Below are 107,652 nucleotides of genomic sequence, written 5' to 3' on the forward strand. Positions count from 1 at the left end.
CGCGAGTGCCGCTTCGATCGCAGCCGTTTCAGGCACGTCATGCAAACGCGCGCTCTCCAGAACGAGGAACCCCCGAAGCATCTTGCCGCCCCGCAAGGCGTAATCCATTGCCTGATGCAACAGGTCCGCCTGCGGCAGGCGACGGTCCATATGGTTTAAGATCTGCGTCTGCGCCTGCAAGAGCGCAGCGGTAAACCCTGCTGTCATACGGTCTTATCCGGCATCAAGCGGCTGGGTGCCGGTGGGTTGGCCGTTTGCATCAAGCGTGATCGCGGCGACTTTTTCTTCGGCCCGTTTGAGTTCGTCTTCGCAGCGTTTCTTCAGCGCTGCTCCCCGTTCATATAGCGAAATAGACGCATCCAAAGCCACGTCACCGCGTTCCAGCTGATCTACGACGCGTTCCAACTCCTGCATCGCAGTTTCAAAGCTCATCTCTTCGACGGGGGTCTCGGTTGTCATGTCGCGGCCTTTATCAATTCTTCCACATGTGCCTTGGCGGCATCGGCTAGCGCGTTCAGATCATATCCGCCTTCCAAAGTCGAGACGATACGCCCCTGACACAACTCTTGTGCAAGCAGGCACAGTTCACTCGTGAGCCACCGGAAATCATCGGTTTTCCAATTGAGCTGTGCCAATGGATCTTCACGGTGGGCGTCAAACCCTGCCGAAAGGATGATCAATTCGGGCTTGAACGCTCTGAGGCGTGCAAAGGCCTGCGTTTGATAGATTTGCCGCATTTCATCGCCGCCGGTTTCGGGGCGCAGTGGCAGGTTCATCACATTGTCGTAAGCACCATCGTCGTCCGAGTTCCCGCTCCCGGGCCAGAGCGGCATCTGATGGGAGCTAATTACCAAGGCGCGGCGCTCGTCCCACAGCAAATCCTGTGTGCCATTTCCGTGATGGACGTCAAAATCGACCACCGCGACCCGTTTGAGCCCGTGATGATCCAGCGCATGCTTGGCCGCAAGCGCAGCTGTTCCAAACAGACAAAACCCCATGGGCGTGTCTGTCTCCGCGTGATGCCCCGGCGGGCGCGTTGCGCAAAACGCATTCTGCACGTCACCCGCAAGCACCATATCGACGGCACGCACGGCCGCGCCAACGGCCCTGAAGGCAGCATCCAAAGATCCCGCCGACATCCATGTGTCCGCATCCAGCGCGCGACGCCCCTCGGTCGGCAACGCGCGGCGCAGGTCCGCAAGGTAAGTGGCGGGATGGGCGCGCAAGATATCGTCTTCGGCTGCCAACGGTGCGGTCACCCGTACAAGATCAAGCCCGGCGAGTGCATGTAGCACATGCTCCAGCCGCGCCACCTGCTCAGGGTGCCCCGGCGGTGTTTCATGCGTGAGGCAATCCGCGTGAGTGAGCAATGCGGTGGCCATGGTAACTCTCCCTCTTTCTTTGGCTGGACGATCTCGCTTCAGCGCGGTGGTTTCAAGAGAGACAGCGTGAAAACAGCGTGTGTTTGCATACACAAAGGTGCTGTGCAGCCTGCTCTGGGTTAGTCCGGCGCCAGCATGTAGCCTGCACCACGCACGGTCTGAAGATACTGCGGCTGCTTGGGATTGGGTTCAATCTTGCGCCGCAAGCGGGTGATCTGAACATCGACCGCGCGCTCCTGTGCCTGGCCCCGGTCACGTCCCAGATCCTCGACCAGCTTGGCGCGGCTGACAGCTTCGCCCGGTTGAGCCGAAAAGATCTTCATCAACTGGATTTCAGTTGACGTCAGCCGGATCAGATCCTCACCCTGCCACATCTCGCCGCGGTCGATGTCATATCTGATCTCACCGAGTTGCAGGAACTTCGGCGCAATATCCTCGGGCTGACTTTCTGGCATGCGCCGCAGAATGGCGTTGATGCGCAGCAAGAGTTCTTTGGGTTCAAAAGGTTTGGGCAAATAGTCATCGGCGCCGGCCTCCAACCCCTTGATCCGGTCATCCGTTTCACCGCGTGCGGTCAGCAACAGGATCGGTGTCGCCATTGTCTCGCGCAATGCTGCCGTGAGCGAGAGCCCGTCCTCGCCGGGCATCATCACATCCAGCACGATCAGGTCAAAATCCAACCCCGAGAGCACGCGCCTTGCATGAGCTGCATCCCGGGCGGCAGTCACCAGAAATCCGGCGCGGATCAGGAACTTCTTCAGAAGGTCGCGAATGCGCTCGTCATCATCGACAATGAGCAGATGTGGATCATTGTTGGCGCTCATTGCGATTTCTCCCGCAGTTCCGTGTAGGCTCGACGCATATCCGCATCCATCATCGCCTCAAGCACTTTTTTGAAGCCCTGCACAGCCTCAGGGCCCGCTTGTTTGTAGGCTGCACGCATCCGGACGCGCTGGGCGTCAGAGAGGCGCTGCTCCAGATCCACGCCCCGCTCCGTCAAATAGAGATTGCGTTCGCGCTTATCGAGGGTTCCGACTCGGCTATCGACCAGCCCATCCTCCACCAGCGCCCGCAAGACCCGGTTCAAAGACTGTTTTGTCACCCCGAGGATGCTCAGGAGATTGTTGACGGTGGTGCCCGGCGAACGATTGATAAAATGCAAGGCGCGGTGATGCGCTCGGCCATAGGCCAGATCCGCGAGGATGCGATCAGGATCTGCGGTAAATCCCTGATAGGCAAAGAACATTGCCTCGATCCCTTGGCGCAGCTGCTCATCGGTCAGAAACAGGAGGCTTTCACCTCCAAAACCTGTCCCGGAACGCCCGTCAGACATTGTTGCCTCTCCTATGTTTTGCCTGTCAGTTTATGTCAGCATTATTGACATTCCAAGACCCGAGATGTACCGAGTGGCGAGTTTGGCGCAATTATGTAAGCAAAAACACCGCTTGCTGCGCAATAACCGAAAATTGAACGGCGCTGAAAGGGAATGCGGAATGGCTGGATATGATGATCGCGACGGTCTGATCTGGATGGATGGCGAACTGGTGAATTGGCGCGATGCCAAGGTTCACATCCTGACTCATGCGATGCATTACGCGTCTTCCGTTTTTGAGGGCGAGCGCGCTTATAACGGCAAGATCTTTAAAAGCCGCGCCCATTCCGAACGACTGATTGCATCGGCAGAGGCACTGGACATGCCGATGCCCTACTCGGTCGATGACATCGAACGCGCCAAAGAAGAAACCCTCAAAGCCTCCGGGCTGCAGGATGCGTATGTGCGTGCGGTGGTGTGGCGCGGCTCTGGCGAAGACATGGGGGTCGCCTCGGCGAAAAACCCTGTGAGAATGGCCGTCGCGGTATGGGGCTGGGGTGCCTATTACGGCGATGCCAAAATGCAGGGCGCGAAACTCGACATCGCAGAGTTCAAACGTCCCTCGCCGGAAACGATCCCCGTGCATGCGAAGGCGGCAGGCCTCTACATGATCTGCACCATCTCCAAGCACAAGGCCGAAGCCAAGGGCTGCTCTGATGCCTTGTTCATGGATTACCGTGGCTATGTGGCCGAAGCCACCGGCGCAAATATCTTCTTCGTAAAAGACGGCGAGGTGCATACGCCCAAACCTGATTGCTTCCTCAACGGTATTACCCGTCAAACGGTGATCCAGATGCTCAAAGACAAAGGCATCACCGTGCATGAACGTCATATCATGCCCGAGGAAATGGATGGGTTTGAGCAATGCTGGCTGACAGGCACCGCCGCCGAAGTGACCCCCGTCGGCGAGATCGGGCCTTACAAATTCGAAGTGGGTCAGCTCACACGCGAAATCGCCGAAGAATACGAGGCCCTAGTGCGCAGCTAAACCGTTGATATTCTAAAATTAAAAAAGCGCGGAGCCGAAACGCCCCGCGCTTTTTTAATTCAACCACCGTGGGTCCAGTCTGGCGCCTTCGCCTTGTTCCAAATATGTCGGAGCACGAGGCAGAGCCTCGTAGGCACCAAGACTGTGCGCCGCAGGCGCTCTGCTGGGTTAAGCGATCTCGGTGGTGACTTCGACGTTGCCACGCACGGAGTTGGAGTACGGGCAGATCTTGTGCCCAGCTTCGGTCAGACGCTCGGCGGCCTCTTTTTCGACGCCGGGCAGGGTCACTTTCAAGTGCACCTTCAAGCCGAATCCGCCTTCATCGCGCGGACCGATCCCCACGGCTGTTTCCACTTCGACGCTGTCCGGAACCTTCGGCAGGCTGTCATCCTGCGTTGTCGCAAACTTCATCGCACCGATGTAGCAAGCAGAATAGCCTGCGGCGAAGAGTTGCTCTGGATTGTATCCTTTTCCGTCGCCTCCCATTTCGGTTGGGGGGGCAAGATCTAGTACGAGATCGGTTCCTTTGACTTTGGCTTGGCCGTCACGGCCTCCGGTTGCGGATCCATGGGCGGTGTAGACGGGCGATACGGACATCTGCGACTCCTTTCATCGTGAGCGATTATATCGTGCACGATGTTTATGGCGCGTGATCCAAAAGTCAATCGCTTGTGATCAGATCGCGCAAGATCTAAATCTGAAACATGGACCAGCCTTTGAAAATCGACGAATTGCTCTGCTTCTCCGTCTACTCGGTGAATCATGCGATTTCGCGCTTGTATCGTCCGCTTCTTGCGCCGCTGGGCCTCACCTATCCGCAGTATCTGGTCTTGGTAGCGCTCTGGGACAAGGATCAGCGCCGGGTGGGCGATCTGGGGTCTGAACTGCAACTGGAGACAAACACGCTGACTCCGCTTCTCAAACGAATGGAGATGGCGGGCTTCTTGACACGTCAGCGCGACAGTTCGGATGAGCGCGGACTGATCGTTGCGCTGACCGACAAGGGGCGAGAGGTCAAAGAACAGGCCGGTACCCTCACCGCTTGTGTGCTGGAGGCGATGGGCGGTGACATCGGTGAACTTGCAGCATTGCGCGACCGATTGCACAGCCTGCGTAAAACGCTGGAGCAGGAATAGGCCGACGATCTGCGCGTGTTACCCGCCCTTTGGGTCCGTGAGTGGCTTTGCTTTTCCACGCTCCAACCCAAGGCGGCTTTCGCGCCAGATCACGATACCATTGGCCACGATGACCAGAGCGGCTCCAAGCAGCATTACCAGAGATGGCCACTCCGAGAACCAGACATAGCCGATAAGCAGCGCAAAAAGCATCGACACATAATCATATGGTGCCAACAGCGACGCCGGCGCGAAGCGATAGGAGGAGGTGATCAGGATCTGCGCAATCGCGCCGATGAATCCGGTGCTGATCATCAACAGCAAGAGGGGCATGTCGGGCTTCACCCAGCCAAAGGGCAGTGTCAGTAGCGACAAAAGCGATGCGGTGACGGAAAAGTAAAACACGATCGCCGCGGTCTCTTCGCTTTGCACCATCTTGCGAATGTGGATCTGCACAAATCCTCGCAGGGCGGCAGCGGCGAGGACCAGCATCGCGCCGATAAAGGCCATATCCTGAAAGGAACCAGCCCCACCGAGCCGAGGTGAGAGCATGATCAACACTCCAACAAGTCCGATGGCCACAGCGCTGATGCGGATGATGCGAATGCGCTCACCAAGCAGCAAGGCGGCCAATACCAGCGTAAATATCGGGGTGGCATAGCCCAGAGCGGTGACTTCTGGCAGTGGCAGGATCGCCAGCGCGGCAAAGTTCAACCCCATCGCTGTCGTGCCGACGACGCCTCGCCAGAAATGCAGCATCGGGCTTCGGGTGCGCAGCCCGCTGGGCAGATCTCCCCGCGCTGCGAGCCAGACCAAGATCACCGGCAACACAAAAAAGGAGCGAAAAAACACCGCCTGACCTGTGGGCACCGTCTGGGTGATTTCCTTGATGAGGCCCGACATGATGGTGAACAGCCCGATGGCGGTCACTTTTAGTGTGATTGCCAAAATCGGTCGATGCGATGTTAAGCTTTTTGCCATGCGCGGACCCTGCGCGCTTGGCCGGGGAATGGCAAGCACGCAAGGGAGAAGTGATACATTATTTGCGACCCAGCCACCCGAAAATCAGTGTGCAGGGCCGGGATCATGGGCCTCGGCCTGATTTTCCTCACTACGCCATTCGGCGAGTGCTTGGCGCAAGATCTGCAGGGCAGAATTGAGGAACAATCCGGCCATGATGCCTGCCACAATCAGGTCGGGCCAACCGGTTGAGGTGCCCCAAACCCCAAGCGCGGCGATCATGACCGCAACATTGCCGACCGCGTCGTTGCGTGAACAGAGCCAGACGGATCGGACGTTGGCGTCGCCGTCTTTGTAGGCGGCCAGCAGGGCCACGGACAACAGGTTCGCAGCGAGCGCAAGAAATCCGATCACGCCCATGACCTGCGCCTCGGGCACGCCCACAACAAAGACGTTCCAAATTGTAGAACCAAAGACCCAGCCGCCCATCAGCAGAAGGCTCACACCCTTGCCAATTGCGGCCAGCGCCCGCGTACGCAGGCTGGCTCCGATGACTGCCAGCGAGATCCCGTAGGTGAGCGCATCCCCTAGAAAATCAAGCGCATCGGCTTTCAGCGCCTGGCTGCCTGCGGCTTGACCAGCGGCCATTTCAACACAGAACATCGCCGCGTTGATCACGATCACAGCCCACAGGCGGCGTTTATATTCCTTTGATACTCCGTCAAAGCGGGCGGTGTGGTTGCAGCATCCTGCCATGAGTCAGGTCCTTTGCGCTTCGTCTTGAATTCGATTCGAGAGGAACTTAATTGCTCTAGTGACTAGAGGTTCAAGGGGGATTTGATGCTGTCCATTGGTGCATTGTCCAAGGCCACCGGGGTCAAGGTTCCGACCATTCGCTATTACGAAGAGATCGGTTTGATCGACCATGCCAGTAGAAATGCCGGCAATCAAAGGCGCTACGATCAGGCGGGGCTGGAGCGGCTTGGCTTTATCAAACATGCCCGCGATCTCGGTTTTACATTAGAAGAAATCAGGGACTTGATGGGGCTCAACGGGCAGCTGGGCCAGGATTGCAGAGCTGCCGATCGCATCGCGCAGTCGCAGCTTGAAAAGGTGCGGGCGCGGATCGCGCGCTTACGCCGTCTCGAGGCCGAGTTGGAGCGGATCACCACCCTGTGCCAAGGTGGCAATGGTGGTCAGTGCCAGGTCCTGAGCGCCTTGGGGGACCATAGCTTGTGCTTGGGCGACCATGATTGAAGGTGTTGTTTACACGCCGGGTGGATCCGCAGGCGGGACAAATTTCTCCATGTCCTCCGCTGAAAAGACCGCCTGCAATCCGCTTCGATAATCCGGGTAGCGCAACTTCACCCCGAGCTCGTCCTTGATCCGTGCGTTGCGCACACGTTTGTTTTCACCGTAAAAACTGCGCGCCATCGGGCTCATCCCGGCTTCGTCAAAGGGAACCTCGGATGGGATCGGCAGGCCCAGGAGCTCTGCAGCGTAGCCCAGAACATCCTGCGGTGGAGCGGGTTCATCGTCGCAGACATTGTAGATCGCGCCTGGATTTGGCGCCTGGATCGATGCTTTGAGAACCTGCGCGATGTCCTCCACATGGGCGCGCGAAAACACCTGACCGGGTTTGACGATACGGCGCGCCTTGCCCGCCATCAGCTTGGCAAAGGGTCCACGACCCGGGCCATAGATCCCGGCAAGGCGAAAGATATGCAGGGGCAGTCCTGCGAGGCTGCTCCACTCTTCTTCGGCGCGGACGCGCCAGTTTCCGCGCTGGCTCGACGGGGTTGCGGGAGTCATCTCGTCAACCCAGCCGCCATCGTGATCACCATATACGGCAGTTGTCGACAGATAGCCGATCCACTCCAACGACGGCAGCGCAGCAATCTCGGCGCCAAGCGCATTTAGGACGGGATCGCCGTCTTCTGAAGGACTGATGGAGAGCAGAATATGCGTTACATCCCGAAGCGGCACATCTTGTCCGGGCCATGTCATCAATTCCACCCCACTCTCGGATTGGTCCTCGCAGCGATCCCGGGTTGTTCCGATGATGCGCCACGCGTCGCGCGGCAGGATCTTTGCCAGCGCGCGGGCCGTGTAGCCAAAGCCAAAGCAAAGCAGCGTTTTACGGGTGGTGTCTTGGGTCATATGGCAGAACATGCGGGCGGATGCGGGCAGATGCAAGCACCTGCTGCAGACGGCCAGCTGCGATTATGTGCAGCCGTCGTCGCTTGACACAGGCGAAAAGACTGCCGCATGAGAGGGGCGATGGTTCCCCGACGCCTAAGGCCGGTGGGATGAAAAGGGAATTCGGTGCGGAGGAGCCAAAGGGCGCCAAATCCGAAACTGCCCCCGCAACTGTAAGCGGCGAGCGCCCCGTCACAGCCCACTGATCCTCATGGATCGGGAAGGGAGGGACGCGCAATAACCCGCAAGTCAGGAGACCTGCCATCGCGACTTTTTAACCAAGCGGGCGGTGGGCCCGCGGAGGACGCGATGCCAGATGTCAAAACTCTGATGAGTCACACTTGCACGCCTCTTGGTCGGAGGTTGGGATGCACGTTTATCTCTATCTGATTTCAGCCAATTACGTCAGCACAAAGCGGTTTGCGGCGCTTTCGAGACGGCTCGAAGAGCTTGCGCCCAAACCTGCGATGGCCATTCGGCTGGAGGCAGACGGGGTCGGGCTATGGCAAGCGCTGGACACACTCAGGGCGCGTGGTGCGCGCCGAATCGACCTGCGTCCTGTGGGCCTTCCGTTTTCGCAATCACTGGAAAACTGGCTACCGGGTGCGGCGGGGGCATGGTGCGCGCAGCAGAATGGCGTTCCCCCCGAAGTTTTCTTTGCGAGCAGCCCCGAGCATGACGACGACGTGATCCGGGCGGTTGCCAGCGCAGAGGTCTCGTTGCAGCGGGTCGTGGATCGGCCCAGAGGCGAGATCGGCAAAGGCTGGGATCTGCCCCCACCGCATCAGCACCATCTCCTGGTCTGTACCGGTCCGCGTTGCCACCTCAAAGACGCACCGAACCTTGCGGATCATCTCAAGTCGGAAATCCGGCGCGCGGGGCTTGGGGACAGCTGTCTGGTCACCACAACGGGCTGCGTCTTTCCCTGCAATGCGGGGCCGGTGATCGTGCATTATCCGCGCGGGGATTGGTATCGGGTTCCGGATCTCTCGGAGATCCAGCGTTTTGTCAAAACCGTCCTTGTGCAGGGCGGTAGGCTTGAACATCTCATTTTCCATCAAACGGGAGTCTCCCATGAAACTGCGTAACCTTTTGCCATTGCTCGGCCTCATGGCATCTGCAGCGCATGCTGATGCCGTCACCATCCAAAGCTGCGGCGTCTCTCAAGTGTTCGATAAAACGCCGAGCCGCGCGATCACGCTCAACCAGCAGGCAACCGAAGTCATGCTGGCGCTGGGCCTGCAGGAAGCGATGGTTGGAACCGCGTACATTGACGACGCGATTCCCGCGCAATGGAACGACGCCTACGAGAGCGTGCCGGTTCTGGCTGAAAAATACCCAGCCGCAGAGGTGGTATTGGCGCAGGAACCGGACTTTTTGTTTGCCGGCTTTGGATCGGCGTTTTCTGAGGACAATCTCGGTGCCGCCGAGAAATGGCACGACCTCGGGATTGGCACCTATCTTGTGGATGCCTCCTGCAAGGACAAACACCTTCAGGACGTGCCCTTGACCGTTGCCCCGATCTTTGAAGATATTGAAACTGTTGGAAAAATATTCAACGTAGAAGACCGTGCGAACGCATTGATCGATACCCTTCAACAGCGGTTGGACTCTGTCAAAGCAGCGCCGTCCGGGGCGGGGCAGACTGCCTTCATCTATGATAGCGGCGCAGAGACGCCTTTCTCCATCGGGTGTTGTGGCGGGCCTGCGCTGCTGGCGTCGCTCACGGGGCTTCAGAGCATCAGCAGCGATGTGCCCGGCACTTGGGTCGATCTCTCTTGGGAGCATGTGGTTGCCGCAGACCCGGATGTGATCCTGTTGATCGAGGCGGATTGGTCGACCGCCGCAGAAAAACGCGCGCACATGGAAGCGGACCCAGTATTGAGCGCGTTGCGCGCGGTCAAAGAGGGGCGTTTTGTAACCGTCCCCTTCTCGGAAACGCTGTTGGGGATGCGCTTTGCCGATGGCGTGGAGACGGTGAACAATCAACTTGCAAAGCTGCCGTAAATGCGTCGCGGATCGCCCCTGTTGCTGCCAGCCTCTGGTCTGGCGCTGTTGCTTGCGATGGCCGCAGGGGTGCTCTGGGGCACTGCTGACATCAGCTGGGGTGATCGGCTGGCGATCCTCATGCATGACGATGATGCACCGCGTGGGCTGTCGATGATCGTCTGGCAATGGCGCATTCCGCGTGTGCTGGCGGTCGGAATGATCGGCGCCGGTTTGACGTTGGCTGGTCTCTTGATGCAGACCGCGCTGCGCAACCCGATGGCTGATCCTTATCTGATGGGAGTGTCCTCAGGAGCGTCGGCGGCGGCCGTTGGGGCGATCATCTGGTTTCCGTCGCAGATGACGGAAACACTTGGTGTCCCTCTGATCGCCTTTCTTGGTGCGGCAGCTGCTTTCCTGATGACGCTCACGCTCTCGCACCGGCGAGGGCGTGCGCTTGATCCTTTGGTGGTTATCCTCGCCGGTGTTGCGGTATCTCTTATGTTCCAGGCGCTTACGGCGTTCTTCCTCTATGTTGGTGATCCGCATGCCACGCGCAATGCGATGGGGTGGTTGATGGGAACGGCGGCGGGAACCGATTGGGAGGAGCTACCACTTCTGGGCACCATCCTCGCCCTGTCGCTGGTGCTGGCGTTGCGCGCGTCGTCCAAGCTGGATGCAACTTTGCTCGGGGATGAGCGCGCGCAATCACTGGGCGTCAATGTCGGGCGCATGCGACTGCTGGTGTTCTTTGTCACAATCGCGCTGACCGGGGTGGCCGTTTCGATCGCGGGGATCGTTGGTTTTGTGGGGCTGATCCTGCCCCATATGGCGCGCCTGTTGGTCGGCGCCCGCCACCGTGTCCTGATCCCACAGGCGGCCATCCTCGGGGCGATCACACTGATTCTTGTCGATCTGGCGTGTCGGGTCGTACTGGCGCCAGAGGAATTGCCGCTTGGCGTGTTGCTGGCGCTTCTGGCGGCGCCGCCGTTCATCTATATCCTGCGGGGGATGGCCCATGCCCGATGATCCCATTCTCGAAATCCAGGATCTCTCCGTGGCAGTTGGTGGGCTCCCCTATGTTCGCGACCTCTCGCTTTGTGTGGAGCGTGGGCGATTTCACGGTCTTCTTGGTCCAAACGGTGCCGGCAAGACGACGCTTCTTCGTGTCCTCTATCGCGCGATCGCGCCGCAATCCGGCGAGGTACGACTAAATGGGCGTCCGCAGTCCGACTTCAGCCCAGCGCAATGGGCGCGGCATGTCGGCGCTCTGGTCCAGGGTGGCGGGCTCTTGTCTGGTCTGACACCCGAAGACATCGTGGAGATCGGCCTCACCCTGCGTGAGCGCCCCAGCGCGAAACGCAAAGAGGCCGTGCAGGATGCGCTCAGTTTGGTGGGTCTGCAGGACAAGGCCCGACAAGACGCCGAGAGCCTGTCCGGGGGAGAGCTGCAGCGCTGCTACTTCGCGCAGCTTCTTGCCTGCGACCCGGAGGTCTATGTGCTCGATGAGCCGACAAATCACCTGGATCTGCACTATCAACTGCGATTGTTGGATGAGGTGCGTCGCAGGGGGCGCAGCGCGATCGTGTCATTTCACGACTTGGGAATGGCGGCGCGCTACTGTGACACAGTTCATCTGATGCAGGAGGGTCAGTTGGTCGCAGAAGGCCCCCCGCAAGCGGTGCTGACCCCTGAGGTTCTCCATCAGCACTATCGCGTAGACGGGCGGCTCGATGGCCACAGCCTCAAGCTGGAGGGGCCGGTTCTTGACGGAACCGACCCCTTGCGTGTCTTTGAAGATGAGCGAAGTCAGGCGACCTTGTGGTCGTCATCTGCGTCGTCAAAGGCCTGATCTAGGTTGGCGCTCTGAGGCGTATCGGTTGCTTCGATCTTGAAACGACTGACCGAGGCGACCAGTTTCGCGGCCTCATCCCGAAGCATCTGTGTCGAGGCGGCAGTCTCCTCGAGCATCGCTGCATTTTTCTGCGAGCTTTCATCGAGCTGCGTCACGGCGGTGTTGACCTCGGTGATACTGGTCGACTGCTCACTGTTGGCGACAGAGATCTGATCCACCATCTGAACGAGGCTCGCCACACTGTCTTTGATGGCATTGAGCTCTCCTCCGGTCCGGCTGACAAGCTCAACCCCCTGCCGCACCTCGTTGGAACTGTTTCGGATCAGTTCATTGATTTCCTGCGTCGCCTCCGCAGAGCGCTGCGCCAAAGCGCGCACTTCTGATGCAACAACCGCAAATCCGGCACCGGCCTCACCGGCGCGGGCTGCTTCGACCCCGGCATTGAGCGCCAAAAGATTGGTCTGGAACGACACGCCTTCGATCAGATCGGTGATCTTGCTAATGGCTTCAGATGCTTCGCGGACCCGGTTGATCGCGGCTGTGGTTTCCTCCGCCACCGCCAGCGTTGAGGCTACGCGGTTTTGGGCGTCGCGCACATACTCATGCGCCTGGCGCGAGTTCGATGCAGTATCCTGCACGGAGTCGTTGAGGATCTGGATCGCGCCTGTGGTCTCCTCAAGCGAGGCCGCTGCCGATTCACCGCGTTTGGAGGCGTCAAGTGTCGCTGCAGCGATTTCATTTGCTGTATTGTTCAGGGTCACGCTGCTCTCTATCAGCTGGCGGATCACTTCGGTCTGCGTAAGGCTTAGCGCATCGACCGCTGCCGCGATTTCTGCAAAGACACCGCGATGCGAATCCGGCATCCGTACCGTCAGATCACCGCCAGCAAGCGCATCCACGGTGAACCGCACGTCGGCGAGGCCGCTTTCCACCACCGTCCCGATGCTGTTCACACCATGACCAAGCTGCGCAAACTCGCTCTCTTCATCGTCGATTGGGATGCGTTGCGAGAAATCGCCCTCGGCGCAAGCGCTGATGACTTTGTTGATTTCGGTCGCAAATCGCTCGCGTTCGATCTGTCCATCGCGGAAGTTCTCAATCGCAGTGCTCACGGCGCTGACTTCGTTGATGCGGGAGTGCGGGATCTCGGCGTCGAATTTTCCTTCGAACATCTGCTGAAGTACGCGCTGAATTTTCAGCAGAGGCCCGGAAATCTTCTGAGCCAGCGCAAAGCCCAACGCAATGAAGGTCAAAAGCCCGATGCCAGCGAGAATCGACGAGCGGTTCATCAGTTCGCGCTGGGCGGCCTTGGCGGAGGTGACGATCATGTCCCGGCGATCCCGAATAAGGGTCCGCGTCTCATCGAGAATAGGTTCAGCAGCGGCATAGCGGTCTGACATGATCCCTGTCCGCTCTGTCAGCTTCATTGTCTCGTCTACAAAAGCGGCAAATGTCGAGCGATACGTCTCAAGAAGCGCGTCGATTTCCGCCTGTTGCTCTGCGCTGCTGAAATAGCTGTCCGGAAAGGCGTGGAATTCTTCGATGCGCTGCTCGAGGCGGCCCAGGTATTTGGTGTTTCGACGCATGATGAAGTCCTTCTCGTGCCGGCGCATCATCAACATCTTGACCATCATTTCGGGGTAGGCGCTGTCTTTGAGGCTCTCTTCGACCGAATGCACCGCAGCGCGCAGCTTGCCCTGATGCCCTTCGGTTTCATTCAGACCCAGCGCCAGAGAGCTTGAAACAACATCTTGGAAACTTGCGGCGTAACTGGCGACCGCCACTTGTAGGTCATCGAGGTTGGCGGAGACATCGGACATGCCATCTATCTCGTTCGTCTGCGCGCGGGCGGAGTCCAAAGTGGCATTGAGTTGCGTCAGAATGTCGGCGTGACGCCCTACGTATTTCTCATCACTGCGCAGCAGGAAATCCTTTTCAGCGCGGCGCGCCTGAAGAAAGGCGATTTCGAGCTGGACGATTGTCGCGTTCAGCGTTTCGACTTGCTCGATCTCCTGTTGCGACGTGTCGCGTGCAGCGTTTGTATAAAAGGACAGGCCAACGAGTGCGCACATGCCGATTGCGGCCAGACCTACAATAGAGAGAATTGCGGTTCGGATAGAATAGGTCATGGACAGAGCGCCTCGCGTAGATCGTCGTTTGCGCCCAGCTTACCGCCATAAAGTTAAGCCATAGTTCGACAGATGTACGTATGGCGTGTGGAGTCTTAACCCCACTCCCGCCATCCGGGCACAACATATCGCAGAGGGGCAGCGGGTTCAGATCGCGTGATTGTCACGATATGCGCCTCGCCACGGTTGAGTAGAGGTTCTTAACTCTATGCTGGCAATATGGCCTCGCGACAGCCGCTGACACTGTCAATGTGTTCGATTGTGTTGTCTCTCGGTGGAACCCGCAAGGTTCAGAAGAACATTCCCCGCGAATCGTAGAGTAAACTGGTGCCCTGGCCCGGGCAAAGAAGGCAGGAATTTGCCCCTCTTTGCAGGCCGCCACAATTGGGTCGCAATGCTGCCTTCGGTCCGCCTCAGGTTCTCCCCCGAAAAGCCAGGATGGCCCCAATTTTGCCTTGAAAACCATAGGTTTAGGCGTGTTACTTGGGTCAATTTTATCTGTTAAGACCTAGTTAAGAAAGCCCTCTGTATCCCGGTTTTGGGTGAACAGAAAAGGTGGTGGGAACATGACTGCACAGAGCAACCAGGCTCCGATTATTATCAAGAAGGTCAAGAAGGGTGGCGGGGACGGTCACCATGGCGGCGCATGGAAAGTCGCCTATGCCGACTTCGTGACCGCAATGATGGCTTTCTTCCTGCTGATGTGGCTTCTCAATGCGACGACTGAGAAGCAGCGCAAAGGTCTTGCAGACTACTTTTCGCCGTCGATTCCGCTCAGCCGGGTATCCGGTGGTGGCAACGGCGCGTTCCAGGGGGACACGATGTTCACCGAGGACGTGAAGCCGCAGAATGGTGTTGGCGCCACCAAAGAGAATCCGACGGATGCATCGCGTGCTCAGGGGGAAACCGGGGTTGCCGATGACCAGCAGAGCGACGCAGCCGAAGAGGCGAGCTTCCGCCAGATCGAAGAGGCGCTGATGGGCCGCGGTGGCGAGAGCATGGTGAGCATCGACATGGCGCGTCACATCGTGACCCGCGTCACCGACGAGGGTCTGATCATCGAATTGTTCGAAACCGAAGATGCAACTCTGTTTGAGGCTGACAGCGAGCGTCCGACCGTGTTGATGCGCGATCTGCTGCGCATGGTTGCCCGTGTGACCTCTGGGGTCGAGAACAACGTGGCGATCGGCGGACATGTCGCATCGACCCCGGTTGTGATTGCGAACAACCCGGTCTGGGCGCTGTCTCATGCACGCGCTGACCAAACGCGGGAACTGCTGCAAGCGGGCGGTATGTCAGCCAAGCGAATCTCTCGGGTGACGGGCTTTGCGGATCGTGACCTGGCGTCGCAGAACCCGATGTCCGAGCGGAATAACCGCATCACCATCACGCTCCTGCGGAAGTGATTGCTCCATAAAAATAAGACAAATGCGGCTAACAGATAGATTGGATTTTATCTGTTAGCCGCACGTTAAGTACAACCGCGGTAATCCTTTCAGCGAGAATAAATCAAGATGCAGCAGAAAGGCGTATCTAATGACCATTTCCTCCTCGCTGAATGCTGGAGTAGCAGGGCTCGCCGCGAATTCAACTCGTTTGGCAGCCATTTCCGATAACATCGCGAACTCCTCGACAGCCGGCTACAAGCGTGTTGTGACCTCATTTGAATCCATGGTCATTTCCCAATCCGGCGGCCGCTACGCAGCAGGTGGCGTCTCCGTCAACAACACGCGCATGATTGACGAGCGCAGCTCCCTGATCTCCACCAGCAACGCCACCGATCTCGCCGTTGCAGGCCGTGGCTTCCTCCCGGTCGCAAGCTTGGCCGAAGTGAAGGCAGGTGAAGATCCGAACATGCTTCTGACCACCTCCGGCTCCTTCCGCACCAATGACGAAGGGTATCTGACAACAAGCTCCGGTCTGGTGCTGCTGGGTTGGCCCGCGAATTCCGATGGAACACTCCCCAGCGTCGCGCGCGACACGGATGATCCGCTCGAGCCCATCAGATTTGATACTGCACAGCTGAGTGCGGCCCCGACCACTGCAGTGAGCCTGGGTGTAAACCTGCCTGCAAGCAGCGCTGTGACAGGTGCCGCTGGGGCGGCTGAAGAAAACACCATCCAATATTTTGACAACCTCGGCGGTCAACAGGATCTGAACATCGTCTACACCCCAACCGGGGCTGCGGACAACGAGTGGACCATGACCCTCACCGATGGTGTCACAGGCACCGTGGTTGGGGACTACACGTTGACGTTTGACGACTCCGTGACGGGCAAAGGGACGCTCTCTACCGTCACGACCACAACCGGTGGCGCCTATGATCCTGCGACTGGCGCCATAATAGTCACCACTGATAGCGGTCCAATAGAGATTGAAATCGGCGTGATGACGCAGCTTGCCAGCTCTTTCTCTGCCGCGACCATCGAAAAAGATGGCTATGAAGCGGCAAGCTTTGCGGGTGTTGAAGTGGACGAGGGTGGCTATGTGCATGCGCTCTATGAAAACGGCAGCAGTCGCATCGTTTACCAGATCCCGCTTGCGGATATGCCAAATGCCAATGGGATGCGGTCTCTGGACAGCCAGACCTTCATGCCCTCCCCTGACAGTGGTGCGTACTACCTCTGGGATGCGGGCGCCGGGCCGACTGGAACAGTGGCCAGCTACCGTCAGGAGGAATCCGGCACCGATGTTGCTTCTGAATTGACCACGATGATCCAGACCCAGCGGGCCTATTCGTCGAACGCAAAGGTCATTCAGACTGTGGATGAGATGCTTCAGGAAACGACCAACATTAAGCGCTGATAAAATCAGCGCTTTCCACAGCTAGAACTTAGTCACAGAAGGTGATTTGGGATGTCTCTATCGACTGCCCTTAGCAGCGCAATGACCGGTATCACAGCCGCGAGCCGGTCGACGTCGGTGATCTCCGACAACCTCGCGAATGCCCTGAGCGAAGGGTATTATCGCCGCACTCTGGATCTCAGCTCCAACGGCGCGGCGGGTGGTGTGCGGATCGGTTCCGTACAGCGCATGATTGACCCGGCCATTCAAAAGAGCGTTCGCTCCGCAGAAGCCAACTACGCTGCCACTTCGGTGACAGCGGGGTTCTACGCACGCGTTTCTGAGCAGGTCGGCACGGTCAATGATGCCTACTCGATCGCTCAGCGCATGACCGACATGGAAACCGCACTGATCGAGGCGACATCGCTGCCAGACTCGGATGCACGCCTCAACGATTTGTCGATGCAGGCGGGGGAATTGGCGATGTCCATTCGCGATGCTGCCGAGGGTGTGTCGAGCCTGCGCAACAAAGCAGAGGACTCAATCGCTGCGCTTGTTCAGGGGCTGGAGACCAATCTCGAGACCTTGAACGACCTCAACAGAAAGATCCTCGCGGCAGAGGTACGCGGTCAGGATCCTTCGGGTCTCGAAGATCAGCGTGACAGTCTTATTGACGCGATCAACGAGGTGATCCCGGTTCAGGTGCACAAGCGCGACAACAATCAGACTGCGCTCTATACCAACTCCGGCATCAAGCTCATTGATGGTGGCTCTGTTGCGGAGTTCTCTTTTGATGAGACGCGCCTCGTGACCCCATATATGACGCTTGGAAACGGGCAGCTCTCGGGCCTTGAGATCGACGGCAAGCAGATCGATACCTCAATCAATGGCAAGATCGGCGGTGGCAGTCTTGCGGCTCAGTTCCATGTGCGCGACGTGGCCTCGGTGCAGGCCCAAGAGGATCTCGACACCATGGCCGCGGATCTGATCCAGCGGTTCCAGGACCCGGCAGTTGACCCAACGCTTGGTGCAACCGATCCGGGGATCTTTACCGATCAGGGCGCCTTCTTTGATCCGGTGAATACCTTAGGGGTGGCCAATCGGATCGAGCTGAATTCGATCATTTCCATGAGCGGCAGTGCTGAAACCTGGCGCTTGCGGGACGGTTTGAATGCGACTGCAATCGGTGAACGTGGGGATACCACTATTCTCAACAATTACGCCGAGGCGATGGAAGCCACCAATACGATCACCTCTCCGGGGCTCGGGTCTGGCGATTACAGTGCCTATGCTATTGCCGCCAATCTGATGACCAACTTTACGCAGGAAAACACCTGGGCGGAACAGGAACTGGCGTATTCGTCTGCGATCTTCAGCGACATTCAGTCGCGAGAGCTGGAGCAAGGCGTCGACACCGACTCTGAGCTGCAAACCCTTATGATGGTTGAGACAATCTATGCTGCGAACGCTCGGATGATCCAGGCGATCGACGAAATGATGCAGGAATTGATGAGGCTGTAAGCAATGCATGTACAATCTTTTGGAGACATGGCGCAATATCTCTTCCTGCGTCGCCGCTCGGTCGAGCTGAACTCGACCCTTGATACGCTCACTCAGGAAATGAGCACTGGGATCGCCTCAAACCTGCCAGAGCGGCTAGGTGGAGACCTCGGTTTTGTGGTCGATCTGGAGCGTTCCATCTCGAAAATGGACAGCTATAAGGTTGCCGCGCAAGAAGCCGGTCTTTTTGCCTCGACCGCGCAGAGCTATCTGGAGCGGATCAACGAGAGCGCCCTGAAGCTCGGCTCCGACATTCTGGCGCTTTCGAGCACATCAAATGACACGACATCTCAGGAGATGGCGGCGCAGTCTGAGAACTTCCTGACCGAGACGATCTCCAATTTGAACGGGAAGTTTTCGGGCCGAAGCCTCTTTGCGGGAACGGATACCAGCGTCACGCCGCTGGAGAGCCCAAACACGATGATGACAGCGCTGGTGGCGGAAGTTGGTGCTCTGACTGATGTCGATGACATTTTTCAGGCTGTTGAGGATTGGTTCAACGATCCAGCGGGCTTTGATGCAATCATGTACAATGGGTCCACCAGCAGCATGAGCGCGGTTCGTATCGGCGCCAATGAAGAGGTGAACTTTGCATTGCGGGCAGACGATGAGCGGCTGAAACAAGCCATGCAGAGCTTTGCGCTTGGGGCACTGGCGAGCGAGGACTATCTATCCCACCTCTCCACCGTCGAAGCGTCTGCTCTTGTGAAACGTGCCGGGACTGAGCTGATGAATGCCCAGGCAGAGCTGACAGATGTGCAGTCCGACCTCGGGTTTGTCGAGGCGCGGATCGAGGAAACGCAGGTTCGAAACACCGCTGCGCTGACCACGATGGGGACGACCCTGAACGATCTCATCCTCGCGGACCCGGCTGAGACCGCAAGCCGTGTGGAAGAAGTCCAGTTCCAGCTCGAAGCGCTCTATTCGATTACCGTGCGCTCCTCGCAACTCAATCTGTTGAACTACATGTAATGCGCAAGTTTCTTCATATCCTCATCACCTGCCTAGTGCTGCCTACGCTTGCACAGGCCAACGCAATCCGCCTCAAGGACCTTGTCGAGTTTGACGGGGTCCGGGGGAATGATCTGGTCGGTTACGGCTTGGTCGTCGGTCTTGATGGCACGGGGGACGGGCTTCGCAACTCTCCCTTTACCGAAGAAATCATGACCAACATCCTTGAGCGCCTCGGCGTGAACGTAAGTGGCGAGCAATTCCGGCCAAAGAACGTCGCGGCAGTTTTTGTGACCGCGACCCTGCCACCCTTTGCACGCGTTGGGGGCACGATTGATGCGACCGTTTCTGCAATTGGGGACTCCAGCAGCCTTCTGGGCGGGACATTGATCATGACGCCTCTCAATGCGGCGGATGGCCAAATCTATGCCGTCGCGCAGGGCACCATTCTGGCAGGCGGAGCGGTTGCCGAAGGCGATGCCGCGACCGTGACACAGGGGGTGCCGACTTCTGGTGTGATCCCATCAGGTGCTCGGGTCGAGCGTGAGATCGAGTTTGATCTCTCGTCGCTCAATTCCATGCGACTTGCGCTGCGTGAGCCCGATTTTACCACTGCCGGCCGCATCGAGCGAGCGATCAACAATGAATTTGGTCGCAATGTCGCGGTGATGCGCGATTCAGGTACTGTCGAAGTCAACATCCAACGCACCAATGCGCGCTCGACAGCGCATGCCGTGGGGCGGATGGAGAACGTGCTGGTTGAACCGCAACGAAAGGCGCGTGTGGTCGTAGACCAGCGCTCCGGTACCATTGTGATGGGTAGCGATGTGCGCATCTCCAACGTGGCGGTCGCCCAGGGGAATCTGACACTGCGTGTCGAGGAAGCTCCGCTGGTCTCGCAACCTAATCCGTTTGCTGATGGCGAAACCGTTGTGGTTCCGCGGACTGGAGCCGCCATCGAAGAAGAAGACGGTATCCAGCTTGCAGAGGTTCCCGAAACCACTTCGCTCTCTGAGGTTGTCTCTGGTCTCAATGCGCTGGGCGTTTCACCAAGGGACATGATCGACATTCTAAAAAGTCTCAAGGCTGCAGGGGCGCTGCATGCGGAGTTCGTCGTGCGTTGACCCGCGTGACATCAGCCCCCTGACCAAACACCCCGGGAGACCCGCCCGGGGTGTTTTTTTGTTAGCCTGGATGAGCGCGCGGGGCCGAGCTGTGTACTCATCGCAAGCGACTTTCAATAGGTGCTGGCATCCGTGCGTGTTGCGAACTGAAGCGGCAGAGCTGGGTGCCACTTTATGGGTGAGAGTTCAGTGTTGCGCTGCTTGGGGCCACGCCATGCGGCGGGAGATGCGCCCGATTGCTGGGGCGGTCCTGATCTTGACCCAGCCAGCGTATGTCTTGGGACATGCCTGAGTGGGATCCGTCTGATGCCTTCGTGCGAGATAGTCCATCCTCAAAAGCCTGTTCCAACAAACACGCAGTCTCGCCATCCGCTTTTGGTGTGCGGTCGGCGTTCTTGCGCTCTTGTTGAGCTGTTTCGACAAGGGCAGAAAGCGGGGCGCATGGTATGAAAAAGCCCCGCGCAGCGTAGGCTGGGCGGGGCGATGAAATCATGCTCTGATGCTTGATCTATGAGGGGTAATAGCTCCTGACGAGGGCGCTGGCGATCAGGCTCCAACCGTCCGCGACGACAAAGAATGCCAGTTTGAAAGGCAAGGAAACCAGTGCCGGTGGAACCATCATCATCCCCATCGACATCAGGATTGCCGCAGTCACGAGATCGATGACCAAGAAGGGAAGAAAGACAAGAAACCCGATTTCGAATGCGCGTGTGATCTCGGAAAGCATAAAGCTCGGGATCAACACGGAGAGCGGCGATTCAGGTGAAGGGTCACTTCCCTCTGTGCCTGGGCGCAGATCGGCGATGGCGTAGTAGGTGTCTGGATCCAACCGGTTGGCCATGAAGACTCGGAAAGGTTCGACAGCGCGTTCAAGGGCTGGCACAACTTCCAGTTCCTCGTCGATCAGTGGTGCGATTCCGGTCTCCCATGCTTCGGTAAAAACGGGTTCCATCACGAAATAGGTCAGGAACATCGCAAGGCTGATCATGAGCATGTTCGGCGGGGCTTGCTGCAACCCGATCGCCTGACGCAGGATCGACAGAACCGTGATCAGGAAGGGAAAACAGGTAAGCATGACCAGCAAGCCCGGCGCCACACTGAGAACAGTGATAAGCAGGATCAGCTGGATGGTGCGGGCCGAGATCGATTGACCATCGGCGAGATTAAGGCTCAATTCTTGCGCCAGCGCTACCTGGGGCTGTGCCAGCAGCGCAAAGACTGCCAACACGCCCAGAGCGAGAAATTTTCGTGTCATCCCAAACCGCTTTGCAGATCGGCGATTTCCGTCAGGCGCACGGCCAATTGACCGGCCTGATCGCCTTCCATTTCTTCAAGTTGTCCCCGTGCCACCAGCCGGTCGCCAACGTAGAGATCCACCGGATCCTCTACCTTCTTGTCGAGGGTGAGGATGGCGTTTTCGCCAAGGTTGACGAGATCGCGGATAAGGGGGCGTGCTTTGCCCACCGATACGATCACCTCAACCGGAACCGACACAAACGGATTGCTTGCTTCGGCCGCTTTGGGGTTCAGTTCGCCAGTCTCATCCATATTGGCTTTCCTCTTTGAATTGATAGGAGAAGGCATCGATTGAATCTCGGATCGATTCGATCAGGGCCTCGGAATTCAGTTCGCGCTCGCTTTGGCCAACGCGTAGTTGTGCTTGACCGGCAGAGAAACTCGCATCTTCGCGCACGCGGACGTTGAAGGCCGGGTTTTCACCAAGGAGCGCGCGAATCGCATTGCCTTCACCTGCGGCCGCAACAATCTCCATGGGCTCGTTGATCTGGCCTTTGGCCATTTCATTGAGGTGGTCGATCACATGGTGCCCAAAAGTGGCGGCCATCGTGTCGGGGAGGATCACGGAAGTCAGCACTTTGAACATGGGATCGAGCGATTCCATCAACTGAGACTGCGCCTCATGATACGTAAAACTCAGATCCTCCAACGAGGTTGCAAGGGTCGCGGAGACATGTGTTGCCTCTTTGTCTTTGGCCTCGACCGCATCGTCCCATCCGGCTGTGTAGCCCTTCTCAAAGGAGACGAGCTTCGCCTCCTCCACCAGTTCCTCGGAAAAGCTGCTGACGGGTTCAACCGGGGTCTTAACTCCGAAATCCTCCAGCAAATGAGCAATTGTCATCACGCACGCTCCTCGTTGTTTTCTTCCAGCCAGCCGCGAAGAATCTGCACGGTTTCTTCTTGGCGCTCGCCGATCATGGACCGCAGACGATCCACGGGGTCATCGCTCATCCCGCCGCCACCGCCGCCAAAGCCTGCCAGGCCATCGCCCATGCCGGGCAGGTCACCCAGAGGCTGGAACCCGCCGTCGCCGCCGTCGATTTCCCCATCCAGGGCAATATTTGCGCCAAGGTCGGGGTTGGTCATGAAGCCAGCGTCGCCGCCGCTCATGTCGGGAAGCTCTGGCAAACCTCCGGCGGCCACACCATCCGGAGAGGGAAGCGCCTGAACCGATGCGCCATTGCCTGCGAGAATCGGACGGACCACAAAGAGACCGAGGATCAGAGCGACGATTGCCAAGGCAGCCATCTGAATGATCGACATCACGTCAAAGTAGAGATTGTCGAAAACCGAGGATGTGACTTCTGTGCCCAGCGGCTCCACGTTGGGGAGATCCATGGACTTCAGCGTGATCACGTCACCGCGCTCTGCGTCAAAGCCGACAGCGGCGGAAATCAATTCACGCAGCGCTTCGAGCTCTTCTTCGGGGCGAGGTTCGAAAGCGGCCTCACCCTCTGCTGTCTCAGTCGTGACACCATTGATCAGCACCGCGACGGTGAGGCGCTTGATCGCACCCGGGCCGCGCACGATTTCCTTTTCTGTCTCGGAAATCTCATAGTTCACGCGTTCCCGGGTTGCATTGGTGCTGGCCTTGGAGCCTTCACCGTTGCCGGCGTCTCCATCCGGAATATTGGAGGCAACAGTGACTTCTCCGGCCTGATTTTGAGAGGAGTCGATGCGCTCTTCGACATCGGTGCTGATCGCAACACGACTTTGCGGATCGACTCGTTTTTCTCGAATGGATTCGGTGTCTGTGATCGTCTCGACACTGATTTCCACAACAGCATTGCCTTGGCCAACCCGCGCTTCGACGAGTCGCAGGACACGCTCGCGCAGGGTTTGTGATCTGTCGTCAGTGCCCGCACCCGCAGCCGCGGCGGCCTCAGGCGAGCCAATAAGCGCGCCGTTGGCGTCGATCACAGCGACATTGTCAACCGCGAGCCCGGCAACCGCCGAGGCAACAAGGAAGCGAATCGCGTTTGCCTGCGATGGTGTGATGGGCGAACCCATCGGTGTCACAGAAACAGAAGCGGTCGGTTCAATTGTCCTTTGGAACGGGTTGCTGCCGGTGTTGGCAATATGGACCCGTGCCTGGCTTACATGAGGATTCGCAACGATTGTTCGCGCCAGTTCGCCTTCTTTGGCGCGCCAATAGGCCGCGTCAAACATTTGCGAAGTGGTTCCAAACCCACTTAGCGAATCGAGCAGCTCGTAGCCTTTGCCGCCGTTTGCAGGCAGGCCTTGGCTTGCGAGCGTCATTCGCAGCTCGTCGCGTTTGCTGGAGGGCACGTAAATCGACCCGCCACGTACTTCATAGTCGACACCACTTTGTTCCAAAGCGCTGACAACATCTCCGGCTGAGCTGCTTTCGAGCCCAGCATATAATAGTTGCATGGATGGCTTGTTCGCCACCAAGGACATGAGGAAGAAAGTAAAGATCACGGCGAGAGTCGCCCCGATCGCCATCATCCGCTTCCGCTTGTCCAAACCTGCCCAGACATTCTTGATCTGCTGCACATTAACCTCCGTCGCACCGGCGTTCTCTCCGGCCTGCAACCCTTTTCTCCGATTGGCCTTAACATTCGGTTAGTTCCTGTCGGGTTATGAACAGGGTGCACGACGTTTTAGGGATAGCCATGACAGACGCTGTAGCTGATGTAGAAACGGATCAACCGGCGAAGAAGAGCAAGATGCCCCTTATCATAGGGCTCGTACTTGGAATCGCAGGCGCAGGAGGCGGTTTTTATGCCGTCCAGTCAGGCCTTCTTCCCTTTGGTAACACACCCGCGCCCGAAATGGCGCAGGCCACCAAAGAGGCGCCAGAAGGCGTGGACAAAGGTGAGTCGGCGGAAGAGATCGCCAATCTCGCCTTTATTGAAATGGAGCCAATTGTTGTCACACTGAATAGAGCCAGTGGGGTCCAGCAACTTCGGTTCCGAGCGCAACTTGAGGTCAATCAAGCCGATCAGGATGAGGTTGAAACAGTCCTCCCCCGGGTTGTCGACGTTCTGAACAGCTACCTGCGGGCGCTAGAGCTGGAGGATCTTACCGATCCGATGGCACTGCCAAAACTGCGGGCACAGATGCTACGGCGAATCAATATCGTAACCGGTCAGGGCCGCGTGCGTGATTTGCTGATCATGGATTTCGTACTCAACTAGGAGGACAGGATGGAACTTATAGCTGATATCCTGCTTGCGGCCGGAGCACTGGGTGCCGGGTTTTATTGCCTGGTGCTGTCGCGCCGACTGAAACGCTTTAACGATCTCGAAAAAGGGGTCGGAGGCGCGGTGGCGGTGCTCTCGTCGCAGGTGGACGATCTGAACAAGTCGCTGGTTGCGGCTCGAAAAATGTCTGACGGCTCTAGCCAGGCGCTGGAACAGCTGACCGGGCGCGCCGAATCTGTGGCGCACAAGCTGGAGCTGATGATGGCGTCTATGCACGACATCGCGCCTCAGCAGGACGCCAAGGCAAAACCTGCGGCCACCGAGGAAACCGATGCACTCGCAGAGGCTTACCAGGCAGAGGCTCAGGCTGAAGCTGCAGAGCAGGCCGACGCGCAGGAAGAGGCCAAACCGGCTGGCCTGATGTTTGTTCGGCATAGCCGCAGTCAGAATCGGGTGGCGTGATGGCGAAGGCGAACAAGTCTCAAAAGATGGAAAAAGCGCGGCGCGGCACTTTGATGCTGTTGGCTGTTTTCCTGATGGGCTCTGCGGTGGTGCGAATCGCACTCGAAGCGGCTCCGGCGATTGCGCGGGAGGTTGCAGATATCAAATCGGATGAAGCGCCTGTCGAAAAACCGGTGGCTGCGACGGGTCTCGCTTCGGTGCCCGATTCCGCAGAGATGCAAGCCATGCTTGCTGCGTTCCAAAAGCGCGAAGAAAAACTGGCGGCTCGTGAAGCTGAGGTGGAAGATCGGATGCGGGCCCTGGAGATCGCCGATCAGGCCATCGATAAAAAGCTGCAGGATCTTGAGGAGGCTGAGCAAAAGTTGCTGGCCACTCTGGCGCTGGCTGACGGCGCTGCCGAGCAGGACGTCACCACGCTGACAACAGTCTATGAACAGATGAAGCCTAAGGATGCTTCTGCTCTGTTTGAAGAAATGGACCCTACGTTTGCAGCCGGGTTTCTTGCACGCATGAAACCGGAAGCCGCGGCGGGTATCATGGCAGGGCTGAGCCCCGAGGCTGCATACACGATCAGTGTCGTGCTTGCGGGACGCAACGGCGAGGTGCCCAAGGAGTAACTTGGGCCCTCACTCAGTCTTTTTTAACAAGACTGCATTACTCTTGAGACAGTGACGGAATTTGGAGCTTACCTATGATCGGGATTGTAGGGATCATTGTGATCTTTGCCATGGTGTTTGGTGGTTATTTGCTTGCCGGCGGCAAGCTGGGCATCATTCTCAAGTCACTGCCATTCGAGATGATGATGATTGGCGGTGCTGCCGTTGGCGCGTTTCTCATCAGCAATGACATGGGTGGTGTGAAACACACGCTCAAGGACATGGGCAAGGTCTTCAAGGGGCCCAAATGGAAACCAGACGACTATAAGGATCTTCTGTGTTTGCTGTTTGCCCTCATCCGAATCGCGCGTGCAAATCCGGTTGAGGTGGAGCAACATATTGAAGACCCTGAAAACTCGGCTGTGTTCGGGAAGTACCCCAAGATCCTTGCGGACAAAGAAGCGATCAACCTGATCAGCGATACAATGCGCTCGGCTTCCATGAACTATGACGATCCGCACCAGGTCGAAGAGGTTCTCGAAAAACGGATTGAAGCCAACCTTCACCATGCGCTGCATTCCAGCCACGCACTGCAGACGATGGCGGATGGTTTGCCCGCGCTTGGGATTGTTGCGGCCGTTCTGGGCGTGATCAAGACGATGGCCTCGATCGATCAACCGCCAGAAGTTCTGGGCAAGATGATCGGCGGCGCTCTTGTTGGGACGTTCCTGGGTGTTTTCCTGTCCTATGGTCTGGTCGCGCCATTTGCCGGCAAGGTGAAATCCGTGGTCGAAGAAGACGCGCATTTCTATCAGCTTATCCGCGAGGTTCTTGTGGCGAACCTTCACAACCACGCCGCAGCGATTTGTATTGAGGTGGGGCGTCAGAACACGCCATCCCACATTCGGCCCGGGTTCTCCGAGCTGGAGGAAGCTTTGAACGAAGTGAAACAGGGCGCAGCATGATATCGCGAGCAATCGCATTTGCGGCTGCAGTAGTGGTCGCTGGATATGCAGAAGCACAAACAATCGTAACACGCTCGGGAGAGCACGACACATTCACCCGCTTGGTGATGCGTCTACCCGACGGTATCGAGTGGTCACTGACCCAAAATGAAAACGTCGCGACCGTCAATGTTGGGTCTCCGACAGCTGTCTTTAACACGCAATCCGTATTCGATCTCATTCCCCGTACCCGCATTCGCTCCGTGAGCCAGGCTGCCCCAGGTCAACCACTGCGCATTGATCTCGGGTGTGAGTGTAGCGTCGATTATTACCAGCAGTCCGATGGCTACTTGGTGATCGACGTGCGCGAGGGGCGCTCGCTGACTCTGGCAGAACCGTCCGATCGTGCAAGCCTGCCGCTTACTTTTCCGAGCGCTCGCGCAGGGCGTGACTTCAACATTGACTCGCGTGATCTGGCCAGTGCGCGCGTTGCAATGGGTCTTGAAGATGCAGTTGAGCAGACATTCGGATCCGCGAAGCGACAACCGCTCCATACGGGTCCGGTAGAGATCCCTTTGCTCGGTGATGAAACTGGTATTGCGCCTGCGCAAAAGGCCGAAGATGTCGCCGTGCCGGACACCAAAGACGACGATGACAAGCCTTCGCCTGAGACACTGACTGCAGATTCAAGTCTGCTCATGGATCTTGAGGAGAATCGTCGCGCGGCGTTGGTCAACGATACCGAGACACGGTTGCTACAACAAATCGGGCGTGCCAGCGATCAGGGTCTTCTCAACCCGAATGAACAGGGCCAAGCGGCGCTTCAACTCGACCCTTTGGGGAACGAGAATAGGCCTCTCAATCCTCTGGACAATATGTCCGTTACATCTGCAATTGATCGTGAAACAGGTCTTTTTGCAGTATCCAATGGTCGTGATGAAGCGGCATCTCATTGTATTCCAGACCTTGAAATAGCGGTTTACAAATGGGGTAAGGAAACACCATTTGCAGAGCAGATTGGCGCCTTGAGAAACGAAATTCTCGGTGAGTTCGATCAACTCAATCGCGATGCGACCCTGAAACTCGCGAGGACATACCTCTATTTTGGCTTTGGCGCGGAGGCGGTTTCGACGCTTCACATGCTCTCCGAGAGCAATCTCAAGCCGCGCTCGCGTGAGATCATGACGACAATTGCGCAGATCCTCGATGGGGAAGAACTTCCTGTAAATACGATTTTTTCCGGCCAGCAAACCTGTAGTGGCGGCGCGGCCTTCTGGGCTGCGATGGCGGACGGCGTCGTTAAAAAGGGGGCAAACTCTGACGCAATTCAGCAGACCTTCGCACGTTTGCCCGCGCATCTGCGTGTCCAACTTGGTGCGCGCATGACCAGGCTCTTTGCTGAAGCCGGAGACCCAAGCGTTGCAAAAGCGACCTTGCGGTCTGTTGATCGCACCGGGGTCGAAGGGGTGCCGGATCGCAACCTGGCAGAGGCGGCAATTGCGGAGCTTGACGGTGACACGGATGCGGTGGCTCGCAACCTCACAGAAGAAGTTGCGGAGCAAAGCCAAAACACCCCGCTCGCGCTCATCGAACTTGTCGAATTGAGTTATGCGGAACGTCGGGCGCTTTCCCCGGATGTTCCGGATCTGACGGCCTCCTACGAGCTTGAGTACCGAGACGCCGCATTGGGTGCAGAACTGCGAAAAGCCGAAGTTATGGCGTTGGCGCTGACCGGTAGTTTTGACGCGGCATTCAAAAAGAGTGCCAAGCTTGAAGAGCGCGATGGGCTCATGGCGCGAGATTCTGTAAATACCCCGCTGATGACACTGCTTACTGAGAACGCGGATGACGTGACCTTCTTGAAGTACGCTCTGATCTTTGCTCACGAGGCAGGTGCGACGCGTGCGGGCCAGGTTGGGGACATCATTGCGCGCCGGTTGCTTGATCTGGGTTTTGCAGAGCAGGCGGAGATGATCCTGCGCAAAATGAGCCTCGAACCTCAAAATGAAGACCGCCGCATGATGAGTGCAGAGGCGCATCTGCAATTGGACCAACCCCAACGCGCCCTGGTGGAACTGATGGGGCTCGAAGGTCAGCAGGCTGATCGCATGCGCGCAGAGGCGCTTTGGCGCAACAAGGAATATGAACGCGCAAGCGAATACATGATGTCGGCGCAAGACCTGGACGGTGCCGCACGGGGGTTCTGGCTGTCCGAGGATCTGGAAGCTGTGGAGGCCATCAGTGAGGACGCAGCTCCGTTTCGGTCTGTGGCCGAGGTGACCAAGCAGATCGATTCCGCTGTGCGTGAGCCCGAAGGCTTGCCGCCTTTGGCCGAAGCGCGCGCGCTGGTAGAGAGCAGTGTCGGCGCAAGATCTTCGATTGAGGAGCTGTTGCGCAAAGTGGAGCGCACGCCAGATGAAGTCGAGGATTGACCTACAACGGACTTGGTTTCGCGACAGAATACGAATGGCCGCGCTCTCTGAGTTCGGCCATTTCGCTTTGCACTGATAACACTTTTTAAAGCATAGCGGCCTAGCTTGAGGACTAGGGAAGAATCCTCATCTGGAACAGGCAGAATGCCAGTGCATGACGATAGACACGCCGGGCGCAACGCGCGGAATTTGTTTGCTGTAGAACGTGGGACAGGCCATGTTGCTGCAGTTTTTGGCATTTCGGCCTCTCTAGATCAGACTTCAGCCCCCTCTCACTCCCGGTGCTTATGCACTGCCGGACCGCTTCTGATCGCTTTCACATAAGAGAAAATCCGTGCCGAATCTGTCAGTCAAAGAGCTCTTTAGTCCGACCATCCTTTTGGCGATGGCGCTGATGGCGATTATCGTGATGATGATCCTTCCGATGCCTGCTTGGGTGTTGGATGTGGGTCTTGCAACTTCGTTTGCGCTCGCCATCCTTATCTTCACCATCACCTTGTTCATTGAACGGCCACTGGATTTTTCATCCTTTCCAACGATCCTGCTTGGTTCGCTCATGCTGCGTTTGTCTCTCAACGTGTCTTCGACCAAGCTTATTATCGGGCAGGGGCACACCGGCACTGATGCGGCAGGGAACGTGATTGAGGGCTTTGCCAATTTTGTGATGGGAGGCAGTGTATTCCTCGGCCTAGTGGTCTTTGGGGTGCTGCTCATCGTGAACTTCATGGTGATCACCAAAGGTGCCGCACGGATGGCAGAGGTTGGCGCGCGTTTTGCCCTTGATGGGATGCCGGGCAAACAGCTCGCGATCGACAGCGATATGTCAGCTGGTGCGATTGATCATGCAACAGCCAAGGAACGGCGCGAAACAGAACAGCGGGAAACCACCTTCTTTGGCTCCTTGGATGGTGCCTCGAAGTTTGTGAAAGGGGATGCCATCGCGGGCCTTCTCATCACGCTTCTCAATCTGATCATGGGTCTGATCATGGGAATCTTGATCCATGGGATGCCTGTCGCCACTGCATTTGAAACCTACGCGATCCTGACGGTGGGGGATGGCCTGGTATCGCAGATCCCCTCAGTCATCATCTCCATCGCGGCCGCTCTTTTGCTCGCGCGCGGCGGGGCGTCCGGCTCGACAGACACCGCGATTTTCTCTCAGTTCTCCAAATATCCCGGGGCAATTGGGGCCGTTGCGGTCCTGATGGTGCTCTTCGCGCTGGTGCCCGGCCTCCCCTTCGTACCATTTATCGCGGGTGGAGGCGCGCTGGGCTATCTCGCGTATCGCGTCAAGACAAACAACGACGCAGCCGCCCAGGAAGAGATCGACGCCAAGGTTGAGGAAGTGCAATCGCCCGAAAAAACCAAGGCCCTGGGAGACATCCTCGACCTTGACGATCTGCATCTTGAGTTCTCTCAGGACCTTGTTTCAATGGTGCTGGATCCCGGCACCGGGCTTGATGCCCGTATCGCGAATATGCGCACCCATGTGGCGACAACCTTCGGGCTGATCCTGCCGGAGATCCGGCTCACGGATGAGGCTGAGCTCGAGAATGGCACCTATGTGGTGCGTATTCAGGGGGTCGAGCAGGCGCGTGGTACGCTTCACCCGGACATGGTGTTGGCGCTTATGCCCGACAATCACGCGGCATTGCCCTCTGGCACCGATGTGACGGAACCTGTTTACGGTGCGCCAGCGCGCTGGATTGCTACCAAACATCAGGAAGATGCTGCGCTGATGGGGGCGACGGTTGTATCGCCGCCGGAAATTCTTGCGACGCACCTCCTGGAGGTCGTGAAGCAGAGCTTCCCGCGTCTGCTGACGTTGAAGGCTCTGCGGCGCCTGCTGCGTGAAATGACCGAGCTAAGTGATGAATTCCGCGCCAATGCCAACAAGAAGCTTCTGGATGAACTGATCCCAGATAAGGTGCCGATTGATACGCTCCATGCGGTTCTTCGCCTGCTCTTGGAGGAGCGAGTATCGATCCGGAACATGCCTTTGATCCTCGAGTCCATCGCCGAAGCCCGGATGCGAACAACCTCGCCTGAACTGATCACAGAACATGTTCGACAGCGCCTCGGATTCCAGCTCGTTGCAGAGATGAAGCGCGAAGACGGAACCATCCCGCTGGTTCAGCTCGCCCCGGAATGGGAAGATGCCTTTACCACCTATCAGGTGGAGACCCAATCTGGCCTCGATATCGCGCTGCCGCCTGACACCTTCAACAAGCTTGTCGATGCAATGAGCGAAAAGATCAATCAGGTCACCGAACAGGGGATTTTTGCTGCGATCGTCACCTCGACGCGTCGGCGCCGGTATTTGCGCACTATCCTGCGCTCGCGCGGTATCCAGAACCCGGTTTTGTCGTTCGAAGAGATTGGTCTGGAGGCGCGCCCTGCATTGGTGGGCATGGTCGCGGCATGAATTTCGTAGGCATAACGCCAGAGCTCATGGCCTTGTTTGGCGCGGGCTTCTGGCACGCCGCCATCGTGTTCCTGCGCATCGGGGCAATGACCTCGATCATGCTCGGGTTTGGCGAACAGCTGATCCCGACACAAATTCGCCTCGTCGCCGGATTGGTGTTCACCGCAATCGTCGCGCCGGCCCTTCCACAGATGCCGATGCCCCAAACCGTCATGCAATATGCCGGGCTCATGGCGACAGAAGTTGTCGTTGGTCTGGCTCTTGGACTTGGTTTGCGCATGTTCATGCATATGCTGCAAACGGCGGGATCGATTGCCGCGCAATGTACCTCACTGAGCCAGGTTCTCGGTGGGGCAGGTGCGGATCCGATGCCGGCTCTGGGGGCGGTGCTGTGGATTTCGGGGATTGCAGTGGCGGTGATGCTCGATTTTCACATCCATGCAGCACAATTGATGATCCGTTCCTACGACCTGTTTCCCGTTGGTATCTTTCCGAGCGCTTCTGGTCTCTCCGAATGGGGAGTGCATCGGGTCTCGGCGACTTTTGCGCAGGCCTTTACACTGGCTGCGCCGTTCCTGATCACAGCCGTTGTGTACAACCTCACCTTGGGGGTCATCAATCGCGCAATGACGCAACTAATGGTGGTATTTGTCGGTGCTCCCGTAATCACATTTGGTGGTCTCGCGATCCTGATGATTGGTGCGCCGATGATGCTTGAGGTCTGGGGGCACGGACTTTTGATGTTCTTTGCCGATCCCGGAGTTGGGATGCCATGAGCGACGAAAACGACGATTCAGACAAGTCATTTGAGCCGACGCCTGAAAAACTTCGAAAAGCGCGACAGGAGGGGGACGTTCCCAAATCGAACGACCTCCTGCAGGCGGCGTCTTACTTGGGTCTCTTGATTGCATTTTATACTGCGGGCCGTTCGTCGATTGAACAGCTCGGCACAGTTCTGATGAGCATGATTGACCAACCTGACCGGTTGGCGCCTGTGTTTTTCGGAGATGGAATTGCAGCGCCAGTGGCTTGGGAGTTCATCTCAGACGCGCTGACGTCTGTCATCGCATGGTTCGCCGTGCCTGCCGCTCTGGTGATTTTGGCTGTATTCGCTCAAAAAGCGATGGTGTTTGCACCCAAGAGAATTCAGCCTAAACTGTCTCGCCTTTCAATCATCAAGAACGCCAAAAACAAATTTGGACGGTCCGGTTTGTTTGAATTCGCCAAGAGCTTTTTCAAGCTCTTGCTGTATTCGATCACGCTGGGCGTATACCTCTCGTGGCGCCTGCCAGAGATGATCGCCTCCGTGGGTACAAGCCCTTTTACGGTCGTGCCGTTTCTTGTGCAGCTTGCGATGGAATTCCTGATCCTGACATTGATCATCGCGCTGGCGATCGGTCTTGTGGACGCGCCATTTCAGCAGGCTGAGTTCATTCGCAAGAACATGATGTCACGCAAGGATGTCATGGATGAGATGAAAAACTCCGAGGGTGATCCTCACACAAAAGGGCAACGGAAACAAAAAGGACGCCAGATTGTCAGCAAGCAAATTGCGGCCGCGGTGCCAGAAGCTGATGTGGTTATTGTGAACCCGACCCACTATGCGGTTGCGCTGAAATGGAGCCGTGTTTCGGGGAGCGCGCCTGAATGTGTTGCAAAAGGCGTCGATGGAGTGGCGGCAATGATCCGGGAGATCGCGCAAGAAAACGGCGTGCCCCTTCACAGTGATCCACCAACGGCGCGCGCCCTATATGCCACCGTTGAGGTGGGTGAAGAAATCGCAGAAGAACACTATGCACCGGTCGCCGCAGCGATCCGTTTTGCAGAAGAAATGCGCAAAAAGGCAAAAGAGAGCATCCTATGAAGCAGGACAAAATGCTTGCCCAGATGCAAGCTGTCACCAACGCGGTCTATCTGCGCGAACATGCCAAGATTAAGCCGATTCTAGATCGTGAGGCGCAGCTTCGCGGGAATCTTGCAATGCTGAAGCAACAGGTCGAAGAATCTCGGGCGCTTGTGGAGCAAAGCCACGAGATCAAAGCGCTTGGTGTCGATTTGCACTGGCAGAAGTGGCATACAAATGCGCGCCGCGATATCAATCAGGATCTCGCGCAGGTGACGGCACAAAAGTTCCGGGCAATGGATAAGCTTCGCCAGGCTTTTGGGCGCAAGCACGCTGTAGAGACGATGGAGCAACAGTTTAAGTCGGACGCCAAGGAGCGGCGCAACAAGATGTTGTTTGATCGACTGATGGATCTCGACTGACTGCCTTTCATGCGCTGAGCGCATATTGCCACCTTGATAGGTGTTATCGGAAGCGCTGCCTGGCGTGATCAGGAATATCCTCAAAGAACAACCTCTTTGTCAGGACCAGCTTGGCCCTGCGAAAAGATCAGACTTTCCGGCATTGGGGGAGAACGCTGCAGTTTCGAACGCGTCTCTCAAGAGGCGATCTGATGTTCTTAAAGACCACACAAAGAAAGAGCCGCCTCCAATACTGGACGCGGTTCTTAAAGTTTGAGGGGCTTGCCGATCTCTGGGTCAGACGTCTTGACGGGTGATATCAAGGATCAATACGTCGACAACGTCTTTACCGAGGAAGCGGCGCGCTTCTTCTCGTAGTGAAGTGCGCAGGGGGTCGAGGATTTCCGATCGGGTGAAGGCCCCGCGGAACCCACCCATATTCGCATGGTCAAACAAAACGCGCAGGAAGACATCGCGCAGTTTGGGCTCATATGTGTGTACTTTGCCCGACAACCCAGGCTTGGTCTCAAGGCTGAGCGACAAGACCACCATCGCTGTCATCTGGTCGCGTTCGACCACTGGGATTACAAACTGGTTCTTGATCTTGATGAACTCGTTCTGCTCGGTCGGGTCCTCTTCTTCCTCCGCTTCAGAGTGATCTTCGCCAGCCTCATCAGTGGCCATATCATGCTCGTCACCCTTCGCGGCGACCTCTGTCATCTCCGGTGCGGGCGCCAGCATGATGCCAGCGCCTATGCCACCGCCGATGCCCAGGATCAGCATGAGTATGGGAAGCAATTTCGCCATTATAACCTCCTTTAGAACGGCAGAACGGCGTCTAGAACCTGCTGTCCATAGCGCGGTTGCTGCACGTCGGTGATTTGACCACGTCCGCCATAGGACACACGAGCCGAGGCAATCTTGTCATAGGTGACTTCATTTTGGCGGCTTATGTCGTCGGGGCGCACATAGCCAGACACTAGCAACTCGCGCAGTTCGAAGTTGACGCGGAGCTCTTGCGATCCGCTGATGGCCAGCACGCCATTGGGCAGCACATCCACAACTGTCGCTGCAACACGCAGTTCGAGTTTTTCACTGCGGCTGACAGAGCCGCTCCCACCCGAAGAAGACGTGCTTCCGAGGTCAACCAGGTCTGCGCTGCTTGCGCCTTCAGGCAGCCGTTCATCGAGGCGCTGAGGCAGGCCAAGAAGCTGTGGCACCTGCAGGCTTTCGGAGGAGTTCCGAGAGCGTTGTGTATCGTTGGAGATCGAGGCCTTCTCGTTGATTTCGATCACCACGGTAAGAATATCGCCCTTTTTGGTGGCGCGACGATCCCCCAGCAGCGAGCCGCGAGACCCACTCCAGAGTGAAGCGTTGTCAACCGCCCGCGGCGTCTGCGAGGATACAGGCAGGCCCTGATAAAGCATGGCCACATGTTCCTGGGTTTCGTTTGCAGGGGTGAAACTCGGGGGTTTGCCCAAGTGATCCATGCGTGCGCACCCGCCAACCAGGCTGAGGCCGAGGACTGCACATTTGACTGCGAGAAGGGGTTTCATCAATTTACCTCAATATTTCCGTCTGCCCGGATGCGGCCAGTGACCGTCGTGCGCGAGGACAGGTTCATAACGCGGATCAGCTCGCCTTTCGCGCCGCGGCCGAGGGACCGACCTTCGGTTGTGATTTCGAGCCCACCGTGGCGGAAGATCAGTTTTACCAAGTCGTTTCGATCCACGAGCGCAGGCGGACCGATATCGCCAGCGTGGATCGGGCGGCTGGCATAAAGTGCAATGCGTGCCTCCTGCCCAATGATCTCGTTGGGGCTGCTCAACGCGCCGGGCGACTCGACGTTTTTGAACACGAGGTCGTCGGCGGTGATCACTTCCTTTGCCCGTATGGTCCGGACCGGCACGAGAATGTCGGCCAGCGCGGATTGGGCAAAGAGAATCCCGATGAGAAAAGGCAGGAGTTTCATTTAGCGCACCTGTGTGGTTGCCGACATCATCTGATCGACAGCGGAGATCACCTTGGAGTTCATCTCGTATCCGCGCTGGGCTTCGATCAGTTCGGTGATCTCGCGCACGGCATCAACCGAGCTGTCTTCCAAGTATTTCTGGCGCAGGAAACCGATCCCATCAGCACCAGGTTCGGTGGTGTTGGGCTGGCCGGAGGCCTCGGTCTGCTTGAAGAGGTTGCCCCCCATCGCCTCAAGTCCCTTGGGATTGGTGAAACCAGAGAGGGTGAACTGGCCCAGAAGCTCCGCTTCGATGGTGTCGTTGAAATATGCGTAGACCTCGCCCTCGCCGTTGATGGAGATGGATTTAGCATCCTCAGGAACGGTGATTTCCGGTGAGACCGGGTAGCCATCATTGGTAACGATCAACCCTTCGGCAGAGCGTTTGAAAGACCCGTCACGGGTGTAGGCGGTTTCGCCAGAGGGCAGCGTCACCTCGAAGTAGCCGTTTCCATCAATCGCGAGATCGAGTTCATTGCCGGTTTGCGACAGCGCACCTTGATTGAGGTAAACAGAAACCGCAGCCGGCCGGACGCCGAGGCCAACCTGAACCCCCGTGGGCAGCACAGTGCCATCGGAGGCATTTACCGTCCCGGCACGGGAGATCTGCTGATAGTGCAGGTCCGCAAATTCCGCGCGGCGCGCGTTGTAGGCGGTGGTGTTCATATTGGCCAGGTTGTTGGAGATCGTTTCAACACGCAGTTGCTGCGCGCTCATCCCCGTGGCGGCAATTTTAAGTGCACGCATGGTTATCTCCTATGATTTCATCAAGTTGTCGATGGCCGAGCGGATGCGCTTGTCTTCGTGATCGAGGAAACTCTGCCCCATCTCGTAGGCGCGCTGGACCTCGATCATCCGAGCCAGTTGGTGAATGGTGTTGACGTTGGAGCCCTCAAGAAACCCCTGCAGGACTTGCGCCCCTGCAGCTGGCAACGTCTCGCCTTCCACCCGGAACATCACACCGTCTTCGCGCAGAATCTGAGCGTCTTCATCCGGCACAAAGAGACCGATCTGACCCAGCTGCTGACCATCGGCGCTAAGGGTACCGTCGGCGCCAAATGAAATGCTTTCGGCGCCGCCCGGCACAAACATCGGTGCCTGCCCGGCGTCCAGAACCCGGTATCCGTCCGCAGTTACAAGATCGCCTTCGGCGTTCGGGGTAAAGTTCCCCGCGCGTGTCAGCCTGTTGCCAGCTGGGGTCTCCACCATGAAAAAGCCCTCACCTTCGATCGCAAGATCAAATGTGCCGTTGGTCTGGTTCATGGTGCCCTGCTCGAGCGAGGTGTTGCGAATATTCGCGCGCCCCATCGACAGGCTTTCCTGACCGGGGGCCGACTTGACGTATTCCGAGAAGATCAGCCCTTCTGAGCGATAACCTGTCGTCGCAGAGTTCGCGATGTTATTGGCCACAGCCTGCATCTCGTTCAGCAGACCTGATTGGCGCGATAAAGTCGTGTAGCCGATAGAACCCATTACAGTCCTCCAGTTCCCTGAATCAGGGGAATTACGTGACCGGTAAAGAAGGCGACGAGCGTCTGAGTCATCGTGGCCATCGTCAGCCAGAAAACGACAAGAATCCCCGCAAGCTTAGGAACAAATGTCAGCGACATTTCCTGGATGGATGTCAGCGCCTGAAACAGGCCGACCGTAAGACCGATCACCAGAGCTGCGATGAGAATGGGCAGCGACATAGTGATCGCCGCCAAAATTCCCTGGCGCAGAGTATCGTAGAAAATGCCTTCGGTTAGCATGGCTTAGACCGGCATCCGCAGGATTTCCTGATAGGCTTCAACGACCTTGTTGCGCACCGTTACCGCGGTCTCAACGGCCAGCTCGGTCTGTGCGAGCGCCTGAACAAGCTGATGCGGATCTGCGCCGCCTGTCATCGCTTGCACCGACACTTGCTCGCTGTGTGCAAGTGTATTGGTGAAATCCTGAAAGCTGGTCTTGGCCTGCTCCTGCAGGGAAGTCGGATTGTAATCCGGGTCAACTTTGGTTGCCGGACGTGCAGCGGCATAGCCGGAGGTGGCGGTAAGCGAACGAATATCCATTCTGGATCTCCAATCTGTTCAGGTTAGCGGCGCAAAAGATCCATCAGGGACGACGACATTTGTCGCGTCTGATCGAACATTTTCAGGTTGGCCTCATAGGTACGCTGCGCTTCGCGCGCGTCCGCGATTTCGATCATCAGATCGACATTCGATCCCTCGTAGTGACCGGTTTCATCGGCCAAAGGGTGGGAGGGATCGTAAACTTGCTCCAGTTCGGTGCGGTCGAGTGACACCCGACCAACTCTGACTTGGCTCACATCGGTTTCCAGATCACGCACGGACTGGAAGGACACCGTTTTACGGCGATACCCCGGAGTGTCCGCGTTGGAAATGTTCTCCGATACATGGGTAAGTCGCGCCGCCTGCGCGCGCAGGCCACTCGCTGTAACGGAGAGGGATTTGGAAAAGTCGCTCATATCTCAGTCTCCTTGATTAGCTACGGCCAAGGCTGGCGCGCAGGATGTTCATGGAAGAGCGGTAGATGGCCAACGCGCGATCGTGCTGCCGTTTGGCTTCGATCCCGTTCAGGATCTGCTCTTCCAGTGAGACGGAGTTGTTGTTGGGATCTACGGACGACTCGTCCGTTGTGACGGCCCAATCAAACCCGGAACCATTGACGCCATTGATGTGCGACCCGCGTGAAGCGATCATGTCGCCCTGCGCTTCGCTCGCAGCAAAGACCTCTCTGAAAGGTTTGATATCCTTTGCGTGATACCCTGGAGTATCCGCATTTGCGATATTTTCCGAGACAAGCGCCTGACGCTTGCCTGCATGGGTCGCCATGGAATAGGCGATATTAAAAACATTCAGTCTTTCGAACACCGGGGCTTCTCCCTCGATCAATTTCAATCAAGGCTTAACCCTGATTCCTTTAGAAATTGTTTTCAGAGGAATGTTGGAGAACCCGCAGATGATGAAATCGATCCAGGCGCTCAGCCAAGAACTGGCCAATACTCGCCTTGCCGCGCCCATGGGCCGGGTGACAGGGATTTCAGGTGGCGAGATCGAAGTCTCAGGTCTGGAAAGCCAGGCGCGGATCGGCGATCGGCTAACCCTGAGACGCGGTAAGAAAGACGATCTGCATGGCGAAGTGCTGGCAATTGGTTCAGACCACATTCGTATGTTGCCCGATACTGCCCCCGAGCGTGCCTCCATCGGGGATGCGGTCCTTTTGTTCCAGACGCCCGAGTTCGCCCCGGATGACAGCTGGGTTGGCCGCGTCATTGATCCCTTTGGGGAGCCTCTGGATGGCAAGCCCATGTTGCGCGGGGTCGAGAGCCGGGACCTGATGGAAAGCCCGCCCAAAGCCGCTGCGCGGCGCGGTCTTGGTAAACGGCTCTCGACGGGTCTTGCCATTCTCAACACCGTGCTTCCGATTGTAACGGGGCAGCGGATCGGTCTTTTTGCCGGGTCTGGCGTGGGTAAATCTACCCTGATGGCGCAGCTGGCGCAGAACATGGAAGCGGACGTCGTCGTGATGGCGCTGATCGGGGAACGCGGGCGCGAGGTCAATCACTTCGTGAAGGAAGTGCTGGGGCCTGAAGGTATGAAACGCGCAGTTGTTGTCGCTGCGACCTCAGACCAATCCGCGCTCGTGCGTAGACGCTGCGCATGGGCGGCGATGTCTGTTGCGGAGCACTTTCGGGATCAGGGGCTGAATGTGCTGTTCATGGCCGATTCGATCACGCGATTTGCAGAAGCGCATCGTGAAATTGCTGTCGCCTCGGGTGAAGCCCCGGCGCTTCGCGGGTTTCCGCCGTCGGTTACACCCCTGATTACGGGTCTTTGTGAACGCGCCGGACCGGGGCTTGAAGGTCAGGGAGACATTACTGCTGTCTTTAGCGTTCTGGTCGCCGGCTCTGACATGGACGAACCGATTGCAGACATTCTACGCGGGGTTTTGGACGGGCATATTGTGCTCAATCGCGAAATTGCAGAACGAGGACGATTCCCGGCGATTGATGTCTCGCGATCAGTCTCGCGCAGTCTGCCCGCCGCAGCGACCAAGGAAGAAAACGAGATGATTCTGGCTGTACGGAAGTTCCTCGGGGCCTATGAACAGTCTGAGGTTATGATCCGTGCGGGTCTGTATTCTGAAGGCAATGATCTTGTACTCGACCAAGCTGTAAAAATCTGGCCAGAGCTAGATTCTTTCTTTGGTCGCAATGAGCTGGATGGAATCAAGGGCAGCTTCAATCGCTTGGCCCTGTTGCTCAGACGCGCAGGTGGCGGCCGGTAGCGGGCACCATAACCGGCTGGTCCTCATCACTCCGCATGGGGGACGCGCACACAAAAATGCCGCCTTCAACGGGCGGCATTTTCTTGCGAGGATTGATCTGCCTTCCGAAACTTCCCTCGCTCTGATGTAGAGTTTGCTCAACCTTTTGAAGAAGCAAACGAATGCGAAAGAGCCGTTTTAGCGAAGAGCAGATCATTGGCATCCTGAAGGAGCACCAATCCAGGATAGGCGCCAAGGAGCTTTGCCGGAAGCATGGCATCAGTGATGGCACGTTCTACAAATTGCGCTCAAAGTATGGCGGCATGGAAGTGTCGGAGGCCAATCGGCTGAAGGCGCTCGAAGCCGAGAACGCGAAGCTCAAGAAGATGCTGGCGGAACATATGCTTGACGTTGGCACGCTCAAGGGGATGCAGGGAATGGAAGCAGGCGATCGCCATGCGTTCGAGTGAGCCTATGGACCCTTCTGAAGCCCGGTTCAAGGCGACGCGCTGTGGACTGGGCCATGCCAAAAAACTACAACCAGCGGCTGGCCTGTGCCTTGGCCGGGATTGATCCGCGTGTCTATAGGCGACGACCATCCAGACCGGAGGAGACAGAACTCCGAGAGAGGCTGAAGGAACTGTCCGGGGAACGTCGGCGCTTGGGCTATCGGCGGCTGCACCGCCTGCTGGGGCGAGAGGGCTGGCAGGTGAATTGGAAGAAGATTTACCGGATTTACCGCGAAGAAGGCCTGACAGTGCGTAAGCGTGGTGGTCGCAAAGTAGCGATTGGAACGCGCGCGCCCATGTCGATCCCGCAGGGGCCGAACCACCGATGGTCCTTGGACTTTGTCTCAGACAGCCTTTCAGATGGGCGCCGGTTCCGTGTCCTGTGCGTCATCGATGACTTCAGCAGGGAATGCCTGGCCTGCGTGGTCGACACCTCGCTGTCAGGGCAGCGCGTGGGACGAGAACTTGATAGCACTGTCCGAACGCGTGGTTATCCCTGCATCGTGATCAGCGACAACGGAACGGAACTGACTTCGAGCGCCATTCTGAGATGGCAGGAGGATCGAAAGGTCGAGTGGCACTACATTGCGCTTGGAAAGCATATGCAGAACGGCTTTGTGGAAAGCTTCAACGGCCGCCTACGGGACGAGTGTCTTAACGAGCACCTGTTTGCCAACCTGCGCCATGCCAGAGGACTGATCTCGGCTTGGCACACCGACTACAATCACCACCGCCCCTACATGAGCATCGACGGGCTCACCCCGCGGGAGTATCATCAACGGTCAGTAAAGGACCAAACCCTGATGTGATCCCCGAAAACGCCCCCGTTTTTGATTAGAGTTTTCCGCAGAGAAACCCTGGCTGGGAGAGGAGCGGAAACGCATGAAGGCATCGAAGTTCACGGACGCGCAGAAGGCGTTCATCATCAAGCAGGCGGAGGACGGCACCTCGGTGGCCGAGGTCTGCCGCAAGGCCGGGATCAGCACGGCGACATTTTTCAACTGGAAGAAAAAATATGCTGGCCTGATGCCATCCGAGATGAAACGGCTCAGGGAACTCGAGCAGGAGAACGCGCGTCTGAAGAAGATCGTCGCGGATCTCGCGCTCGACAAGGAAATGCTGCAGGACGTCATTAAGCGAAAGCTTTGAGGCCTGCCCGGAAAAGGTCGCTGGTCGACGGGATGCGGGCGGATTGGCAGGTGTCGATCCGCCGGGCCTGCGAGGTGATCCGGTTCGATCCGAGAACCTATCGCTACAAATCCCGCCGGCCTGGGCAGGCCGCTTTGGAACAGCGGATACGAGAGATTTGCCAGACGCGCGTGCGCTTCGGCTACAGGCGCGTGCATGTGCTGCTGCGCCGGGAGGGCTGGGAGATCAACGCCAAGAAGACCTATCGCATTTACAAGGAGTTGGGTATGCAACTTCGGAGCAAGACACCTAAGCGCCGGGTGAAGGCCAAGCTGCGGGATGACCGCAAGGAGGCTGTCAGCCCCAATGACGTCTGGGCTATGGACTTTGTTCATGATCAGCTGGCTACAGGCTGGAAACTTCGGGTTCTGACGGTCGTCGACACCTTCTCACGCTATGTCCCGGTGCTTGATGCTCGGTTCACATATCGCGGGGAGGACGTGGTCGCGACGCTTGAGCAAGTATGCAAGCGCACCGGCTACCCAGCCACCATCCGTGTTGACCAGGGCAGCGAGTTCATCTCCAAGGATATGGACCTTTGGGCCTATGCCAACGACGTGACATTGGACTTCTCCCGTCCGGGCAAACCTACCGACAACGCCTTCATCGAGGCGTTCAATGGCCGGTTCCGGGCGGAGTGCCTGAACGCGCACTGGTTCATGAGCCTTGAAGATGCAGCCGAAAAGTTGGAGGCTTGGCGTAGAGACTACAATGAAGAACGCCCGCACGGGGCTATCGGGAACAAGGTCCCGGCAGACCTGATGAAATCAGTTCACGACACCAGCCCGTGAACCTGATGGAACCGCGGAAATTCTAACAACGGCCGAGGGCACGTTGGGTAGCACATCAGAACCGCGGAAACTCTCATTATAAATGAGGGAGCCTCGGGGGGCAGGTCAATTCGGTTGCCTGTTGAGCTATTTATCATCCTCATAGACCTGAGGCGCCTCACCTACTCACACTCGTTGGAGACTACCACCAATGAAGTGTGTAGTCGCGGGGCCTGGGAAGATGCGCCAAGCGCCCAGACGGATCAGGGCGCTTGGGGAAATGATGGATGTTAGCCGCGCAGCATCATGAGGGCGGCGCTGCCGGAGCTATATCCGCTGCTGAGATTGTTCATCTGCGAGCGGGTGAGATACATGTTGACCAGCTCATCCATCTTGTCGCCAGAGATGAATTCCGAGGGTTTGTCGGTCCCCAGAACTTGTTGTGCCTTGCGCTTGTAGACCTCGACAGCCTGGTCAATATCCATTTGACCAACCTCTTTGGGCAGGCCCAACGCGACTTGCATGAAGTCGGTCATCGCCTGCTGGCCCATGATCGTGAACCACTGCGAATTGGCGCTTGGACCATTGTCTTCATCATTCATCGTGCGCAGTTCTTCGAGAGCTTCTTCAAACGCTTTTTCAGCATCGGTATCGTCGCTCTGGAACAAGGTGTTTAGTTCTCGCTCGGCGATATCGGAATAATAGGTAATGAAGAATTCGCTCTCACCCGCAGCTTCCGCGTTGGTGCGATAGGCATCGTTCACTGCGCCGATTTGATACGGGCCGGTCAGCTCTTTGAGGTCAGCGGTCCCAAACAGTTCAACCGCTTTATCTTTGTAGATTGTTAGCTGCTCGTCGATCGTCAGGTCCGAAAAGATTTCACCCGGCGCAAGCGCAGAGGACACATCAAGGGCCGTGTTCAAGAAGCGCGGGACGCCGGTTTGACCCATGACACTGTACCACCCGGCATCTATTTCCGCGGTTGCCGCGGCATCCGCATCACCACCATCGATCGCATCCCCCTGATTGTAGGAGAATTTTAGGATGGTCTCAGCCGTGCGCAGATTGGAAGAGATTTCGCTACTGGAGAGACCAGCGTTCGTGGCATTTTCCCGATAAACTTCGAGTGTTGCATCCAAGTTTGCTGCACTAGCAAAGACATTGGGGTCATCTGTGCCAAAGGCTTCAATGGCTTTTTCACGATAGATCCGCATGGCTTCGCTGGTCTCTCGTGTCGCGATATCGTCAGGCAATTCCAGAGCGGTTTTCATAAACTCCGCCAGGGGTTCCTGCCGGGAGATGAAATCCCATTCTTCATTCAGCGCGGCATCGCGAGAGATCATCTGATCCAGGATGTGTTCTGACAGTTCCGCAGTCTTTGCGGTTTCAGCTGCATCATCCCCGTTCACGGTTGCACGGGTTTTAAAGGCGGAAATGATTGTGTCTTTGTTCTCGGCCGAGAAGAAGACCGTTGGATCGTCGGTTCCAAAGATAATCTGCGCACGTTCTCGATAAAGCTGGATGCGTTCGTCGTCTTCAAGTCCAGCGGCACCTGCAGAGATTCTGAGCGTGGTATCAAAGAATTCTCGAAGCGTGTCGCGCTCGATAATATCTTCCCACTGGTCCTCGACAGAGGTCACACCAGGGACATCATCGTCTTTGCCGTTGATCTCCTTCATGGCGAGGTCAAACTCGCGAAGGGCGCGTTCTCTCACGCTCAGCTGCGATACGTCATCCTCGTCCGGCTCGCCAAAGACCTCGATCATGGCCCGTTTGGCAAAGAGCGCGGTGCGCATCGTTTCATCGACTTCTCCCACCGCTTCCTCGAAGGAGGCAGACTGGAACTTGTCGATCACCGCTTGCATTGCTTTGCTGTCGCTGGTCATCGGTGATTGACCCGGGCCGAATCCAAAGGCGTTGGAGAATTCGACGTAGCGCTCGTCATTCATTGTGTTGGCAAGCGCATCGCTGGCAGAGGTGCCTTCGTTGAGCGCACGCTGCAGCAAGGCCCGGTAGTTGATTTCCTCTTCCAGACCAAACGCCTTAACCGCCACCTGAAGCAGGCGGCGGTCATTAAGCAAGTCTTCGCTGGACGTGACTTCGCCGATATTCTCGGCGAAGTACTCACTGTCATTCTTCAACTTCCCGGACTGGACAAACGCATCGTATTGCCGGTCATAGGTCGATTGCAGAAAATTCCAGCCCGCAACCCCAGATGATGGAATAAGCGGTGTAAATGTCATTGGGCTCTCACGGCCATGAGCCGTTCCTCCCGTGGCAGCAACGCCCGCAGTGCCTTCAGGCACCGATAATGGTTGTTGCTGATCACCGCTTCGGTTGCTTCAGAGAGGGCTGCACGGCTGTCCGGATCCGTAAAGACCTGGCTCAGCTCTTCAATGCGGCGCAACATTGGCAGGCGATCTTCTTCTGGATCGACGTCCCCAGAGAGGACAAGTTGCGCTGCATAGCAGACCCGGCGCACCGGCGTATTCGCTTGTTCTGGATGAATCGCATCTCTGAGGCGCAGGATATGCGCATCAGGGGTGACGATCGACAAGCGACTGCGACGATCTCCGTTTTCGATGACGGCTCCGTTGACCAGAACACGCTCTTTGGGGGCGAGTTTAAGGACCAATCCACTCATTTTCAGGACGCTCCGCTTCTAAGGCCACGCATGATGGCCGTGTTGATTTCTACCAGCGGCTGAACTGACGCCTTACGGGCCAGTACTTTGCTGGTGTGTTCACGCGTGAAGCGGGCCAGATGAAACAGACGTTGTTTCAGCTCGGTTGGCAGCTTGTTGCCTTCCTTGGCCAAATCCGAAGTGAAGAGAGTCCAGAGTTTACGGTTATCGGAAACCGCTGCGACAAGATCCTTGAAACCATCCGAGCCCTTGCTATCCGCCACGATCATACGATGCGTGATGCGGGCTAGGATCTCATATTCGGTGTTCCGTGCTGTACGGGTGGGGGCTTTTGCCGCCGCATAGGCGCTCTTCGCCTTTAGAAGGGCATTCACGTGTTATCCTAACGTTTTATTTTCACTGATTCACAGAGAAGTAAGGCGGCCGGGGCGCCATCGGACGCCCCAGCTCAAAGGCGATGTTAGCGGAAGAGCTGCAGCAGCGTGCCCGGCGCTTCATTCGCGATCGTCAGCGATTGAACTGCAAGTTCCTGCTGTGTCTGAAGGGCCGAGAGGCGTGCGGAGGCTTCTTCCATGTCGGTATCTGTCATGGTCGACACACCCATGGTCATGGAGTCCACGAGGTTGCTTACAAACTCGGACTGGTCGTCAAGGCGCGCGGAGTCAGCACCCAGAGCAGCAGCACCAGTGATCGCAACCTGAAGCAGCACTTCAATTTCACCAAGGGCTGTGGCAGCCGTTGTCGTGTCAGTGATCGAAGTCAGCGAAGCGGAGAGGTTCAGGCTGGATTCGAAGTTCACGGAGTCGACGGTGATCTCGACAGCGGTAACGGTACCGCCGGCGCCTTCACGGTCGAGAGACGCCAGAACGCCCACGCCGGTCGATCCATTGCCGTCCACATCAAATGCCAGCAGGTTCGCACCATTGAACTGCGCAGCAGAGATGATCGCAGCCACCTGATCAACCTTGGAGGAAATATCGTCCTGGATTTTGGCGTGGTCGACGTTCTCGGATTGAGCGGAAACAACCAGCTCTTTGATTTCGGTGAGCTTCTCAACGATTTGCTCGGCACCTGCAGAGGCAACCGCGACGGTTGCTTCGCCGATGGACAGGCCTTCTTCGATCGCTTCGAAGCCCGCAATGTCGGATTCCATGGTTTTGGAGATCGCCCATACGGCTGAGTTGTCTTTTGCAACTCCGATTTCCTTACCGGTGGAGATGGCTTTCTGGGTGTCGTTCAGATTGTTATTCACAGACTTCAGAGTCTGCAGAGCAACCATTGCACCATTGTTCGTCAGAATGCTGGACATAGCATGAGTTCCTTTGATTTGGAGCGCTTTAGCCCCTGATTTGGTAATCCCAGCTCCGATACCGGAGCTCTCTCTGTCGTCATTCTGACCGTGCTTCACCTTGCGGTATCCGCGCCACCTCGCTCGAGATGCAAGGTGACATTGCCGTATTAGATGCTAAGAGAGTGCTAATGGTGCAATTTGCATTTTTAAAATTGTCCCGACCTCCAAAACCGTTAGGCGCGCTTCTCTAGTTTGAGGCTGCCCGTGGTGGCAAAGCTGGTCCGCTGACCCGAACGATTGTAGACATCCAGACCCTTTCGAACCTTGCGGAGCTCAGCCATACGGTTTGCCACGGCTTTAATGCCCTGCATGGCGCTCCCCAGGAGGGCCTGGTTGCGCGACACCTTCGATTGCACCGAGTCCAGCGCCCCATGGTCGATATCGGTCATGCTGTTGAGCTGGTCGAAGAGGTCTTCTTTTCTCGCCAGAATACCTTCAAGTTTATCGAGTTCCCCATTCGTCAATGCACCGCGTTCCTCTTCGAGGAGTACGTCAAGAGCATCGATAATGGCTTGCGGGGTCTGATCAGTAAGTGCGCTCATTCTTGAGAGTCCTTCAGTGAGTTGTAGATTGATTCTGCGAGTCCGATGCCGCCGGCCTCTGCCATGGCGCGGGCTTGCTCATTGACCAATAGACCTGCGAACTGGTCTTCGCCGGATCCACCGCCAAAGGCTTCGGGCGCTTTGCCAAGCCCGGCCGCTTTGAGCATTTCGGAGAGAAAGGAGGCTTCGAGGTCGATCGCAGCCTGTCGCAAGGCTTGATCCTTGGGGTTGGAGGCCTGCGCAATGGGGGCCGCCGCAGAGGGCGTCGAAACATGTGTTACGGGCATTTTGCCTCAGTCCTGATAGTGTGTCGAATTCTTCGATAATTCTCACTTTGACGAAAACCGGTTAAAAATGCCGTAACTGATTTCATTTATTCAGGGTTCACACGAGATAGAACATCCGGTGGATCATGATTGATAAAATCCTTACGACACAGTCTGTTGGCAGTACGTCAACTGAGTCGTCCAAGCGAACGGAGCCCGCGCGCCGAGGCGGTGATTCATTCGAGTCCGTTCTTGCCCGCGAGGCAAAAACAAAAGACAAAACCAAGACCTCTCCGGATGTCGAGACACCTTCTGGCGCAGAGCATGACGACAAGGCTTTTGACGCTAAGAATAACGCGAAGGCCACCGCAGCTGACCAGCATGCGAAGGGTGAGGAATCGCATCCAGAGCAGGACGCGGGTGAAACGTCCCTGGTTGCTCCGGACGAAAACCCTGAGAGCGAATGGGCAAGTGTCATCGACACCGCAACACAGCCCGACGTCGAGGAAGCCCTGGACGAGGCGCTCCCCGAGCTTGATACATCCGCAGAGGATTTTGCGCAGGCGGATGTGGCAGAGGGTCAGGCAGTTGCTGCTGCAGGCGCCACACAGGTGTCATCTGATCAATCTGCAAAGGGCTCCGGCGATCAGGTGATGCGCGCGGGCGCTCCTGTGACGCATGGCTCTGCCACTGACAAAGCGGTGGAGGTGGCCATAAAAGGTGCTGCCTCGGCTGAGGCAGATGCCGAAATGAATTCAATGGAGGCGGCGCGTACGGGGCTCTTGTCAGATAAAGACGAACGTCTCGGCACATCAGTTCTCTTGGAAACACATCGAGATGGGCGACGCCAACAGCTTGTGCCCGGAACAGTCGGCGCGATTGCTGCCGAAAAAGGTGCGCAGCCGCCTGCGCAGGCACAGGCTCAGACCGCTCTGGAGGCGCTGAAAACAGGGGCGCCCACATCTCCTCCGGGACAGGAGAAAGCCACTGAAGCGCGCATCCGTGATATACCATTGACCGCAGCTCAGGCACAGGTCGCGGCTTCCACAGCGACTGCGCGCGCGCCAATGAACAGTGGTGATACCCGCCTTTTGCACCCTGCGGCCTCGGGGAGTGCGCAGGCCTTGGCCTCCGCGCGCTTCCAGATGAGTGATACGGTCCTCAAGTCAAGCTCCGCCGTGGTGACCAGCCTGATGGGAGCAAATGATGCAGGACGCGTAGGAGATGACGTTCTGACGCAACGCGGTGCGGAGAGCTTTGCGTTGCCACAACTTTTGGCGGAGGCCTCCGTCAGATCTGGAGCATCCAGCTTTCGCGCCGAAACGCCCCGGCATGTAGCGCAACAACTTGCAGAGGCCGTCGCGACGGGCGGCAAACGCAATGTGGATGTCACACTGAACCCGCGTGAGCTGGGCCATGTGAACATGCGGGTGATGACAACAGAAATGGGCGTCACGATCACCATCAACGCCGAACGTCCTGAGACCGAGGACCTGATGCGTCGTCACATCCAGGATCTTGCCCGCGAATTCAAGGAAATGGGCTTCACCGATATCTCTTTCCAATTTGGCTCTGACACCGACGCCGGTCAGTCAGGGGAGGGAGAGAGCAGTCTTGGGGGCAACGGATCCGAGCAGCAAGGCGAGGGCGATGCCCTTGAAGCCGCTCAGTCCGGTCTTCCGATATCACAACACTTGAACATCTCGGCCGATGGCCTGGACATGAGGATTTAAGAGCATGACCACAGCAGTAACGGGTGTTGGCACCCAGCAAACAACGACAGCTGGTGGGACGGCTGGGACGCAGTCGGCGACAAGCGCGCTCACCTCGGATTTTGAAACTTTCCTGAGGCTGATGACCACGCAGGCAAAATACCAGGACCCGCTCGAGCCGATGGATTCGTCAGATTATACCGCGCAGCTAGCGCAGTTCTCCTCTGTCGAGCAGCAGGTTCTGACCAATGAAACCCTGACAAGCATGCTCACCGCGCTTTCTCTTTCCAACATGTCTCAGCTGACCGGCTGGGTTGGAAGAGAGGTGCGGGCGCAAGCAGCCGGCTATTTTGATGGTAGCTCTTCGGTTTCGATTGCACCGAATCCTGCTGCTGTCGCGGATAAGGTCGAGATGATCATCTATGACGACCAGGAAGCAGAAGTCGGCCGCGTGGATCTGCCGGTCTCTGCCGAGCCTTATCAGTGGAATGGCGAAGACGGTGATGGCAACACCTTGCCTGAGGGCTCCTACAGCTTTGTGATCGAAAGCTCCTCCAATGGTGAGGTGATCCTTTCCGAATTGGCCGAGGTGTACGGACGCGTGGAAGAGACCCAGAATGTCGACGGTGAAGTGGCCTTGATCCTTGAGAGCGGAAGCGCAATCCTCGCGACCTCGGTGACGGCGCTGCGTGATCCAACCAGTTCCTCTGGCAATTCCTGATTTGCGACGTTAACCGGGCCTTGTAATCGCCAAGGAAGCGGGGGATCCGGTGAGCGGAGCTATTTTGTCAGGACCTGAGCAAAAACCAGATCAGGATGATATTGAAACAGCCCTGTTTCGCCATCTGGCGCAGCAGGGCTGGTGTTTGTCTGCCCCCACGCCACTGGCGGGGGGGCGTAGCAATCACGTTTGGCGCGCGGGGGACAAGGTCGTAAAGCTCTATCGCAGCGATGCACATAACCCGCTTTTCGCAAATGACCCCGATCGGGAACGAGCGATGTTGCGGGCGCTGAGCGGCACGGGCATGGCGCCGCGTTTTTTGGCGCATGGTCTGTGGCAAGGTCAGGCGTGGCTGATGTACACACATGTCTGTGGTGCGCGGTGGGAGAGCGATCCCAGCCATGTCGCGCGGATCTTGAGCATCGTACACGATCAGGCCAAACCCCGAGGGTTGCCATTTGGATGCAACGGGTCTGAGGCGCTTGCACAGCAGACCCGACAGATTGTGTCGGCTGCATCGCAGGGCACTACGCTTTTGGACCGGGCGCCCCAAGGCGTCGTGCCGCCGACCTCACAGCTTTGTCTCATTCATGGCGACCCGGTGCCGGGGAATATCGTGGCGCACAATGGGACCCTGGCGTTGATTGACTGGCAATGCCCCCAACTGGGAGATCCGGCAGAGGATCTGGCCTTGTTTTTGTCGCCTGCAATGCAGCTCGCGTATCGCGGGCGAGTCCTCTCTCGGCAAGAGGAGGCGGAATTCGTCACCGCCTATCCGCATCCGCGGGTTGTTGCGCGGTATTACGCGCTAAAGCCATGGTTCCATTGGCGGATGGCGGCCTACTGCGCGTGGCGTGGTGAGACGGACGCGCGGGATCTGGAGCTCGCGGAAATCTAGTCCAAAAGACTCAACAGTCCGTAGGCCGGTGGCATCAGCAAGCGTCTCGCGCGCCCCAGTGGAAAGCGTGGCATGCGCTGCATCACCTTTGAATAGGGCATCTCGGGTGTTCGCCCTTCTACAAGTTGCGCCAACAAAGCGCCCGAATAGCTGCCCATGGCAACGCCATTGCCATGATAGCAAAGCCCGGCAAATAGGCCTTTGTGTTCTGGGACAGGGCCGACAAAAGGTACAAGATTTCTGGAAAGGCACACCATGCCGGACCAGCTATGAGTCGTCTCGATATGTGACCAGGCAGGAAACAGCCGTTCGAAATGGCGACGCAGCAGTGATCGGATTTTGGCCTCGGACCGCGGAGAGGACATCAACCCACCGCGCATTCCAAAGAGAAAGCGTCCGTCAGGCATCAGCCTGAAATAATGGAGCATATGGCGCGTATCATATGCCATCTGCGCTGTGTTCCAGCCCTGAGTAGCCTGCTCTTCTGCCGTAATGGGGCGGGTCACCATGACAGTGGATTGCGTAGGCATGTAGCGGCCCGCTAGCCATTCGGGCAGATTCTCACTTGAATAGCCATTTGTGGCGATGATCATCTGCGGGGCGCTCAGACGGCCACCGGGGCATACGGCATGCCAATGCGAGCCGTGTTGTGTCACCTCGAGCGCGGGACTGTTTTGAAAAAGTAGGGCCCCAGCGGCCTGCGCGGCCCGCGCCAGACCAAAGAGATACTTGCGAGGATTGAGAGCAAAGCCGACCGGCGTGGTCAAAGCGCCATGGAAATTTCCACCAAACCCTCGCTCTGCCAAGTCCGGGGCATCTATGAAGGTCGCCCCTGACGTCTTGGCCTCCATCATCAGCGCTTTGCGCGCTTTGGCGGAATGCGCCATCACGGTTTCACCGTCGGAGTGGGTGTCGGCACTGATCCCATGGCGGGCGATCAACTGTTCAACCAAGTGGACCGCGGCTTCTTCGCTCGCCTGATAGAGCTGCGTTTCCCGGCTGCCGTGCAGGCGTGCCATCGCGCGCGGCCCGAGTTTCGCACCACCGAGACAGCAAAATCCGCCATTGCGCCCGGAAGCGCCCCAGCCGGGCGTTTCGGCTTCGAGTACGGCAACGCGCAGCCCCGCCTCGGCGAGATGCAGTGCAGCCGAAAGCCCGGTGAAGCCGCCGCCAATGATCGCCACATCGACGCTCTGTGCGCCTTGAAATTCTGGCCAGATGGGGGGGGGGCAGGTCTCATCCCACCAGCAGTTGCTGCGAGGACCTGCCCCATAGGCGTAGTCGCCGAAGATACGACGCATCATGTCGTGCGCACGGCTTCTTGTTCTTCACGACGCTGTTTGACCAATGCGCGTTTGCTGACAAGGGACGCGCTGATCACACCAACCGTCACAATCGCGATCATGATCGTAGAGAGCGCGTTGATCTCCGGGCTGACACCAAGGCGCACAGCCGAGAAAATCTTGATCGGCAGGGTCGTGGCTGCAGGGCCCGTGGTGAAGGAGGCAATCACCAGATCATCGAGCGACAGCGTGAAGGCAAGGAGCCAGCCCGAGACCACCGCCGGTGCGATGATCGGCAGCGTCACCAATCGAAAGGCTTGAGCCTGCGAGCAGCCCAGATCTAGCGCCGCCTCCTCGAGCGAACGGTCAAATGTTGCGAGGCGTGAAGACACGACGACAGACACGTAGCACATCGAGAAGGTGGTATGTGCCAGTACAATGGTGAGCACCCCGCGATCGAGCCCGATGCCGATGAACAACAACAGGAGCGACAGGCCGGTGATGACTTCGGGCATTACCAAGGGCGCGTAGATCATGCCCGAGAACAGGGTCCGCCCCATGAAGCGCCCGCCGCGGATCATGACATAGGCCGCCATGGTCCCCAGAACGGTTGCGATCGTGGAGGAGAAAACCGCAACCTTGACGGTCACCCATGCTGCTTGAAGCATAGCTTCGTTTTGCATCAGTTCGCCGTACCACTTGGTCGAGAACCCCGCCCAGACGGTGACCAGCTTGCTTTCGTTGAAGGAAAACAGAATCAGGATCAACATCGGGATATAGAGAAAGGCGAATCCCAGCGTCAGCGAGACCACATTGAAGGCGCTTAGGCGTTTCATGTGTCACCCTCCTGCTCTTTTTGCTGGTTGCGCTGGAACAGCACGATCGGCACCACGAGAATCAGCAACAAGATAACCGCCACTGCGCTCGCCACCGGCCAATCCCGGTTGGAGAAGAACTCCTCCCAGAGCACTTTACCGATCATCAGCGTGTCAGATCCGCCCAGCAGGGACGGGATCACGAACTCGCCCATCGCCGGGATAAAGACGAGGAAGCAGCCTGCGATGATGCCGCCTTTGGATAGGGGAATCGTCACGAGCCAAAAGGCCGAGAGGCGCGAACAACCCAGATCTTCTGCAGCTTCGATTAGGCTGTCGTCCATTCTCTCGAGCGCGGCGTAAATCGGGAGAATCATGAATGGCAGGTAGGTGTAGACGATGCCGATGTAGACGGCGGTTGTGGTATTCAGGATCTGGAGTGGCTCTGACACAAGTCCGGTCCACATCAGGAACTGGTTGAGAAATCCCTCGTTCGACAGAATGCCCTTCCAAGCGTAGACGCGGATCAGGAAAGAGGTCCAGAACGGCAAGATCACCAGCATCATCAACGTCGGGCGCCATTCCTCGGGCGCGCGGGCCATGCCATAGGCAATTGGGTAGCCGACGATCAGGGTCAAGAGCGTTGAGGTGAGTGCAATCTGAAGGCTGCTCAGGTAGGCTTTCCAGTAGAGATCGTCTTCGAGAAGCCAGGTGAAATTCTCAAAATCGAGCTCAGCAAGGAATGCGCGGATCCCCTCTGCCCAGTCAAACTGCGGAAAATAGGGCGGGCGAGCGATGGCTGCATCCGACAGCGAGATTTTGAGGACGATCAGGAACGGCACCAAAAACAGGGCCAAAAGCCATGCATAGGGGACGGCGATCAGGAAAAAACGGCGCATTATTCCCCCAACAAGACACCGCCGGTGGCTGTCCAGGACAGCCAGACGGTGTCTTCCCATGTGTAGGCGCGACGGGAAATCCGGCGCGTATTGGCCGTTTGAGCCTTGATGACATCCCCGGTGGGTAGCTCGACGTGATATGTCGAAAGGTTGCCGAGATATGCAATGTCGAGGACCTTGCCCTGAACAACATTGTCGGCGGCCTCAGGCTTTTCTGAACTGATGGTCACTTTCTCGGGGCGGATGGCCAGATGTGCTTTCTGGCCGTCAGAGATCTTGTTGGGCGATTTTACAGTGAGCGGGGCTGCGCCCTCACGCCAATGCAGAGCGTAGCTATCTTCGCCCGTGGCAGTTGCCTTGCCCTCAATAAGGTTCACGTCGCCAATAAAATCAGCAACATAGACTGAATTCGGGGCTTCGTAGATGTCGGCGGGGGTTGCGACCTGCATCACCTTGCCATTGTCCATCACGGCCACACGGCTTGCGACGGTCATCGCTTCTTCCTGGTCGTGGGTCACGATGACAAATGTGGTGCCGGTCTTTTCCTGGATGTCCATCAACTCGAACTGCGTTTCTTCGCGCAGTTTCTTGTCGAGCGCCCCGAGGGGCTCATCCAGAAGCAGCAGTTTGGGTGCCTTTGCCAGACTGCGGGCCAGAGCAACCCGCTGCCGCTGACCTCCCGAGATCTGATGAGGCTTGCGACGTGCAAATTTTTCGAGTCGCGTCAGGCGCAGCATCTCGTCGACGCGTGCGTTGATCTCATTGCGGGGCAGGCCTTCGCGCTTGAGTCCAAAGGCGATATTCTCCCAAACGCTGAGATGCGGAAACAGCGCATAGGACTGAAACATCATGTTGACCGCGCGCTGGTTGGGGGGGACGGGGGCGATATCCTGCCCGGCCAGAAAGATCTTTCCCTCTGTCGGTGTTTCAAACCCGGCCAACATTCGCATCATCGTGGTCTTGCCACAGCCAGACGGCCCCAGAAGCGCAAAGAACTCACGCTCGTAGATGTCGATTGTCAGGTCGTCGATTGCGGTGAAATCGCCAAAGCGTTTGGTGACATTCTGGAACTGAATCAGTGGCTTAGCCTGTGGGTCGGTCCAGGGTTCGAATACCGGTATTGCCAAGTTTTCCCCCATGCGGGCGGTTGGTACCGGCCCGTCATCTTGTGTAGGTGAGGTGGGCGGGGCGTGCATTCACGCCCCGCCTGTTTTAACTGCGGGATCGACTCAGGTGCCGGACTTCACGCGGGTCCACAGACGGGTGACAACGCGCTGGGCCTTCTGAGAATATGGCGCTTTGATGTAGGTGTTCTCCATGGCTTCCGGCGTGGGGTAGATCGCTGGATCATTGATCACATCGTCTTCGAGGAACTCCTGAGACGCCTTGTTGCCGTTAGCGTAGTACACGTAGTTCGACGCGGTCGCCATGTTCTGCGCATCCAGCATGAAGTCGAGGAACTTATGTGCGGCCTCCGGGTTTGGCGCATCAACCGGGATCGCCATCTGGTCAAACCACATCAGCGCCCCTTCGGACGGAGCGTTATATGCAATTTCGACACCGTTATCGGCTTCGGCTGCACGGTCACGCGCCTGAAGGATGTCACCAGACCAGCCAAAGGCGACGCAGATGTCACCATTTGCCAAGGCGTTGATGTATTCTGACGAGTGGAACTTCTGCACGTAGGGGCGAACCGCTTCCAGTACGTCTGCCGCCCGCTCCAGTTCCGCTTTGTCTTCGGTGTTGGGATCAAGGCCCAGATACGTGAGGGCTGCGGGCATCATCTCTGTGGGCGCATCGAGGAAATGCACACCACATTCGGAGAGCTTTTCCATGTTGGCCGGGTCAAAAACCAGCGACAGGCTGTCGATCGGGGCATCGTCGCCCAGTGCTTCGGCAACCTTGCCAAGGTTGGTCCCGAGGCCAGTGGTGCCCCACATGTAGTTGATGGAGTAGGCGTTGTCGGGGTCAAAGCGCGCGTTGCGCTCTTGGATCACATCCCAGACGTTGCCGTAGTTGGTAAGTTTCTCGCGGTCGATCTTCTGGAACACACCTGCCTGGATCTGACGCTGCAGGAAGGAACCGGTGGGAACCACGACGTCATAGCCCGAGCCGCCAGCGAGCATTTTTGTCTCGAGCAGTTCGTTGGAGTCAAAGACGTCATAGATCAGTTCGATGCCGGTTTCTTCTTCGAACTTCGCCAGCAGCGATTCGTCGATGTAGTCGGACCAGTTGTAAACGCGGACTTCGTCGGCTGATGCGGCTGCAGCAGCGCTGAGTGCGATGGCGGACACGATGGTGGCCGTTTTGGTTTTCATGAGAATCTCCCCTGTGCATGCCGGAGTCTTCCTGTCCGGCTATGGGCTATTTTGATCAAGTTTTGCCTCATCCGGCAAGACACTTTATGTTTTCATCTGCATTCTGTTGGTGCAAGCTGCCCAAAAATGAGAAGGATCCAAGCCCGGTGAATGTGCCAAATACGCCATCTGTTACCCCCGCGGAGGGGGGGCAAAAACTACCTGCTCACGAGCTGGTCTATCAACGTCTTCGGGCGCAGATTTTGTTTGGTGAGCTGGCGCCGGGCCAGGCGGTCACCATACAGGGTCTGGTCGAGGCATTGGACAGTGGCATGACCCCAGTGCGCGAAGCGATCCGCAGGCTGATCTCGGACGGGGCGCTGGTGTTCCAAGGGAACCGTCGTGTTTCTGTCCCCGAGCTTCGTGCCGAGGATGTTGATGAGTTAATTTACGCAAGGAAAACAATGGAGTGTGAGCTTGCCCGTCGCGCAGCCACACGGATTCCCTCCGCCAGTGTCGATGCGCTTGAGGCGCTTGATCTGCGCTTGGATACGGCCATCGCAAATGGCGATGTCGCAGGGTACCTGGGTCTCAATTACGAATTCCACAGCATGCTGAACGAATACGCTGATGCCCCCATCCTCGCGGATCTGGCTGATCGTCTTTGGCTGCGCTTTGGTCCGTCCCTGCGCGTGGTCTGCGGGCGCTTCGGAACCCAGAGCTTTCCTGACCGCCACAAAGACATCCTTGAAGGGCTGCGTAAAAAAGATGCAGATCTTGTCTCTTTGGCGATGGAGCGGGACGTGTTGCAGGGCATGGAGCAGGTTCGGGCGGGGCTCACCCCGATCAACTGATTCGATTGACAGGCGATTTTTTGATCATATTCTGAGCGAAAGATTTCCGTTCAGGAGTGACTCATGACGACGATTACCAACCATCTGCCAACCGCAGAACTGCAGGCGCTGGATGCGGCGCATCATATGCATCCTTTCACCGCTAATGGCGGATTGGCGCAGAAAGGTGCGCGTATCATCACGCGTGCCAAAGGCGTCACACTGACCGACAGCGAAGGTCATGAGATCCTCGACGCGATGGCGGGGCTTTGGTGTGTCAACATCGGCTATGGTCGCGATGAACTGGCAGAGGTCGCGGCGCGCCAAATGCGCGAGCTGCCCTACTACAATACGTTTTTCCAAACGACCCATGTACCGGTCATTGCGCTTGCGGCGAAGATTGCCGAATTGGCGCCCGACAACCTGAACAATGTGTTCTTTGCAGGCTCGGGCTCTGAGGCCAACGACACCAACATCCGGATGGTGCGCCATTACTGGGCGATGAAGGGTAAACCGACCAAATCCGTGATCATCTCGCGCAAGAACGCGTATCATGGCTCTTCTGTCGGGTCCGGCTCGCTGGGTGGTATGTCTGCAATGCATGCACAGGGTGGTTTGCCGATTCCGGATATTCACCACATCAACCAGCCGAACTGGTGGGCAGAGGGCGGCAACACCGATCCCGAAGACTTTGGGCTTCAGCGCGCTCAGGAACTGGAAAAGGCGATTCTCGAACTCGGCGAAGATCGCGTCGCCGCCTTTATTGCCGAACCGGTTCAAGGTGCCGGTGGCGTCATCGTTCCGCCTGCGAGCTATTGGCCGGAAATTCAGCGTATCTGCGACAAGTACGAGATCCTGCTGATCGCGGATGAGGTGATCTGCGGGTTTGGGCGCACGGGTAACTGGTTCGGGTCTGAAACCATGGGCATTCGTCCCGACATCATGACCATCGCCAAGGGGCTGTCCTCGGGCTATGCGCCGATTGGTGGCTCGATTGTCTCGGATGAAGTCGCCGCAGTGATCGCGCAGGATGAATTCAACCATGGCTACACCTACTCCGGGCACCCGGTTGCTGCCGCGGTGGCGCTGGAGAACCTGCGCATTCTCGAAGAGGAAAACGTGCTCGATCATGTCCGCAACGTGGCCGCACCCTATCTCAAAGAGAAGTGGGAAGCCCTGACTGCGCACCCTCTGGTGGGGGAAGCGAAGATTGTCGGAATGATGGGGTCGATCGCTCTGACGCCTAACAAGGCGACTCGCGCAGCCTTTGAGGCTGAGGCGGGAACCGTTGGTTTCATCTGCCGCGAGCGTTGCTTTGCCAACAATCTGGTAATGCGTCACGTCGGCGACCGTATGATCATCTCTCCGCCACTGGTGATCACCCCGGAGGAGATCGACACGCTGATCGCGCGTGCGACCAAATCCTTGGACGAATGCTACACCGAATTGCAGGCACAAGGGCTGTTGAAATCGGCGGCTTAAGGGCTCCGGCGGTGATTCGAATTGATCAAAAGGGGCCGGAAACGGCCCTTTTTTTAAGCATTTCCCAAAAAAATCCCAGAAGAGCGGTTGTGCTCACCGGTAAAATTATCCCAATATGACGCAAATGAGCAAGTTTGGGTCGCAAAACAACCGGGTGATTTCGGTGATCGTCCCGGAGTGTTGAGTAACCCGAAGCCGGGATGAATTGAGCCGGTTGCACAGTGGTTCGGCACTGTGCTTACACTAGGACACCAAGAGCGGAACAAATCCGCCGCAAAAAAGAACAGAAACGGGGAGCCTGATTTGGCCGATGCGTCGAACACTGACGCGTTCGTGGAATTCGAACGCGTGCAAAAGAGCTACGACGGTGAGACTCTCGTCGTCAAAGATCTGAACCTCACCATGCCCAAGGGCGAATTCCTGACCATGCTTGGGCCGTCCGGGTCCGGCAAGACGACATGCCTGATGATGCTGGCGGGTTTTGAAACTGCCACGCACGGCGACATTCGTCTGGGCGGGGTATCGATCAACAACATCCCACCGCACAAGCGCGGGATCGGCATGGTCTTCCAGAACTATGCATTGTTTCCGCACATGACGATTGCCGAGAACCTCAGCTTTCCGCTTGAGGTGCGCAACATGGGCAAGTCCGAGCGTGAGGCAAAGGTGAAGCGCGCGCTCGATATGGTCGAGATGGGCGACTTTGGCGGCCGCCGTCCGGCGCAGCTGTCCGGTGGTCAGCAACAGCGCGTGGCACTTGCCCGCGCACTGGTGTTTGAACCGGAGCTCGTTCTGATGGACGAACCACTCGGGGCGCTCGACAAGCAGCTGCGTGAGAAGATGCAGTTCGAGATTACCCATCTGGCGCACCAGCTGGGGATCACGACCGTTTACGTGACCCACGACCAGACCGAAGCCCTGACGATGTCTGATCGGGTTGCGGTGTTCAACGATGGTCGCATTCAGCAGCTTGCGCCGCCGGATCAGCTCTATGAGGAGCCTGCAAACAGCTTCGTTGCGCAGTTCATCGGCGAGAACAACACGCTCGAAGGCGTGATCAAGGAAATCCGTGATGGCAGCGCCCTGGTGCAGCTGGATGGCGGTGAACTTATCGACGCCATGCCGATCAACGTCTCTGAAGTGGGTCAGCGCACGCGCGTCTCGATCCGCCCCGAGCGCGTTGAATACAACAAAGAACGCCTGCAGGAAGGCGCACATACACTCAAGGCAGAGGTGCTGGAGTTCATCTATATGGGTGACATCTTCCGTACACGCCTGCGTGTCGCCGGGAATGACGAATTCGTCATCAAGACCCGGAACGCCCCTGACCAGGTTCGTCTTCAGCCCGGCCAGCAGATCGAAATCGGTTGGCTGCCCGAAGACTGCCGCGCGCTGGACGCGTAACCGCGTACCACTGCGCCTTGGAACCCCCGGCATCGAAACGGATCGGGGGCCTACACCTGAAACTCAAACAACAAGATTCAGTGTCTCAACAAGGAGAATACACAATGAAATTGCGTACACTGTCGGCTCTGGCCGCCACGACCGCACTTTGCGCGCCGATGGCAATGGCTACCGAGATGGCCAACGAAATGACCCTGGTGTCCTGGGGTGGTGCCTATCAAGAAAGCCAGCTGAAGGCCTATGTCGAGCCCTATCTGGAAATGAACCCCGACGTGACCGTGGTTTGGGATGAAAGCTCTGCCGAAGCGACCGCAAAAATGCGCGCAATGGCCGAAGCAGGTAACATCACCTGGGACCTGGTCGACGTTGTGGCATCCGACGCGATGCGTCTGTGCGACGAAGGTCTGGCGCTTGAGCTCGACCACGACGAAGTTCTCGCGGCTGCACCCGATGGCACCTCCGCGTCCGACGACTTTGGCGACCTGCTGGTCTCCGACTGCTTCGTGCCGCAGATCGTTTACTCCACCACCTTTGGCTACCGCACCGACTTGGTCGGCGACACGCCGCCGTCCTCTGTCTGTGACGTGTTCGACCTCGAAGCCTATCCGGGCAAGCGCGCGCTGCAGAAGCGTCCGATCGACAACATGGAGTGGGCTCTTTACTGCGATGGCGTCGCCAAAGACGAGATCTATGACACCCTCAGCACCGACGAAGGTGTGGCGCAGGCTCTGGCCAAGCTAGACACCATCAAGGACAGCGTCGTGTGGTGGACTGCTGGCGCGGAAACCCCGCAGCTGCTCGCCGATGGCGAAGTCGTGATGGGTTCGACCTACAACGGTCGTCTGTTCTCTGCGATCGCAGAGCAGGATCAGCCGATCGGCATGCTCTGGGACATGCAGTCCTTTGACCTCGACGGTTGGGTTGTTCCGGCCGACTTGCCTGCAGATCGCGAAGCCCGTGTTCTGGACTTCCTGAAGTTCGCAACCGACACGCAGCGTCTGGCCGACCAAGCGAAGTACATCTCCTACGGTCCGGCCCGTGCGTCTTCCGCACCGCTGGTGGGCAAGCACGAAGAGCTGGGCATCGACATGGCGCCGCACATGCCGACTGACCCGAACAACGCGACCAACGTGCACATCTATGACTACGAGTGGTGGGCGGACAACCGTGACGATCTGGACGCAAAATTCCAGGCGTGGTTGGCGCAATAATCTCTCGCATCTGATGTGAGCACTATCCGAGAGGGGGCCGAGCCGATTGGCCCTCTCTCCACCAAAGATAATAATAATACCCGCACCAACACCCCGGGGGGCTCCTTTACATGAGCGATACAACCGATACCGGACCGGTCCTTGCTGCAGATGGCACGCCGCTAAAGCGCAGCCTTGCACGGGCGCTCCGGATGCAGAAGATGCGCGCGCTGGCATTGATCGCCCCGCTTCTGCTCTTCGTTCTACTGACATTCATCCTGCCGATCGGCGACATGTTGTTTCGCTCGGTCGAGAACAGCATCGTTTCGGAGACGTTGCCGCGAACGACCGCAGCGGCGCAGTCTTATGATGCCGACAGCGGAGAAGCGCCGCCTGAATATGCATTTGACGCGCTGGCCTATGATCTGGTTGTTGCTGCCGAGAAGAAGATCCACACACGCGTGGGCTCGCGCCTGAACTACGAGAACGCTGGTATTTCTTCGCTGTTCCGCAAGGCTGGGCGCCGAGTCGATGACATTGGCGAGGTCTATCTCGATCAGTTTGTCGACCTTGACCCCGCTTGGGAAGACCCTCAGGCACTGGTCGCGCTTTTTGCCGACCCCAGCTGGGCCGCCTCTGCCGGTGGCGAAAACGAAGCGCGGTTTGAGTATTCCTCTGTGGCTGGCGAGGCGCTGCCGGGAGCGACGGATGCCTATGCTGCATGGGCGCGCACGATCCAAGAAGAAGATCAGGACAGCCCCACCGAAGAAGAGCCATGGGCCCCGGTCTATATGGCGCTCTACAAGGATCTCGCGAAAAATCCGGATGCGGCATCTGCATTTGAGGGTGAAACTGCCGCGCGGCTTGCAGCAGCAGCAGCAGCCATCCAGTCCCCGGACTGGGAGACCATGTCCACGCGTGATGCTTTCATCAAAATCGATGACGACTGGGCCGACCCCGAAGTTTGGCGCACGATCAAGACCTACTCCAGTAAATACACCAATGGGTACTTCTTGAACGCGGCCGACTTCCAGAAAGGTGAGGATGGCCCTGAGCTGCGCCCGGAACTTGAGCGCATCTATGGCACACTCTTTCTGCGCACCATGATCATGTCGCTGGCTATCACCGTAAGCTGTATCGTGCTTGGCTACCCGGTGGCATGGATTCTGGCGAACCTGCCGTCGCGCACCGCCAACGTCCTGATGATTCTCGTCCTGCTGCCGTTCTGGACCTCTCTGCTGGTGCGGACCTCTGCATGGAAAGTCATGCTGCAGCAGCAGGGCGTCATCAATGATGTTCTGGTCTGGCTTGGACTGGTCGCTGACGACGCGCGTCTTGTGATGATCAACAACCAGTTTGGTACAATTGTGGCGATGACGCACATCCTTCTGCCGTTCATGATCCTGCCGATGTATTCGGTGATGCAGACGATCAATCCGTCCTACCTGCGTGCGGCCAAGTCCCTTGGCGCGACCAACTGGACGGCCTTCTGGCGGGTGTATTTCCCACAGTCGGTGCCGGGTATCGGCGCGGGTTCGATTCTCGTCTTCATCCTGGCCATTGGCTACTACATCACGCCGGAACTCGTCGGCGGTACCAAGGGCGTATTCATCTCGAACCGGATCGCCTTCCACATCTCGCAATCCCTCAACTGGGGTCTTGCGGCGGCACTCGGGACAATCCTGCTGGTGGTGGTTCTGGTGCTCTACTGGGCCTACGACAAGATCGTCGGCATCGACAACGTGAAGCTGGGATAAGAAAAACATGGCACTTACACCTGTTCAAAACCAAACCCCCGCTTTCACCGCCGCAGTGTCGGCCGGCGCAGGGGCCTTCTTTGGCCTCTTCGTGGGTACAGCTCAGGGATCGGGCCTGCTTGGCCTGGTCATCGGAGCGGTCCTTCTAGGCGCACTCGGATTTGTGTTCGCATCTATGACAGCGCAGGAAAAACCGATCCGCTGGGCCGTTCTGGTCGCTTTTGCGATTGCTGGCTTTGTGCTCGGCGGCCTTCCTGCGTTGGTGATCGGCGCGCTCTTTGGCTGGTTCGCTGGCTGGTTCATCTTCTGGCTTGCCACATCGCGCTATCGCGCAACCCTCGTTCCGTATCTGACACCGGGGCAAGTGCTTTGGCACTATACGTTCCGGGTCATCTGTGGTGCGATCTTTGTGTTCCTGATCACGCCGATCCTTGTTGTGATGCCGCTGTCGTTCAACGCGGAAGACTTCTTTACCTTCACGCCGGAAATGCTGCGGTTTGATCCCGAAGGCTACTCACTCAAGCACTATCGCGACTTCTTCACGAATGCGGACTGGCAGCAGGCGCTGTGGAATTCGCTTTCGATTGCTCCGATGGCGACGCTCCTGTCCGTGGGTTTTGGAACGCTGGCCGCAATCGGTCTCAGCCAGCCTCATGTGCCTTTCCGTCGCGCGATCATGGCGATCCTGATTTCGCCGATGATTGTGCCGCTGATCATTTCGGCTGCGGGCATGTACTTTTTCTACAGCCGGATCGGCCTGCAGGGCACCTACTTTGGCGTGGTTCTGGCGCATGCGGCACTGGGCATTCCCTTTGTGATTATCACCGTGACCGCGACGCTTGTGGGATTTGACCGTTCTTTGACCCGCGCTGCGGCGAACATGGGCGCTGGTCCTGTGACCACGTTCTTCCGGGTGCAGATGCCGCTCATTTTGCCTGGCGTGATTTCGGGTGGCCTTTTTGCATTCATCACGTCGTTCGACGAAGTGGTCGTGGTGCTCTTTGTCGGCTCGGCAGGTCAGAAAACGCTACCATGGCAGATGTTTACTGGCCTACGTGAGCAGATCTCGCCCACGATCCTTGCAGTCGCAACAATCCTAGTGGTGATCTCGATCTGTCTGCTGACCACCGTGGAGATGCTGCGGCGGCGGAGTGAACGGCTTCGAGGCATGAGCCCGAGCTAACCTGCAAGAACAACAAAGCCCCGCTCTTCAGCGGGGCTTTGTTGTGATGTTCGGTGAGTGAGTTTTAGCGGAGCTTCTCCAGAAGAGACAACGATGCATACCCATCTGGCATGAGGCCCTTTGCGCTTTGATAGGCGCGCACGGCAGCGATGGTCTTGGGACCAATTCGACCATCTATTCCTTCGGTGCTGAACCCGGCGCGGGTCAGACGTTCTTGCAGCTCCTTGCGTTCCGTGAAGGTCAGCGCTCGATCACCGCGCGGCCAACTCCCTTTGATCTTTTCGCCTCCCTTCAGCCGATCGCTGAGATGACCCACCCCGATGACATAGGCATCCGCAGTGTTGTACCGTTCAAGCACCGAGAAGTTCTTGAAAATCATGAAGGCAGCGCCAGTGCCTCCGGCGGGCAAGAGGATCGACGCGACGCCATGATCCTTAATCGGGCGGCCGTCAGTCGCGCGCACGCCAAGGTCTGCCCATTCCCGAGGGCTCTTTTGGATCTTGCGGTTGGCCAGTGTGAAATCAAAGCCACGCGGCAAGACAACTTCGATGCCCCAGGGCTGGCCAGTGACCCATCCGAATGCTTTGAGATAGGCTGCGGTAGAGGCCAGCGCGTCCGTGGGCGTGTCCGACCAAATGTCGCGTTTTCCATCACCGGTAAAGTCCACCGCGTAATCCAGATAACTGGTGGGGATGAATTGTGTGTGCCCCATCGCGCCTGCCCAACTGCCGGTCATCGTGCGGGGATTCACATCGCCTGCCTCGATGATCTTGAGTGCGGCGATTAGCTGCTCCTCGAAAAAGTCGCCGCGTCTGCCGTCATAGGCAAGCGTCGCCAGCGAGCGAATGATATCCATATCGCCCCGAAAGCTACCGTAGCTGCTCTCGAGCCCCCAGACAGCAACCACGATTTCCTTGTCGACACCAAAATGTTTTTCGATGCGTTCCAATGTGTTGCGATGCGCATCCAGAGCCTTGGTTCCGTTCCGAACACGGCTCTCGGACGCCGCACTGTCGAGGTAGTCCCAGATCGTTTTGGTGAATTCGGATTGATTACGATCACGTTTGATGACGGAGGCATCATATGTGACGCCGTTGAATGCCGCGCGAAGCGTCGCCGCTCCGATTCCCTGCGTTTGGGCGCGGATCTTGAATGCCGTGATCCAGCGTTGAAACCCGGCATTGGCATCACCGTCTACCTCGCGTGCAGGGGCCAGTGCGTCTTGCGCGGCTGGCGCGACGCTTTTGCGAGCCATGGGCCGGATTGTGGTAAGGGACGCCAGCGCGAGCGATCCGGCGGTGTCGTATGCCTGCTGCGGGCGCTCTTCTGGGCGCAGCCGGTCCTTTATAGCCTCTGTTTCACTCGCTGCGAGCGCTGCACCTGCGGGCAAGACCACCCCAAGCCACAGCGCGGTCTTTATCCAACTGCGCATTTCGAACCTCAACGCCTGCTTTTTGTGTTTACCAAACACTAGCGCGAGAATTTGTGGCGCAAAAGCGGTCTGCGCAATAGGTGCGGCCGTCAGCGCAGGCTTGCCGGTCAACCGAGGGACTGATTGCGCAGATGATCAAGTGCCTCACGGTACAGCCGAACACGATGGGGACGAAAAGAGATCTGCGTGACCTCGAGTGACGTCATCCGATCAAGTCTGAAGACCCTGAAGTCTTGTCTGAGTCGGCACCAGGCCACCAGCACTGAGGACTTGTCGAAATAGACCAGCCCCAGCGGTTTGACATGCCGTTGTGTGACTGCACCTTTGACGTCCACATAGTCAAAACCCACTTCCCGCTCGTCCCAGGTGGCTTGCCGTAGCTCAGCTGCATCGACAGTTGGAGTGAGCGGGGGGGCAAAACTATGGGCAGACAATACTGCGTGCTGCAGCCGTTTTGCCTGACTTTGCGGCAGGCGGGCGCGCAGCTTGCGAAGGGCGGTGCGGGCTGCCTCGGCAAGATCAGGGTCGCCCTTTTGTTGGACCTCGCAAAGGCCCAGCACCAGCGCTTCGAGTTCGGTTGCCCCAAAGCCCAGTGGGGGTAGCGTCGCATCCTCGATCAAGGTGAAGCCAAATCCGGCCGCGCCATCAATTACAGCCCCAAGAGCCCGAAGCGCATCGATGTCTCGGTGAATGGTTCTGGCTGAGACACCGAGGTCCTGAGCAAGCTGCTCTGCTGTCACGGGGGGTGGCAGCTGGCGCAGGGTTTGCATCAATCGAAAGAGCCGTTCGGTTTTTGTCATCTGTCTAGTGTGGAGTCCGCTAATGACAAAAACTGTCAATAGCGCCTTGTAGCACGGTCTCATCATAATCCAAACGGAGAGAGACGATGTTGACCCTTATGACCCATGGCGGCGGTGACGGATTTTACAGCTACAGCATGTTTTGCACCAAGGCGGCGCTGTTGCTGCAGATGTCAGGTGCGACCTGGCAACGGCAGGATGTTTTTGATCCGGCGGAGCTCGACGCGATGCCGCACCAAAAGCTTCCGGTGGTGCGGGACGAGACTGACGCCTTGATCCCCGACAGCGAAGGCATCCGCCGTTTTCTCGAAGCCAAAGGCGCGAACTTCGACCAAGGTCTTAGCGCCGCTCAAAAGGGCCAGTCCCGCGCGCTCATCCGCATGATCGACGAATCGCTCTGGACACAGTTGATGTGCGCGCGCTGGCTCGAAGACGAAGGCTGGGCCGGGATGCTGCAGTCAGTGTTTGCAGGGGTGCCCGAAGAGCCGCTGAACCTCTTTCGCGAGAAGGTGGTTGAAGGGCTTCATTTCACTGGGCACTCGCGTTTTGATCGTGCGGAACGCCTGCAGCGTCTGGAGCAGGATCTTTGCGCGCTCGAAGATTTTCTTGGCGATCAGCACTTCTTGTTCGGTGATCATATGACGGCAGCGGATTGTTCTGCGGCACCGATGCTCGAGGCGCTGTCCCGCGCTCCCGCCGCGCCGCAGGTGGTTGAGGTCACGCGACGCCACGGAAAGCTCCTGGCCTATGTCACACGCGTGCTGGATCGTGGCGCGCTCGAATTGCCCCAAGCTGCATAAAGTGTTGGGAATGCGACGCGAATATTGATCCCATGGGCGGGGCTCTCCCGCCCGTGGCTCCTGCACTCTGGATGCAAGGGCCTCGATTTGGCTGGGCAGGCCGCAAAGCGGCGCGCAAGACCCTCTAAGCTATGGACGCGTGGCGAAGTTACTTCCGCTTGCGTGTTACTTTTCGTTTGATCTTGTCTGCTTTGGTCTTGGATTTCGCGGCCTTGCTCCGGGTCATGGTGCGTCCCGCCGGGCTGCGGCGGCGGCCGCCTTTGCGGCTTCCACCACGGCCTTTTGGCAGGTCTGCGCCTTCAAGCGCCAGCAGTTCCAATTCGAGCCCGCCGGTGACTGGCGCGGCCTCTGTGAGGCGCACGGTCACGCGTTGGCCAATGGTGATCAACAGACCGGTATCCGACCCCATCAATGTGCCGGCCTGTGCATCAAAATGGAAATACTCCTGCCCGATCGACCGAACGGGCACCAACCCATCGGCGCCGGTTTCATCCAGTTTCACAAAAGCCCCGAAACGGGCGATCCCGGAGATCCGGCCGGAGAACTCATTGCCCACACGCTCTGCGAGGTAGGAGGCCAGATAGCGGTCCGTGGTGTCGCGCTCGGCCAGCATCGAGCGCCGCTCGGTCGCCGAGATATGCGTTGCTGTATCTTCTAATCGCTCAATCTCGTCCGCCGAGAGCCCATCTTTGCCCCAGCCATGCGCCGTAATCAGGGCGCGGTGTACGATCAGGTCCGCATAGCGACGGATGGGCGAGGTGAAATGCGCGTAATTGCGCAGAGCCAGACCAAAGTGCCCAAAGTTCTCTGGATAGTAATAGGCCTGCTGCATGGAGCGCAGCGTGGAGATATTGATGAGCTCCGCATCATCTGTGCCTGCCGCCGCATTCAGCAAGGCGTTCAGGTGTCGGGTCTGCAGCACTTGCCCTTTTGCAAGGTTGAGACCAGCGGCCTGCGCAGTGTCACGCAAGGCATCAAGCTTGTCCTGGCTGGGTTCCTCATGGACCCGGAACAAAAGCGGCTGGCGCTTCTTAATCAGTGTTTCAGCGGCTGCGACATTTGCAAGCACCATGAACTCTTCGATCAGGCGATGAGCATCCAAGCGATCGCGGAAATTGACGGAGGCGACCTTACCCTTGTCATCGAGGACGATTTTGCGTTCGGGAAGGTCGAGATCAAGCGGCTGACGCGCGGCGCGGGCGGCCTTGAGGGCTTCATAGGCTGCATAGAGCGGTTTGATCACGTCTTCGAGAAACGGTTCCGTGCGCTCAGTGATCTTACCATCCATGGCCTCCTGCACTTCGCCATAGTGCAGTGAAGCCTGCGATTTCATCAGACCGCGTACAAAACGGTGGCCTATCTTGTGTCCCTCTGCGTCGATCTGCAGGCGAACGGCCAGACAGGGGCGGGGCACACCTTCGTGCAACGAGCACAGATCCCCCGAAAGACGATCCGGGAGCATAGGCACCACCCGGTCCGGAAAATAGCTGGAGTTGCCCCGTTTTCGCGCCTCGCGATCCAATGCTGAGCCGGGTGTCACATAGGCGGCAACATCGGCGATTGCGACCCATATGACATGGCCTCCGGGGTTCATGGGATCCTCATCGGCATGGGCAAAGCACGCATCATCATGATCGCGTGCATCGGCTGGGTCGATGGTAATGAGCGGCAGATCCCGCAGGTCTTCACGTCCCTTGAGCCCCATAGGTTTGGCGCTGTCGGCTTCTGCGATCACCGCATCTGGAAAGTGATCTGGTATGCCGTGCTGATGGATTGCGATCAGCGATACCGCCTTGGGTGCCGAGGGGTCGCCCAGACGTTCAACGATCCGGGCTTTGGGCAGTCCCATTCTCGCCTTTGGACCCGCAAGCTCGGCTTCGACCAACTCGCCATCTTTAGCGCCGTGTACATTGGCCTCGGGCACCTGCCATTCGTTCGAGCTGGCCTTGTCGATGGGCACAATCCGCCCACCTTCCGAGCCTTGACGAAAGATCCCGAGAATGCGTTTGGGATTGGTTCCGATGCGCCGGATCAGCCGAGCCTCGTAATTGTGGTCTTCTTCCTGCACCACCGTGAGGCGCGCCAGGATCCGGTCGCCTTCTCCAAGCGCCGGGTCCGAGGCACGCGGGATCACCATTACGATTGGTTCAATCCCTTCGCCATGCCATTCAAGTGGCTGCGCAAAGAGATCGCCATTTTCATCAGGCGCTTTGACCAGCAAGACTGAGACTGGCGGCAAACGGTCCGGATCGGTGTAGCTGCGTTTGCGCTTTTCGAGATGCCCTTCTGCCTCCAGCTCCTTCAAGACGCGCTTGAGATCGATCCGCTCTGCGCCCTTGATGCCAAAGGCTTTGGCAATGTCACGTTTAGAAGTCTGAGTCGGGTGGGCGGAGATCCATTCCAGAATCTCGGCCTTTGTGGGTATACGCGCCATAGATCTGCCGTAGCATGGCGCGCAGGCAACGTCATGCTGAAAAGAGTCGCCGAGCACAGGTCAAAGCGGAGCACCGCGCCCGAGGGCCGCAGAGCTTCCCTGAGGTTGGCGCGCCTCAGAGCGGTTTCATCATGTCACGGTGATCGATCCCTGCATCCAGATACACGGGACCGAAGGCCTCAAAACCCAGCTTTTCATAAAAGCCGATGGCATGAGTCTGCGCGCCGAGCTTGGCTTTTGTAATCCCTTCCCGTTCCTGTGCAGCCGCGACGCAGGCTTCGATCAGTTTGGCGCCAAGTCCTGTTCCTCGCGCAGACTTCACAACGCAGACGCGCCCGATCTTGGCGATATCGTCCTGAAACACCACGCGTGCGGTTCCCACCGGCACACCGTCTTGCAGGGCCAAGAGATGCGTGGCGGTGTCGTCCAGCGCGTCGCGCTCTTCTTCGACAGGGACACCCTGTTCATCGACAAAGACCTCAAATCTGAGCGTCAGGCAGGTGTCGAGGTCTCGGGTCACAACAATCGAGGGGCTCATGAAAAATAGTCCTTCAGGATGCGGGAGTAGATGGATTTCAGTTGGTGGATATGGGCCACATCCACGTTCTCATCCACCTGGTGCATGGTCTTGCCGACGAGGCCAAATTCCACAACCGGACAATGGGACTTCACAAATCGCGCGTCTGAGGTGCCCCCGGTGGTGGAGAGTTCCGGTGCTTGGTTGGTTTCGGTCTGCACGGCCCGAGAGACCAGATCCGACAGATCGCCCGGCGGGGTGATGAAACTTTCACCCGAGATCTGAACCTTCATATCGACCTCAAGACCAAACTCTTTGGCCACTTTGTCTGCTTCGCCTTGCAGCCAATCTGTAAGCGACGCCCCCGAGTGCAGATCATTGAAGCGGATGTTCACCGCGGCACGGCCCTGCGCCGGGATCACATTGGTTGCCGGGTTGCCGGTGTCGATGGTGACAATTGCCAGTGTAGAGGCGTCGAAGTGCTCTGAGCCCTCATCCAGTTGATGGCTGCCGAGTCGGTCCATCAGGCGCGCGAGCCCGTTCATCGGGTTGTTCGCACGGTGCGGATAGGCCGAATGTCCCTGCACGCCGGTCACAGTGAACCACGCGGTCATCGAGCCGCGACGACCGATCTTGATCATCTCACCCATATGATTGGGGCACGTGGGCTCTCCCACGAGGCAAACGGACATCTTCTCGCCCGCTGCGTCCATGTAGTCCAGCAATGCCGTGGTTCCATCCACAGCGTCGCCTTCCTCATCACCTGTGATGGTCAGCACCACTGCGCCATCGGGTGGTGTGTCCTGAACAAAGTCTATGGCTGCCGCCGCAAAGGCAGCAACACCGGACTTCATGTCGGTTGTCCCACGGCCATACATGACGCCTTCGACAATCTCGGCGCCAAAGGGATCGTGAGTCCAGGCCGCTTCGTCCCCGATGGGCACCACGTCAGTGTGGCCATTGAACCCAAAGGTACGCGCATGCGCCTTGTCGCCCCAGCGGGCAAAGAGATTGCAGACCTCACCCCGGTCAACCCGTGTGCAGCTAAAACCCGCGTCCGTCAGAAGGCGCTCCAAAAGGACCAGCGCACCACCCTCGGTTGGCGTGACCGAAGGACAACGCACAAGATCTGCGGTGAGCTGAACGGGGTCTGTTGTGGTCATGGGGCGTCCTCCAGAAATCATCGCTGATGACCTAGCGCGAATTGGCGCAGAGGTGCAATTGCGATCACTTGGTTGCAGACGCTGTGGCCGAAATGCGTAGGCTTTTGACCGGCGTCAATCGCGCTCCTGACAGGGGCATGTGGACGTGCTATGAAGAAAGTAATAACAGACCGAGGCATGGTAACGGGACGGCGATAAGATCGTCCGGACGTGCGACGAGCAGAACGATCACATCAATCAGGATGAGGCTGTTGGACCATGAGTCCACCGGGCAGCTCCTTCGCATGTATTCGGCATCTGCGCCGCGCGACGTCCCGCACCGGGAACATCGGGACTGAGACTGAGGGACGCCCCGGGCACCAAAAGGCCGATGAACGCGCCGCCCGGGGCAAAACACTTACGGGCGGTGGAGTACGACATGGCAGGCAACACAGGGCTCCGGACGGTTGCGACCGGGCAGGCGCGCAGATGAGCTGGCTCGGTCTATGGCATAAAGAGGCGCAGTATTTCGACGCCGCTGGACTCACCCCGTCGGTAGAACGCAGCTGTCTCTTGTTGCGCGAAGCCGATGCACTGTTGCCGCGGGGCGCGCTGGTTCTGGAGGTGAGCCTGCCGGAATTGCGCAAACCCGAACCCCTGGTGCTGTTTGAGCGTGGAGGCGACTGGCCTTTGCGATTTCAGCTCTCGGCGGTGCCGGGGGGCGGTATCAATCTGGTGCTGGAGCAATATGGCGCGGTGTTTCACCAAACGCTGAACCCGACCAAGCGGGGGCGTGCGGATCAGGTGCGGCTGACCTACAACTGGGACGCTCCGGCGTTTGAAGGCCAGCTTGCGCTCGAATGGCTTGATGGAGATCGGGCCGAAATCGCGGATATTCATGCCCCACGCCCCTGGCGGCTTGCGGATCTTGAGGCTTTGATTGAAGGGGGGCCGCACTGCTTTATCGCCTCCGGCGTCGAATACATTGCACTTTCTGATCAGCCGGAGCCGGTGGGGCCGATGCCCGGCCTCTCGCCGTTTACACCGGTGGAAACGGAAACGGGGGCGCGACCGATCAAGGACCTGCGTCGAGGTGACTTGCTGCGCTGCGCAAGTGGTGATTTGGTCCCCGTCTTGCATAAAATCGAACGTGAAGTGCCAGCGGTGGGCAGCTTTTGTCCCGTGCAGCTTCGGGCGCCATATTTCGGCCTGACACAGGATATTACCGTCGCGCCTTTCCAACGCATGGTGCTCACCGGGTCTGAGGTTGAATATCTCTTTGGATGTGAGGCTGTGCTTGCGCCGGCAGAAATGCTTGCGGCCACGCGCACCGCCCGTCGGGTCTTGCCCGCGGGGCCGATCACGACCTATGCGCAGGTGATCCTGCCCGGCCATGAGGTGCCAGTTGTGGCGGGGCTCGGGGTCGAGAGCCTTTTTCTGGGGCGCATTCGGCGCGACCGTTCCGCACTTGGGGCCAGCCTCTTTGCAGGGCTAGATCGCAACTCTCTGCCAGAACACGCACAGCCGCGCTACCCCGTGGTGCGCGCGTTTGATGCCGCAATCCTTGCAGAACATCGCACCGCCTGAGCACTGAGGACTTGAAAAAATCCCCGTAGCCCTTCTAAGCAGTCTCACCGTTTCTAGTGAGAACCGCTCCATGACCCTGCGCTCTATTTGGTTTTGTCTTGTCACAGTGTTGATGACCCTTCCAGCCTTGCCGCTGCGCGCGCAGGAACTGGTGGTCAACACGGTTACCCGTCCGCCGTTTTCAATGCCGGTCGGAGAGCATGAGACGGGTTTTACCATGGATTTGATCCGCGAGGTCTCGCAACGCCTCGGTTGGGACATCCAGATCAATCGGGTCGATAACTTTGCGCAGATGCTCGAAGAGGTCGAACGCGGCGAGGCCGATATGGCGGCGGCAAACATCTCCATCACGGCCGGGCGTGAAGCGGTAATGGATTTCAGTCAGCCCATCTTTGAAAGCGGCCTGCAGATCATGCTGCATCAGGACGATGTGTCAGAGCCAAGCCTGATTTCGGCGCTGATGTCGTGGGATCTCTTCGCGGCCATCGCAATCGCATTTGTGCTCTTGCTGGTGGGCGGCATGCTTATGTGGGTGTTTGAGCGCCGAGCGCAGCCCTATTTTGATCGCCCGTTGAAAGATGCGTGGTTCCCATCTTTCTGGTGGGCTCTCAATCTGGTGGTGAACGGTGGTTTTGAAGAGCGGGTGCCGCGCAGCGCGCTTGGGCGGGTTTTTGGTGTTCTGCTGGTTCTCTCATCATTGTTCGTGGTGTCGGTCTTTGTCGCCAAAATCACCGCCGCCATGACCGTCGAGGCGATCAACGGGTCGGTGAATTCGGTGAACGACCTCTACGGCAAGCGCGTCGGCACGATCCAGGGCTCCACCGCGGCAGGATTTCTGGATCGTCGTGAAATCGACTATGTGGCGTTTCCGGGGCTCGATAAGATGCTCGAGGACTTTGAAGACGGCGATACGCGCATAGTCGTGTTTGATGCGCCGGTGCTCAACCACTACGTCAAAACCGACGGTGCGGGGATCGGGCATGTGATGGGGCGGAAGTTCCTGACGGAATACTACGGGATTATCTTCCCGCAGGGGTCCGACATGGTGGAGCCGTTCAATCGTGCCTTGCTGAAGATGCAGGAAGACGGCGCCTACGAGACGCTCTATCGAAAGTGGTTTGGTCAGAGTTTCTAGACCCTGATTGGATCTTTTGACCCACGCCAGCGATTTCTGAGCAAGCGCGGGTTAATGCGGGGCGCTGTTTTCGTCCACCGCGCTCAATTCATCACCAAAGAATGGGGTCATCTGCGCCACGATGACCGCGTTTTCGTCGAGGGCTCGCTGCATCAGATCGCGCTCCTCTTGCGGAATCTCATGGCCTTCGGCCTCTCGCTCGGCGATCGTGCCATAGCCGGTGACATCCAGCGGCGCGGTGTCGGCCTGTTTCAGAATAGCAACCGTCTCACGCACGGCCTCTGCCTCATCCACGCCGGACGCGTAAACCATCAGGGCGGCGCCGGTGGCGTCTTTGGGCAGGCCATCCCCCTCTTTGCGACCGATTTGAACGATCAGGGTATAGACCTGTTGGCGGGAGGGCTTCTTCTGTGTCATGCGACTGAAGTAGACGGGAGGGCTGGGGAAGGTCAAACCAATTTGTTTACAATGCGTAGAGTAATTTGCCACAATTTGACCAACATTGAGGGGCAAATCTGCCTCACGCAGAATTTGCGCGTGGGGTTTGATTTTCTAATTTACGGGTGGGAGCGTTATGCCGACGGCTCAGGAACTACCGATTGATACAACCGCCTCTGCCGAGGACATGGCGGAAGCCATTTTTGGCAATGGCATCGAGATTCAATCCGCGACCTACACCGGCGCTAACGGTGCGTCCGGCATCTACAGCGGCGGTGATTCAATCACGCCGGGTGTGACCCCATCGGACACTGGCGTTATCCTGTCCACTGGCAACGCAACGGATTTCACCAATAGCTCGGGCAGCACGGATACCAATACCTCTGCCGGGACATCCACCAATCACGGAACCGCGGGCGATACGGATCTGGATGCGATCGCAGGTGGAACGACCTATGATGCCGCCGTCTTTGAGGCCGAATTTGTGCCCGAAGGCTCCACACTGACGATGCAGTTCGTCTTTTCCTCCGAAGAGTATCTCGAATACGTCAATTCAGGCTTCAACGATGCGGTGTCGGTCTGGGTCAATGGTGTTGAGGCGGAACTGGTAGTGGGCGATGGCAATATCGCCATCGACAACATCAATGATACGTCCAATTCGGATCTCTACGTCGACAACCCCGCGGACAGTGATCTCTACAACACTGAAATGGACGGGTTTACCGTCACGTTGAAGCTGACAGCGCCGGTCAACCCAGGCGAAACCAACCACATCAAGATTGCCATCGCCGATACAGGAGATGCCGCTTACGATTCCAACCTGCTGATTGCCGGGGACTCGGTGCAGACGGCGTTGGTTGCGGAAAACGATCAGGTGCTGGTCTGGGAGGGCTCATCCACGACCGTTGACGTGCTTGCCAATGATGCGCAAGGGTCAGGCGCTCAGCTCACCATCACACATATCAACAACCAGCCTGTCACGGCTGGCAGTTCGGTGACATTGGCAAATGGCGAAATCATCACCCTCAACGAAGACGGCACCCTCGAGATCACAGGCCAGCCCGACGTGGATACGGATGAGACGTCCGTCTTCACCTACACGGTGGCCGATGATGAAGGAAATACCGACGTTGCTTTTGTCGATCTGACCACCACGCCCTGCTTTGTCGAAGGTACCTTGATCGATACAACCGAAGGCCCGTGCCCGGTCGAGGCGTTGGAAATTGGCATGACCGTCGTGACCCGTGACCACGGTGCTCAGCCGCTGCGCTGGATTGGGCGCAGCATTCGTACGGCGTCGGGCAATGATGCGCCCGTTCGGATTGCCGCAAACACTCTGGGCCAGCACCAGGAGATCGAACTCTCGCCGAGCCATCGAGTGCTATTGTGCTCTGCCGCCGCCGAGATGCTCTTTGGTCAAGAAGAAGTTTTGATCCCGGCGCATCATCTGGTAAATGACAGCACCATCCGGCGTCGCAGTGACGGGCGGCGCGTTACCTATTTCCACCTGCTGTTCGACCAGCATGAAATCATTCGTGGCAATGGGCTTGAGAGTGAGAGCTATCATCCGGGTGCCGCGAGCCTCGGTGGATTGGATGCAGAGACACGGGCGGAGTTCTTCGATCTGATGGGCGACAGCTGGCAGAGCTATCAGAATATGAAACGCCCGACACTCAAATCATATGAGACCCGCGCGTTGCTGGGGGCCGTTCAGTAACGGCTCCGCATCCGGTAGCCCGGCTGAAAGCTCATCCGGGCAAACGTCACGGGTTGATCCTGAAACCAGGTGGAACGCTCCATCTGGAACAGGGCTGTACCCGGTGGGCAGGCCATATAATCCGCAATCTTGGCATCCGCAGCGCTGGCAAAGAAGCTGACCTCCGCATTGGAGAACGGGACCGCCGCCAGCAACCATTCTCCCGGAGGGGTTTCAGAGAAATCAGCAGTTTCGCTTGCAGGCACTGCCGCGATGTTGATCCAGCGATCTTCAAAGTGAAAGGGCTGGCCATCCGCATAATGCATCACCTCCATGTGGAGAACCTGCGCATTGATGGCCAAGCCCATCTGGGAACTGAGCCAGCCCGGAGCGGGTTGCAGGCTGCGTGAAACAAGCGCATAGCGGTAGGTGGCGTTGCGCTCTTCGACGAGGCGCCGCGTGGTGGCGATCTCGAGCTTGGCCTGCTTGACAGGCAGCGTGGCGACGCGGGTGCCACTCTTGCGCTTGCGGTCGATGATACCGCGATCTGCAAGTTCACGCAGCGCACGGTTGACAGTCGCACGGGCGCAGCCAAATTCCTCGGCGAGATCTGCCTCTGTTGGCAAGAGCGCCCCCTGGTCCCAGACGCGCGCTTCGATCCGGCGCATGACTTCGTCCCGTACGTCCTGAAAGCTGGTTTTCTTCTGTTGTTGCACTTCAGGGCTCCGGGCTGAATAATAACTCTGGCTAAATCATATTATGTCTGCATTAAAATGCAGTTGTAAAGGAGAGTGCATGCGCTTTGACGCTGCTGAGATCAGACCGGCGCCATGGAAAAACGGCGGAGGAACGACCCGCGAGCTTGCAGTAGGCCAGGATGTGAGCGGACAGATCTGGCGTTTGAGCCTCGCAGAGATTGCGCGCGAGGGCCCGTTTTCTTCCTTTGCGGGCCAATGGCGCATTCACACCATCATATCGGGACAGGGGCTGCGGCTGATGGGCACTGAGGAAACGCTTGAGGCCCTGCCGCTTGCGCCCTTGGAGTTTGACGGTGGGATCGCGCTTGATGCGCAGTTTATTGAGGGGCCATGTCGCGCGGTCAATCTGATCTATGATCCTCGGCACCTCGCAGCCACAGCAGAGGTGCGCAATGGGTCCTTACGGGCGCAGCGCGGCGATTTGGTCTTTGTGATCAGGGGGGCGCTGACCCTCGGTGGTAAAAATTTTGTCGCCGGGCAGGGGGCCGCGGTAGAAGCACCAGCCCGAGCAGAGGTCGAGGGCACGGTGCTTCATTTCGAGATTAGAGTTCCGCCAAAAGAGACGTGATCGCCTTGCGATAGCTGGCAAGAATGCTGTCTCGCGCGATGTGACGACCTGTTTGTACCATATGACGCCCTGCGGCCCAGACGTCGGTGACGCTATGATCATCCGCTGCAAAACACAGCCCATCCAGGATTTGATGCTCTGGAAGCCCAAAAAGAGCAGGACGTGCGCAATCAATCGCCACCAGATCAGCAAGGGCGCCAATCTCGAGCCGACCGGCATCGCGGCCCAAAGCCTGCGCACCCCCTCTTGCCGCGCCAAGGTAGAGGGTTTCACCGACAGATCCCTCTGCCGGGACCAGAACGTTGCGGGCGAGATCCCGAAGGCGTTGGGAGTATTCCAGCGTGCGCAGCTCTTCAACGAGGGAGATCCGTACATTTGAGTCCGATCCCACACCAAAGCGTCCTCCCTCGCGCAGATAGTGCGCGCCGTTAAACGGGCCATCTCCGAGGTTTGCCTCGGTGATGGGGCAAAGCCCGGCAACCGCGCCGGAATGGGCCATGTGCCGGGTTTCGGTCTCGGTCATGTGGGTGGCGTGGATCAGGCACCATTGATTGTCTACGGGGGCGTTCCCGAGCAGCCACTCTACGGGGCGCGCTCCCAGCCAGACCTTGATCTCGGCCACTTCGCGGGGCTGTTCGGCGATATGGATGTGGATGGGGCTGTCCGCGGCGAGCGGCAATACGGCGGCGAGGTCCTCGGGGCTGGTGGCGCGCAGGGAATGCGGCGCGATACCGACACGCGTGTCGCGCCCAAGCTCTTGCGCCGCATCGCGGGCTTCGGTGACAAGACGCGAGAAGCGCTCCACATCATTGCCAAAGCGCATCTGGCCACCGGTAAGTGGTTGCTGTTGTGCGCCTCCGTAGGTGTAGAGCACCGGCAGATGGGTGAGGCCAATGCCGGTTTGCTGGGCGCCGGCCATCACGCGTTGACTGAGTTCGCTGAGGCTCTGGTAGGCGGTACCGCCCGGCTGATGGTGAACATAGTGGAACTCACCCACAGAGGCATACCCGGCCTCCATCATTTCCATGAATGTAAGTGCCGCAATGGCCTCGTATTGATCGGGGGTGAGATGGTCGAGAAAGCGATACATCAGCTCTCGCCAGGTCCAGAAACTGTCTTGACCGGCCCCCCGAAATTCGGTGCGGCCCGCCATCGCGCGCTGGAACGAATGTGAATGCAGGTTGGCAAGCGCTGGCAAGAGCACATCGACGCGCGTGTCGCCGGGCACGGGCGCTGAGCCGGTCTCGATCCGAGAGATTTGGCCGTCCTTGATGGTGAGGCGGACATCCTTCGCCCAGCCCTCAGGCAAACACGCGGTGGCGGCAAAAATTGTCTGCATCTGGCCCTCTTATGTATAGACATAACAACAATAAGCGCATACCGTTAATGGGGCAAGAGGATTCTGGGGGACGAAATGCGCGATACATACGTGTTGAGCGGTGCTCGGTTGGCGACCATGGAGGCCGAGGGGTCTTATGGGCTTGTGGAAGACGGGGCGATCGCCATTCAGGGGGATGAAATTCTCTGGTGCGGCGCGCGGGGCGCGCTACCGGACACCTACGCAGCTTGCCCCAGCACCGACCTCAATGGACGTCTGGTCACGCCGGCCTTCATTGATTGTCACACGCACATCGTTTTTGGCGGAGACCGTGCGGGCGAGTTCGAGATGCGCCTCGAGGGGGCAACCTATGAAGAGGTGGCCAAGGCTGGCGGCGGGATTGTGTCGACCGTCACGGCCACGCGTGCCGCAAGCCTGGATGCGCTTGTGACCGGGGCCTTGCCGCGGCTGGATGCACTGATTGCGGAAGGGGTGAGCACGGTAGAAGTCAAATCCGGCTACGGGCTCGACCGCGAGACCGAGCTCAATATGCTGCGCGCGGCGCGTCGTCTGGCTGAGCACAGAGATGTTACGGTCAAAACCACCTTTCTGGGCGCGCATGCAGTCCCTGCAGAGTATGCGGGTCGGGCAGATGCCTATCTTGATGAGGTCTGCCTGCCGACGCTGCGCGCAGCGCATGCCGAGGGGTTGGTCGATGCGGTAGATGGCTTTTGTGAAGGGATCGCTTTTTCGGCGGCGCAGATCGCAAAGGTTTTTGACGTGGCAGCAGAGTTGGGTTTGCCGGTGAAGCTCCATGCCGAACAGCTGTCGCATCAGGGCGGCACCAAATTGGCGGCAGAGCGCGGCGCACTGTCTGTGGATCATGTGGAATACGCCACAGAAGCGGACGCACGGGCAATGGCGGCTTCGGGGTCCGTTGCGGTCCTGTTGCCCGGCGCGTTCTACACAATCCGCGAAACGCAAGTCCCGCCCGTGGCAGAGTTTCGCATGCATGGCGTGCCGATGGCACTGGCGACAGACTGCAACCCCGGATCATCGCCGCTCACGTCGCTTCTGCTGACGCTCAATATGGGCTGCACATTGTTTCGCCTGACCCCGGAAGAGGCGCTTGCGGGTGTGACCCGTAATGCCGCCCGCGCGCTGGGCATGCAGGATCGTGGGCGCATCGCCCCCGGGCTTCGTGCGGATCTGGCGGTCTGGGATGTCTCTCGCCCGGCAGAGCTGGCTTATCGCATTGGTTTCAACCCGCTCTACGCGCGTGTCATGGGCGGCAAAATGGAGGTTCGTACATGATCGAGATGATCCCGGGCGCCGTGACGCTCGACACTTTGGAACGGATCTGGCGTCACGGCACGCCTGCACGTCTGGCCGATAGCGCGCGTGCAGGTGTCGAGGCCGCTGCCGCGATGGTGGCAGAGGCCGCAGCGGGTGAAGTGCCCGTTTATGGCATCAACACTGGTTTTGGCAAACTTGCGTCGACCAAGATCGCGCCGGAGGATACTGCGACCCTGCAGCGCAACCTGATCCTGAGCCATTCTTGCGGTGTGGGCGAGCCGCTGGCCGAAGACAAAACCCGGTTGATGATGGTGCTGAAGCTGTTGTCGCTGGGTCGGGGCGCCTCCGGGGTGCGCTGGGCTGTCATTGAGCAGATCCAAGAGATGCTGGCACGCGGGGTGACACCTGTTGTGCCGTCGCAAGGGTCCGTTGGCGCCTCTGGTGATCTTGCCCCGCTTGCCCACATGACTGCGGCCATGATCGGCGAAGGCGAGGCAACAATCGACGGCGTGCGCCTGCCTGGTGCCGAAGCCTTGAGGCGTGCCGGGTTGGAGCCGATTGTGCTGGGCCCGAAAGAAGGGCTTGGCCTGATAAATGGCACGCAGTTTTCCACCGCTTGCGCGCTCACCGGGTTGTTTGAGGCCCTGGAGATGGCGCGGGCCTCCATGGCGATCGCGTCTTTGACAACCGACGCTATCATGGGCTCTACCGCGCCTTTGGTGGCGGATATTCACAGCTTGCGCGGCCATGCTGGGCAGATGGAGGTCGCGGCAACGATGCGCGACATCATGGCGGGCTCGGAAATTCGCGAGAGCCACCGTGAGGGCGACACCCGCGTGCAGGATCCCTATTGCATCCGCTGCCAGCCTCAGGTGGTGGGCGCCGCGCTTGATGTGCTGCGCATGGCGGCGCGCACGCTTGAAATCGAGGCGAACGCGGTCACCGACAATCCGTTGGTACTGGTGGAGGCGGGGCAGATCGTCTCCGGGGGCAACTTCCATGCCGAATATGTGGGCTTTGCGGCAGATCAGATCGCGCTCGCCGTGGCTGAGATCGGCGCGATTGCGCAGCGCCGGGTTGCGCTGATGGTGGATCCTACCCTGAGCCACGACCTACCACCGTTCCTGACGCCGAACCCCGGCCTCAACTCGGGATTCATGATTGCCGAAGTCACGACTGCGGCGCTCATGAGCGAAAACAAACATCTGGCCAACCCCTGCGTTACGGATTCCACACCGACCTCCGCCAACCAAGAGGACCACGTCTCTATGGCGGCGCACGGTGCGCTGCGGCTGGCGAAAATGAACGCAAACCTGTCGGTGATCCTTGGGGTCGAGATGCTTTGCGCGGCGCAGGGGGTCGAGGCGCGCGCGCCGCTCAAGACCTCTAGCCGCTTGCAGAACCTGCTCGACATGCTGCGCGGCGAGATCCCGAGCCTTGGCGAGGACCGCTATCTTGCGCCGGAAATCGAAACCGCCAGCGCGATGGTGCGGGCAGGCCGCGTGGCGCAGGCCGCAGGCGTGGAGGTCAGCACATGATCGAAGTCACGCAGGGGTCTTCTCCGCTGGTTCTGGGGCTGCCCCATACGGGCACCGATGTTCCGGCCGAGGTGGCACAACATTTGAATGACCGCGGCCAAGCGCTCGCGGATACGGATTGGCATATTCACGACCTCTACGCCGGACTGGTGGAGGGCGTGACAACCGTACGCACGCCGATCCATCGATATGTGATCGATGTGAACCGCGATCCCGAGGGCGTGAGCCTTTATCCCGGACAAAACACCACGACTCTGGTGCCGCTCACCGATTTTGATGGTCATCCAATCTGGCAGCAAGAGCCCGATGCGGCCGAAACGGCCCACCGTCTTGAGACCTATCACGTGCCTTATCACGCGGCACTCGAGGCGGAGATGAAGCGCGTGGCCGGACTCCACGGGTTTGCCATTCTCTATGATTGTCACTCGATCCGTGGCGATATTCCCTTCTTGTTTGAGGGTCGCCTGCCGGATTTTAACGTCGGTACCAATCTCGGCGCGACCTGCGCGCCAAGCATCGAGGATATGGTGTTCCAGCGTTGTCAGCGCGCGGAAGGCTACACATCAGTCTTGAATGGCCGTTTCAAGGGGGGCTGGACCACGCGACATTACGGTCGCCCCGACCAGGGTTGGCATGCCATCCAGATGGAGCTCGCGCAGGCCACCTATTGCGACGAGCAGCCGCCCTGGCGGTATGACCCCGTCCGCGCCGACCGGTTGCGCGGACATCTCACCCAAATCCTCACCGATCTGACCGAATGGAGGCCCGCATGAGCGATCCCCGCAAGAATACCCGTGACATTTTCCCTGCCACTGGCACCGAGATCACTGCGAAGTCCTGGTTGACGGAGGCTCCGATGCGGATGCTGATGAACAACCTGCACCCCGATGTGGCTGAAAACCCGCATGAGCTCGTGGTTTATGGCGGGATTGGCCGGGCGGCACGCACGTGGCAGGATTTCGACCTCATCGTCGAGACCCTCAAGACTCTTGAAGAAGATCAGACCCTGATGGTGCAGTCCGGCAAACCCGTCGGCGTCTTTCAGACCCACAAGGACGCGCCGCGCGTGTTGATCGCCAACTCCAACCTCGTGCCGCATTGGGCCAATTGGGATCACTTCAACGAGCTCGATAAGAAGGGTCTGATGATGTACGGCCAGATGACCGCTGGTTCGTGGATTTACATCGGCACCCAGGGCATCGTGCAGGGCACCTATGAGACCTTTGCCGAGGCGGGCCGTCAGCACTATGGCGGGGACCTGACGGGAAAATGGATCCTCACCGGCGGTCTTGGGGGGATGGGGGGGGCGCAGCCTTTGGCTGCGGTTTTTGCTGGTGCTTGCTGCCTTGCGGTGGAGTGCAACCCCGACTCGATCGATTTCCGCCTGCGCACCAAATACCTTGATGAGAAGGCTGAAACGCTGGACGAAGCGCTGGAGATGATTGAGCGTTGGACCAAGGCGGGCGAGGCCAAATCCGTTGGCCTTTTGGGCAATGCGGCGGATGTGTTTGCAGAGCTTGTGGAGCGTGCGAAGGCGGGTGGCATGCGCCCCGACATCGTGACGGATCAGACCTCAGCGCATGACCCGGTCAACGGTTATCTGCCGCAAGGCTGGACGATGGCCGAATGGAGAGAGAAGCGCGAAACGGACAAAAAGGCGGTTGAGAAAGCCTCTCGGGCGTCGATGAAGGCTCATGTGAAGGCCATGGTGGATTTCCACGAGATGGGGATTCCCACCGTCGATTATGGCAACAACATCCGTCAAGTCGCGCTGGAAGAGGGGCTGGAGACGGCGTTCTCATTCCCCGGATTTGTGCCAGCCTACATTCGCCCGCTGTTCTGCAAGGGGATCGGTCCCTTCCGTTGGTGTGCGCTCTCGGGGGATCCCGAGGATATCCGCAAGACCGATGCCAAGATGAAAGAGCTGTTCCCGGAGAACGAGAGCCTGCACCGCTGGCTCGACATGGCGCAGGACCGCATCGCCTTTCAGGGGCTACCGGCGCGGATCTGCTGGATCGGCCTTGGAGATCGCCACAAGGCGGGGCTTGCCTTCAACGAAATGGTGCGCAACGGCGAATTGTCGGCGCCGGTCGTGATTGGCCGAGATCATCTTGACTCGGGTTCCGTGGCATCGCCCAACCGTGAAACCGAAGCGATGATGGATGGATCGGATGCGGTCTCTGACTGGCCATTGCTCAATGCGCTTTTGAACACGGCCTCGGGCGCGACATGGGTTTCGCTGCATCATGGCGGCGGTGTTGGCATGGGGTTTTCGCAGCACTCTGGCGTGGTGATCTGCTGTGACGGCACAGAGGATGCAGATCGCCGGATCGGGCGCGTTCTGTGGAACGACCCGGCGACCGGCGTAATGCGTCACGCAGACGCAGGCTATGAGATCGCGAAGGACTGCGCCAAAGAGCACGGATTGAACCTGCCCGGTATCCTGCGCTCGGAATGACCGGATGGGCGGGGCGCATGTCCCGCCTCCCTTGGGGGACCCAAGGCTTCTGCGGTTACAGATCTGTCTGAGTGGCCAACCACCAGGTTGTGCCGCTCGGCCCCTTTACGCCGCCAAAAACACCATCGCCGTTCCGCTTGCGCAGCGGTTCCTGCACGATCTTTCCACCTGCCGCAATGGCGCGATCAAAAGCCTCCTGCACATCGGGAACATACAGATGCACGTGCGCGTCATTGTCGTCCGCGCCAGGAAGACCGCCGATCATGACGATGCTGTCGTCAATCCGTACTTCGGCATGCATCAAGCTCCCATCCTCCTGATCAAGGCGTTGCAATAAATTCGCCTCAAATACCGTTTGCAGGAATGAGATCGTACCTTCCGGATCATGGCAGATGAGATAAGGGCATAGCGAGGGGTAGTCTGTGGGTTTCCAAGACTCTCTCATGAACTGTCCTCCTTCAGCCTATTTCAGCCGGGCGGTTATTGACGCTCCACTCAATAATCTACCGTAACTTTAAGAATATTCCACAGGAACAATAATTTGAGAAATAAAAAAACAGGCAGCCGAAGCCGCCTGTTGTCACATTTATGTGTGCAGCCTCTGCTGAGGCCCAGGATCAATCGCGCAGAAGCTCGTTGATGCCTGTCTTGGAACGGGTTTTCTCGTCCACGCGTTTCACGATGACCGCGCAGTAGAGGTTGATGCCGTTTTTCGAGGGCATGGAGCCTGCAACAACAACGGAATAGGGCGGCACTTCGCCGTACATGACTTCACCGGTTTCGCGGTCGACGATCTTGGTGGACTGGCCAATGAACACGCCCATGCCAAGCACGGAACCTTCGCGCACGATCACGCCTTCGACCACCTCGGAACGCGCACCGATAAAGCAATTGTCCTCGATGATGGTCGGGCCGGCCTGCATCGGCTCCAGAACGCCGCCGATCCCGACGCCACCCGAGAGGTGAACGCCTTTGCCGATCTGTGCGCAAGATCCAACCGTGGCCCAAGTGTCGACCATAGTGCCTTCGTCGACATAGGCGCCGAGGTTTACAAAAGAGGGCATCAAGACCACGCCCGGTGCGATGTAGGCAGATTTGCGGACAACGCAGTTCGGCACCGCGCGGAAACCAGCGGTTTTCCAGTCAGCGGCTTCCCAGCCTTTGAACTTGCTGTCGACCTTGTCCCACCAGCCGGAGCCCTGCGGGCCACCAGATTGCTCTTCCATGTCCTTCAGGCGGAAACCAAGCAAAACGGCCTTTTTGGCCCATTGGTTGACGTGCCAGTCACCGCTGTCCTGCTTTTCTGCGACGCGCAGTTTCCCGCTATCGAGCGCGGCGAGGGTTGCCTCGATGGCGTCGCGGGTTTCACCTTTGGTGGCAGGTGTGATGGTGTCACGGGCCTCCCAGGCGGCCTCAATTGCGGTTTCCAGCTGCGCGTTGGACATATGTTCCGGCTCCGGTTTGTGTTGGATTCGAGCGCTTATAGCCGCAAATGCCCCAAGCGTCATGCCCCGAACGCGCCCCTCGGCACATGCGAAGCGGCATCGGGTGCGCCCCGGGCTGGTTCAGCTCACCCGGCGCAGGTGTCGCCGCAGAATGTCACAGGCGCGCGGCAGATCCTGTGCGGTGACGGCTTCCAGCAGAGCGTCGTGGTCGCTGTCGATGCGCGACGTCCAGCGGTCGCGCCAATGCACGAAAAGGTGCCTGGCAGCGGTGATGTGAAGATCTTCAATCGCCGATAGCAGGCGTGGCATCTCGCAGGGCTGCAGCAGGGCGGTGTGAAACTGCCTGTTGCAGCGGTCCCAAAGCACCATATCCTGCGCGGCGTCACAGGCCTGTCGCGCGGCCTCTACCTGAGCCAATGTGTCGGCGTCGTGTCGGGGTAGGGCGTGGGTGAGCGCTAGAACTTCCAGCGCCACACGCATCTCGATCACTTCCCGGATTTCCGTTGGCTCCAGAGCGGTAACGCGCATGCCTTTGTGTGGTATGGATTTGGCCAGTCCCTTGGCTTCCAACCGCAAAAAGGCCTCGCGCACGGGAACGTGGCTGACGTCGTAGTCGCGCGCAATGTGGTCTTGCCGCAGTTTCTCTCCTGCGGGAAGATCGCCGGTCACGATCCGCTCCATCAGCGCGCGAAAAATCTTGTCAACTGCGGTTTCGCTCATAAACGTTCGATAGGGGGCAAAGCCGCCCATCGCAAGGATTTCCGACGCTTAGTTGAACGAGACATCAAGTCGTGTGGCGGGATCCGTCAGCGGTTCTGGGTCAATGTTGCCACCACACAAGAGCACCGAAACCTTTTCATCACGCGCAGGCAGATAGGCCCCGCACATCAAAGCCGCAAGCGCAGTTGCCCCTGCAGGCTCCACCAGGAGGCGATGATCGCGCCAGAGCGCGTGTTGTGCGGCCTCGATGGCAGCATCTGGGACAATCACGCTTGGCGTGCGCGCGTTATGCGCAAGGTCAAAACAGATGTCTCCAATGCGGCGCGCCCCCAAGGCATTGGCAGCGATGCCGCCAACGTCAACATTGGTAGGTTTGCCATTCATCAGTGCGGTTTTCAGCGCGCAAGAGGTTGCAGGTTCTACTGCGACCACCTTGCGCCGGCCCTCAAACCAGCCCAGCGCTCCGCCGATGAGACCACCGCCGCCCACTGCGATCAAAATGGTGTCAGCCTCGAGCCCCTGTTCCTCCCATTCAGCAAACAAAGTGCCCTGTCCAGCGACCGTTGCGGGTGCGTCATAGGCATGGATCTGCATGGCACCCGTTTGTAGCTCCCAATCCTGTGCCGCTTCGAGTGCATTGGCATAGGCGCCGGGCACGACCTCAAGCTCCGCTCCGGTTGAGCGGATCAGGTCAATCTTGGTCTGGCCTGCAATCTCGGGGACATAGATCTTGGCGTTGTGACCCAAAGCGCGGGCGGCAAAGGCCACCGCCGCGCCATGATTGCCACCGGAGGCCGCCACCAGACCTGCTTCGGGGACAGGGGTCGACAGGAGCGTGTTAAACGCACCGCGCGCCTTAAAACTGCCTGCATGCTGGAGATGCTCGAGCTTCAATTCGACCGGAAATGCGAGGCCAAAGCTCTGAACCGAGACGGTTGGCGTTTTCACCACATGCTGGGCAATTCTCCCGCGCGCGCCGGAAATTTGGGATGTCCAATCCATTGTGGTACCTCGTCACTGTGTCTTTTGCGCGAACCCTAGGGAATTGCACGCGGGAGGCAAGGGGATTGATGGTGCGATTTGAGCACTGGCCGCAAAGGGGTGCGCAGGCTATGACAGGGTCTAACCTTCTGCACTGAAGAATAGGCAAGATTTGATATGAGTGACGACCGTAAGAGCCGCTTTCCCGATGCCCGCGCTGATCGATACCGCGCCGAACATGTTCCCGTGACGCCACAAACGCAGTCGCCTGTCTACCAGCTTGCTTTTGCCGATGAAGGGTTTCTGTGCCGAGAAGAACTGCGTCCGGTGCGCTTGCAGCTGGAGCTTCTGAAGCCGCAGCTGATGCTGGACGAAAAAGGCGTCGAGAGCACGGTCGTGATGTTTGGCGGGGCGCGCATCCCCGCCCCGCGTGACAAGGACAAGGCGCGGACACAGACCCTGGCCGACCTTAGTCATTTCTACGACGAAGCGCGTACGTTCGCGCAGAAGATGACCGAAAAATCCAAGGCAAGTGGCGGTCGGCGTCATGTCGTCGTGACCGGTGGCGGTCCCGGTGTCATGGAAGCTGGAAACCGGGGCGCCGTGGATGCGGGCGGCGAGTCGATTGGCCTCAATATCGTGTTGCCGCACGAACAGGCGCCCAACGAATACGTCACGCCGGAGCTCTGTTTCAATTTCCACTATTTTGCGATCCGCAAGATGCATTTCCTGATGCGTGCTGAGGCGATTTGCGTTTTCCCTGGTGGCTTTGGCACCCTTGATGAGCTGTTTGAGGCCCTGACGCTGATCCAGACCGGGCGCATGGAACCTGTCCCATTCTTGCTGTTTGGCCGCAGTTTCTGGGAGAAGATCATCAATTGGGAGGCCCTGGCCGACGCGGGAACAATTTCAGACCAGGACCTTGATCTGTTCAAGTTCGTGGAAAGCGCGGATGAGGCAATCGCAGCGATCGAGGCGTGGAACCCTGTACCTGCGCGTCAAAACCTGCCCGGTCGTGATCGTTAGGACCCGCGCAGAGATCGTTTTCTTACCTCGGCATGCTTTAAACGGTAGCGCGTCGGGCCCCTTGGGCCCGGCGCGCGGGTCCGCCCGACAGGACGGAGGTCCATGGTCAAATGTCGTTTTCCCTTGTGGGTGGGGTGGAAACGTTTGTGGGAACGTCGGGACCGCGCATGACCAAAAGACCCGAATTTAGGAGGATTAACTCATGTCAGCGGGCAACACTCCGACGGCCTCACCACGCGGCAGACGTGTCAGCACCTGTGTGTCTCCCTCGTTTCGGATCGCATAGCCATAGCCACGCAGGCGAAACTGCCATTCCCGAGGGCTAAGCGCCTTGCGCCGTTCTTCTCGCACCAGAGAGAGAATACCATCATCCATCTTGCCGACTTGCTGTCCAATCATCTTTCTGCCCTCAACCTTTGTTTGCTGCCCGGAGATTGTTTCCGTGTACTGTTTCTGATTCCGAGATTGTCGGCCCCAGATGGCGCAAATTTTACTAAAATAGGGAAAGAATAAGGCGCCACGATTTCTCGCAGCGCCCTTAGATCGGTTCTGTTGTCGGTTCAGCGTCAGCTGTTGTTCACTCCGGCCTCGGCTTCGATTTGCTTGCGGCTCTTGCGGGCCCGCTCCGTGGCAGACTTGAGCTGACCGCAGGCGGCCATGATATCATCGCCGCGGGTCTTGCGGATCGGCGAGGCATAGCCAGCCTGATAGATGATATTTGCAAACGCCCGGATGCGGTTGTTGGACGACCGTTTATAGGGCGCCCCCGGCCACTCATTAAAGGGAATGAGGTTGATCTTGGCCGGAATGTTGTGGCGCTTGATATGATCCAGAAGACGATGTGCGTCCTCATCAGAGTCGTTCACCCCATCAAGCATCACATATTCGAAGGTGATCCGCTCAGAGTTCGAGACCTTCGGGTAATCTGCAAGCGCCTGCAGCAATTCATCGATGTTCCAGCGACGGTTGATCGGAACCAGCACATCGCGCACCTCATTGGTGGTCGCATGAAAGGATATCGCAAGGAGACAGCCGATTTCCTCAGCCGTCCGCGCAATCTCGGGCACCACGCCAGAGGTCGAGAGCGTGATACGACGCCGCGAGAGGGAAATCCCCTCCGGGTCCATCGCAATCTTCATCGCATCGCGCACATTGTCGAAATTATAAAGCGGCTCCCCCATGCCCATCAGAACGATGTTGGACAGTAGGCGGGTTTCATCCTTTGGCGCGCCGGGGGTGGGCCATTCTTCCAGGTCATCCCGCGCCATCATCACCTGTCCGATGATTTCGGCCGGGGTCAGGTTGCGCACCAGCTTTTGCGTGCCGGTGTGGCAAAACGAACAGGTGAGCGTACAGCCGACCTGAGAGGAAATGCATAAGGTGCCCCGGTCGTCCTCGGGGATATAGACCACCTCAACCTCATGGCCGCCATTTATCCGCACCAGATATTTGCGCGTGCCATCGGTCGACACTTGTTTTGAGACCACCTCGGGGATGCGGATCTCGAATGTTTCCTCCAGCTGAGCGCGGTAGGCCTTGGCTAGATTTGTCATCTCCGCAAAGTCTCGTACCCCCCATTGGTAGATCCACTGCCAGATCTGCCCGACGCGCATCTTGGCCTGTTTCTCCGGGGTGCCGTTTTCGATCAATACCGCGCGCATGCGGTCACGGGTCAGACCAACAAGGTTGATCTTGCCGCCTTCCGGCTCTTTGCGGGGGAGGGTCAAAACATCTTGGGTGATCGGCGCTGAGGCTGTCATGAGACGGGTCTCGCTGGCTGGTGTCAAAACGGGGCGGGATGCGGCTCTATATAGGAGATCGGACCAAGATCAAAAGGATTCTCGCTCAACCCCGCTATGCAAGCCCCGCACGCCGCCGCTTTCTTCTAACGAAAAATATCCCGGAGCGCGAGGCAGAGCCTCGCAAAAGAAAACGGCGAAGCCGGGACTTCGCCGCATCATTCAAAATCGTCTCGCTTGCGGATCAACCGGCGCAGCGTTTCTCGGCGTCTTCGATCGCGGCCGTAAAGCCCAGCAGGGAAAACGTGTCCTTGGTCTGCGTTCCGCGCGAGGATCGAGCAGTCAGCACCGCGTCCGCACCGCGCTTCATGGCGGTGATGATCTTGGTGTCATCGGTTGGCGTGGCAGGCCAGGCCCATTCGCCTTCGGTAAAGAGTTCGAACTCCGAGTCACCGATTTTCATGTTCACGGTCGAGCCGGGCGCAAAGGGATATCCCCCTGTGAATGTAACCTGACCTTTGTTTCCGCTGTCCGGGCGGTAGAACACAAACAGGCGAATTTCACTGCGGCGAACGGCGACCACGCGACCGTCCCGGGTGTTCACGGTTTCCTTGGGCGCCGAGACGCCAATGCACTCTCGCGGCGAGGTCTCCTCAAAGACGCTCCAATCCACATGCGCACCTACGCGGTTATCTGTCGTTGCCTGCTGCGCGCTTGCTGAGGTCGCCATACCGGCCAGCAATAGCGCGCCTGCCAAACGACGGAGTTTCAATGCCATATGTCCCGCCTCCAAGACTGTCTTGTCCTCAAATGTATTCGGGCCTCGTGTGCGGTGTTTTGCACACCGTCTATACCCGCACCTCATGATGCTTGACACAAGCATATTCACGGAACAAGGGCCATGCGCAATTGCCAAGTTTGGCAGGTTTTTGCCGTCTTTTCCTTGAAAAGCCGGGGTTTTGTATGTCTGTTGACACGAAAATCCCTCAAGTTGATGAGCCAAGCCCATGACAACCCCTATTGCCGCCGCGCCCTTTACCGAACTCTGGCGGGGTGATCTCCTCGAGAGCCAACACCACGGGCATGCCGTGATCTGCAATGGCAAAGGCGAGGTGATCCGGTCCTGGGGCAACCCTGAGCAAATCATTTACCCACGCAGTTCCTGCAAGATGATTCAGGCGCTACCGCTACTGACTTCGGGCGCGGCGGCGCGCTATGGGCTGAGCACAGAGCAGCTTGCGCTAGCCTGTGCATCGCACAATGGGGCACACATCCACATTGATCGGGTTGGCCACTGGCTCGACCAGCTCAACCTTGGTGAGGGCGATCTGCGCTGTGGTGCGCAGAAACCAAAAGACAAAGACGTGCTGTATGATCTGATCAAGCGCGATGACAGCCCCTGCCAGATCCACAACAATTGTTCGGGCAAACATGCGGGCTTCCTTACGCTCTCGCAGCATCTGGGCGCAGGACCCGAGTATGTCGAGATCGACCATCCCGTGCAGCAAGCCTGCCGGGAGGCTTTTGAGGAAACCACGAAGGAAAGCAGCCCGACTTATGGTATCGACGGCTGCTCCGCTCCGAATTTTGCCTGCTCCATCACCGGCCTGGCGCGTGCGATGGGGTGGTTCGCCTCGGCTCATACCCGCTCTGGCCGGGCAGATGATGCCGCAGTACAGCTGCGCGATGCCATGGCCCGCCATCCTGAACTGGTGGCGGGCGAAGGACGGGCCTGCACCGCCTTGATGCGCGACATGGGCGGCAAGGTCTCGGTGAAGACCGGCGCGGAAGGAGTCTTTGTCGCGATCCTGCCAGAGCAGCAACTTGGCATCGCATTGAAGATCGTGGACGGCACCACCCGCGCGGCAGAAAATGCCATCACGACGCTATTGGTGAGCCTCGGGGCCTTGGATCGCAACAGCCCCTCGGCAAAGGCGTATATGACCGCGCCGATCACAAACTGGAACGGTATTCACTGTGGCGAAATGCGGCCCGCGTCAGGGCTGGTCTTTTAGGGCAGGGGCCGCGCTACATCACCATTTCGATGATTTCGGCCACTTCGATCGTGCCGGTGCCATCAGTCACGCTGGGGCACCCTTTGGCCATCTCGCAAGCCTCTTCGATGGTGTCCGCAGTGACCACTGTATAGCCCGAGATGGGGTTTGAGCCGCCATCATCTGTGATGGCAGCGGCGCTGACCGTTTTCGACTTTCCAACCGGGTTTCCGGGGATGGCTACGGCGTCTCCCATCTCCTGAAACCAGGCCATCCAGGCGGCCATTTCTTTTTCTTCTTCTTCCGGGGTCTCGGCGGCTTTGCCACCGTGATATGCAAAAATGAACTGAGGCATCCGTCTATCCTTTGCTGAAAATACAGAACGAAGGCTAAGCCTGTCGGACCGGAATCAGCAAGGTACGGTTTCCCGCACGCAGTTTCTCAGAGCATATCCCAGATCAGCTTCATCGCGAGGCTCACGGTGGTCAACACCAACAGTGGTTTGATCACTTTGGCCCCTTGCTTTTGCGCAAGGCCGGCACCGACCCGTGCTCCTGCAATTTGTGCAAACCCCATGGCAAGACCGGTCAACCACCAAGGCGTTGCAACGACCGCAAAGGCTGCAAGGGCTCCGGCGTTTGAGGCAAAATTCAAGAGCTTCGTGTGCGCAGTCGCCTTCAACACGCCGTAACCGGCGAGCCCAACGAAGGCGAGCATGTAGAAACTGCCTGCACCGGGACCCAAAAGCCCGTCATAGGCCGCGCAGAGCGGCACCATGGTGGCGGCGAAGACTGCGGGCGTCAGACGCTGGGCGCGGTCTTCGTCATTGAGACCTTTCTTGGTGGCAAAGAAAACCGCGATCCCGATCAACAGAACCGGCAGCGCATAACGGATCAGCTCGACGGGTAGGACCGACACCAGCAGAGCGCCTGCAATGGAGGCAAAGAATGCGATCACCGCCGATTTCCACTGAGTGCGAAGATTGACATGGCCGCCGCGTGCATAGGTGATTGCCGCCGTTGCCGCGCCAAACAGGCCTTGGATCTTGTTGGTGGCAAGCGCTGTCACCGGGTTGGCGCCTGCAATTAACAGCACGGGAACCGTAATTAGCCCGCCGCCACCGGCAACCGCGTCGATAAATCCCGCAGCAAAGCCTGCTGCCATCAACAGCAGCAGAACCTCGAAGGTTACCTCGAACATATGTGAAATTATCCTTTGAAGTCGTCCAGGCTGTAGCCCTGTACGTACAAGAGTGCCGAGAGGTCGCCGTGATTGATGCGGATGTCACACTCTGCGGCAACAGAGGGTTTGGCATGAAGCGCCACACCGGCACCGGCGCGGGTCAGCATGCCAAGGTCATTCGCCCCGTCGCCGACTGCGATGACCTCTGCTTCGGAGATGCCAAGGCGGGCGGTGATCTCTTCAAGTGCCTCGACTTTGGCCTCGCGACCGAGAATGGGACGCGCGACGTCACCGGTCAGTTTGCCGTCCTCGACGATCAGCGTATTGGCGCGGTTCTCGTCAAACCCGAGCTCACCAGCAACACGGGCGGTGAAGGCGGTGAAGCCGCCCGAAACCAACGCCGCGTAGGCGCCATGTGCCTTCATGGTTGCCAAGAGCGCAGCACCCCCCGGCATCAAGGTGATGCGCGTATCAAGAACTTGGGCGATGACCTCCTCGGGCAGTCCCTTCAAAAGCCCGACCCGCTCGGTCAGAGCGCCCTCAAAATCCAGTTCGCCATTCATGGCACGGGCCGTGATGTCCTTGACGCGGGCACCAACGCCGGCCTCATCTGCCAGTTCGTCAATGCATTCCTGCTGGATCATGGTTGAATCCATATCTGCCAAGAGCATCTTTTTGCGCCGCCCTTCTGCGGGCTGAAGCACCAGATCGACCCCCATGCCTTGCAGATCACTCCAGACGTCCCACTGGTTGTCGGGCAGGGCGTTAAGCGTGAACTCTGCCGCGATGCCGGGATTGAGCCAATTGGCTTCTCCGCCGCCCCACGCGTTCCTCAGCGATTCGACCAGCGCAGGTTCCAGCGTTGGGGTGGCAGGGTTCACGAGCAGGGTTGCGACATACATATGTATTCTCCGGTCAAGGCGGGCTGACTTCTCTTAACGAGCGCTTACCGCTGGCACCAGCCCGGAGGGGCTGAGGGGCGCAAAGTTTCCGATCGGCGTCATATGGGGTCGCAAAAATTTCCAAAAGCGGCGCAAATGGTCGATTTCCCCGGTTGCGCGGAATCATCCTCCCGCATATCGCTGTCGGTGGGACACCCCTCCCCAACGAGGGGCGCTTATCTGGAAGGGTAGCATTTATGGCTATTGCACAACCGGCATCGCGGCCGGCCAATCCGCGTTTTTCTTCTGGCCCCTGCGCCAAACCCCCCACCTACGATCTTTCCAAACTCGCTGGCGCGCCTCTGGGTCGCAGCCACCGCGCTGCCGTGGGCAAGGAAAAGCTCCTCGCCGCCATCGAAGGCACCCGCGAGGTTCTGGGCATCCCCGCAGACTACAAGATCGGCATCGTGCCTGCGTCCGACACCGGCGCTGTAGAGATGGCGATGTGGAACCTTCTCGGTGCGCGCAAGGTCGAGATGCTCGCCTGGGAAAGCTTTGGCGCAGGCTGGGTCACCGATGTGGTGAAGCAGCTGAAAATCGATGCCGAGGTCAAGACCGCCGAGTATGGCGACATCGTTGATCTTCAGACGGTGGACACCAACAACGACGTGGTCTTCACATGGAACGGCACAACCTCCGGCGTTCGGGTTCCCAATGGGGACTGGATCAAAGACGACCGCGAAGGTCTGATCATTTGCGATGCGACTTCTGCGGCCTTCGCACAAGAATTGCCGTGGAAGAAACTCGATGTAACGACGTTCTCCTGGCAGAAGGTGCTGGGTGGCGAGGCCGCGCATGGTGTGATCGTCCTCAGCCCCCGCGCGGTTGAACGCCTCGAGAGCTACACCCCTGCATGGCCTCTGCCGAAGATCTTCCGCCTGACCAAAGGCGGCAAACTGATCGACGGGATCTTTACCGGTGCAACTATCAACACGCCGTCGATGCTGGCAGTTGAGGACTATCTGTTCGCGCTCGATTGGGCGCGGTCGGTGGGCGGCGTTGAGGGGTTGATTGGTCGGGCCAATGCCAATGCCAACGCGATCCACGCCTTTGCCTATGCCAACGACTGGATTGAAAACCTCGCCAATGATCCGGCGACGCGTTCCAATACCTCTGTCTGTCTGAAGTTCACGGACAAGCGGATCAAGGATGGTGCGAGCTTTGCCAAGTCTGTGGCCAAGCGGCTGGAGGCCGAGGGCATCGCCTATGATATCGGTGCTTACCGTGACGCGCCTGCCGGCCTTCGGATCTGGTGTGGCGGCACGGTCGAGACCGCCGATATCGAGGCTATGCTGCCATGGCTAGCATGGGCCTTTGAGGCCGAGATCGCCGCGCAAGGCTAAAGGATAGCGTCTGGGCGTCAGCCCAGGCTGCGCCCAACCACTCCCGCTATTTCAGGCCGCACCCCGGCCCCCGCAGACAAAGGACCAATGCAAATGGCCCCCAAAGTACTCATCTCCGACAAACTCTCGGACGCCGCCGTTCAGATCTTCCGTGACCGCGGCATTGACGTGGATTTCCTACCCGATGTGGGCAAGGACAAGGAAAAGCTGGCTGAGATCATTGGCCAATATGATGGCCTCGCGATCCGCTCCGCCACCAAAGTGACGCCGACCATTCTGGAAAACGCCACCAACCTAAAGGTGATTGGCCGCGCCGGGATCGGCACCGACAACATCGACAAGGAAGCCGCGTCGAAAAAGGGTGTGATCGTCATGAACACTCCCTTCGGCAACATGATCACCACCGCCGAACATGCGATTGCGATGATGTTCGCCGTTGCGCGACAGGTCCCCGAGGCCTCTGCCTCGACCCATGCCGGGAAATGGGAAAAGTCCAAATTCATGGGCGTTGAGCTGACCGGCAAGACCCTCGGTGTTATTGGTGCGGGCAACATTGGCGGCATCGTCTGCGATCGCGCCCGTGGGCTGAAGATGAAGGTTGTGGCCTATGATCCGTTCCTATCCGAGGAAAAGGCCAAGAAGATGCAGGTCGAAAAGGTCGAGCTGGACGAACTGCTCGCGCGCGCTGATTTCATCACGCTTCATGTTCCGCTGACCGAGCAGACCAAGAATATCCTGAGCCGCGAAAACATCTCCAAGACCAAGAAAGGCGTGCGCATCATCAACTGTGCCCGTGGCGGTCTGGTGGATGAAGAAGCCCTGGCCGAAGCCCTGACCTCCGGCCATGTGGCTGGCGCGGCATTTGATGTATTCTCTGTGGAGCCTGCGAAGGAAAACCCGCTCTTCAACCTGCCCAACGTGGTCTGCACCCCGCACCTCGGCGCCGCGACGACCGAGGCGCAGGAAAACGTGGCGCTGCAAGTCGCAGATCAGATGGCGAACTACCTCTTGACCGGTGCCGTTGAAAACGCGCTCAACATGCCATCGGTGACGGCCGAGGAAGCCAAGATCATGGGGCCGTGGATCAAACTGGCCGATCATCTCGGGGCCTTTGCGGGTCAGATGACCGACGAGCCGATTACTGCGATCAATGTGCTCTACGATGGTGTGGCAGCGGATATGAACCTCGACGCGCTGAACTGCTCGGTGGTTGCAGGCATCATGAAAAAGGTGAACCCGGATGTGAACATGGTCTCGGCACCCGTTGTGGCCAAAGAACGCGGCATCCAGATCTCTACCACCAATCAGGACAAGTCCGGCTCTTTTGATGGCTATATCAAGGTGACTGTCGTCACGGCAAAACGCGAGCGCTCTGTCGCAGGCACCGTGTTCTCGGATGGCAAACCGCGCTTCATCCAGATCAAGGGCATCAATATCGATGCCGAAGTGGGCGCGCATATGCTCTACACCACCAACCAGGACGTGCCGGGTATCATCGGCACCTTGGGTCAGACTTTGGGCGATATGGACGTCAACATCGCGAACTTTACGCTTGGCCGAAACGAGGTCGGCGGCGAAGCGATCGCGCTCCTTTATGTGGATGCGGAGGTCCCCGCAGACGCGCGTGCCAAGCTGGCAGAGACCGGTTACTTCACCCAGATCAAGCCGCTGGCCTTTGACGTCGCCTGAGTATTGGGCATAGTTTGAAAACACGGCGGGCTCATCATTGGATGGGCCCGTTTTTGTTCCAACTCCCTGTTTTTTCTTGCCTCACGAGGCAGGCACGCCATTGTGCGATCAGCTGCGCGCACCATTATTTGTAACGAGCCCGCGCGCCCTGACCGAAGATAAATGAAAGACGTTTCTTATGACCAAGCCCATCTACGCTATTGGTGACATCCACGGACAAACCGAACAACTGGAGCGCGCTCTCGAACTGATCGAACGTGATGGCGGGGCAGAGGCCGAGATCGTCTTTGTAGGCGACTATGTGGATCGTGGTCCTGACAGCCGTGGCGTGATCGACCGCCTCATGCAAGGGCAGGCCGATGGGCGCAACTGGACGTGCCTAAAGGGCAACCATGACCGTATGTTTTCTTGGTTTCTGGAAGAATTCCCAAGAGAAGATCCGCATCTCCCCGTGGCGCTTTACTACTTGCAGGAGCGTATCGGGGGCGCTGAAACACTGGCGTCCTACGGCATCAGCTGCGCGCCAGAGGATCGCACGTCCGTTGTGCATGAAGCGGCACGGGCAGCCGTGCCGCAACAGCATCTGAGCTGGATCGACTCGCTGCCGCTGTTCCACCAAACGGGCGCGCAGTTTTTTGTCCACGCCGGCATTCGCCCCGGTGTTCCCCTGATGGATCAGGCTGAACAGGACATGCTCTGGATTCGCCAAGGTTTCCTGGAGCATACCGAGGCACATCCACACCTGATCGTCCACGGCCACACGGCTGAAAAGCACCCGGTCCATTATGGCAATCGTGTCGATATTGATTGTGGAGCGGGCTATGGGCGCACGCTGGTGCCAGTGGTGTTCGAAGGAGATCGCGCATGGTGTCTGACGCCCGGGGGACGACAGCATCTTGCGCCGGGCTCGTAATCGAGGAAGGCCGACAGTTTTGCGGGAAATTTGTTATTCAGGCGCTCGCAAGAGTTGTATAACGGACTGCATGGCTAACGCTTTGCGGTTTTGCATACCCCTGCAAAACAGGATCTCTTGAGGTCCGTTGCGTTTTGTTATGCTTCACGTTGTCCTTACTGCGGCAGGCGCCCTCGCAAAGGGTCGCCTGCCTCTTTTCAAGGTGCTCAGCCTCCAGTCCAGTCGAGTACAACCTTGCCGCTTTGTCCTGATTTCATGGCGGCAAAGCCTTGTTCAAACTCATCGACCGCAAACCGGTGGGTGATCACCCCGCTTACATCCAGGCCGTTTTGCAGCATCGCGATCATCTTGTACCAGGTCTCGAACATCTCCCGTCCATAGACGCCTTTGATGGTGATGGCCTTGAAGACGATCCGAGACCAGTCGACGGGGGATTTGCCCGGGGGAATACCAAGAAGCGCAATCTTGCCGCCCATCACCAGCGCTTCGACCATCTGGTCCAGCGCCTGTTGATTGCCGGACATCTCGAGGCCGACATCAAACCCTTCCCTGAGGCCAAGTTCATGCATCACATCGTTGAGATCCTCGACGGCGACGTTGACCGTGCGCACGCGTGTGACCTCACTGGCAAGCGCCAGGCGGTCTGCGTTTACATCGGTAATCACCACATGGCGCGCGCCCGCATGTCGTGCCACGGCGGCCGCCATGATCCCGATCGGACCGGCTCCCGTAATGAGCACATCCTCACCGAGGAGATCAAAGCTCAAGGCGGTGTGGACCGCGTTGCCGAGTGGGTCGAGGATGGCGCCGATGTCATCCGGAATGTCATCGGGCAGCGGCACCACGTTAAAAGCGGGCAGGCGCAGGTATTGCGCAAAGGCTCCTTGCTCGTTGACCCCAATCCCGCGCGTTCCCGGATCAAGGTGAAACTTGCCTGACCGCGATTGACGGCTTTCTGTACCAATCAGATGCCCTTCGCCCGAGCACCGCTGCCCAACCGTGAGACCGGTCACATTGCGCCCCAGCTCAACGATCTCGCCAGCAAACTCATGACCCGTGATCATCGGAACCGGCACCGTGTGCGCAGCCCAATCATCCCAGTTCCAGATGTGAATATCTGTACCGCAGATGCCGGTCTTGTTGATCTTGATCAGGACCTCATCCGGGCCGATTTCGGGCACTGGGGCCTGGACCATCCAAAGCCCCTCTTGGGGTTTGGATTTCTCTAGGGCTTTCATTGTATTGGGCCGCATGTCAGATCACTCCACAGGCCTTGCCCGCACGCTCAAACGCGTTCAGGGCTCGGTTCAACTCGTCTTGGGTCAGGGCGGCGTTCATCTGGGTGCGGATGCGGGCTTGTCCTTTTGGCACAACGGGAAAGAAAAAGCCGGAGACATAGACGCCCTCTTCAAACAATTTATTGGCCATTTCCTGTGCCAGCTTGGCATCGCCCAGCATCACCGGGATGATCGGGTGCTCTCCGGGCAGCAGGTCAAAACCCAGACGGGTTAGCCCTTCGCGCCAGATCGTGGCGTTTTCAAACAGTTGTCGGCGCAGGCTCTCGCCTTCCTCGACCAGGCGGATCGCCTCCAGCCCGGCAGCCACCACCGCGGGCGGTAGGGAGTTTGAGAACAAATAGGGGCGCGCCCGTTGGCGCAGCAGATCGATCACGGGCTGGGGGCCGGCGATGTAGCCTCCAATCGCACCGCCCAGCGCCTTGCCCAGCGTGCCGGTCAGGATATCGACGTCCACGCCGAAGTGATCCGGCGTACCTGCCCCTTTTGGCCCCATGAAGCCGGTTGCATGACAGTCATCTACCATCACCATCGCGTCATGCCGATCGGCAATCTCCCGGATCGCAGGCAGATTGGCGAGGTAGCCATCCATGGAGAAAACCCCATCGGTTGCGATCATGATGTGGCGCACGCCCTTGGCACGCGCGTCCTTCAACTTCGCCTCGAGATCCTCCATGTCATTATTGGCATAGCGATAGCGCTGTGCCTTGCAAAGACGGATGCCGTCGATGATCGAGGCGTGGTTCAGGCTGTCGGAAATGATCGCATCTTCAGGGCCGAGCAACGGCTCGAACAACCCGCCATTGGCGTCAAAACAGGCTGCAAAGAGGATCGAATCGTCCTTGCCGAGAAAATTTGCTATCTTCTGCTCCAGCGTTCGATGCAGATCCTGTGTCCCGCAGATGAAGCGCACAGAGGCCATACCATAACCTTTTTCGTCCATCACGGATTTTGCGGCGGCGATCAAATCGGGATGGTCGGCCAGCCCAAGATAGTTATTGGCACAAAGATTGATAACTTCGCGGTCCCCAACCCGGATCTCGCCGCCCTGAGGCGAGGTGATCATTCGCTCGCGCTTGTAGAGACCATCGGCTTCGATCTGCGTCAGGGTTTCGCTGATGTGGCTGAGAAAAGCATTGGACATAAGCACGACTCCGGTTGTTTCCCGAAGTCTGTCATAGTGGACGTGCATCCGTAAAGGTGGAATTTCGGTTTTGCGGAAAAAAATCCGTGATTGCGGATTTGCCTACTTCTAACCGGAAATATCCCGGGGTGAATTGGCCGGATGGCCAAGAGGGGCAGCGCCCCTCAGCCGTTCTTTACGATCAGAAAGACGCGCGCAGTCCCGTCAGGTGCCGCGATGGCATGTGCCACGTCCGCTGCATATCGGGCTGTGTCGCCTGGTTCGAGCCGATCCTCGGCGGTTCCAGAGGTCAAAACCACGCGGCCTTCCAGGACGGTCAGTTGTTCGCGAGTGCCGGGCGCATGCGGCTGACTGATCAGCGCGCCGCCGGAAGCAAAGCTGATGTCATAGACCTCATGACCTCCCACATCCTCAGGCGGAGAGAGGATGGCGATCGTGCAATGGGCGGCTTTGCTGTCGATCACTGGCACATCGCGCGCGCGCAGCACGTCGATCCGATCTGCGGCTTCTCCGGCCTCGAGGAGACCTGCGAAATCCACCTGGAGGGCACGAGTGAGGTTCCAGAGCGTTGCGATGGTTGGTGAACTTTCGCCACGTTCAATTTGGCTCACCATCGAACGGCTGACCCCCGAGAGGTTTGCCACGGCTTCAAGGCTCAAGCCCTGCGCCCGTCGTGCCTCTTTAAGGCGTGCGGGTAGGAGGGTCAGGATATCGTCTGTTGTGTCCGTCATGGCGGAAGTAGTGGCGCGACCTTCCAAGCCTGTCAATGACGGGACGTTCTGCGCGACAGGTTCATGCTGCAGGTGCATACTGTCGCGAACGGACACGAGGAGTGAGAGATGACAGATATTGTGATTCTGGATGGCGCCCGCACTGCGATCGGAACCTTTGGTGGCGCGCTGGCCCAGACGGCGCCGATAGATCTTGGAGCGACGGTCGCCAAAGCTGCGATGGAGCGGTCTGGTGTCGATCCTGCTCAGATCGGCACTGTTGTCTATGGTCATGTGATCAACACCGAACCACGTGATATGTATCTGTCGCGGGTGGCAGCGATGCAGGCGGGAATTCCAGAAAGCACGCCTGCGATGAATGTGAACCGCCTCTGCGGGTCCGGCGCGCAAGCCATCGTATCAGGAATCCAAGCCTTGATGCTGGGAGATGCTGAATACGCTCTGACCGGCGGAGCAGAAAGCATGTCGCGCAGTCCATTCATCACGCCTTCGACCCGCTGGGGGCAAAAGATGGGTGACGTGAAATCGCTCGACATGATGCTGGGCGCTCTGAATTGCCCGTTTGGGACTGGCCACATGGGAGTGACGGCAGAGAATGTCGCAGATGAGCATGAGATCACGCGCGCTCAGATGGATGAGTTCGCGCTGGTTAGCCAGACCCGGGCCGCTGCCGCCATCGAGGCCGGCTACTTCCAAAGCCAGATCGTGCCGGTTGATGTCAAGGTGAAGCGGGACATGGTTCCGTTCGAAGTCGATGAGCATCCAAAGGGCACATCGATGGAGGCGCTCTCCGGGCTGCGTCCGGTGTTCAAGAAGGATGGGCGTGTGACGGCTGGCAATGCGTCGGGAATCAACGATGGCGCGGCTGCATTGGTGCTCGCCACAGCCGAGGCGGCTGAGAAATCCGGTCTGAAACCCAAGGCCCGTATCCTCGGATATGCCCATGCAGGCGTTCGTCCGGAGGTCATGGGCGTAGGTCCGATTCCGGCTGTAGAGCAGCTTCTGAAGCGGATTGATATGACTGTTGGTGACTTTGACCTCATTGAATCCAACGAGGCCTTTGCGGCGCAGGCTCTGGCCGTCAACAAGGCACTTGGGTTGGACAGTGCCAAGGTAAATCCGAATGGCGGCGCAATTGCCCTGGGCCATCCGGTCGGCGCAACCGGCGCCATCATCACTGTCAAAGCGCTCTATGAGCTGGAGCGCACTGGCGGGCGCCGTGCGATCATCACCATGTGTATCGGGGGCGGGCAGGGGATCGCCCTCGCGATCGAACGGATCTGACCCGAAGGTTCGAGCGAACGTGGAGGGGCTTTGCCCCTTTGCGCGTCCGCGCATTCACCCCAAGATATTTTCAGTTAGAAGAAGGTACAGACCCGTTCTGTGCCTTCTTTTATGTTAGGTGGGTAAAAAGGAGCGTCGCCAGAATCCCAAGGGCGGCACCTGCCGAAGCGGCGCGCTTCCACGGCCGCCGTTTGTTTTGGGGCTCCGGCTCATGCGCTTGTGCGATCAAGGCGCGTTCGACAAGAGTAGGCAAGCGCGGGCCAAATCTGGCAAGAACCCGGGCGGTCTTGCCCAGATCAGCAGCGATTGCGCGCGGGCCGATGGAGGCTTTGATGTAGTCTTCGACTACGGGTTTTGCGACATCCCAGATATTGATCCGCGGGTCCAGCGAGCGGGCGACGCCCTCCACCACCACCATGGTGCGCTGCAAAAGGATCAACTCGGTGCGGGTTTCCATTCCAAAACGCTCTGTGACCTCAAAAAGGTAGTTCAGCAATCTCCCCATGGAGATATGGGTGGCATCCATACCGAAGATCGGTTCGCCCACGGCGCGCAGAGCGCGTGCGAATTCGTCAACGTCTTGGCTCGCGGGGACATAGCCCGCCTCGAAATGCACCTCGGCCACACGTTTGTAGTCGCGCTTGATGAAGCCATAGAGGATTTCTGCATAGACCCGACGGGTGTAGAGGTCGATATGCCCCATGATGCCGAAGTCATAGGCGATGATATCGCCATTGGCTGCGACCTTCATATTGCCCTGATGCATATCCGCGTGGAAGTAACCATCGCGCAGAGCATGGTTCAGGAATAGGGACAAAACCCGCTCGCCCAGGGCGCGGCGATCATGGCCAGCACTGTCGAGTGCATCATTGTCCCCTATCGGGAGCCCGTCGGCCCAGCCCAGCGTCATGACGCGACGCGCGGAGTAATCCCACAGGACGGGCGGCAGCTGAAATCCTGCATCCTCAGCGGTGTTGTCTGCAAATTCCGACGCAGCCGCGCTCTCGAGACGCAGGTCCAGTTCGCCACGCACCACGCCATCAAAATGGGTGATCACATCCATGGGGCGCAGACGTTTCGCACCGGGGGCAAAGAGTTCCGCGATCCGGGCTGCAAAATAAAAGGCGTCGACATCCTTGTGAAAGGCGCGCTCGATGCCGGGGCGCAGGACTTTGACCGCGACATCTTGGCCTGTTTCTTTCAGACGTGCCCGGTGAACCTGTGCAATCGAAGCGGCGGCGATGGGTTCCGAGAACTCCGAAAAGATCTCGTCAACCGGGCGACCGAGTTCCTTGGCCACTTCGGCCATTGCGACTTCGCGCGGGAAGGGCGGGAGCTTGTCCTGCAAGACACGCAGCTGTCGCGCCATATCGTCCCCGACCACATCCGGGCGGGTTGAGAGAACCTGGCCAAATTTGATGTAAGCCGGTCCAAGCGCCGTGATGGCGCGCGTCGCCGGCGGCATCTCCGGGTCGCCTTTGTAGCCCAGCCACTGAAACGGCCAGCCAAGCGTATAGGCTACCATGCGCAACGGGGCGGGTGCATCAAAGGCGTCGAGCACCACATTCATGGCACCGGTGCGCACCAAGGTGGCTCCCGTTCGGATCAGGCGAATGATGTTGTGAGGTCCGCGCATCGATCAGATCTTCCAGCCTGAATGCAGGGCGGCGATGCCCATCGACAGATTGCGATGTTTGGCATTCTCGAACCCGGCACTCTTTACCATCCCGAGGAAGGTTTCCTGGTCTGGGAAGTTGCGGATCGATTCAACCAGATATTGATAGCTGTCATAATCGCCTGCAATCATCTGCCCCATGCGGGGGATCACATTGAAACTATAGAGATCGTAAAGTTTTTGCAGTCCGTCATTGGGAAGCTGGCTGAACTCCAGCACCATAAGGCGACCGCCTGGCTTCAAGACGCGGTACGCTTCGTTCAGCGCTTCTTGGGGACGGGTCACATTTCGAATACCAAAAGAAATTGTGTAAACATCAAAGGTGTTGTCTTTGAACGGCAGCGCCATTGCATCGCCCGTCACCCAATCTAGGCACTCGGCCATCTGCTCTGCTTCGGCACGTTTGCGCCCTTCCTCGAGCATCGGAGTGGTGAGATCGAGCACCGTCGAATGGCCATGGCCTGCGCGTTTCAGGAACCGAAAGGAGATGTCACCAGTACCACCTGCAACATCGAGAAGGCGCTGACCGGGGCGCGGGGCGAGCCAGTCCATCATCGCATCTTTCCAGATCCGGTGGATGCCGACGCTCATAACATCGTTCATGATGTCGTATTTCGAGGCAACGGAGTTGAAGACCCCCTGCACGCGGCCTGCCTTTTCGTGCTCTGGCACGGTTTCAAAGCCGAAATGGGTGGTGCTGTCAGATTTCTCGGTCATTGGCCTTGTCGTCCTCGCAGTTTCGCCCTTGTTATAGAGCGCTCACGGGGCGGCACAATGCGCCCTTCTGTCAGGGGAGTCCTCTAATGCCTGAATTGCCCGAGGTCGAGACGGTGATGCGCGGTCTGCAGCCTTCCATGGAGGGTGTCGTCATTGCGCGCGCAGATGTGAATCGGCCAGATCTGCGTTGGCCTTTTCCCGACCGCATGACAGAGCGACTGTCTGGGCGGCGGGTGCTCTCGATGCGGCGGCGGTCAAAATACATCCTTGCCGATCTCGACAGCGGCGAGACGCTTTTGGTTCATCTTGGCATGTCCGGGCGGATGACAGTGTCGGGCGACCCGCTGGGGCAGTTTGTGCATTCACATCCGCAGCTTGAGAAACATGATCATGTGGTCTTTCACATGGACAATGGCGCACGCGTCACGTTCAACGATCCACGCAGGTTTGGCGCGATGGATCTTCTGGAGACAGCCAAGGCCGACAGTCATAAGTTGCTGGCAGTTCTGGGCCCGGAGCCTTTGGGGAACGATTTTCATGAAAGTCACCTTGTTTCTGCATTCAAAGGGCGCAGGACGCCGGTGAAATCTGCGCTGCTCGATCAGGGAATCATTGCGGGCCTGGGCAATATCTACGTCTGCGAAGCGCTTTTCAGGGCCGGCATTTCGCCACGTCGCGAAGCTGGAAAAATCAGCACATCGCGCGTCACATCGCTGGTTCCGATCATCCGTCAAGTGTTGCAGGATGCGATCGCCGCGGGCGGGTCCTCACTCAAGGATTTCCGCCAAGCTAATGGAGAACTTGGATATTTTCAGCATACCTTTGATGTCTACGGGCGCGAAGGAGAACCCTGTCGACGCGCCGGTTGCACCGGAACAGTCACTCGAATCACTCAATCCGGCCGGTCGTCGTTCTACTGTGGCAAGTGCCAAAGATAACTTGAAAGCGAGGGCTGCCGTGATAAGGACTCAGGCTCAGGAGAAACAACCGAAAGCGAATTGTCATGGCCTATGAGACGATCAACGTCGATACTCAGGACCACGTCTGCCTTATCAAGCTGAACCGGCCTGAAGCGTTGAACGCGCTCAATTCCGTCCTTTTGGGCGAGTTGTGTGCCGCTTTGGAAGAAGCGGACGCCAGCGACAAAGTGCGCTGCATCGTGCTGACCGGATCGGAAAAGGCATTTGCAGCGGGCGCCGACATCAAGGAGATGTCGGAGATGAGCTATGTGGATGTGTTCACATCCAACCTCTTTGCGGACGCCAATGACCGGATCGCTGCCATCCGCAAACCGATCATCGCTGCGGTGTCTGGCTATGCGCTGGGCGGCGGGTGCGAAGTGGCCATGATGTGTGATTTCATCATCGCGGCTGAGACCGCGAAATTCGGCCAGCCCGAGATCAATCTGGGTGTCATTGCCGGTATGGGCGGCACGCAACGCCTCACCCGTTTTGTGGGCAAGTCGAAGTCGATGGACATGAATCTGACCGGCCGCTTCATGACTGCCGATGAGGCAGAGCGGGCAGGTCTGGTGTCGCGCGTGGTTCCGGCCAAAAAGCTGATCGAAGAGGCGATGGCAGCAGCCTCTAAGATCGCCGAGAAATCAGTACTGACCTCGATTGCGGCCAAGGAGGCCGTCAATCGCGCGTATGAATTGCCGCTTAGCGAAGGCATGCTCTTTGAGCGGCGGGTCTTCCATTCCATGTTTGCGACGGAAGACCAAAAGGAAGGTATGGCAGCGTTTCTAGAAAAACGCGAAGCCCAGTTCCGAGACAAGTAACCAGATTTGGCGAGGGGCGGCGGAATTTTGTCTCTCGCACATAGATAGTTCTACTCCGGCGATCCTGCCAATAATAACAGTGCCTTACAGCCTTTCAGAAAACGGACCTTCGGGTCCGTTTTTCATGTTTGGAAGGCGCGTTTCGGCAGGGGCACCTCTGCGCGAAAGGAGAACTTGCGCTTTTCTGGCGAATCCAGTAGGTACCGCCGTCATACATGCGCGTGCAGCCCGCTCAGGCTAGAATCACGACCGGTGATCTGATCCGGGTTCGGCTGGCATTCGCCATATCTGTAAAATACGAACTCGAAAATAAGGCACCATACCATGGCAAACTCTCCTCAGGCTAAGAAGCGCGCACGTCAGAACGAAAAGCGCTTTGCCATCAACAAAGCTCGTCGTTCGCGCATCCGCACTTTCCTGCGTAAAGTTGAAGAAGCCATCGCATCCGGTGACAAAGAAGCAGCGACCGCAGCTCTGCGTGCCGCACAGCCTGAACTGATGCGCGGTGTGACCCGCGGCGTTTACCACAAAAACACCGCTTCCCGCAAAATTTCGCGCCTGGCCGCACGCGTAAAAGCACTCGGCTAACGCTTCTATTGCGATCCATGTGCAATGATTCCGATTTCCCGCCACAGGTCGGCGAGGTCGAAGATTTGAACACCCAAAAGCACCGCCAAGCGCGGTGCTTTTTTGTTTTAGGGATTCCCGTCACTTCCGGCGAGTCGCGGGGATTCTTTGTCATGGGAGTCCGAGTCAACATCATAGTTTCGTTGCCGCTCCATGCCTGAAATTGCTACCTATGTTTCAGCGATTCATTCGCTGGGGGGACAGGCTGCTCACGACGACTCTAACGGGCATTAGGGTTGTTATTCTCTGTGTGTTGCGCTCTGCGCGCATCACCCGATTGATGTTGTCAAAGCGCTACGCGCTTTGAACACGGCGTCAGGCAACTGTCTCTTTCAGTGAATTAAGGGCGAGCGTTTTTCGTCGCGGGTGGTTTGTGTTTTTCCGCGCATGTCACAACGTTGTTTTCGAGTTTCGAAACACGTGGAGATCAGTCTGCATGCAGCCTGGTAACGCTCTTTTTGTGCCCAATCGCACCGGGATGTTCTGAGCAGAACAGCCCGACTGGGACGAAACG

107 protein-coding genes, 1 pseudogene and 1 riboswitch (1 of these 109 running past the window's edge) are annotated in these 107,652 nt (G+C 58.2%); of the genes and pseudogenes, 51 read left to right on the top strand and 57 right to left on the bottom strand.

All coding sequences use genetic code 11. From position 1 onward, the window contains the following. From TM1040_RS19060 to TM1040_RS19080, 5 genes are all read right to left on the bottom strand, one after another. Positions 1-207: the 5' portion of a polyprenyl synthetase family protein gene (locus TM1040_RS19060; protein ID WP_011540234.1), read on the bottom strand. The gene continues 657 nt to the left of window position 1, outside the view; 207 of the gene's 864 nt are visible here — the first part of the coding sequence; it begins with the start codon at positions 205-207; its stop codon lies beyond the left edge, outside the window. Between the two features lie 6 nt (positions 208-213). Next, complete coding sequence (locus TM1040_RS19065; protein ID WP_011540235.1) at positions 214-459, bottom strand: exodeoxyribonuclease VII small subunit; 246 nt, start codon at positions 457-459, stop codon at positions 214-216. After that, on the bottom strand, positions 456-1,382 hold the full coding sequence (locus TM1040_RS19070) for a histone deacetylase family protein (RefSeq protein WP_011540236.1): 927 nt from the start codon (positions 1,380-1,382) through the stop codon (positions 456-458). The genes TM1040_RS19065 and TM1040_RS19070 overlap by 4 nt, the downstream gene beginning before the upstream one ends. 119 nt (positions 1,383-1,501) lie before the next feature. Continuing rightward, positions 1,502-2,206, bottom strand: coding sequence for a response regulator (locus TM1040_RS19075; protein WP_011540237.1), 705 nt, complete (start codon positions 2,204-2,206; stop codon positions 1,502-1,504). After that, positions 2,203-2,715, bottom strand: a complete 513-nt coding sequence (locus TM1040_RS19080) for a MarR family winged helix-turn-helix transcriptional regulator (RefSeq protein ID WP_011540238.1) — start codon at positions 2,713-2,715, stop codon at positions 2,203-2,205. The genes TM1040_RS19075 and TM1040_RS19080 overlap by 4 nt, the downstream gene beginning before the upstream one ends. A gap of 160 nt (positions 2,716-2,875) precedes the next feature. Here TM1040_RS19080 and TM1040_RS19085 point away from each other — a divergent pair, with 160 nt between their 5' ends. Next, on the top strand, positions 2,876-3,742 hold the full coding sequence (locus TM1040_RS19085; protein WP_011540239.1) for a branched-chain amino acid aminotransferase: 867 nt from the start codon (positions 2,876-2,878) through the stop codon (positions 3,740-3,742). Between the two features lie 168 nt (positions 3,743-3,910). Here the strand turns inward: TM1040_RS19085 and TM1040_RS19090 are convergent, their stop codons facing one another. Then, positions 3,911-4,339: an organic hydroperoxide resistance protein gene (locus TM1040_RS19090; protein ID WP_011540240.1), complete on the bottom strand. Its 429-nt coding sequence runs from the start codon at positions 4,337-4,339 to the stop codon at positions 3,911-3,913. Positions 4,340-4,446: 107 nt separating this feature from the next. On the opposite strand from TM1040_RS19090, the gene TM1040_RS19095 reads away from it, so the two are divergent. Continuing rightward, positions 4,447-4,878, top strand: a complete 432-nt coding sequence (locus tag TM1040_RS19095; protein ID WP_011540241.1) for a MarR family winged helix-turn-helix transcriptional regulator — start codon at positions 4,447-4,449, stop codon at positions 4,876-4,878. An 18-nt stretch (positions 4,879-4,896) separates the two neighbouring features. Here TM1040_RS19095 and TM1040_RS19100 read toward each other — a convergent pair whose 3' ends face one another. Both TM1040_RS19100 and TM1040_RS19105 read right to left on the bottom strand, forming a co-directional pair. Then, positions 4,897-5,838, bottom strand: a complete 942-nt coding sequence (locus tag TM1040_RS19100; protein WP_011540242.1) for a DMT family transporter — start codon at positions 5,836-5,838, stop codon at positions 4,897-4,899. Positions 5,839-5,922: 84 nt separating this feature from the next. Beyond that, entirely contained in the window at positions 5,923-6,573 is a 651-nt protein-coding gene (locus tag TM1040_RS19105; protein WP_011540243.1) for a cation transporter, read from the bottom strand. 84 nt (positions 6,574-6,657) lie between these two features. Here TM1040_RS19105 and TM1040_RS19110 point away from each other — a divergent pair, with 84 nt between their 5' ends. After that, entirely contained in the window at positions 6,658-7,074 is a 417-nt protein-coding gene (locus tag TM1040_RS19110; RefSeq protein ID WP_011540244.1) for a MerR family transcriptional regulator, read from the top strand. Positions 7,075-7,083: 9 nt separating this feature from the next. Here TM1040_RS19110 and TM1040_RS19115 read toward each other — a convergent pair whose 3' ends face one another. Further along, positions 7,084-7,977 (bottom strand): SDR family oxidoreductase, encoded by an 894-nt coding sequence (locus TM1040_RS19115; RefSeq protein WP_193339799.1) that lies wholly within the window; start codon positions 7,975-7,977, stop codon positions 7,084-7,086. Positions 7,978-8,081: 104 nt separating this feature from the next. After that, positions 8,082-8,297: riboswitch (cobalamin riboswitch) on the top strand. A gap of 87 nt (positions 8,298-8,384) precedes the next feature. Here TM1040_RS19115 and TM1040_RS19120 point away from each other — a divergent pair. From TM1040_RS19120 to TM1040_RS19135, 4 genes are read left to right on the top strand one after another with little or no spacing between them, the layout of a single operon-like run. Beyond that, positions 8,385-9,104, top strand: a complete 720-nt coding sequence (locus TM1040_RS19120) for a hypothetical protein (RefSeq protein ID WP_011540246.1) — start codon at positions 8,385-8,387, stop codon at positions 9,102-9,104. Further along, positions 9,091-10,023, top strand: a complete 933-nt coding sequence (locus TM1040_RS19125; protein WP_011540247.1) for an ABC transporter substrate-binding protein — start codon at positions 9,091-9,093, stop codon at positions 10,021-10,023. The genes TM1040_RS19120 and TM1040_RS19125 overlap by 14 nt, the downstream gene beginning before the upstream one ends. Continuing rightward, complete coding sequence (locus TM1040_RS19130; protein WP_011540248.1) at positions 10,024-11,031, top strand: FecCD family ABC transporter permease; 1,008 nt, start codon at positions 10,024-10,026, stop codon at positions 11,029-11,031. Next, entirely contained in the window at positions 11,021-11,854 is an 834-nt protein-coding gene (locus tag TM1040_RS19135) for an ABC transporter ATP-binding protein (RefSeq protein ID WP_011540249.1), read from the top strand. Before TM1040_RS19130 ends, TM1040_RS19135 begins: the two co-directional genes overlap by 11 nt. Here TM1040_RS19135 and TM1040_RS19140 read toward each other — a convergent pair. After that, on the bottom strand, positions 11,812-13,986 hold the full coding sequence (locus tag TM1040_RS19140) for a methyl-accepting chemotaxis protein (RefSeq protein ID WP_011540250.1): 2,175 nt from the start codon (positions 13,984-13,986) through the stop codon (positions 11,812-11,814). The two genes, TM1040_RS19135 and TM1040_RS19140, sit on opposite strands and share 43 nt — an antisense overlap. A 566-nt stretch (positions 13,987-14,552) precedes the next feature. On the opposite strand from TM1040_RS19140, the gene TM1040_RS19145 reads away from it, so the two are divergent. The 5 genes from TM1040_RS19145 (at position 14,553) to TM1040_RS19165 (ending at position 20,405) form a co-directional block, all read left to right on the top strand. Beyond that, positions 14,553-15,392, top strand: a complete 840-nt coding sequence (locus tag TM1040_RS19145) for a flagellar motor protein MotB (protein ID WP_011540251.1) — start codon at positions 14,553-14,555, stop codon at positions 15,390-15,392. A 130-nt stretch (positions 15,393-15,522) separates the two neighbouring features. After that, a complete protein-coding gene (locus TM1040_RS19150) occupies positions 15,523-16,791 on the top strand; it encodes a flagellar hook protein FlgE (protein WP_011540252.1) in 1,269 nt (422 codons plus the stop codon). 51 nt (positions 16,792-16,842) lie between these two features. After that, positions 16,843-18,291 carry a flagellar hook-associated protein FlgK gene (flgK, locus tag TM1040_RS19155; RefSeq protein ID WP_011540253.1) on the top strand — a complete coding sequence of 483 codons (1,449 nt, stop codon included), beginning with the start codon at positions 16,843-16,845 and terminating at the stop codon, positions 18,289-18,291. Positions 18,292-18,294: 3 nt separating this feature from the next. Continuing rightward, positions 18,295-19,302 carry a flagellin gene (locus TM1040_RS19160; protein WP_011540254.1) on the top strand — a complete coding sequence of 336 codons (1,008 nt, stop codon included), beginning with the start codon at positions 18,295-18,297 and terminating at the stop codon, positions 19,300-19,302. Next, positions 19,302-20,405, top strand: a complete 1,104-nt coding sequence (locus TM1040_RS19165) for a flagellar basal body P-ring protein FlgI (protein WP_011540255.1) — start codon at positions 19,302-19,304, stop codon at positions 20,403-20,405. The genes TM1040_RS19160 and TM1040_RS19165 overlap by 1 nt, the downstream gene beginning before the upstream one ends. Before the next feature lie 508 nt (positions 20,406-20,913). On the opposite strand, the gene fliP is transcribed toward TM1040_RS19165, so the two are convergent. Genes fliP through fliF form a run of 4 tightly spaced genes read right to left on the bottom strand, consistent with a single transcriptional unit; the run spans position 20,914 to position 24,218 of the window. Further along, on the bottom strand, positions 20,914-21,660 hold the full coding sequence (gene fliP, locus TM1040_RS19170) for a flagellar type III secretion system pore protein FliP (protein WP_011540257.1): 747 nt from the start codon (positions 21,658-21,660) through the stop codon (positions 20,914-20,916). After that, a complete protein-coding gene (locus TM1040_RS19175; RefSeq protein WP_011540258.1) occupies positions 21,657-21,953 on the bottom strand; it encodes a FliM/FliN family flagellar motor switch protein in 297 nt (98 codons plus the stop codon). The genes fliP and TM1040_RS19175 overlap by 4 nt, the downstream gene beginning before the upstream one ends. Next, complete coding sequence (locus tag TM1040_RS19180) at positions 21,946-22,542, bottom strand: ABC transporter ATP-binding protein (protein ID WP_011540259.1); 597 nt, start codon at positions 22,540-22,542, stop codon at positions 21,946-21,948. Before TM1040_RS19180 ends, TM1040_RS19175 begins: the two co-directional genes overlap by 8 nt. Continuing rightward, on the bottom strand, positions 22,542-24,218 hold the full coding sequence (fliF, locus tag TM1040_RS19185) for a flagellar basal-body MS-ring/collar protein FliF (protein WP_044027308.1): 1,677 nt from the start codon (positions 24,216-24,218) through the stop codon (positions 22,542-22,544). Before fliF ends, TM1040_RS19180 begins: the two co-directional genes overlap by 1 nt. A gap of 119 nt (positions 24,219-24,337) precedes the next feature. On the opposite strand from fliF, the gene fliL reads away from it, so the two are divergent. From fliL to TM1040_RS19230, 9 genes are all read left to right on the top strand, one after another. After that, positions 24,338-24,862 carry a flagellar basal body-associated FliL family protein gene (fliL, locus tag TM1040_RS19190; RefSeq protein WP_011540261.1) on the top strand — a complete coding sequence of 175 codons (525 nt, stop codon included), beginning with the start codon at positions 24,338-24,340 and terminating at the stop codon, positions 24,860-24,862. A 9-nt stretch (positions 24,863-24,871) separates the two neighbouring features. Continuing rightward, a complete protein-coding gene (locus TM1040_RS19195) occupies positions 24,872-25,330 on the top strand; it encodes a hypothetical protein (RefSeq protein WP_011540262.1) in 459 nt (152 codons plus the stop codon). Continuing rightward, positions 25,330-25,947: a MotE family protein gene (locus TM1040_RS19200; protein ID WP_011540263.1), complete on the top strand. Its 618-nt coding sequence runs from the start codon at positions 25,330-25,332 to the stop codon at positions 25,945-25,947. The genes TM1040_RS19195 and TM1040_RS19200 overlap by 1 nt, the downstream gene beginning before the upstream one ends. 74 nt (positions 25,948-26,021) lie before the next feature. Further along, a complete protein-coding gene (gene motA / locus TM1040_RS19205; protein WP_011540264.1) occupies positions 26,022-26,891 on the top strand; it encodes a flagellar motor stator protein MotA in 870 nt (289 codons plus the stop codon). Then, positions 26,888-29,302, top strand: a complete 2,415-nt coding sequence (locus tag TM1040_RS19210) for a hypothetical protein (RefSeq protein ID WP_011540265.1) — start codon at positions 26,888-26,890, stop codon at positions 29,300-29,302. Before motA ends, TM1040_RS19210 begins: the two co-directional genes overlap by 4 nt. A 385-nt stretch (positions 29,303-29,687) precedes the next feature. After that, positions 29,688-31,727, top strand: coding sequence for a flagellar biosynthesis protein FlhA (gene flhA / locus TM1040_RS19215; protein ID WP_371261778.1), 2,040 nt, complete (start codon positions 29,688-29,690; stop codon positions 31,725-31,727). Further along, on the top strand, positions 31,724-32,503 hold the full coding sequence (locus TM1040_RS19220; protein WP_011540267.1) for a flagellar biosynthetic protein FliR: 780 nt from the start codon (positions 31,724-31,726) through the stop codon (positions 32,501-32,503). The genes flhA and TM1040_RS19220 overlap by 4 nt, the downstream gene beginning before the upstream one ends. Next, on the top strand, positions 32,500-33,591 hold the full coding sequence (flhB, locus tag TM1040_RS19225) for a flagellar type III secretion system protein FlhB (protein ID WP_011540268.1): 1,092 nt from the start codon (positions 32,500-32,502) through the stop codon (positions 33,589-33,591). Before TM1040_RS19220 ends, flhB begins: the two co-directional genes overlap by 4 nt. Further along, a complete protein-coding gene (locus tag TM1040_RS19230; protein ID WP_044026959.1) occupies positions 33,588-33,992 on the top strand; it encodes a hypothetical protein in 405 nt (134 codons plus the stop codon). Before flhB ends, TM1040_RS19230 begins: the two co-directional genes overlap by 4 nt. 276 nt (positions 33,993-34,268) lie before the next feature. Here TM1040_RS19230 and TM1040_RS19235 read toward each other — a convergent pair whose 3' ends face one another. From TM1040_RS19235 to TM1040_RS19275, 9 genes are read right to left on the bottom strand one after another with little or no spacing between them, the layout of a single operon-like run. Continuing rightward, positions 34,269-34,778 (bottom strand): flagellar basal body-associated FliL family protein, encoded by a 510-nt coding sequence (locus TM1040_RS19235; protein ID WP_011540270.1) that lies wholly within the window; start codon positions 34,776-34,778, stop codon positions 34,269-34,271. Between the two features lie 11 nt (positions 34,779-34,789). Continuing rightward, positions 34,790-35,527: a flagellar basal body L-ring protein FlgH gene (gene flgH / locus TM1040_RS19240; RefSeq protein WP_011540271.1), complete on the bottom strand. Its 738-nt coding sequence runs from the start codon at positions 35,525-35,527 to the stop codon at positions 34,790-34,792. Next, positions 35,527-35,943 carry a flagellar basal body P-ring formation chaperone FlgA gene (gene flgA / locus TM1040_RS19245; protein WP_011540272.1) on the bottom strand — a complete coding sequence of 139 codons (417 nt, stop codon included), beginning with the start codon at positions 35,941-35,943 and terminating at the stop codon, positions 35,527-35,529. The genes flgH and flgA overlap by 1 nt, the downstream gene beginning before the upstream one ends. Continuing rightward, positions 35,944-36,729: a flagellar basal-body rod protein FlgG gene (gene flgG / locus TM1040_RS19250; RefSeq protein WP_011540273.1), complete on the bottom strand. Its 786-nt coding sequence runs from the start codon at positions 36,727-36,729 to the stop codon at positions 35,944-35,946. 9 nt (positions 36,730-36,738) lie between these two features. Beyond that, positions 36,739-37,455: a flagellar hook-basal body complex protein gene (locus TM1040_RS19255; RefSeq protein WP_011540274.1), complete on the bottom strand. Its 717-nt coding sequence runs from the start codon at positions 37,453-37,455 to the stop codon at positions 36,739-36,741. Beyond that, complete coding sequence (locus TM1040_RS19260; protein ID WP_011540275.1) at positions 37,455-37,733, bottom strand: flagellar biosynthetic protein FliQ; 279 nt, start codon at positions 37,731-37,733, stop codon at positions 37,455-37,457. Before TM1040_RS19260 ends, TM1040_RS19255 begins: the two co-directional genes overlap by 1 nt. Before the next feature lie 3 nt (positions 37,734-37,736). Further along, the gene (gene fliE, locus TM1040_RS19265; RefSeq protein WP_011540276.1) at positions 37,737-38,033 is read right to left on the bottom strand and encodes a flagellar hook-basal body complex protein FliE; all 297 of its coding nucleotides are present in this window, start codon (positions 38,031-38,033) and stop codon (positions 37,737-37,739) included. 23 nt (positions 38,034-38,056) lie between these two features. Continuing rightward, positions 38,057-38,449, bottom strand: coding sequence for a flagellar basal body rod protein FlgC (flgC, locus tag TM1040_RS19270; protein WP_011540277.1), 393 nt, complete (start codon positions 38,447-38,449; stop codon positions 38,057-38,059). A gap of 16 nt (positions 38,450-38,465) precedes the next feature. Continuing rightward, on the bottom strand, positions 38,466-38,855 hold the full coding sequence (locus tag TM1040_RS19275; RefSeq protein ID WP_011540278.1) for a FlgB family protein: 390 nt from the start codon (positions 38,853-38,855) through the stop codon (positions 38,466-38,468). Positions 38,856-38,943: 88 nt separating this feature from the next. Here TM1040_RS19275 and TM1040_RS19280 point away from each other — a divergent pair, with 88 nt between their 5' ends. From TM1040_RS19280 to TM1040_RS19300, 3 genes and pseudogenes are all read left to right on the top strand, one after another. Further along, positions 38,944-40,272, top strand: a complete 1,329-nt coding sequence (locus tag TM1040_RS19280; protein ID WP_011540279.1) for a FliI/YscN family ATPase — start codon at positions 38,944-38,946, stop codon at positions 40,270-40,272. Positions 40,273-40,433: 161 nt separating this feature from the next. Continuing rightward, positions 40,434-41,569 (top strand): annotated as a pseudogene (locus TM1040_RS19290) (IS3 family transposase). 73 nt (positions 41,570-41,642) lie between these two features. Continuing rightward, positions 41,643-42,739, top strand: a protein-coding gene (locus tag TM1040_RS19300) for an IS3-like element ISSisp1 family transposase (RefSeq protein WP_085978750.1) whose coding sequence is annotated in 2 segments (ribosomal slippage) — positions 41,643-41,904 and positions 41,904-42,739 — 1,098 coding nt in all. Because the reading frame shifts where the segments join, the coding sequence is not laid out codon by codon here. A gap of 269 nt (positions 42,740-43,008) precedes the next feature. Here TM1040_RS19300 and TM1040_RS19305 read toward each other — a convergent pair. From TM1040_RS19305 to TM1040_RS19330, 6 genes are all read right to left on the bottom strand, one after another. Then, positions 43,009-44,961, bottom strand: a complete 1,953-nt coding sequence (locus TM1040_RS19305; protein ID WP_011540282.1) for a DUF1217 domain-containing protein — start codon at positions 44,959-44,961, stop codon at positions 43,009-43,011. Next, positions 44,958-45,362 carry a flagellar biosynthesis repressor FlbT gene (gene flbT, locus TM1040_RS19310; RefSeq protein WP_005607958.1) on the bottom strand — a complete coding sequence of 135 codons (405 nt, stop codon included), beginning with the start codon at positions 45,360-45,362 and terminating at the stop codon, positions 44,958-44,960. Before flbT ends, TM1040_RS19305 begins: the two co-directional genes overlap by 4 nt. A 2-nt stretch (positions 45,363-45,364) precedes the next feature. Next, complete coding sequence (gene flaF, locus TM1040_RS19315) at positions 45,365-45,736, bottom strand: flagellar biosynthesis regulator FlaF (RefSeq protein WP_011540283.1); 372 nt, start codon at positions 45,734-45,736, stop codon at positions 45,365-45,367. A gap of 86 nt (positions 45,737-45,822) precedes the next feature. After that, positions 45,823-46,671 (bottom strand): flagellin, encoded by an 849-nt coding sequence (locus TM1040_RS19320; protein WP_011540284.1) that lies wholly within the window; start codon positions 46,669-46,671, stop codon positions 45,823-45,825. A gap of 215 nt (positions 46,672-46,886) precedes the next feature. After that, complete coding sequence (locus tag TM1040_RS19325) at positions 46,887-47,255, bottom strand: flagellar protein FlgN (RefSeq protein ID WP_011540285.1); 369 nt, start codon at positions 47,253-47,255, stop codon at positions 46,887-46,889. Next, entirely contained in the window at positions 47,252-47,542 is a 291-nt protein-coding gene (locus TM1040_RS19330) for a rod-binding protein (protein ID WP_011540286.1), read from the bottom strand. Before TM1040_RS19330 ends, TM1040_RS19325 begins: the two co-directional genes overlap by 4 nt. Positions 47,543-47,667: 125 nt before the next feature. Between TM1040_RS19330 and TM1040_RS19335 the strand changes: the two genes are divergently transcribed. The 3 genes from TM1040_RS19335 (at position 47,668) to TM1040_RS19345 (ending at position 50,852) form a co-directional block, all read left to right on the top strand. After that, positions 47,668-49,254, top strand: coding sequence for a flagellar hook-length control protein FliK (locus TM1040_RS19335; RefSeq protein ID WP_011540287.1), 1,587 nt, complete (start codon positions 47,668-47,670; stop codon positions 49,252-49,254). Positions 49,255-49,258: 4 nt separating this feature from the next. Further along, positions 49,259-49,954, top strand: coding sequence for a flagellar hook capping FlgD N-terminal domain-containing protein (locus TM1040_RS19340; RefSeq protein ID WP_011540288.1), 696 nt, complete (start codon positions 49,259-49,261; stop codon positions 49,952-49,954). Positions 49,955-50,018: 64 nt separating this feature from the next. After that, a complete protein-coding gene (locus TM1040_RS19345; protein WP_254658844.1) occupies positions 50,019-50,852 on the top strand; it encodes a phosphotransferase family protein in 834 nt (277 codons plus the stop codon). Here the strand turns inward: TM1040_RS19345 and TM1040_RS19350 are convergent. The 5 genes from TM1040_RS19350 to TM1040_RS19370 form a co-directional block, all read right to left on the bottom strand. Beyond that, positions 50,849-52,156: an NAD(P)/FAD-dependent oxidoreductase gene (locus TM1040_RS19350; RefSeq protein WP_011540290.1), complete on the bottom strand. Its 1,308-nt coding sequence runs from the start codon at positions 52,154-52,156 to the stop codon at positions 50,849-50,851. The two genes, TM1040_RS19345 and TM1040_RS19350, sit on opposite strands and share 4 nt — an antisense overlap. Next, positions 52,153-52,971 (bottom strand): ABC transporter permease, encoded by an 819-nt coding sequence (locus TM1040_RS19355; RefSeq protein WP_011540291.1) that lies wholly within the window; start codon positions 52,969-52,971, stop codon positions 52,153-52,155. Before TM1040_RS19355 ends, TM1040_RS19350 begins: the two co-directional genes overlap by 4 nt. Then, positions 52,968-53,849 carry an ABC transporter permease subunit gene (locus TM1040_RS19360; RefSeq protein WP_011540292.1) on the bottom strand — a complete coding sequence of 294 codons (882 nt, stop codon included), beginning with the start codon at positions 53,847-53,849 and terminating at the stop codon, positions 52,968-52,970. Before TM1040_RS19360 ends, TM1040_RS19355 begins: the two co-directional genes overlap by 4 nt. Further along, positions 53,849-54,988 (bottom strand): ABC transporter ATP-binding protein, encoded by a 1,140-nt coding sequence (locus TM1040_RS19365; RefSeq protein ID WP_193339819.1) that lies wholly within the window; start codon positions 54,986-54,988, stop codon positions 53,849-53,851. The genes TM1040_RS19360 and TM1040_RS19365 overlap by 1 nt, the downstream gene beginning before the upstream one ends. Before the next feature lie 90 nt (positions 54,989-55,078). Continuing rightward, positions 55,079-56,167: a polyamine ABC transporter substrate-binding protein gene (locus TM1040_RS19370; protein ID WP_011540294.1), complete on the bottom strand. Its 1,089-nt coding sequence runs from the start codon at positions 56,165-56,167 to the stop codon at positions 55,079-55,081. Positions 56,168-56,253: 86 nt separating this feature from the next. Between TM1040_RS19370 and TM1040_RS19375 the strand changes: the two genes are divergently transcribed. The 6 genes from TM1040_RS19375 to TM1040_RS19400 all read left to right on the top strand — a co-directional run bounded on the left by TM1040_RS19375 (position 56,254) and on the right by TM1040_RS19400 (position 63,995). Further along, positions 56,254-57,000 carry a GntR family transcriptional regulator gene (locus TM1040_RS19375; protein ID WP_011540295.1) on the top strand — a complete coding sequence of 249 codons (747 nt, stop codon included), beginning with the start codon at positions 56,254-56,256 and terminating at the stop codon, positions 56,998-57,000. Positions 57,001-57,063: 63 nt separating this feature from the next. Beyond that, on the top strand, positions 57,064-58,461 hold the full coding sequence (locus TM1040_RS19380; protein WP_011540296.1) for an aspartate aminotransferase family protein: 1,398 nt from the start codon (positions 57,064-57,066) through the stop codon (positions 58,459-58,461). A gap of 303 nt (positions 58,462-58,764) precedes the next feature. Next, complete coding sequence (locus TM1040_RS19385) at positions 58,765-59,865, top strand: ABC transporter ATP-binding protein (protein ID WP_011540297.1); 1,101 nt, start codon at positions 58,765-58,767, stop codon at positions 59,863-59,865. 104 nt (positions 59,866-59,969) lie between these two features. Further along, positions 59,970-61,076, top strand: a complete 1,107-nt coding sequence (locus tag TM1040_RS19390) for an extracellular solute-binding protein (protein WP_011540298.1) — start codon at positions 59,970-59,972, stop codon at positions 61,074-61,076. A gap of 110 nt (positions 61,077-61,186) precedes the next feature. Then, positions 61,187-62,812, top strand: coding sequence for an ABC transporter permease (locus TM1040_RS19395; RefSeq protein ID WP_011540299.1), 1,626 nt, complete (start codon positions 61,187-61,189; stop codon positions 62,810-62,812). Between the two features lie 7 nt (positions 62,813-62,819). After that, positions 62,820-63,995 carry an ABC transporter permease gene (locus TM1040_RS19400; RefSeq protein ID WP_011540300.1) on the top strand — a complete coding sequence of 392 codons (1,176 nt, stop codon included), beginning with the start codon at positions 62,820-62,822 and terminating at the stop codon, positions 63,993-63,995. A gap of 64 nt (positions 63,996-64,059) precedes the next feature. Here TM1040_RS19400 and TM1040_RS19405 read toward each other — a convergent pair whose 3' ends face one another. Further along, a complete protein-coding gene (locus TM1040_RS19405; RefSeq protein WP_011540301.1) occupies positions 64,060-65,427 on the bottom strand; it encodes a lytic murein transglycosylase in 1,368 nt (455 codons plus the stop codon). Between the two features lie 107 nt (positions 65,428-65,534). Continuing rightward, complete coding sequence (locus TM1040_RS19410) at positions 65,535-66,227, bottom strand: helix-turn-helix transcriptional regulator (protein WP_044026966.1); 693 nt, start codon at positions 66,225-66,227, stop codon at positions 65,535-65,537. A gap of 86 nt (positions 66,228-66,313) precedes the next feature. Here TM1040_RS19410 and TM1040_RS19415 point away from each other — a divergent pair, with 86 nt between their 5' ends. After that, positions 66,314-67,027 carry a glutathione S-transferase family protein gene (locus tag TM1040_RS19415; protein ID WP_011540303.1) on the top strand — a complete coding sequence of 238 codons (714 nt, stop codon included), beginning with the start codon at positions 66,314-66,316 and terminating at the stop codon, positions 67,025-67,027. Positions 67,028-67,175: 148 nt separating this feature from the next. On the opposite strand, the gene rnr is transcribed toward TM1040_RS19415, so the two are convergent. The 3 genes from rnr to dapE form a co-directional block, all read right to left on the bottom strand. Further along, entirely contained in the window at positions 67,176-69,461 is a 2,286-nt protein-coding gene (gene rnr, locus TM1040_RS19420) for a ribonuclease R (protein ID WP_011540304.1), read from the bottom strand. 115 nt (positions 69,462-69,576) lie between these two features. Then, positions 69,577-69,999, bottom strand: coding sequence for a GNAT family N-acetyltransferase (locus TM1040_RS19425; protein WP_011540305.1), 423 nt, complete (start codon positions 69,997-69,999; stop codon positions 69,577-69,579). Next, positions 69,996-71,141 carry a succinyl-diaminopimelate desuccinylase gene (gene dapE / locus TM1040_RS19430; protein WP_011540306.1) on the bottom strand — a complete coding sequence of 382 codons (1,146 nt, stop codon included), beginning with the start codon at positions 71,139-71,141 and terminating at the stop codon, positions 69,996-69,998. The genes TM1040_RS19425 and dapE overlap by 4 nt, the downstream gene beginning before the upstream one ends. 468 nt (positions 71,142-71,609) lie before the next feature. Between dapE and TM1040_RS19435 the strand changes: the two genes are divergently transcribed. Continuing rightward, positions 71,610-72,707: a Hint domain-containing protein gene (locus TM1040_RS19435; protein ID WP_011540307.1), complete on the top strand. Its 1,098-nt coding sequence runs from the start codon at positions 71,610-71,612 to the stop codon at positions 72,705-72,707. 70 nt (positions 72,708-72,777) lie between these two features. Then, positions 72,778-73,842, top strand: a complete 1,065-nt coding sequence (locus tag TM1040_RS19440) for a transporter substrate-binding domain-containing protein (RefSeq protein ID WP_011540308.1) — start codon at positions 72,778-72,780, stop codon at positions 73,840-73,842. 51 nt (positions 73,843-73,893) lie between these two features. On the opposite strand, the gene TM1040_RS19445 is transcribed toward TM1040_RS19440, so the two are convergent. Further along, positions 73,894-74,259 carry a hypothetical protein gene (locus TM1040_RS19445; protein ID WP_011540309.1) on the bottom strand — a complete coding sequence of 122 codons (366 nt, stop codon included), beginning with the start codon at positions 74,257-74,259 and terminating at the stop codon, positions 73,894-73,896. A gap of 157 nt (positions 74,260-74,416) precedes the next feature. On the opposite strand from TM1040_RS19445, the gene TM1040_RS19450 reads away from it, so the two are divergent. Then, positions 74,417-75,997 carry a choice-of-anchor L domain-containing protein gene (locus tag TM1040_RS19450; protein ID WP_011540310.1) on the top strand — a complete coding sequence of 527 codons (1,581 nt, stop codon included), beginning with the start codon at positions 74,417-74,419 and terminating at the stop codon, positions 75,995-75,997. Here the strand turns inward: TM1040_RS19450 and TM1040_RS19455 are convergent. Beyond that, on the bottom strand, positions 75,991-76,692 hold the full coding sequence (locus tag TM1040_RS19455) for a GntR family transcriptional regulator (RefSeq protein WP_044026967.1): 702 nt from the start codon (positions 76,690-76,692) through the stop codon (positions 75,991-75,993). The genes TM1040_RS19450 and TM1040_RS19455 overlap by 7 nt on opposite strands. A gap of 79 nt (positions 76,693-76,771) precedes the next feature. Here TM1040_RS19455 and TM1040_RS19460 point away from each other — a divergent pair, with 79 nt between their 5' ends. Then, positions 76,772-77,302, top strand: coding sequence for a HutD/Ves family protein (locus TM1040_RS19460; protein WP_011540312.1), 531 nt, complete (start codon positions 76,772-76,774; stop codon positions 77,300-77,302). On the opposite strand, the gene TM1040_RS19465 is transcribed toward TM1040_RS19460, so the two are convergent. After that, positions 77,277-78,641 (bottom strand): formimidoylglutamate deiminase, encoded by a 1,365-nt coding sequence (locus tag TM1040_RS19465; RefSeq protein WP_011540313.1) that lies wholly within the window; start codon positions 78,639-78,641, stop codon positions 77,277-77,279. The genes TM1040_RS19460 and TM1040_RS19465 overlap by 26 nt on opposite strands. 75 nt (positions 78,642-78,716) lie before the next feature. Between TM1040_RS19465 and hutI the strand changes: the two genes are divergently transcribed. The 4 genes from hutI to hutU are packed head-to-tail and all read left to right on the top strand — an operon-like array spanning position 78,717 to position 83,912. Further along, positions 78,717-79,934: an imidazolonepropionase gene (gene hutI, locus TM1040_RS19470; protein WP_011540314.1), complete on the top strand. Its 1,218-nt coding sequence runs from the start codon at positions 78,717-78,719 to the stop codon at positions 79,932-79,934. Continuing rightward, positions 79,931-81,454: a histidine ammonia-lyase gene (gene hutH, locus TM1040_RS19475; protein WP_011540315.1), complete on the top strand. Its 1,524-nt coding sequence runs from the start codon at positions 79,931-79,933 to the stop codon at positions 81,452-81,454. The genes hutI and hutH overlap by 4 nt, the downstream gene beginning before the upstream one ends. Continuing rightward, positions 81,451-82,227 carry an N-formylglutamate deformylase gene (gene hutG / locus TM1040_RS19480; RefSeq protein ID WP_011540316.1) on the top strand — a complete coding sequence of 259 codons (777 nt, stop codon included), beginning with the start codon at positions 81,451-81,453 and terminating at the stop codon, positions 82,225-82,227. Before hutH ends, hutG begins: the two co-directional genes overlap by 4 nt. After that, positions 82,224-83,912 carry a urocanate hydratase gene (gene hutU / locus TM1040_RS19485; RefSeq protein ID WP_011540317.1) on the top strand — a complete coding sequence of 563 codons (1,689 nt, stop codon included), beginning with the start codon at positions 82,224-82,226 and terminating at the stop codon, positions 83,910-83,912. The genes hutG and hutU overlap by 4 nt, the downstream gene beginning before the upstream one ends. Positions 83,913-83,967: 55 nt before the next feature. On the opposite strand, the gene TM1040_RS19490 is transcribed toward hutU, so the two are convergent. From TM1040_RS19490 to TM1040_RS19505, 4 genes are all read right to left on the bottom strand, one after another. Then, positions 83,968-84,357: a VOC family protein gene (locus TM1040_RS19490; RefSeq protein ID WP_011540318.1), complete on the bottom strand. Its 390-nt coding sequence runs from the start codon at positions 84,355-84,357 to the stop codon at positions 83,968-83,970. A gap of 172 nt (positions 84,358-84,529) precedes the next feature. Beyond that, positions 84,530-85,357: a 2,3,4,5-tetrahydropyridine-2,6-dicarboxylate N-succinyltransferase gene (dapD, locus tag TM1040_RS19495; protein WP_011540319.1), complete on the bottom strand. Its 828-nt coding sequence runs from the start codon at positions 85,355-85,357 to the stop codon at positions 84,530-84,532. Between the two features lie 120 nt (positions 85,358-85,477). After that, positions 85,478-86,077, bottom strand: a complete 600-nt coding sequence (locus TM1040_RS19500) for a GntR family transcriptional regulator (RefSeq protein ID WP_193339800.1) — start codon at positions 86,075-86,077, stop codon at positions 85,478-85,480. A gap of 48 nt (positions 86,078-86,125) precedes the next feature. Continuing rightward, positions 86,126-87,079, bottom strand: coding sequence for a threonine/serine dehydratase (locus TM1040_RS19505; RefSeq protein WP_011540321.1), 954 nt, complete (start codon positions 87,077-87,079; stop codon positions 86,126-86,128). A gap of 156 nt (positions 87,080-87,235) precedes the next feature. Here TM1040_RS19505 and TM1040_RS19510 point away from each other — a divergent pair, with 156 nt between their 5' ends. Then, positions 87,236-88,084, top strand: a complete 849-nt coding sequence (locus TM1040_RS19510; RefSeq protein ID WP_011540322.1) for a TIGR00730 family Rossman fold protein — start codon at positions 87,236-87,238, stop codon at positions 88,082-88,084. 195 nt (positions 88,085-88,279) lie between these two features. Here the strand turns inward: TM1040_RS19510 and TM1040_RS19515 are convergent, their stop codons facing one another. From TM1040_RS19515 to TM1040_RS19525, 3 genes are all read right to left on the bottom strand, one after another. Continuing rightward, the gene (locus TM1040_RS19515; RefSeq protein ID WP_011540323.1) at positions 88,280-88,483 is read right to left on the bottom strand and encodes a hypothetical protein; all 204 of its coding nucleotides are present in this window, start codon (positions 88,481-88,483) and stop codon (positions 88,280-88,282) included. Between the two features lie 167 nt (positions 88,484-88,650). After that, complete coding sequence (gene rlmN, locus TM1040_RS19520; protein WP_011540324.1) at positions 88,651-89,844, bottom strand: 23S rRNA (adenine(2503)-C(2))-methyltransferase RlmN; 1,194 nt, start codon at positions 89,842-89,844, stop codon at positions 88,651-88,653. A gap of 223 nt (positions 89,845-90,067) precedes the next feature. Continuing rightward, positions 90,068-90,601, bottom strand: coding sequence for an invasion associated locus B family protein (locus TM1040_RS19525; RefSeq protein ID WP_044026969.1), 534 nt, complete (start codon positions 90,599-90,601; stop codon positions 90,068-90,070). Positions 90,602-90,830: 229 nt separating this feature from the next. Between TM1040_RS19525 and TM1040_RS19530 the strand changes: the two genes are divergently transcribed. Further along, positions 90,831-91,838, top strand: a complete 1,008-nt coding sequence (locus TM1040_RS19530; RefSeq protein ID WP_011540326.1) for an asparaginase — start codon at positions 90,831-90,833, stop codon at positions 91,836-91,838. Positions 91,839-91,851: 13 nt separating this feature from the next. Here the strand turns inward: TM1040_RS19530 and TM1040_RS19535 are convergent, their stop codons facing one another. The 3 genes from TM1040_RS19535 to serB form a co-directional block, all read right to left on the bottom strand. Beyond that, positions 91,852-92,172 carry a YciI family protein gene (locus TM1040_RS19535; RefSeq protein WP_011540327.1) on the bottom strand — a complete coding sequence of 107 codons (321 nt, stop codon included), beginning with the start codon at positions 92,170-92,172 and terminating at the stop codon, positions 91,852-91,854. Between the two features lie 86 nt (positions 92,173-92,258). Continuing rightward, positions 92,259-93,017 (bottom strand): TSUP family transporter, encoded by a 759-nt coding sequence (locus tag TM1040_RS19540; RefSeq protein ID WP_011540328.1) that lies wholly within the window; start codon positions 93,015-93,017, stop codon positions 92,259-92,261. An 8-nt stretch (positions 93,018-93,025) separates the two neighbouring features. Then, on the bottom strand, positions 93,026-93,901 hold the full coding sequence (gene serB, locus TM1040_RS19545; RefSeq protein ID WP_011540329.1) for a phosphoserine phosphatase SerB: 876 nt from the start codon (positions 93,899-93,901) through the stop codon (positions 93,026-93,028). Between the two features lie 236 nt (positions 93,902-94,137). On the opposite strand from serB, the gene TM1040_RS19550 reads away from it, so the two are divergent. The 3 genes from TM1040_RS19550 (at position 94,138) to TM1040_RS19560 (ending at position 97,885) form a co-directional block, all read left to right on the top strand. Further along, complete coding sequence (locus tag TM1040_RS19550; protein ID WP_011540330.1) at positions 94,138-95,283, top strand: phosphoserine transaminase; 1,146 nt, start codon at positions 94,138-94,140, stop codon at positions 95,281-95,283. A gap of 93 nt (positions 95,284-95,376) precedes the next feature. Continuing rightward, positions 95,377-96,972 (top strand): phosphoglycerate dehydrogenase, encoded by a 1,596-nt coding sequence (serA, locus tag TM1040_RS19555; protein ID WP_011540331.1) that lies wholly within the window; start codon positions 95,377-95,379, stop codon positions 96,970-96,972. A gap of 178 nt (positions 96,973-97,150) precedes the next feature. After that, entirely contained in the window at positions 97,151-97,885 is a 735-nt protein-coding gene (locus TM1040_RS19560; protein ID WP_011540332.1) for a metallophosphoesterase family protein, read from the top strand. 206 nt (positions 97,886-98,091) lie between these two features. Here TM1040_RS19560 and tdh read toward each other — a convergent pair whose 3' ends face one another. The 3 genes from tdh to TM1040_RS19575 all read right to left on the bottom strand — a co-directional run bounded on the left by tdh (position 98,092) and on the right by TM1040_RS19575 (position 101,055). Further along, entirely contained in the window at positions 98,092-99,123 is a 1,032-nt protein-coding gene (gene tdh, locus TM1040_RS19565) for an L-threonine 3-dehydrogenase (RefSeq protein ID WP_044027312.1), read from the bottom strand. 16 nt (positions 99,124-99,139) lie between these two features. Beyond that, positions 99,140-100,324 carry a glycine C-acetyltransferase gene (locus tag TM1040_RS19570; RefSeq protein ID WP_011540334.1) on the bottom strand — a complete coding sequence of 395 codons (1,185 nt, stop codon included), beginning with the start codon at positions 100,322-100,324 and terminating at the stop codon, positions 99,140-99,142. A 164-nt stretch (positions 100,325-100,488) separates the two neighbouring features. After that, a complete protein-coding gene (locus TM1040_RS19575; RefSeq protein WP_011540335.1) occupies positions 100,489-101,055 on the bottom strand; it encodes a helix-turn-helix domain-containing protein in 567 nt (188 codons plus the stop codon). Between the two features lie 108 nt (positions 101,056-101,163). Here TM1040_RS19575 and TM1040_RS19580 point away from each other — a divergent pair, with 108 nt between their 5' ends. Beyond that, positions 101,164-102,339 (top strand): acetyl-CoA C-acyltransferase family protein, encoded by a 1,176-nt coding sequence (locus TM1040_RS19580; protein WP_011540336.1) that lies wholly within the window; start codon positions 101,164-101,166, stop codon positions 102,337-102,339. A 109-nt stretch (positions 102,340-102,448) separates the two neighbouring features. Here the strand turns inward: TM1040_RS19580 and ubiB are convergent, their stop codons facing one another. After that, positions 102,449-103,975: a 2-polyprenylphenol 6-hydroxylase gene (ubiB, locus tag TM1040_RS19585; RefSeq protein ID WP_011540337.1), complete on the bottom strand. Its 1,527-nt coding sequence runs from the start codon at positions 103,973-103,975 to the stop codon at positions 102,449-102,451. A 3-nt stretch (positions 103,976-103,978) separates the two neighbouring features. Then, positions 103,979-104,731 (bottom strand): bifunctional demethylmenaquinone methyltransferase/2-methoxy-6-polyprenyl-1,4-benzoquinol methylase UbiE, encoded by a 753-nt coding sequence (ubiE, locus tag TM1040_RS19590; RefSeq protein ID WP_011540338.1) that lies wholly within the window; start codon positions 104,729-104,731, stop codon positions 103,979-103,981. Positions 104,732-104,817: 86 nt separating this feature from the next. Here ubiE and mutM point away from each other — a divergent pair, with 86 nt between their 5' ends. From mutM to rpsT, 3 genes are all read left to right on the top strand, one after another. Beyond that, positions 104,818-105,669, top strand: coding sequence for a bifunctional DNA-formamidopyrimidine glycosylase/DNA-(apurinic or apyrimidinic site) lyase (gene mutM / locus TM1040_RS19595; protein WP_011540339.1), 852 nt, complete (start codon positions 104,818-104,820; stop codon positions 105,667-105,669). A gap of 65 nt (positions 105,670-105,734) precedes the next feature. After that, the gene (locus TM1040_RS19600) at positions 105,735-106,511 is read left to right on the top strand and encodes an enoyl-CoA hydratase (protein ID WP_011540340.1); all 777 of its coding nucleotides are present in this window, start codon (positions 105,735-105,737) and stop codon (positions 106,509-106,511) included. Between the two features lie 324 nt (positions 106,512-106,835). Then, entirely contained in the window at positions 106,836-107,099 is a 264-nt protein-coding gene (rpsT, locus tag TM1040_RS19605; protein WP_011540341.1) for a 30S ribosomal protein S20, read from the top strand. Positions 107,100-107,652 lie beyond the last annotated feature (553 nt).

Origin of the sequence: Ruegeria sp. TM1040, from assembly GCF_000014065.1 — a bacterium.
Classification (GTDB): Bacteria; Pseudomonadota; Alphaproteobacteria; order Rhodobacterales; family Rhodobacteraceae; genus Epibacterium.

Coding starts and splice junctions, on each gene's coding strand:
- TM1040_RS19445 (WP_011540309.1), bottom strand. CDS start 74,259: ATGACACAGAAGAAGCCCTCCCGCCAACAGGTCTATACCCTGATCGTT.
- TM1040_RS19360 (WP_011540292.1), bottom strand. CDS start 53,849: ATGCGCCGTTTTTTCCTGATCGCCGTCCCCTATGCATGGCTTTTGGCC.
- TM1040_RS19230 (WP_044026959.1), top strand. CDS start 33,588: ATGAAGCAGGACAAAATGCTTGCCCAGATGCAAGCTGTCACCAACGCG.
- TM1040_RS19600 (WP_011540340.1), top strand. CDS start 105,735: ATGGCCTATGAGACGATCAACGTCGATACTCAGGACCACGTCTGCCTT.
- TM1040_RS19305 (WP_011540282.1), bottom strand. CDS start 44,961: ATGACATTTACACCGCTTATTCCATCATCTGGGGTTGCGGGCTGGAAT.
- TM1040_RS19490 (WP_011540318.1), bottom strand. CDS start 84,357: ATGAGAGAGTCTTGGAAACCCACAGACTACCCCTCGCTATGCCCTTAT.
- tdh (WP_044027312.1), bottom strand. CDS start 99,123: ATGAAAGCCCTAGAGAAATCCAAACCCCAAGAGGGGCTTTGGATGGTC.
- TM1040_RS19160 (WP_011540254.1), top strand. CDS start 18,295: ATGCATGTACAATCTTTTGGAGACATGGCGCAATATCTCTTCCTGCGT.
- TM1040_RS19355 (WP_011540291.1), bottom strand. CDS start 52,971: ATGAAACGCCTAAGCGCCTTCAATGTGGTCTCGCTGACGCTGGGATTC.
- TM1040_RS19065 (WP_011540235.1), bottom strand. CDS start 459: ATGACAACCGAGACCCCCGTCGAAGAGATGAGCTTTGAAACTGCGATG.
- TM1040_RS19085 (WP_011540239.1), top strand. CDS start 2,876: ATGGCTGGATATGATGATCGCGACGGTCTGATCTGGATGGATGGCGAA.
- TM1040_RS19530 (WP_011540326.1), top strand. CDS start 90,831: ATGACAACCCCTATTGCCGCCGCGCCCTTTACCGAACTCTGGCGGGGT.
- TM1040_RS19465 (WP_011540313.1), bottom strand. CDS start 78,641: ATGCAGACAATTTTTGCCGCCACCGCGTGTTTGCCTGAGGGCTGGGCG.
- TM1040_RS19135 (WP_011540249.1), top strand. CDS start 11,021: ATGCCCGATGATCCCATTCTCGAAATCCAGGATCTCTCCGTGGCAGTT.
- TM1040_RS19235 (WP_011540270.1), bottom strand. CDS start 34,778: ATGGCGAAATTGCTTCCCATACTCATGCTGATCCTGGGCATCGGCGGT.
- TM1040_RS19320 (WP_011540284.1), bottom strand. CDS start 46,671: ATGTCCAGCATTCTGACGAACAATGGTGCAATGGTTGCTCTGCAGACT.
- dapD (WP_011540319.1), bottom strand. CDS start 85,357: ATGTCCAACGCGCAGCTGGAAACCGCAATTGAGGCCGCCTGGGAGGCC.
- flgG (WP_011540273.1), bottom strand. CDS start 36,729: ATGCGTGCACTTAAAATTGCCGCCACGGGGATGAGCGCGCAGCAACTG.
- TM1040_RS19100 (WP_011540242.1), bottom strand. CDS start 5,838: ATGGCAAAAAGCTTAACATCGCATCGACCGATTTTGGCAATCACACTA.
- TM1040_RS19395 (WP_011540299.1), top strand. CDS start 61,187: ATGAGCGATACAACCGATACCGGACCGGTCCTTGCTGCAGATGGCACG.
- TM1040_RS19255 (WP_011540274.1), bottom strand. CDS start 37,455: ATGGGTTCTATCGGCTACACGACTTTATCGCGCCAATCAGGTCTGCTG.
- ubiB (WP_011540337.1), bottom strand. CDS start 103,975: ATGCGCGGACCTCACAACATCATTCGCCTGATCCGAACGGGAGCCACC.
- rlmN (WP_011540324.1), bottom strand. CDS start 89,844: ATGACAGCCTCAGCGCCGATCACCCAAGATGTTTTGACCCTCCCCCGC.
- TM1040_RS19195 (WP_011540262.1), top strand. CDS start 24,872: ATGGAACTTATAGCTGATATCCTGCTTGCGGCCGGAGCACTGGGTGCC.
- TM1040_RS19400 (WP_011540300.1), top strand. CDS start 62,820: ATGGCACTTACACCTGTTCAAAACCAAACCCCCGCTTTCACCGCCGCA.
- ubiE (WP_011540338.1), bottom strand. CDS start 104,731: ATGACCGAGAAATCTGACAGCACCACCCATTTCGGCTTTGAAACCGTG.
- TM1040_RS19075 (WP_011540237.1), bottom strand. CDS start 2,206: ATGAGCGCCAACAATGATCCACATCTGCTCATTGTCGATGATGACGAG.
- serB (WP_011540329.1), bottom strand. CDS start 93,901: ATGTATGTCGCAACCCTGCTCGTGAACCCTGCCACCCCAACGCTGGAA.
- TM1040_RS19375 (WP_011540295.1), top strand. CDS start 56,254: ATGTTTTCATCTGCATTCTGTTGGTGCAAGCTGCCCAAAAATGAGAAG.
- hutG (WP_011540316.1), top strand. CDS start 81,451: ATGATCGAAGTCACGCAGGGGTCTTCTCCGCTGGTTCTGGGGCTGCCC.
- TM1040_RS19330 (WP_011540286.1), bottom strand. CDS start 47,542: ATGCCCGTAACACATGTTTCGACGCCCTCTGCGGCGGCCCCCATTGCG.
- TM1040_RS19165 (WP_011540255.1), top strand. CDS start 19,302: ATGCGCAAGTTTCTTCATATCCTCATCACCTGCCTAGTGCTGCCTACG.
- TM1040_RS19415 (WP_011540303.1), top strand. CDS start 66,314: ATGTTGACCCTTATGACCCATGGCGGCGGTGACGGATTTTACAGCTAC.
- TM1040_RS19575 (WP_011540335.1), bottom strand. CDS start 101,055: ATGACGGACACAACAGACGATATCCTGACCCTCCTACCCGCACGCCTT.
- rpsT (WP_011540341.1), top strand. CDS start 106,836: ATGGCAAACTCTCCTCAGGCTAAGAAGCGCGCACGTCAGAACGAAAAG.
- hutU (WP_011540317.1), top strand. CDS start 82,224: ATGAGCGATCCCCGCAAGAATACCCGTGACATTTTCCCTGCCACTGGC.
- TM1040_RS19435 (WP_011540307.1), top strand. CDS start 71,610: ATGAGCTGGCTCGGTCTATGGCATAAAGAGGCGCAGTATTTCGACGCC.
- TM1040_RS19365 (WP_193339819.1), bottom strand. CDS start 54,988: ATGGGGGAAAACTTGGCAATACCGGTATTCGAACCCTGGACCGACCCA.
- TM1040_RS19560 (WP_011540332.1), top strand. CDS start 97,151: ATGACCAAGCCCATCTACGCTATTGGTGACATCCACGGACAAACCGAA.
- TM1040_RS19335 (WP_011540287.1), top strand. CDS start 47,668: ATGATTGATAAAATCCTTACGACACAGTCTGTTGGCAGTACGTCAACT.
- TM1040_RS19450 (WP_011540310.1), top strand. CDS start 74,417: ATGCCGACGGCTCAGGAACTACCGATTGATACAACCGCCTCTGCCGAG.
- TM1040_RS19150 (WP_011540252.1), top strand. CDS start 15,523: ATGACCATTTCCTCCTCGCTGAATGCTGGAGTAGCAGGGCTCGCCGCG.
- TM1040_RS19380 (WP_011540296.1), top strand. CDS start 57,064: ATGACGACGATTACCAACCATCTGCCAACCGCAGAACTGCAGGCGCTG.
- TM1040_RS19410 (WP_044026966.1), bottom strand. CDS start 66,227: ATGACAAAAACCGAACGGCTCTTTCGATTGATGCAAACCCTGCGCCAG.
- fliE (WP_011540276.1), bottom strand. CDS start 38,033: ATGGATATTCGTTCGCTTACCGCCACCTCCGGCTATGCCGCTGCACGT.
- fliP (WP_011540257.1), bottom strand. CDS start 21,660: ATGACACGAAAATTTCTCGCTCTGGGCGTGTTGGCAGTCTTTGCGCTG.
- flgC (WP_011540277.1), bottom strand. CDS start 38,449: ATGAGCGACTTTTCCAAATCCCTCTCCGTTACAGCGAGTGGCCTGCGC.
- rnr (WP_011540304.1), bottom strand. CDS start 69,461: ATGGCGCGTATACCCACAAAGGCCGAGATTCTGGAATGGATCTCCGCC.
- TM1040_RS19260 (WP_011540275.1), bottom strand. CDS start 37,733: ATGCTAACCGAAGGCATTTTCTACGATACTCTGCGCCAGGGAATTTTG.
- mutM (WP_011540339.1), top strand. CDS start 104,818: ATGCCTGAATTGCCCGAGGTCGAGACGGTGATGCGCGGTCTGCAGCCT.
- TM1040_RS19405 (WP_011540301.1), bottom strand. CDS start 65,427: ATGCGCAGTTGGATAAAGACCGCGCTGTGGCTTGGGGTGGTCTTGCCC.
- TM1040_RS19180 (WP_011540259.1), bottom strand. CDS start 22,542: ATGACAATTGCTCATTTGCTGGAGGATTTCGGAGTTAAGACCCCGGTT.
- serA (WP_011540331.1), top strand. CDS start 95,377: ATGGCCCCCAAAGTACTCATCTCCGACAAACTCTCGGACGCCGCCGTT.
- TM1040_RS19515 (WP_011540323.1), bottom strand. CDS start 88,483: ATGATTGGACAGCAAGTCGGCAAGATGGATGATGGTATTCTCTCTCTG.
- TM1040_RS19505 (WP_011540321.1), bottom strand. CDS start 87,079: ATGGATTGGACATCCCAAATTTCCGGCGCGCGCGGGAGAATTGCCCAG.
- flhB (WP_011540268.1), top strand. CDS start 32,500: ATGAGCGACGAAAACGACGATTCAGACAAGTCATTTGAGCCGACGCCT.
- TM1040_RS19105 (WP_011540243.1), bottom strand. CDS start 6,573: ATGGCAGGATGCTGCAACCACACCGCCCGCTTTGACGGAGTATCAAAG.
- TM1040_RS19325 (WP_011540285.1), bottom strand. CDS start 47,255: ATGAGCGCACTTACTGATCAGACCCCGCAAGCCATTATCGATGCTCTT.
- TM1040_RS19535 (WP_011540327.1), bottom strand. CDS start 92,172: ATGCCTCAGTTCATTTTTGCATATCACGGTGGCAAAGCCGCCGAGACC.
- TM1040_RS19130 (WP_011540248.1), top strand. CDS start 10,024: ATGCGTCGCGGATCGCCCCTGTTGCTGCCAGCCTCTGGTCTGGCGCTG.
- TM1040_RS19425 (WP_011540305.1), bottom strand. CDS start 69,999: ATGAGCCCCTCGATTGTTGTGACCCGAGACCTCGACACCTGCCTGACG.
- flgK (WP_011540253.1), top strand. CDS start 16,843: ATGTCTCTATCGACTGCCCTTAGCAGCGCAATGACCGGTATCACAGCC.
- TM1040_RS19200 (WP_011540263.1), top strand. CDS start 25,330: ATGGCGAAGGCGAACAAGTCTCAAAAGATGGAAAAAGCGCGGCGCGGC.
- hutI (WP_011540314.1), top strand. CDS start 78,717: ATGCGCGATACATACGTGTTGAGCGGTGCTCGGTTGGCGACCATGGAG.
- TM1040_RS19090 (WP_011540240.1), bottom strand. CDS start 4,339: ATGTCCGTATCGCCCGTCTACACCGCCCATGGATCCGCAACCGGAGGC.
- TM1040_RS19540 (WP_011540328.1), bottom strand. CDS start 93,017: ATGTTCGAGGTAACCTTCGAGGTTCTGCTGCTGTTGATGGCAGCAGGC.
- TM1040_RS19095 (WP_011540241.1), top strand. CDS start 4,447: ATGGACCAGCCTTTGAAAATCGACGAATTGCTCTGCTTCTCCGTCTAC.
- motA (WP_011540264.1), top strand. CDS start 26,022: ATGATCGGGATTGTAGGGATCATTGTGATCTTTGCCATGGTGTTTGGT.
- TM1040_RS19440 (WP_011540308.1), top strand. CDS start 72,778: ATGACCCTGCGCTCTATTTGGTTTTGTCTTGTCACAGTGTTGATGACC.
- hutH (WP_011540315.1), top strand. CDS start 79,931: ATGATCGAGATGATCCCGGGCGCCGTGACGCTCGACACTTTGGAACGG.
- TM1040_RS19390 (WP_011540298.1), top strand. CDS start 59,970: ATGAAATTGCGTACACTGTCGGCTCTGGCCGCCACGACCGCACTTTGC.
- flhA (WP_371261778.1), top strand. CDS start 29,688: ATGGCGCTGATGGCGATTATCGTGATGATGATCCTTCCGATGCCTGCT.
- TM1040_RS19220 (WP_011540267.1), top strand. CDS start 31,724: ATGAATTTCGTAGGCATAACGCCAGAGCTCATGGCCTTGTTTGGCGCG.
- flgA (WP_011540272.1), bottom strand. CDS start 35,943: ATGAAACTCCTGCCTTTTCTCATCGGGATTCTCTTTGCCCAATCCGCG.
- TM1040_RS19580 (WP_011540336.1), top strand. CDS start 101,164: ATGACAGATATTGTGATTCTGGATGGCGCCCGCACTGCGATCGGAACC.
- TM1040_RS19070 (WP_011540236.1), bottom strand. CDS start 1,382: ATGGCCACCGCATTGCTCACTCACGCGGATTGCCTCACGCATGAAACA.
- TM1040_RS19370 (WP_011540294.1), bottom strand. CDS start 56,167: ATGAAAACCAAAACGGCCACCATCGTGTCCGCCATCGCACTCAGCGCT.
- TM1040_RS19080 (WP_011540238.1), bottom strand. CDS start 2,715: ATGTCTGACGGGCGTTCCGGGACAGGTTTTGGAGGTGAAAGCCTCCTG.
- TM1040_RS19570 (WP_011540334.1), bottom strand. CDS start 100,324: ATGTCCAATGCTTTTCTCAGCCACATCAGCGAAACCCTGACGCAGATC.
- TM1040_RS19280 (WP_011540279.1), top strand. CDS start 38,944: ATGATGAAATCGATCCAGGCGCTCAGCCAAGAACTGGCCAATACTCGC.
- TM1040_RS19140 (WP_011540250.1), bottom strand. CDS start 13,986: ATGACCTATTCTATCCGAACCGCAATTCTCTCTATTGTAGGTCTGGCC.
- TM1040_RS19115 (WP_193339799.1), bottom strand. CDS start 7,977: ATGACCCAAGACACCACCCGTAAAACGCTGCTTTGCTTTGGCTTTGGC.
- TM1040_RS19125 (WP_011540247.1), top strand. CDS start 9,091: ATGAAACTGCGTAACCTTTTGCCATTGCTCGGCCTCATGGCATCTGCA.
- TM1040_RS19340 (WP_011540288.1), top strand. CDS start 49,259: ATGACCACAGCAGTAACGGGTGTTGGCACCCAGCAAACAACGACAGCT.
- TM1040_RS19500 (WP_193339800.1), bottom strand. CDS start 86,077: ATGAGCGAAACCGCAGTTGACAAGATTTTTCGCGCGCTGATGGAGCGG.
- flbT (WP_005607958.1), bottom strand. CDS start 45,362: ATGAGTGGATTGGTCCTTAAACTCGCCCCCAAAGAGCGTGTTCTGGTC.
- TM1040_RS19175 (WP_011540258.1), bottom strand. CDS start 21,953: ATGGATGAGACTGGCGAACTGAACCCCAAAGCGGCCGAAGCAAGCAAT.
- TM1040_RS19145 (WP_011540251.1), top strand. CDS start 14,553: ATGACTGCACAGAGCAACCAGGCTCCGATTATTATCAAGAAGGTCAAG.
- TM1040_RS19510 (WP_011540322.1), top strand. CDS start 87,236: ATGAGTGACGACCGTAAGAGCCGCTTTCCCGATGCCCGCGCTGATCGA.
- TM1040_RS19210 (WP_011540265.1), top strand. CDS start 26,888: ATGATATCGCGAGCAATCGCATTTGCGGCTGCAGTAGTGGTCGCTGGA.
- TM1040_RS19110 (WP_011540244.1), top strand. CDS start 6,658: ATGCTGTCCATTGGTGCATTGTCCAAGGCCACCGGGGTCAAGGTTCCG.
- TM1040_RS19525 (WP_044026969.1), bottom strand. CDS start 90,601: ATGGCATTGAAACTCCGTCGTTTGGCAGGCGCGCTATTGCTGGCCGGT.
- dapE (WP_011540306.1), bottom strand. CDS start 71,141: ATGACCACAACAGACCCCGTTCAGCTCACCGCAGATCTTGTGCGTTGT.
- flgH (WP_011540271.1), bottom strand. CDS start 35,527: ATGAAACCCCTTCTCGCAGTCAAATGTGCAGTCCTCGGCCTCAGCCTG.
- TM1040_RS19120 (WP_011540246.1), top strand. CDS start 8,385: ATGCACGTTTATCTCTATCTGATTTCAGCCAATTACGTCAGCACAAAG.
- TM1040_RS19350 (WP_011540290.1), bottom strand. CDS start 52,156: ATGATGCGTCGTATCTTCGGCGACTACGCCTATGGGGCAGGTCCTCGC.
- TM1040_RS19550 (WP_011540330.1), top strand. CDS start 94,138: ATGGCTATTGCACAACCGGCATCGCGGCCGGCCAATCCGCGTTTTTCT.
- fliL (WP_011540261.1), top strand. CDS start 24,338: ATGACAGACGCTGTAGCTGATGTAGAAACGGATCAACCGGCGAAGAAG.
- TM1040_RS19460 (WP_011540312.1), top strand. CDS start 76,772: ATGCGCTTTGACGCTGCTGAGATCAGACCGGCGCCATGGAAAAACGGC.